At 60.4% G+C, this 113,258-nt stretch carries 105 protein-coding genes and 6 pseudogenes (1 of these 111 running past the window's edge); 49 read left to right on the top strand and 62 right to left on the bottom strand.

Annotated features, from left to right (window positions below):
- The 4 genes in view from yidC to rpmH are tightly spaced (at most 16 nt apart) and all read right to left on the bottom strand, a layout consistent with a single transcriptional unit that may run on beyond the window.
- Positions 1-1,470: the 5' portion of a membrane protein insertase YidC gene (yidC, locus tag M0746_RS25585; protein WP_258451071.1), read on the bottom strand. 213 nt of this gene lie to the left of the window's left edge; 1,470 of the gene's 1,683 nt are visible here — the first part of the coding sequence; it begins with the start codon at positions 1,468-1,470; the stop codon falls past the left edge of the window.
- 2 nt (positions 1,471-1,472) lie between these two features.
- On the bottom strand, positions 1,473-1,718 hold the full coding sequence (gene yidD / locus M0746_RS25580) for a membrane protein insertion efficiency factor YidD (protein WP_010465488.1): 246 nt from the start codon (positions 1,716-1,718) through the stop codon (positions 1,473-1,475).
- Positions 1,711-2,112 carry a ribonuclease P protein component gene (rnpA, locus tag M0746_RS25575; protein ID WP_197677837.1) on the bottom strand — a complete coding sequence of 134 codons (402 nt, stop codon included), beginning with the start codon at positions 2,110-2,112 and terminating at the stop codon, positions 1,711-1,713. The genes yidD and rnpA overlap by 8 nt, the downstream gene beginning before the upstream one ends.
- A gap of 16 nt (positions 2,113-2,128) precedes the next feature.
- On the bottom strand, positions 2,129-2,263 hold the full coding sequence (gene rpmH / locus M0746_RS25570) for a 50S ribosomal protein L34 (RefSeq protein WP_003213577.1): 135 nt from the start codon (positions 2,261-2,263) through the stop codon (positions 2,129-2,131).
- 566 nt (positions 2,264-2,829) lie between these two features.
- Between rpmH and dnaA the strand changes: the two genes are divergently transcribed.
- Genes dnaA through gyrB form a run of 4 tightly spaced genes read left to right on the top strand, consistent with a single transcriptional unit; the run spans position 2,830 to position 9,040 of the window.
- Positions 2,830-4,356, top strand: a complete 1,527-nt coding sequence (gene dnaA / locus M0746_RS25565) for a chromosomal replication initiator protein DnaA (RefSeq protein ID WP_258451070.1) — start codon at positions 2,830-2,832, stop codon at positions 4,354-4,356.
- Positions 4,357-4,395: 39 nt separating this feature from the next.
- Positions 4,396-5,499 (top strand): DNA polymerase III subunit beta, encoded by a 1,104-nt coding sequence (gene dnaN / locus M0746_RS25560; RefSeq protein ID WP_186546224.1) that lies wholly within the window; start codon positions 4,396-4,398, stop codon positions 5,497-5,499.
- A gap of 14 nt (positions 5,500-5,513) precedes the next feature.
- Positions 5,514-6,617: a DNA replication/repair protein RecF gene (recF, locus tag M0746_RS25555; protein WP_258451069.1), complete on the top strand. Its 1,104-nt coding sequence runs from the start codon at positions 5,514-5,516 to the stop codon at positions 6,615-6,617.
- A gap of 5 nt (positions 6,618-6,622) precedes the next feature.
- The gene (gene gyrB, locus M0746_RS25550; protein ID WP_208939133.1) at positions 6,623-9,040 is read left to right on the top strand and encodes a DNA topoisomerase (ATP-hydrolyzing) subunit B; all 2,418 of its coding nucleotides are present in this window, start codon (positions 6,623-6,625) and stop codon (positions 9,038-9,040) included.
- A gap of 76 nt (positions 9,041-9,116) precedes the next feature.
- Here gyrB and M0746_RS25545 read toward each other — a convergent pair whose 3' ends face one another.
- Positions 9,117-9,836, bottom strand: coding sequence for a response regulator transcription factor (locus M0746_RS25545; protein WP_258451068.1), 720 nt, complete (start codon positions 9,834-9,836; stop codon positions 9,117-9,119).
- Between the two features lie 135 nt (positions 9,837-9,971).
- Here M0746_RS25545 and M0746_RS25540 point away from each other — a divergent pair, with 135 nt between their 5' ends.
- The gene (locus tag M0746_RS25540) at positions 9,972-11,531 is read left to right on the top strand and encodes a sensor histidine kinase (RefSeq protein ID WP_258451067.1); all 1,560 of its coding nucleotides are present in this window, start codon (positions 9,972-9,974) and stop codon (positions 11,529-11,531) included.
- 168 nt (positions 11,532-11,699) lie between these two features.
- Here the strand turns inward: M0746_RS25540 and M0746_RS25535 are convergent, their stop codons facing one another.
- From M0746_RS25535 to glyQ, 4 genes are all read right to left on the bottom strand, one after another.
- A complete protein-coding gene (locus M0746_RS25535; protein ID WP_258451066.1) occupies positions 11,700-12,479 on the bottom strand; it encodes a lysophospholipid acyltransferase family protein in 780 nt (259 codons plus the stop codon).
- Positions 12,480-12,561: 82 nt separating this feature from the next.
- Entirely contained in the window at positions 12,562-13,101 is a 540-nt protein-coding gene (gmhB, locus tag M0746_RS25530; protein ID WP_258451065.1) for a D-glycero-beta-D-manno-heptose 1,7-bisphosphate 7-phosphatase, read from the bottom strand.
- 4 nt (positions 13,102-13,105) lie between these two features.
- Positions 13,106-15,160 carry a glycine--tRNA ligase subunit beta gene (gene glyS / locus M0746_RS25525; protein WP_258451064.1) on the bottom strand — a complete coding sequence of 685 codons (2,055 nt, stop codon included), beginning with the start codon at positions 15,158-15,160 and terminating at the stop codon, positions 13,106-13,108.
- Entirely contained in the window at positions 15,157-16,110 is a 954-nt protein-coding gene (glyQ, locus tag M0746_RS25520) for a glycine--tRNA ligase subunit alpha (protein ID WP_003187265.1), read from the bottom strand. The genes glyS and glyQ overlap by 4 nt, the downstream gene beginning before the upstream one ends.
- 81 nt (positions 16,111-16,191) lie before the next feature.
- On the opposite strand from glyQ, the gene tag reads away from it, so the two are divergent.
- From tag to M0746_RS25505, 3 genes are all read left to right on the top strand, one after another.
- Positions 16,192-16,749: a DNA-3-methyladenine glycosylase I gene (gene tag / locus M0746_RS25515; RefSeq protein WP_258451063.1), complete on the top strand. Its 558-nt coding sequence runs from the start codon at positions 16,192-16,194 to the stop codon at positions 16,747-16,749.
- Between the two features lie 41 nt (positions 16,750-16,790).
- The gene (locus M0746_RS25510) at positions 16,791-17,678 is read left to right on the top strand and encodes a lysophospholipid acyltransferase (RefSeq protein WP_016772383.1); all 888 of its coding nucleotides are present in this window, start codon (positions 16,791-16,793) and stop codon (positions 17,676-17,678) included.
- An 82-nt stretch (positions 17,679-17,760) separates the two neighbouring features.
- Entirely contained in the window at positions 17,761-18,000 is a 240-nt protein-coding gene (locus M0746_RS25505; RefSeq protein WP_258451062.1) for a PilZ domain-containing protein, read from the top strand.
- A 3-nt stretch (positions 18,001-18,003) separates the two neighbouring features.
- Here M0746_RS25505 and M0746_RS25500 read toward each other — a convergent pair whose 3' ends face one another.
- From M0746_RS25500 to def, 5 genes are all read right to left on the bottom strand, one after another.
- The gene (locus tag M0746_RS25500; RefSeq protein ID WP_208939125.1) at positions 18,004-18,318 is read right to left on the bottom strand and encodes a tetratricopeptide repeat protein; all 315 of its coding nucleotides are present in this window, start codon (positions 18,316-18,318) and stop codon (positions 18,004-18,006) included.
- A gap of 62 nt (positions 18,319-18,380) precedes the next feature.
- The gene (trkA, locus tag M0746_RS25495; RefSeq protein ID WP_090287869.1) at positions 18,381-19,757 is read right to left on the bottom strand and encodes a Trk system potassium transporter TrkA; all 1,377 of its coding nucleotides are present in this window, start codon (positions 19,755-19,757) and stop codon (positions 18,381-18,383) included.
- Positions 19,758-19,779: 22 nt separating this feature from the next.
- On the bottom strand, positions 19,780-21,090 hold the full coding sequence (rsmB, locus tag M0746_RS25490; protein WP_258451061.1) for a 16S rRNA (cytosine(967)-C(5))-methyltransferase RsmB: 1,311 nt from the start codon (positions 21,088-21,090) through the stop codon (positions 19,780-19,782).
- Complete coding sequence (gene fmt / locus M0746_RS25485) at positions 21,087-22,046, bottom strand: methionyl-tRNA formyltransferase (RefSeq protein ID WP_258451060.1); 960 nt, start codon at positions 22,044-22,046, stop codon at positions 21,087-21,089. Before fmt ends, rsmB begins: the two co-directional genes overlap by 4 nt.
- A 58-nt stretch (positions 22,047-22,104) precedes the next feature.
- On the bottom strand, positions 22,105-22,611 hold the full coding sequence (def, locus tag M0746_RS25480) for a peptide deformylase (RefSeq protein ID WP_090287876.1): 507 nt from the start codon (positions 22,609-22,611) through the stop codon (positions 22,105-22,107).
- A 161-nt stretch (positions 22,612-22,772) separates the two neighbouring features.
- On the opposite strand from def, the gene M0746_RS25475 reads away from it, so the two are divergent.
- The 4 genes from M0746_RS25475 (at position 22,773) to M0746_RS25460 (ending at position 26,507) form a co-directional block, all read left to right on the top strand.
- Positions 22,773-23,798, top strand: a complete 1,026-nt coding sequence (locus M0746_RS25475; protein WP_258451059.1) for a LysM peptidoglycan-binding domain-containing protein — start codon at positions 22,773-22,775, stop codon at positions 23,796-23,798.
- Positions 23,799-23,877: 79 nt separating this feature from the next.
- Positions 23,878-24,978 carry a DNA-processing protein DprA gene (gene dprA / locus M0746_RS25470; RefSeq protein WP_446731336.1) on the top strand — a complete coding sequence of 367 codons (1,101 nt, stop codon included), beginning with the start codon at positions 23,878-23,880 and terminating at the stop codon, positions 24,976-24,978.
- A gap of 55 nt (positions 24,979-25,033) precedes the next feature.
- Positions 25,034-25,591: an L-threonylcarbamoyladenylate synthase gene (locus M0746_RS25465; protein WP_258451058.1), complete on the top strand. Its 558-nt coding sequence runs from the start codon at positions 25,034-25,036 to the stop codon at positions 25,589-25,591.
- 241 nt (positions 25,592-25,832) lie between these two features.
- Positions 25,833-26,507 (top strand): hypothetical protein, encoded by a 675-nt coding sequence (locus M0746_RS25460; RefSeq protein WP_258451057.1) that lies wholly within the window; start codon positions 25,833-25,835, stop codon positions 26,505-26,507.
- Between the two features lie 64 nt (positions 26,508-26,571).
- On the opposite strand, the gene M0746_RS25455 is transcribed toward M0746_RS25460, so the two are convergent.
- Entirely contained in the window at positions 26,572-27,549 is a 978-nt protein-coding gene (locus M0746_RS25455) for an NADPH:quinone reductase (RefSeq protein ID WP_258451056.1), read from the bottom strand.
- Positions 27,550-27,702: 153 nt separating this feature from the next.
- Here M0746_RS25455 and hemF point away from each other — a divergent pair, with 153 nt between their 5' ends.
- Positions 27,703-28,617, top strand: a complete 915-nt coding sequence (gene hemF, locus M0746_RS25450; RefSeq protein ID WP_258451055.1) for an oxygen-dependent coproporphyrinogen oxidase — start codon at positions 27,703-27,705, stop codon at positions 28,615-28,617.
- 9 nt (positions 28,618-28,626) lie between these two features.
- Complete coding sequence (gene aroE / locus M0746_RS25445; protein ID WP_258451054.1) at positions 28,627-29,448, top strand: shikimate dehydrogenase; 822 nt, start codon at positions 28,627-28,629, stop codon at positions 29,446-29,448.
- 116 nt (positions 29,449-29,564) lie between these two features.
- Here aroE and M0746_RS25440 read toward each other — a convergent pair whose 3' ends face one another.
- The 3 genes from M0746_RS25440 to betC all read right to left on the bottom strand — a co-directional run bounded on the left by M0746_RS25440 (position 29,565) and on the right by betC (position 33,839).
- Positions 29,565-31,133, bottom strand: a complete 1,569-nt coding sequence (locus M0746_RS25440; RefSeq protein ID WP_258451053.1) for a SulP family inorganic anion transporter — start codon at positions 31,131-31,133, stop codon at positions 29,565-29,567.
- A 255-nt stretch (positions 31,134-31,388) separates the two neighbouring features.
- Positions 31,389-32,309 carry a choline ABC transporter substrate-binding protein gene (gene choX, locus M0746_RS25435; RefSeq protein WP_258451052.1) on the bottom strand — a complete coding sequence of 307 codons (921 nt, stop codon included), beginning with the start codon at positions 32,307-32,309 and terminating at the stop codon, positions 31,389-31,391.
- 15 nt (positions 32,310-32,324) lie between these two features.
- Complete coding sequence (betC, locus tag M0746_RS25430) at positions 32,325-33,839, bottom strand: choline-sulfatase (protein WP_258451051.1); 1,515 nt, start codon at positions 33,837-33,839, stop codon at positions 32,325-32,327.
- 114 nt (positions 33,840-33,953) lie between these two features.
- Between betC and M0746_RS25425 the strand changes: the two genes are divergently transcribed.
- A complete protein-coding gene (locus M0746_RS25425; protein ID WP_258451050.1) occupies positions 33,954-34,904 on the top strand; it encodes a choline sulfate utilization transcriptional regulator in 951 nt (316 codons plus the stop codon).
- Between the two features lie 4 nt (positions 34,905-34,908).
- On the opposite strand, the gene M0746_RS25420 is transcribed toward M0746_RS25425, so the two are convergent.
- Positions 34,909-35,571 (bottom strand): NAD(P)-dependent oxidoreductase, encoded by a 663-nt coding sequence (locus M0746_RS25420; RefSeq protein ID WP_258451049.1) that lies wholly within the window; start codon positions 35,569-35,571, stop codon positions 34,909-34,911.
- 80 nt (positions 35,572-35,651) lie between these two features.
- Here M0746_RS25420 and M0746_RS25415 point away from each other — a divergent pair, with 80 nt between their 5' ends.
- The 10 genes and pseudogenes from M0746_RS25415 to M0746_RS25370 all read left to right on the top strand — a co-directional run bounded on the left by M0746_RS25415 (position 35,652) and on the right by M0746_RS25370 (position 46,849).
- The gene (locus M0746_RS25415) at positions 35,652-35,978 is read left to right on the top strand and encodes a DOPA 4,5-dioxygenase family protein (RefSeq protein WP_258451048.1); all 327 of its coding nucleotides are present in this window, start codon (positions 35,652-35,654) and stop codon (positions 35,976-35,978) included.
- A gap of 396 nt (positions 35,979-36,374) precedes the next feature.
- Complete coding sequence (locus M0746_RS25410) at positions 36,375-37,682, top strand: CitMHS family transporter (RefSeq protein WP_039757164.1); 1,308 nt, start codon at positions 36,375-36,377, stop codon at positions 37,680-37,682.
- Between the two features lie 85 nt (positions 37,683-37,767).
- Positions 37,768-38,517, top strand: coding sequence for a TerC family protein (locus M0746_RS25405; protein ID WP_258451047.1), 750 nt, complete (start codon positions 37,768-37,770; stop codon positions 38,515-38,517).
- Positions 38,518-38,840: 323 nt separating this feature from the next.
- Entirely contained in the window at positions 38,841-40,499 is a 1,659-nt protein-coding gene (locus M0746_RS25400) for a Na/Pi cotransporter family protein (RefSeq protein ID WP_258451046.1), read from the top strand.
- Between the two features lie 177 nt (positions 40,500-40,676).
- Positions 40,677-42,068 (top strand): M16 family metallopeptidase, encoded by a 1,392-nt coding sequence (locus M0746_RS25395; protein ID WP_258451045.1) that lies wholly within the window; start codon positions 40,677-40,679, stop codon positions 42,066-42,068.
- A 185-nt stretch (positions 42,069-42,253) separates the two neighbouring features.
- Positions 42,254-43,282, top strand: a complete 1,029-nt coding sequence (locus tag M0746_RS25390; protein WP_258451044.1) for a DUF2914 domain-containing protein — start codon at positions 42,254-42,256, stop codon at positions 43,280-43,282.
- A gap of 54 nt (positions 43,283-43,336) precedes the next feature.
- Positions 43,337-44,485, top strand: a complete 1,149-nt coding sequence (locus tag M0746_RS25385) for an ABC transporter permease (protein WP_203420162.1) — start codon at positions 43,337-43,339, stop codon at positions 44,483-44,485.
- A complete protein-coding gene (locus M0746_RS25380) occupies positions 44,482-45,285 on the top strand; it encodes an ABC transporter ATP-binding protein (RefSeq protein WP_258451043.1) in 804 nt (267 codons plus the stop codon). Before M0746_RS25385 ends, M0746_RS25380 begins: the two co-directional genes overlap by 4 nt.
- A 1-nt stretch (position 45,286) precedes the next feature.
- Positions 45,287-46,225 carry an MlaD family protein gene (locus M0746_RS25375; protein ID WP_258451042.1) on the top strand — a complete coding sequence of 313 codons (939 nt, stop codon included), beginning with the start codon at positions 45,287-45,289 and terminating at the stop codon, positions 46,223-46,225.
- Positions 46,222-46,849, top strand: a pseudogene (locus tag M0746_RS25370) (ABC-type transport auxiliary lipoprotein family protein). Before M0746_RS25375 ends, M0746_RS25370 begins: the two are co-directional and overlap by 4 nt.
- A gap of 115 nt (positions 46,850-46,964) precedes the next feature.
- Here M0746_RS25370 and M0746_RS25365 read toward each other — a convergent pair.
- From M0746_RS25365 to M0746_RS25345, 5 genes are all read right to left on the bottom strand, one after another.
- Positions 46,965-48,194, bottom strand: a complete 1,230-nt coding sequence (locus M0746_RS25365; RefSeq protein ID WP_258451041.1) for a nucleoside recognition domain-containing protein — start codon at positions 48,192-48,194, stop codon at positions 46,965-46,967.
- 202 nt (positions 48,195-48,396) lie between these two features.
- Positions 48,397-49,728 (bottom strand): glutamate/aspartate:proton symporter GltP, encoded by a 1,332-nt coding sequence (gene gltP / locus M0746_RS25360; protein ID WP_203420167.1) that lies wholly within the window; start codon positions 49,726-49,728, stop codon positions 48,397-48,399.
- A gap of 707 nt (positions 49,729-50,435) precedes the next feature.
- On the bottom strand, positions 50,436-50,900 hold the full coding sequence (locus M0746_RS25355) for an inhibitor of vertebrate lysozyme family protein (RefSeq protein ID WP_258451040.1): 465 nt from the start codon (positions 50,898-50,900) through the stop codon (positions 50,436-50,438).
- A gap of 2 nt (positions 50,901-50,902) precedes the next feature.
- Positions 50,903-51,067: a DUF1328 domain-containing protein gene (locus M0746_RS25350; protein ID WP_003177151.1), complete on the bottom strand. Its 165-nt coding sequence runs from the start codon at positions 51,065-51,067 to the stop codon at positions 50,903-50,905.
- Between the two features lie 74 nt (positions 51,068-51,141).
- Positions 51,142-51,429, bottom strand: a complete 288-nt coding sequence (locus tag M0746_RS25345) for a hypothetical protein (protein WP_258451039.1) — start codon at positions 51,427-51,429, stop codon at positions 51,142-51,144.
- Positions 51,430-51,858: 429 nt separating this feature from the next.
- On the opposite strand from M0746_RS25345, the gene algB reads away from it, so the two are divergent.
- Positions 51,859-53,205 (top strand): sigma-54-dependent response regulator transcription factor AlgB, encoded by a 1,347-nt coding sequence (algB, locus tag M0746_RS25340; RefSeq protein ID WP_093096334.1) that lies wholly within the window; start codon positions 51,859-51,861, stop codon positions 53,203-53,205.
- Positions 53,206-53,215: 10 nt separating this feature from the next.
- Positions 53,216-55,007: pseudogene (locus tag M0746_RS25335) on the top strand (ATP-binding protein).
- Between the two features lie 27 nt (positions 55,008-55,034).
- Here the strand turns inward: M0746_RS25335 and M0746_RS25330 are convergent.
- From M0746_RS25330 to M0746_RS25295, 8 genes and pseudogenes are all read right to left on the bottom strand, one after another.
- On the bottom strand, positions 55,035-56,648 hold the full coding sequence (locus M0746_RS25330; protein ID WP_258451038.1) for an EAL domain-containing protein: 1,614 nt from the start codon (positions 56,646-56,648) through the stop codon (positions 55,035-55,037).
- A gap of 76 nt (positions 56,649-56,724) precedes the next feature.
- Positions 56,725-57,506, bottom strand: a pseudogene (locus M0746_RS25325) (N-acetylmuramoyl-L-alanine amidase).
- Between the two features lie 106 nt (positions 57,507-57,612).
- On the bottom strand, positions 57,613-58,005 hold the full coding sequence (locus M0746_RS25320) for a hypothetical protein (RefSeq protein WP_258451037.1): 393 nt from the start codon (positions 58,003-58,005) through the stop codon (positions 57,613-57,615).
- A 177-nt stretch (positions 58,006-58,182) separates the two neighbouring features.
- Positions 58,183-60,240: a diguanylate cyclase gene (locus M0746_RS25315; RefSeq protein WP_258451036.1), complete on the bottom strand. Its 2,058-nt coding sequence runs from the start codon at positions 60,238-60,240 to the stop codon at positions 58,183-58,185.
- Positions 60,237-61,115, bottom strand: coding sequence for an endonuclease/exonuclease/phosphatase family protein (locus tag M0746_RS25310; protein ID WP_258451035.1), 879 nt, complete (start codon positions 61,113-61,115; stop codon positions 60,237-60,239). Before M0746_RS25310 ends, M0746_RS25315 begins: the two co-directional genes overlap by 4 nt.
- A 14-nt stretch (positions 61,116-61,129) precedes the next feature.
- The gene (locus M0746_RS25305; protein WP_258451034.1) at positions 61,130-61,771 is read right to left on the bottom strand and encodes a thiol:disulfide interchange protein DsbA/DsbL; all 642 of its coding nucleotides are present in this window, start codon (positions 61,769-61,771) and stop codon (positions 61,130-61,132) included.
- 199 nt (positions 61,772-61,970) lie between these two features.
- Positions 61,971-62,582: a c-type cytochrome gene (locus tag M0746_RS25300; protein ID WP_090287941.1), complete on the bottom strand. Its 612-nt coding sequence runs from the start codon at positions 62,580-62,582 to the stop codon at positions 61,971-61,973.
- A gap of 30 nt (positions 62,583-62,612) precedes the next feature.
- Positions 62,613-62,918, bottom strand: a complete 306-nt coding sequence (locus M0746_RS25295; protein ID WP_016772347.1) for a c-type cytochrome — start codon at positions 62,916-62,918, stop codon at positions 62,613-62,615.
- Between the two features lie 191 nt (positions 62,919-63,109).
- Between M0746_RS25295 and yihA the strand changes: the two genes are divergently transcribed.
- Entirely contained in the window at positions 63,110-63,751 is a 642-nt protein-coding gene (yihA, locus tag M0746_RS25290; RefSeq protein WP_258451033.1) for a ribosome biogenesis GTP-binding protein YihA/YsxC, read from the top strand.
- A gap of 402 nt (positions 63,752-64,153) precedes the next feature.
- Here the strand turns inward: yihA and polA are convergent, their stop codons facing one another.
- Positions 64,154-66,958: a DNA polymerase I gene (gene polA, locus M0746_RS25285; RefSeq protein ID WP_258451032.1), complete on the bottom strand. Its 2,805-nt coding sequence runs from the start codon at positions 66,956-66,958 to the stop codon at positions 64,154-64,156.
- 74 nt (positions 66,959-67,032) lie between these two features.
- Here polA and M0746_RS25280 point away from each other — a divergent pair, with 74 nt between their 5' ends.
- Complete coding sequence (locus tag M0746_RS25280) at positions 67,033-67,323, top strand: DUF2782 domain-containing protein (protein ID WP_024014988.1); 291 nt, start codon at positions 67,033-67,035, stop codon at positions 67,321-67,323.
- Between the two features lie 58 nt (positions 67,324-67,381).
- The gene (locus tag M0746_RS25275; protein ID WP_258451031.1) at positions 67,382-68,335 is read left to right on the top strand and encodes a homoserine kinase; all 954 of its coding nucleotides are present in this window, start codon (positions 67,382-67,384) and stop codon (positions 68,333-68,335) included.
- A 125-nt stretch (positions 68,336-68,460) separates the two neighbouring features.
- Here the strand turns inward: M0746_RS25275 and M0746_RS25270 are convergent, their stop codons facing one another.
- Complete coding sequence (locus M0746_RS25270) at positions 68,461-69,381, bottom strand: zinc ABC transporter substrate-binding protein (protein WP_258451030.1); 921 nt, start codon at positions 69,379-69,381, stop codon at positions 68,461-68,463.
- Positions 69,382-69,447: 66 nt separating this feature from the next.
- Here M0746_RS25270 and M0746_RS25265 point away from each other — a divergent pair, with 66 nt between their 5' ends.
- The 4 genes from M0746_RS25265 to M0746_RS25250 are packed head-to-tail and all read left to right on the top strand — an operon-like array spanning position 69,448 to position 72,247.
- Positions 69,448-69,930 carry a Fur family transcriptional regulator gene (locus tag M0746_RS25265; protein ID WP_090287953.1) on the top strand — a complete coding sequence of 161 codons (483 nt, stop codon included), beginning with the start codon at positions 69,448-69,450 and terminating at the stop codon, positions 69,928-69,930.
- Complete coding sequence (gene znuC / locus M0746_RS25260) at positions 69,930-70,715, top strand: zinc ABC transporter ATP-binding protein ZnuC (RefSeq protein WP_258451029.1); 786 nt, start codon at positions 69,930-69,932, stop codon at positions 70,713-70,715. Before M0746_RS25265 ends, znuC begins: the two co-directional genes overlap by 1 nt.
- Positions 70,708-71,496, top strand: a complete 789-nt coding sequence (znuB, locus tag M0746_RS25255; protein WP_090287957.1) for a zinc ABC transporter permease subunit ZnuB — start codon at positions 70,708-70,710, stop codon at positions 71,494-71,496. Before znuC ends, znuB begins: the two co-directional genes overlap by 8 nt.
- Before the next feature lie 37 nt (positions 71,497-71,533).
- Entirely contained in the window at positions 71,534-72,247 is a 714-nt protein-coding gene (locus tag M0746_RS25250; protein WP_258451028.1) for a PA5502 family lipoprotein, read from the top strand.
- Between the two features lie 93 nt (positions 72,248-72,340).
- Here the strand turns inward: M0746_RS25250 and katE are convergent, their stop codons facing one another.
- Complete coding sequence (gene katE, locus M0746_RS25245) at positions 72,341-74,482, bottom strand: catalase HPII (protein ID WP_258451027.1); 2,142 nt, start codon at positions 74,480-74,482, stop codon at positions 72,341-72,343.
- A gap of 262 nt (positions 74,483-74,744) precedes the next feature.
- Between katE and M0746_RS25240 the strand changes: the two genes are divergently transcribed.
- The 3 genes from M0746_RS25240 to M0746_RS25230 all read left to right on the top strand — a co-directional run bounded on the left by M0746_RS25240 (position 74,745) and on the right by M0746_RS25230 (position 77,305).
- Positions 74,745-75,752, top strand: coding sequence for a methionine ABC transporter ATP-binding protein (locus M0746_RS25240; RefSeq protein WP_090287964.1), 1,008 nt, complete (start codon positions 74,745-74,747; stop codon positions 75,750-75,752).
- Between the two features lie 5 nt (positions 75,753-75,757).
- A complete protein-coding gene (locus M0746_RS25235) occupies positions 75,758-76,468 on the top strand; it encodes a methionine ABC transporter permease (protein ID WP_197677996.1) in 711 nt (236 codons plus the stop codon).
- A 66-nt stretch (positions 76,469-76,534) separates the two neighbouring features.
- The gene (locus tag M0746_RS25230) at positions 76,535-77,305 is read left to right on the top strand and encodes a MetQ/NlpA family ABC transporter substrate-binding protein (RefSeq protein WP_258451026.1); all 771 of its coding nucleotides are present in this window, start codon (positions 76,535-76,537) and stop codon (positions 77,303-77,305) included.
- Positions 77,306-77,479: 174 nt separating this feature from the next.
- Here M0746_RS25230 and M0746_RS25225 read toward each other — a convergent pair whose 3' ends face one another.
- From M0746_RS25225 to M0746_RS25205, 5 genes are read right to left on the bottom strand one after another with little or no spacing between them, the layout of a single operon-like run.
- Positions 77,480-78,115, bottom strand: coding sequence for an SCO family protein (locus tag M0746_RS25225; protein ID WP_258451025.1), 636 nt, complete (start codon positions 78,113-78,115; stop codon positions 77,480-77,482).
- A complete protein-coding gene (gene cyoE, locus M0746_RS25220; protein ID WP_258451024.1) occupies positions 78,112-79,011 on the bottom strand; it encodes a heme o synthase in 900 nt (299 codons plus the stop codon). The genes M0746_RS25225 and cyoE overlap by 4 nt, the downstream gene beginning before the upstream one ends.
- Complete coding sequence (locus M0746_RS25215; RefSeq protein WP_258451023.1) at positions 78,999-80,078, bottom strand: COX15/CtaA family protein; 1,080 nt, start codon at positions 80,076-80,078, stop codon at positions 78,999-79,001. Before M0746_RS25215 ends, cyoE begins: the two co-directional genes overlap by 13 nt.
- A gap of 10 nt (positions 80,079-80,088) precedes the next feature.
- Complete coding sequence (locus M0746_RS25210) at positions 80,089-80,682, bottom strand: hypothetical protein (protein ID WP_258451022.1); 594 nt, start codon at positions 80,680-80,682, stop codon at positions 80,089-80,091.
- Positions 80,648-81,388, bottom strand: a complete 741-nt coding sequence (locus M0746_RS25205; RefSeq protein WP_258451021.1) for an SURF1 family protein — start codon at positions 81,386-81,388, stop codon at positions 80,648-80,650. Before M0746_RS25205 ends, M0746_RS25210 begins: the two co-directional genes overlap by 35 nt.
- 70 nt (positions 81,389-81,458) lie before the next feature.
- Between M0746_RS25205 and M0746_RS25200 the strand changes: the two genes are divergently transcribed.
- The gene (locus tag M0746_RS25200; protein WP_258451020.1) at positions 81,459-81,662 is read left to right on the top strand and encodes a twin transmembrane helix small protein; all 204 of its coding nucleotides are present in this window, start codon (positions 81,459-81,461) and stop codon (positions 81,660-81,662) included.
- 3 nt (positions 81,663-81,665) lie between these two features.
- Here the strand turns inward: M0746_RS25200 and M0746_RS25195 are convergent, their stop codons facing one another.
- The 4 genes from M0746_RS25195 to coxB form a co-directional block, all read right to left on the bottom strand.
- Positions 81,666-82,553 carry a cytochrome c oxidase subunit 3 gene (locus M0746_RS25195; RefSeq protein WP_258451019.1) on the bottom strand — a complete coding sequence of 296 codons (888 nt, stop codon included), beginning with the start codon at positions 82,551-82,553 and terminating at the stop codon, positions 81,666-81,668.
- 25 nt (positions 82,554-82,578) lie between these two features.
- A complete protein-coding gene (locus tag M0746_RS25190) occupies positions 82,579-83,130 on the bottom strand; it encodes a cytochrome c oxidase assembly protein (protein WP_039757111.1) in 552 nt (183 codons plus the stop codon).
- 129 nt (positions 83,131-83,259) lie between these two features.
- The gene (ctaD, locus tag M0746_RS25185) at positions 83,260-84,846 is read right to left on the bottom strand and encodes a cytochrome c oxidase subunit I (RefSeq protein ID WP_258451018.1); all 1,587 of its coding nucleotides are present in this window, start codon (positions 84,844-84,846) and stop codon (positions 83,260-83,262) included.
- An 82-nt stretch (positions 84,847-84,928) separates the two neighbouring features.
- The gene (gene coxB, locus M0746_RS25180) at positions 84,929-86,056 is read right to left on the bottom strand and encodes a cytochrome c oxidase subunit II (RefSeq protein WP_258451017.1); all 1,128 of its coding nucleotides are present in this window, start codon (positions 86,054-86,056) and stop codon (positions 84,929-84,931) included.
- Positions 86,057-86,425: 369 nt separating this feature from the next.
- Between coxB and M0746_RS25175 the strand changes: the two genes are divergently transcribed.
- Complete coding sequence (locus M0746_RS25175) at positions 86,426-87,076, top strand: hypothetical protein (RefSeq protein ID WP_258451016.1); 651 nt, start codon at positions 86,426-86,428, stop codon at positions 87,074-87,076.
- 135 nt (positions 87,077-87,211) lie between these two features.
- Here the strand turns inward: M0746_RS25175 and M0746_RS25170 are convergent, their stop codons facing one another.
- The 3 genes from M0746_RS25170 to M0746_RS25160 all read right to left on the bottom strand — a co-directional run bounded on the left by M0746_RS25170 (position 87,212) and on the right by M0746_RS25160 (position 90,850).
- On the bottom strand, positions 87,212-88,738 hold the full coding sequence (locus tag M0746_RS25170; RefSeq protein ID WP_258451015.1) for a SulP family inorganic anion transporter: 1,527 nt from the start codon (positions 88,736-88,738) through the stop codon (positions 87,212-87,214).
- 90 nt (positions 88,739-88,828) lie between these two features.
- Positions 88,829-89,557 carry a carbonic anhydrase gene (locus M0746_RS25165; RefSeq protein ID WP_258451014.1) on the bottom strand — a complete coding sequence of 243 codons (729 nt, stop codon included), beginning with the start codon at positions 89,555-89,557 and terminating at the stop codon, positions 88,829-88,831.
- A 237-nt stretch (positions 89,558-89,794) separates the two neighbouring features.
- Positions 89,795-90,850 (bottom strand): PA0069 family radical SAM protein, encoded by a 1,056-nt coding sequence (locus M0746_RS25160; RefSeq protein WP_258451013.1) that lies wholly within the window; start codon positions 90,848-90,850, stop codon positions 89,795-89,797.
- 214 nt (positions 90,851-91,064) lie between these two features.
- Here M0746_RS25160 and M0746_RS25155 point away from each other — a divergent pair, with 214 nt between their 5' ends.
- The gene (locus M0746_RS25155; protein WP_258451012.1) at positions 91,065-91,367 is read left to right on the top strand and encodes a hypothetical protein; all 303 of its coding nucleotides are present in this window, start codon (positions 91,065-91,067) and stop codon (positions 91,365-91,367) included.
- Positions 91,368-91,431: 64 nt separating this feature from the next.
- On the opposite strand, the gene M0746_RS25150 is transcribed toward M0746_RS25155, so the two are convergent.
- From M0746_RS25150 to M0746_RS25140, 3 genes are read right to left on the bottom strand one after another with little or no spacing between them, the layout of a single operon-like run.
- Positions 91,432-92,733, bottom strand: a complete 1,302-nt coding sequence (locus tag M0746_RS25150) for a c-type cytochrome (RefSeq protein ID WP_258451011.1) — start codon at positions 92,731-92,733, stop codon at positions 91,432-91,434.
- A 12-nt stretch (positions 92,734-92,745) separates the two neighbouring features.
- Entirely contained in the window at positions 92,746-94,530 is a 1,785-nt protein-coding gene (locus tag M0746_RS25145) for a GMC family oxidoreductase (protein ID WP_258451010.1), read from the bottom strand.
- A 2-nt stretch (positions 94,531-94,532) separates the two neighbouring features.
- Entirely contained in the window at positions 94,533-95,279 is a 747-nt protein-coding gene (locus M0746_RS25140) for a gluconate 2-dehydrogenase subunit 3 family protein (protein ID WP_258451009.1), read from the bottom strand.
- A gap of 300 nt (positions 95,280-95,579) precedes the next feature.
- Here M0746_RS25140 and M0746_RS25135 point away from each other — a divergent pair.
- A pseudogene (locus M0746_RS25135) lies at positions 95,580-96,219 on the top strand (phosphatase domain-containing protein).
- A gap of 8 nt (positions 96,220-96,227) precedes the next feature.
- Here M0746_RS25135 and M0746_RS25130 read toward each other — a convergent pair.
- From M0746_RS25130 to prlC, 3 genes are all read right to left on the bottom strand, one after another.
- Positions 96,228-98,255 (bottom strand): M3 family metallopeptidase, encoded by a 2,028-nt coding sequence (locus tag M0746_RS25130; protein ID WP_258451008.1) that lies wholly within the window; start codon positions 98,253-98,255, stop codon positions 96,228-96,230.
- Between the two features lie 92 nt (positions 98,256-98,347).
- Positions 98,348-98,632, bottom strand: a complete 285-nt coding sequence (locus M0746_RS25125) for a YheV family putative zinc ribbon protein (RefSeq protein WP_258451007.1) — start codon at positions 98,630-98,632, stop codon at positions 98,348-98,350.
- Positions 98,629-100,707, bottom strand: a complete 2,079-nt coding sequence (prlC, locus tag M0746_RS25120; RefSeq protein WP_258451006.1) for an oligopeptidase A — start codon at positions 100,705-100,707, stop codon at positions 98,629-98,631. The genes M0746_RS25125 and prlC overlap by 4 nt, the downstream gene beginning before the upstream one ends.
- Before the next feature lie 62 nt (positions 100,708-100,769).
- On the opposite strand from prlC, the gene M0746_RS25115 reads away from it, so the two are divergent.
- Positions 100,770-101,315, top strand: a complete 546-nt coding sequence (locus tag M0746_RS25115) for a gamma carbonic anhydrase family protein (protein ID WP_258451005.1) — start codon at positions 100,770-100,772, stop codon at positions 101,313-101,315.
- Positions 101,316-101,344: 29 nt separating this feature from the next.
- Complete coding sequence (locus M0746_RS25110; RefSeq protein ID WP_258451004.1) at positions 101,345-101,995, top strand: HAD family hydrolase; 651 nt, start codon at positions 101,345-101,347, stop codon at positions 101,993-101,995.
- Between the two features lie 100 nt (positions 101,996-102,095).
- Here the strand turns inward: M0746_RS25110 and M0746_RS25105 are convergent, their stop codons facing one another.
- Entirely contained in the window at positions 102,096-103,187 is a 1,092-nt protein-coding gene (locus tag M0746_RS25105; RefSeq protein WP_258451003.1) for an aminopeptidase, read from the bottom strand.
- Between the two features lie 59 nt (positions 103,188-103,246).
- Between M0746_RS25105 and M0746_RS25100 the strand changes: the two are divergent.
- Positions 103,247-103,668, top strand: a pseudogene (locus tag M0746_RS25100) (PA0061/PA0062 family lipoprotein).
- Between the two features lie 40 nt (positions 103,669-103,708).
- Positions 103,709-104,127 (top strand): annotated as a pseudogene (locus M0746_RS25095) (PA0061/PA0062 family lipoprotein).
- Between the two features lie 6 nt (positions 104,128-104,133).
- Here M0746_RS25095 and M0746_RS25090 read toward each other — a convergent pair.
- Both M0746_RS25090 and M0746_RS25085 read right to left on the bottom strand, forming a co-directional pair.
- Entirely contained in the window at positions 104,134-104,373 is a 240-nt protein-coding gene (locus tag M0746_RS25090; RefSeq protein WP_258451002.1) for a DUF1161 domain-containing protein, read from the bottom strand.
- 248 nt (positions 104,374-104,621) lie between these two features.
- Positions 104,622-105,053 carry an OsmC family protein gene (locus M0746_RS25085; protein WP_258451001.1) on the bottom strand — a complete coding sequence of 144 codons (432 nt, stop codon included), beginning with the start codon at positions 105,051-105,053 and terminating at the stop codon, positions 104,622-104,624.
- A gap of 239 nt (positions 105,054-105,292) precedes the next feature.
- Between M0746_RS25085 and M0746_RS25080 the strand changes: the two genes are divergently transcribed.
- Positions 105,293-106,294, top strand: coding sequence for an LLM class flavin-dependent oxidoreductase (locus M0746_RS25080; RefSeq protein ID WP_090288020.1), 1,002 nt, complete (start codon positions 105,293-105,295; stop codon positions 106,292-106,294).
- 158 nt (positions 106,295-106,452) lie between these two features.
- On the opposite strand, the gene M0746_RS25075 is transcribed toward M0746_RS25080, so the two are convergent.
- Both M0746_RS25075 and M0746_RS25070 read right to left on the bottom strand, forming a co-directional pair.
- Positions 106,453-106,677 (bottom strand): DUF1161 domain-containing protein, encoded by a 225-nt coding sequence (locus M0746_RS25075; RefSeq protein ID WP_090288022.1) that lies wholly within the window; start codon positions 106,675-106,677, stop codon positions 106,453-106,455.
- 128 nt (positions 106,678-106,805) lie between these two features.
- Positions 106,806-107,021: a dodecin gene (locus M0746_RS25070; RefSeq protein ID WP_090288024.1), complete on the bottom strand. Its 216-nt coding sequence runs from the start codon at positions 107,019-107,021 to the stop codon at positions 106,806-106,808.
- Between the two features lie 165 nt (positions 107,022-107,186).
- Here M0746_RS25070 and M0746_RS25065 point away from each other — a divergent pair, with 165 nt between their 5' ends.
- A complete protein-coding gene (locus M0746_RS25065; RefSeq protein ID WP_039757078.1) occupies positions 107,187-107,513 on the top strand; it encodes a DUF883 family protein in 327 nt (108 codons plus the stop codon).
- On the opposite strand, the gene M0746_RS25060 is transcribed toward M0746_RS25065, so the two are convergent.
- Entirely contained in the window at positions 107,486-108,403 is a 918-nt protein-coding gene (locus M0746_RS25060; protein WP_258451000.1) for a LysR family transcriptional regulator, read from the bottom strand. The two genes, M0746_RS25065 and M0746_RS25060, sit on opposite strands and share 28 nt — an antisense overlap.
- A 114-nt stretch (positions 108,404-108,517) precedes the next feature.
- On the opposite strand from M0746_RS25060, the gene trpB reads away from it, so the two are divergent.
- Positions 108,518-109,750, top strand: a complete 1,233-nt coding sequence (gene trpB / locus M0746_RS25055) for a tryptophan synthase subunit beta (protein ID WP_258450999.1) — start codon at positions 108,518-108,520, stop codon at positions 109,748-109,750.
- Entirely contained in the window at positions 109,750-110,559 is an 810-nt protein-coding gene (gene trpA / locus M0746_RS25050; RefSeq protein WP_093096132.1) for a tryptophan synthase subunit alpha, read from the top strand. The genes trpB and trpA overlap by 1 nt, the downstream gene beginning before the upstream one ends.
- A gap of 68 nt (positions 110,560-110,627) precedes the next feature.
- On the opposite strand, the gene M0746_RS25045 is transcribed toward trpA, so the two are convergent.
- The 3 genes from M0746_RS25045 to M0746_RS25035 are packed head-to-tail and all read right to left on the bottom strand — an operon-like array spanning position 110,628 to position 113,251.
- A complete protein-coding gene (locus M0746_RS25045; RefSeq protein WP_258450998.1) occupies positions 110,628-112,589 on the bottom strand; it encodes a DUF4105 domain-containing protein in 1,962 nt (653 codons plus the stop codon).
- Positions 112,586-112,906, bottom strand: a complete 321-nt coding sequence (locus M0746_RS25040) for a DUF2388 domain-containing protein (RefSeq protein ID WP_122604763.1) — start codon at positions 112,904-112,906, stop codon at positions 112,586-112,588. Before M0746_RS25040 ends, M0746_RS25045 begins: the two co-directional genes overlap by 4 nt.
- A 27-nt stretch (positions 112,907-112,933) precedes the next feature.
- Positions 112,934-113,251 (bottom strand): DUF2388 domain-containing protein, encoded by a 318-nt coding sequence (locus M0746_RS25035; protein WP_258450997.1) that lies wholly within the window; start codon positions 113,249-113,251, stop codon positions 112,934-112,936.
- Positions 113,252-113,258 lie beyond the last annotated feature (7 nt).

Below are 113,258 nucleotides of genomic sequence, written 5' to 3'. Positions count from 1 at the left end.
CGCGCCCATGATGATCGGCAGAATGAAGAACGGATCCTTGATCGACAGGTCAGTGATCCACAGCATGAACGGCGCCTGACGCATCTCCACGCTTTCCAGCAGAACCCAGTACAGCGAAAGGAAAACCGGCATCTGCACGAGGATCGGCAAGCAGCCGCCCAGCGGATTGATCTTCTCTTTCTTGTACAGCTCCATCATGGCTTGCGACATTTTCTGCCGGTCGTCGCCATGTTGCTCTTTCAGTGCAGCCAGTTTCGGCGCAACGGCACGCATACGCGCCATCGATTTGTAGCTGGCAGCCGACAACGGGAAGAAGATCCCTTTGATCAGCATGGTCAGGAAGATGATCGACCAGCCCCAGTTACCAACAATCGCGTGGATGTGTTGCAGCAGCCAGAAGATTGGTTGGGCAATGAACCACAGGATGCCGTAGTCGACGGTCAGTTCCAGACCTGGGGACAACTCTTTCAGCACAGCCTGACTTTTCGGACCAGCGTACAGCACAGCGCTGGTTTCAACCTTGGCACCCGGAGCAGCGGTCAAGGTAGGACCGGTGTAACCGATGATGTAGTTGCCCTTGCTGTCTTTACGGGTCTGGACGATGTTGTTTTCGCCCTTGGCCGGAATCCACGCAGTCACGAAGTAGTGTTGCAGCCAGGCAACCCAGCCACCGGTGACGGTTTCTTTGAGCTGCGCCTTGTCCATGTCCTTCATGGACACTTTCTTGTACGGCTCCGAACTTGTCCACAGGGCAGCGCCCAGGTAAGTCGCGGTGCCAGTCGCTGTTGTGGACGAAGGGTCCGCGCTCGCGTCGCGTTTGAGCTGCGCGAACATCGCGCCGTTCCAGGGCTGAGCGCTCTGGTTATCCACAATGTAGGAAACGGCTACGTCATACAGGCCGCGTTTCAGAGTGAAACGCTTGATGTAGTTGACGCCATCCTTGCTGAATTTCAGGTCAACGACGAGTTGATCCTGACCATCAGCCAGTTGATAGGTCTTCTTCTCCGAGGAGTAAACCGGACGACCGGCCGGATTTGCGTCCGGGCCATTGGTGCCGATCAGACCGCTTTGTGCCAGATAAACACGTTCGCCGCCGTTATCGAACAGCTGGAACGGCACATCAGGACGATCCTGACGACGTGGATACAGAGGCAAGGTCAGTTGAGCGACGTCGCCACCTTGTGGATCGATCGCGAGATCGAGCACGTCGGTTTTGATCTGGATCAGATCCTTGCTGGCGGCTACCGGTGTTTCGGCAGGGGCGCTGGTATCGCTGGCGGCACGCGGAATATCGTCACTGGCGGCAGCATTGGTGCCAGTGGCGGTGTCCGGCAAACCGGATGTAGTCGTACTGGAAGCAACATTCTGAGTCGGCAGGGCAGCCTGGCCATAGTCCTGGTTCCATTTAAGAACCATAACGTAGGCCACGATTGCCAGGGCGACGATCAGGATCGTGCGTTTGATATCCATGATTACTCGGCCATCGAAGAAGAACGGGAGGTAGGGATAGGCGGAACCGGGTCATAACCACCGGGATTCCACGGATGACAGCGACCTAAACGACGAAAGGTCAGCCAGCCACCGCGCAGAAGGCCATGATTTTCAATGGCTTCATACGCGTAGCAGGAACAACTGGGGTAGAAGCGACAGTGGCTGGCCATCAAAGGACTAATGGCATAGCGATAAAACTGGATCGGAACGAGGGCCAGTTTACGCATCTGGACTGTCTACCCCTACAGTTTCGGTTTTGACTGCCGGAACCGGCTTGTTACGAGCCAGACGCTTCCAGAGTTTGCCGAAATGCTGAATCAATTCGGGGTTTTCTACATCGCCCAGACCTTTGCGCGCGACGATAACGATGTCCCAGCCGACCAGTGAATCCTGGTGCAGACGGAACGATTCGCGCATCAAACGTTTGAGGCGATTGCGCTCAACGGAGAGCTTGACGCTCTTTTTCCCGATAACCAGCCCGAGACGGGGGTGATCAAGATCGTTGTCGCGTGCAAGGAGCAGGAGATTTTTCCCCGGAACCTTGCCGGTAGGGGAGTCAAAGACTGCCTTGAAATGCCGGGGGGTAAGCAGACGCTTTTCCCGACTGAAGTCCTGACTCACCTCCAGTACCGGATTATCAAACTGCCAGACGCGCACGACCTTTGGCGCGACGACGCGACAGGACTGCGCGACCGTTCTTGGTAGCCATGCGAGCACGGAAACCGTGGGTACGAGCGCGTTTGATAGTGCTTGGTTGGAAAGTACGTTTCATGTCGTGTTACCTGGTTCGTCCACAACGGGCCGGAATGGCCCCCGTTTTAAGAGACCGGGGATTCTAGAGAAAGCAAGCCTTCAGGTCAATTTCCAACCAGCGTTTCCTTATAAATAGATCTCGCCGGCATTTCTGCATGAATGCTTGTTCACCAGACATAAAAATAAAGAAGGGAATTATTTAAAGCTTTTTTGTAAAGCTTGTTAAAGCTAGGCAATGCCTCATCTGTGGATAAGTCCCATGGTGCCTTTATTTCTCTGATGTACAGAGAATGACAACTACAGTGGAAAACCGTGTTCAGCCTGTGCTGCACTATCGGATAACCTGTGTGTGAAACAGGAGGTTATCCACAGGCGGATTATCCACCGAGTTCAGCCCCCAGTTGTCCAGTGCCCTCAAGGGCGGTTATCCACAGAGCTTATTCACACACCGTTGGTCGCCTTTCATCGGCCCAGGCTGCTGATAATTGATGGATGACGGGCAACCTGCGTGTGGATAAGTGGACGGCTCGCCGCTACAATGGCCGCTTGTTTTTGCCTCACCGGCTTTCAACTTAGGGGATATCCGTGTCAGTGGAACTTTGGCAGCAGTGCGTGGAGCTTTTGCGCGAGGAGCTGCCTGCCCAACAATTCAACACCTGGATCCGTCCACTACAGGTCGAAGCCGAAGGCGACGAGTTGCGCGTCTACGCACCGAACCGTTTCGTGCTGGACTGGGTTAATGAAAAGTACCTGGGCCGAGTCATGGAACTGCTCGATGAGCACGGCAATGGCATGGCGCCGGCGCTGTCCTTGTTAATAGGCAGCAAACGCAGCTCGGCTCCGCGGGCCGCCCCCAACGCACCGCTCGCTGCGGCGCAGGTTTCTCAGGCCCAGGCCAATACCGCGCCGCCTGCCAGTGCTCCGGCTCCTGCTCCGGCGCGCGCGTCGAACAAGCGTTCAACGCAGAAAACCGAGGACATCAGTGAAGAGCCATCTCGCGACAGCTTTGATCCGATGGCCGGTGCCGCGTCGCAACAAGCCCCAGTTCGCGCCGAACAGCGCACCGTGCAGGTTGAAGGGGCGCTCAAGCACACCAGCTACCTGAACCGCACCTTCACCTTTGAAAACTTCGTCGAAGGTAAATCCAACCAGCTCGCCCGTGCGGCGGCGTGGCAGGTCGCGGACAACCCCAAGCATGGCTACAACCCGCTCTTCCTTTATGGCGGTGTCGGTCTGGGTAAAACCCACTTGATGCACGCGGTGGGTAACCATCTATTAAAGAAGAACCCGAATGCCAAGGTCGTGTACCTGCATTCCGAGCGTTTCGTGGCCGATATGGTCAAGGCGCTGCAGCTGAACGCCATCAACGAGTTCAAGCGTTTCTACCGATCGGTGGACGCATTGCTGATCGATGACATTCAATTCTTTGCCCGCAAAGAGCGCTCGCAGGAGGAGTTCTTCCACACCTTCAACGCCCTGCTTGAAGGTGGCCAGCAGGTCATTCTCACCAGTGACCGCTACCCGAAAGAAATCGAAGGTCTCGAAGAACGCCTCAAGTCACGTTTCGGCTGGGGTCTGACGGTAGCCGTCGAGCCGCCGGAGCTGGAAACCCGCGTGGCCATCTTGATGAAGAAGGCCGACCAGGCCAAAGTCGAGTTGCCGCATGACGCCGCGTTCTTCATCGCCCAGCGTATTCGCTCCAACGTCCGTGAACTGGAAGGCGCGCTGAAACGCGTGATCGCTCACTCGCACTTCATGGGCCGCGACATCACCATCGAGTTGATTCGCGAATCGCTGAAAGACCTGTTGGCGTTGCAGGACAAACTTGTCTCTGTGGATAACATTCAGCGCACCGTCGCCGAGTACTACAAGATCAAGATTTCCGATCTGCTGTCCAAGCGCCGTTCGCGCTCGGTAGCGCGCCCGCGCCAGGTGGCCATGGCGTTGTCCAAGGAACTGACCAACCACAGCCTGCCGGAAATCGGCGATGTGTTTGGCGGCCGCGATCATACGACCGTGTTGCACGCCTGCCGCAAGATCAACGAACTTAAGGAATCCGACGCGGACATCCGCGAGGACTACAAGAACCTGCTGCGTACACTGACCACTTGATGAACACCAGCGCAGCTTATTAAGGCAAGGGACTAGACCATGCATTTCACCATTCAACGCGAAGCCCTGTTGAAACCCCTGCAACTGGTCGCAGGCGTCGTCGAGCGCCGACAGACCTTGCCGGTACTCTCCAACGTGCTGTTGGTTGTCGAAGGCCAGCAACTGTCGCTGACCGGTACCGACCTTGAGGTCGAGCTGGTTGGTCGCGTACAACTCGAAGAGCCAGCCGAAACAGGTTCCATCACCGTGCCTGCGCGCAAGCTGATGGACATCTGCAAAAGCCTGCCCAACGATGCGCTGATCGACATCAAGGTCGACGAGCAGAAGCTGGTGGTGAAGGCCGGCCGTAGCCGTTTCACCCTGTCGACCCTGCCAGCCAACGATTTCCCGACCGTTGAAGAAGGCCCGGGCTCGCTGACCTGCAGCCTTGAACAAAGCAAACTGCGTCGTCTGATCGAACGTACGAGCTTCGCCATGGCCCAGCAGGATGTGCGTTACTACCTCAACGGCATGCTGCTGGAAGTTTCTGCTGGCATCATCCGCGCGGTGGCAACCGACGGTCACCGTCTGGCCATGTGCTCGATGCAGGCCGACATTGGTCAGCCGGATCGCCACCAGGTGATCGTGCCGCGCAAAGGTATCCTTGAACTGGCACGTCTGCTCACAGAGCCGGACGGCAATGTCAGCATCGTTCTCGGTCAGCACCACATTCGTGCGACTACCGGCGAATTCACCTTCACCTCGAAACTGGTCGACGGCAAATTCCCGGATTACGAGCGTGTGCTGCCAAAGGGTGGCGACAAGCTGGTTCTGGGCGATCGCCAGGCCCTGCGGGAAGCGTTCAGCCGTACCGCGATTCTGTCCAACGAGAAGTACCGCGGCATCCGTCTGCAACTGGCCAGCGGTCAATTGAAGATCCAGGCCAACAACCCGGAGCAGGAAGAGGCGGAAGAAGAAGTGGGCGTTGAATACAACGGCGGCTCGCTGGAAATCGGCTTCAACGTCAGCTACCTGCTCGACGTGTTGGGCGTGATGACCACCGAGCAGGTTCGCCTGATCCTGTCCGACTCCAACAGCAGTGCGCTGGTGCAAGAGTCCGACAATGACGACTCGGCTTACGTTGTCATGCCGATGCGTCTGTAATCAGCTGATTCTGAATGTCGTTAAGTCGTGTTTCGGTCACCGCGGTGCGCAATCTGCACCCGGTGACCTTCTCCCCTTCCCCCCGCATCAACATTCTTTACGGCGCCAACGGCAGCGGCAAAACCAGTGTTCTGGAAGCCATTCATCTGCTGGGGCTTGCCCGTTCGTTTCGTAGCACGCGCTTGTTGCCGGTCATCCAGTACGAGCAACTTGCCTGTACAGTATTCGGTCAGGTTGAATTGGCCCAGGGCGGGAACAGTGCGCTGGGGATTTCTCGTGATCGCCAAGGCGAGTTCCAGATTCGCATCGATGGGCAGAACGCCCGTAGCGCTGCGCAACTGGCGGAAATCCTGCCGCTGCAGTTGATCAACCCCGACAGCTTCCGCCTGCTCGAAGGTGCGCCGAAGATTCGCCGGCAGTTTCTCGATTGGGGCGTGTTCCACGTCGAGCCGCGGTTCATGGCGACCTGGCAGCGTTTGCAGAAGGCCTTGCGCCAGAGAAACTCCTGGCTGCGGCATGGTACACTTGACGCCGTTTCGCAAGCGGTTTGGGACAGGGAACTGTGCCAGGCCAGCGCTGAAATCGATGAATACCGCCGCGCTTACATCACAGCCTTGAAACCGGTCTTCGAACAGACCTTGAGCGAACTGGTTGAGCTCGAGGGTTTGACGCTCAGCTATTACCGAGGCTGGGACAAAGACCGCGAGTTGAGCGCCGTACTTGCCGGTTCCGTGCAACGGGACCAGCAGATGGGCCATACCCAGGCCGGACCGCAACGGGCTGATTTGCGTCTTAGATTGAGCGCACACAATGCCGCGGACATATTGTCTCGGGGTCAGCAGAAATTGGTGGTCTGCGCACTGCGGATTGCCCAAGGTCACCTGGTCAGCCAGGTCCGACGCGGTCAGTGTATTTATCTGGTGGATGACTTGCCGTCCGAGCTGGACGAGAGCCATCGCCGCGCGCTGTGCCGTTTGCTGGAAGACTTACGCTGCCAGGTGTTCATTACCTGTGTAGATCACGAATTATTGAGGGAAGGCTGGCAGACGGAAACGCCAGTCGCTTTGTTCCACGTGGAACAGGGCCGTATCACCCAGACCCACGACCATCGGGAGTGAAGGCATTGAGCGAAGAAAATACGTACGACTCATCGAGCATTAAAGTGCTGAAAGGCCTGGATGCCGTGCGCAAACGTCCCGGTATGTACATTGGTGACACCGACGATGGCAGCGGTCTGCACCACATGGTGTTCGAGGTGGTCGACAACTCGATCGACGAAGCCCTCGCCGGCCATTGCGACGACATCAGCATCATCATCCATCCGGATGAATCCATCACCGTTAAAGACAACGGTCGTGGCATCCCGGTAGACGTGCATAAAGAGGAAGGCGTTTCCGCCGCCGAGGTCATCATGACCGTCCTCCACGCCGGTGGTAAGTTCGACGACAACTCCTACAAAGTATCCGGCGGTCTGCACGGTGTGGGTGTGTCGGTAGTGAACGCACTGTCGGAAGAACTGGTCCTGACCGTTCGCCGCAGCGGCAAGATCTGGGAACAGACCTACGTCCACGGCGTACCTCAGGCACCGATGGCCATCGTTGGCGACAGCGAAACCACCGGCACCCAGATTCACTTCAAGGCTTCCAGCGAAACCTTCAAGAACATTCACTTCAGCTGGGACATCCTCGCCAAGCGCATTCGTGAACTGTCTTTCCTCAACTCCGGTGTCGGTATCGTCCTCAAGGATGAGCGCAGCGGCAAGGAAGAACTGTTCAAGTACGAAGGCGGCCTGCGTGCGTTCGTTGAATACCTGAACACCAACAAGACTGCAGTCAACCAGGTGTTCCACTTCAACATCCAGCGCGAAGACGGCATCGGCGTAGAAGTTGCCCTACAGTGGAACGACAGCTTCAACGAGAATCTGTTGTGCTTCACCAACAACATTCCGCAACGCGATGGCGGTACTCACCTGGTGGGCTTCCGCTCGGCGCTGACGCGTAACCTGAACAACTACATCGAACAGGAAGGCCTGGCGAAGAAACACAAAGTCGCCACCACCGGCGACGACGCCCGTGAAGGCCTGACCGCGATCATCTCGGTGAAAGTACCGGATCCGAAGTTCAGCTCGCAGACCAAAGACAAGCTGGTGTCTTCCGAAGTGAAGACCGCGGTCGAGCAGGAGATGGGCAAATACTTCTCCGACTTCCTCCTGGAAAACCCGAACGAAGCCAAACTGGTGGTCGGCAAGATGATCGATGCCGCCCGTGCCCGTGAAGCGGCGCGCAAGGCCCGTGAGATGACCCGCCGCAAAGGCGCGCTGGACATCGCCGGCCTGCCAGGCAAACTCGCTGACTGCCAGGAGAAAGACCCGGCGCTGTCCGAACTGTACCTGGTGGAAGGTGACTCCGCGGGCGGCTCTGCCAAGCAGGGACGTAACCGCAAGACCCAGGCGATCCTGCCGTTGAAGGGCAAGATCCTCAACGTCGAGAAAGCTCGCTTCGACAAAATGATCTCGTCCCAGGAAGTGGGCACACTGATCACCGCGCTGGGCTGCGGCATCGGCCGCGAAGAGTACAACATCGACAAGTTGCGCTATCACAACATCATCATCATGACCGATGCTGACGTCGACGGTTCGCACATCCGTACCCTGCTGCTGACCTTCTTCTTCCGTCAGTTGCCGGAGCTGATCGAGCGCGGCTACATCTACATCGCCCAGCCGCCGCTGTACAAGGTCAAGAAAGGCAAGCAAGAGCAATACATCAAAGACGACGACGCCATGGAAGAGTACATGACGCAGTCGGCCCTGGAAGATGCGAGCCTGCACCTGAACGAAGACGCACCGGGTATTTCCGGCGAAGCGCTTGAGCGTCTGGTGAATGACTTCCGCATGGTGATGAAGACTCTCAAGCGTCTGTCGCGCCTGTACCCACAGGAGCTGACCGAGCACTTCATCTACCTGCCAGCGGTCAGCCTGGAGACCTTGGGTGACCATGCAGCGATGCAAGACTGGCTGGCCCAGTACGAAGTTCGTCTGCGCACCAATGAGAAGTCCGGCCTGGTCTACAAGGCCAGCCTGCGTGAAGACCGTGAACGCGGTGTCTGGCTGCCAGAGGTCGAACTGATCTCCCACGGCCTGTCCAACTACGTTACGTTCAACCGCGACTTCTTCGGCAGCAACGACTACAAGACCGTCGTCACCCTCGGCGCGCAACTGAGCACCCTGCTCGACGAAGGCGCGTACATCCAGCGTGGCGAACGCAAGAAAGCCGTCACCGAGTTCAAGGAAGCCCTCGACTGGCTGATGGCCGAAAGCACCAAGCGCCACACCATTCAGCGATACAAAGGTCTGGGTGAAATGAACCCGGATCAGCTGTGGGAAACCACCATGGACCCAAGCGTGCGCCGCATGCTGAAAGTCACCATCGAAGACGCCATCGGCGCAGACCAGATCTTCAATACCCTGATGGGTGATGCGGTCGAACCTCGCCGAGACTTCATCGAGAGCAATGCGCTGGCGGTTTCGAACCTGGATTTCTGATCCGCGGTTGCTGGCAATAAAAAGGCCAACGCATTGCGTTGGCCTTTTTATTACCGGTGCTGTTGTACGCGATGGCTCACTCTACGGCAGTTGCCACACTCTCTAACCGATACCCATATCCATAAATCGTCAACAACTGCCAACCCCGATCCGCGGTCAGCCCAAGCTTGTTCCGCAACCGATAAATATGCGTATCCAGCGGTCGGGACGAGGCCATCTCCTCATGTGGCCAAAACCGTTCATACAGATAATCCCGTGACAACGGTCTGCCTAGATTGCTGAACAGACACCGGGCGAGCCGATACTCGCGCTCAGTCATGACGATAGGCTGGCCCTCGCGGGTGACGGTCAATTCGGCATCGTCGAACGTCAGATCGTTGAAACTCAGCACTTCGTTGGCAGCCGCACGTTGCTGGTTATGCCGGCGCAGTACCGCTGCGACGCGCGCTTTCAGTTCATTGGGCCGAAATGGCTTGCTCACATAATCATCGGCTCCCGCGTTCAGCGCCTGGACGATATCGCTCTCGCCGTCGCGACTGGTCAGCATGATCGCCGCCGGTGGCGCGTCCATGTGTTCGCGGGTCCAGCGCAGCAGTGCCAGGCCGGTGAGGTCGGGCAGTTGCCAGTCAAGGATCAGCAGGTCGAAGGTTTCCCGGCGCAGTTGCCGCAGCAGATCTTCGCCGCGCTCGAAGCTGTGCAGCGACCACGGTTGTTCGCCATCTTCAGCCATCTGTTGCAGGGTTTGCTCGACCCGGCGCAATTCGGCGGGTTCGTCGTCCAGTATTGCAACACGCATACGCGGTGGTTCCTTGTTGCTTGGGCAGTTGGCGTCAACTGTAGTCGCTTGGCCATTACGGCGAAAGTAAAGCAGCGCCTCGTTGGCCGACGTTCCGCTATGATTCTTCGGATCAACGTCTCAGACCCGTGGCCCATGAAACCATTCCCCCTGCCCTCTCCCCATGAAAATAATCGCCGTCGCGAAAGCCGGGTGCCAAGCCAGGTGCAGCGGCTGTTTCGGCGGTTGGTGCGTGAGTGGTTGTGGATAAGTCTGGTCCTGTTACCGCTGACTGCGTTGTTGTCGTATCGGGCGCAGACCAGTCTGAAGGGTGTCTCTGCGACGATAGGTCCGTCCCTATCGGTCGGGTTAGTGGCTGTGGTCTTGAGTCTGTTGTTATGGCGTCCACGCTGGGCGCTGTGGATTACCCTGACGGGCATGGCCTGCGCACTGTTGATCAGTGCCGGCTTGGCGCAGGCGCAACATTGGTGGTCGCCGACCCCAGCGGTTCTCGGCATGTTGTTCGGTTATCTGATCTGGAACTGGCGGCGCCTGAGTGTCGTGCTCACCTACTTTGGCTGGGAACTGGCGCGCCTGGACAGCGAACCAAAGGTGTTTCCGGAGCGGCGCCGTTCGCAGTTCACCGGTACCGATCGCTTGCAAGGCCAGATCATGGCGCTGGAACAAGCCATGAGCCGCACCCGCGATACCCGCAGATTCATTGCCGATGGCCTCGAATACCTGCCCGTCGCCACGCTGATCAGCGACCCCAAGGGGCAGATTCTGTTGGGTAACCGCAAAGCACGCGAGCTCTTCGAAAACGATCTGGTGGGCAACGATGTGCTTGATCAACTGGGCAGCCTGGGCTACCCGGAATTATCCACAATGCCGCGACCGCCGCTGTCAGCGATGTCGTTGCTGGAGTTCCGTGATCACAAGGAGCGCAGCCTGCGCCTGGAACGTGCAGCATTGCTGACGGCCGACGGCGATACGCCCATTGGTTGGCTGTTCAGCCTCACCGACCTCAGCGCCGAACGCGCTGCTGAAGAACAACGCGGTGTGTTGCTGCGCTTCCTGTCCCATGACTTGCGCGCGCCCCATTCAGCCATCCTGGCGCTGCTCGACGTGCATCGCCATCAGGCTGGCGCCGATTCACCGTTGTTCGAGCAGATCGAACGCCAGGTCCGCCGAGCCCTGGACCTGACGGATGGCTTCGTCCTGTTGGCCCGCGCCGAATCCGAAGCCTATCAGTTTCAGCCAAGCCTGTTTGCGATGCTGGTGCTCGACGTGCTCGATCAAGCGCTGCCCATCGCTCAGCAAAACCGTATCGAACTGCGGCATGACATGGACGAGCAGTCTCAGGAACGCCTGGTCATGGCCGACCAGGGCTTGCTGACTCGTGCGTTGTTCAACCTGTTGGAAAACGCGATCAAATACAGCCCGGCTGGCTCTACGGTGCAATTGTGTGTGAGCTGCCATGAGCAGTGGCTGCGTTGCGAGCTGATTGATCAGGGCAAGGGTATCGCCGAGCACGAATTGCCGGAGCTGTTCAGTCAATACCGGCGTTTCTCCTCCGCGCAGGGCATTGATGGCATAGGGCTGGGCCTGTCGATGGTCAAAGCGGTGATCGATCACCACGGAGGCAGCATTGAATGCCGCAGCGTGATCGACCGAGGCACCACGTTCCTGTTGCATTTACCGTTGATTGCCGAATAAAACAGGCACAAAAAACCGGCTATATCAGCCGGTTTTTTTACATCGAAAATAAACTTATGCACGGTTTTCGGTGTTAGGCGAGACTCAAAAAAACTATTTTAAATCAACATCTTACGTCGAACTTGATGGCGTTTTAAAGCAAACCGTACACAGGTTATCCACAAAATGTCAGGCAGGTACTTGCTCATTGGTCACCGGCGCTTGCGGCGTCGGCGGCAGCGAGCCCATTTCCTGCTGGGTCTTTTCATTCCAGGCCTGGACGCGGTCGTTCAGCTCGGCAATGGCGCGTGGGCCAGTGCCCTCGGCGTACATCGGCTCACCGATCACCACGGTGATCACTCCGGACCTCTTGCCCCAGCCGACTTTCGGCCAGAATTTGCCGGCATTGTGCGCAATCGGCAGTACCGGAAGCGCCGCATTCACCGCCAGCGCACTGCCGCTGCGGGAGAATTTGCCGATGGTGCCGTAAGGTACGCGCGTCCCTTCCGGGAAGATCAGCACCCAAACGTTGTCCTTGAGCAACTCATCGCCCTTGGCCGCCACTTGTTTGAGTGCGGCTTTGGGATTGTCGCGATCGATCGCGATCGGCCGCAGCATGGCCATGGCCCAGCCGAAGAACGGCACGTAAAGCAATTCGCGCTTGAGCACCTGGCTCAATGGCGAGAAATAGGCGGAGAGAAAGAAGGTCTCCCAGGTGCTCTGGTGGTTCGATTGAATCACGCAGCGCCGGTCAGGCACGTTTTGCGCGCCTTTGATTTCGTAACGTATACCGAGGAAGACCTTGGTCAACCACAAGGCGCATCGGCACCAGTACACGTTGATGAAGCGATAGCGCGCCTTGAAAGAAAGAAACGGCGCGATAAAAAAACTCAAGCTGCACCACAGCAGGGAGGTGGTGCCCAGCAGCAGGTAAAAGAGAAAAATCCTGATGGCCCGCAGTATCGACATAATGACGTTTACCGTTACGGGGCAATGCCCGTCTGTTCAAGCGCACCCCCGAGCAATCCCTGGTCAGGAATTCAGAAGTACTCTAGTTGTGGATAAGTTCTGCGGCAATCGCCGCCAGATCGTCGAAAATCAGAGTGCCCACCGGCAGGGTTTTGCCCTGAGTCTTTGCGCCTTTCCCGGTCTTTACCAAAACTGGCTGTGAATCGACGGCTTTGGCAGCCTCCAGGTCACCAAGGCTGTCGCCGACGAACCAGACGTTGGTCAGCGGCACCTGGTAATGCGCGGCGATGGTCTTGAGCATGCCCGGTTTCGGTTTGCGGCAATCGCACCCTTCGTCCGGCCCATGCGGGCAATACACGATAAGCCCGACTTCGCCGCCCTGCTCCGCCACCAGATCGCGCAAGCGCGCGTGCATGGCGTCGAGGGTGGCGAGGTCGTAATAGCCGCGAGCGATGCCTGACTGGTTGGTGGCCACCGCCACCGTCCAGCCGGCCTTGCTCAACTGCGCGATCGCTTCGATCGAGCCGGGGATCGGAATCCACTCTTGCACCGATTTGATGTAAGCGTCGGAGTCGTAATTGATCACCCCGTCCCGATCGAGAATCAGCAGTTTCAACAGCAATTCCTCAACCCAGCAGCGAAATGTCGGCAACGCCAAGGAACAGACCACGCAAACGCGCCAGCAGCGCGTAACGGTTGGCCCGCACATTGGCGTCGTCGGCATTGACCATTACGGCGTCGAAGAACGCATCCACTGGCTCACGCAATGCTGCAAGGCGTGCCAGTGTTTCGTTGTACTGACGCGCCGCGGCCATTGGCTGCACCGCCTGATCCGCTTGCTGGATCGCCGAGTACAGCGAGAACTCGTTGGCGTTGTCAAAGTACTTGGCTTGCACCTCGGTCGGCACCGAGCCTTCGACCTTGCTCAACAGGTTCGACACACGCTTGTTGACGGCCGCCAGCGCTGCCGCTTCCGGCAGTTTGCGGAAGGCCTGCACCGCTTGCACACGCTGGTCGAAATCCAGCGCCGAACCCGGCTTCAGGGCACGAACCGACAGATAGGTGGCCACATCGACGCCTTCGTCTTCGTAACGCGCACGCAGACGGTCGAAGATGAATTCCAGCACGGACTCGTTGAGGCCGGCCGCCTTGACCTTGGCGCCGAACGCGTTCACCGCGAAAGCCACGGCGTCGTTCAGGTCCAGGTCCAGTTGTTTCTCGATCAGGATACGCAGCACGCCGAGTGCCGCACGGCGCAGGGCATACGGGTCTTTGCTGCCGGTTGGCAGCATGCCGATACCGAAGATGCCGACCAGGGTGTCGAGCTTGTCGGCGATCGCCACCGCTGCACCGGTCAATGTTGCCGGCAGTTCCGCACCGGCACCGCGTGGCATGTACTGCTCGTTCAGCGCCAGCGCGACGTCCTGCGGCTCGCCGTCATTGAGGGCGTAGTAGTAACCGGCGACGCCTTGCATCTCCGGGAACTCGCCGACCATTTCGGTGGCCAGGTCGCACTTCGACAGCAGGCCGGCACGGGCCGCCCACGAAGCGTTGCCGCCGATGCGCGCAGCGATGTACGCCGCCAGTTTCGAGACGCGCTCGGCCTTGTCGTAGACGCTGCCGAGTTTTTCCTGGAACACCACGTTCTGCAGGCGCAGGTTGAAGTCTTCGAGCTTCTGCTTCTTGTCCTGCTTGAAGAAGAACTCGGCGTCGGTCAGACGTGGGCGAACCACTTTCTCGTTACCGGCGATGATCTGCTGCGGATCTTTGCTTTCGATGTTGGCCACAGTGATGAAACGTGGCAGCAACTTGCCGTCGGCGTCCAGCAGGCAGAAATATTTCTGGTTGTCCTGCATGGTGGTGATCAGCGCTTCTTGCGGCACGTCGAGGAAACGCTCCTCGAACGAGCACACCAGCGGCACTGGCCACTCGACCAGCGCCGTCACTTCGTCGAGCAGCGCCGGCGGCACGATCGCGGTGCCTTCCTGACGGGTCGCCAGTTCTTCGGTGCGCTTGCTGATGATCTCGCGGCGCTCGTTGGCATCAGCCAGCACGTAAGCGGCACGCAGGTCGGCGAGGTAGCTCGATGGCGAACCGATGCGCACGGCTTCCGGATGGTGGAAACGGTGCCCACGGGAATCACGACCTGCCTTCTGCGCAAGGATCGTGCAATCGATGACCTGGTCACCGAGCAGCATCACCAGCCATTGGGTCGGACGTACGAACTCTTCCTTGCGTGCACCCCAACGCATGCGTTTCGGGATCGGCAGGTCGTTCAGCGAATCTTCGACGATGGTCGGCAGCAGGCTCGCGGTCGGCTTGCCGGCGATGTTCTGGCTGTAGCGCAGTTTCGGTCCGCTCTGGTCGATCTCGCTCAGCTCGACGCCACACTTCTTGGCGAAGCCCAGCGCGGCCTGAGTCGGGTTGCCGTCAGCGTCGAATGCGGCCTGACGTGGCGGGCCGTCGAGGTTGATGCTGCGGTCCGGCTGCTGAGTGGCCAGCGCGGTGATCAGCACAGCCAGACGCCGTGGTGCGGCGTAGACAGTTTTCGTCTCGTAGTTCAGGCCAGCGGCTTGCAGGCCCTTGTCGATACCGGCGAGGAACGCCTCAGCCAGGGTGTTCAGGGCTTTGGGTGGCAGTTCTTCGGTGCCCAGTTCAACCAGAAAATCTTGCGCACTCATTGTGCAGCCTCCAGCTTGGCCAGTACTTCGTCACGCAGGTCCGGGGTCGCCATCGGGAAGCCCAGCTTGGCGCGGGCCAGCAGGTAGGCTTGCGCAACGGAACGCGCCAGGGTGCGTACGCGCAGAATGTATTGCTGACGCGCGGTCACCGAGATCGCCCGGCGTGCATCCAGCAGGTTGAAGGTATGCGAAGCCTTCAGGACCATTTCATAGCTCGGCAACGGCAGCGGCTGGTCGAGCTCGATCAGGCGCTTGGCTTCGCTTTCATAGAAGTCGAACAGTTCGAACAGCTTGTCGACGTTGGCGTGTTCGAAGTTGTAGGTGGACTGTTCCACCTCGTTCTGATGGAACACGTCGCCGTAGGTGACTTTGCCGAACGGACCGTCAGCCCAGACCAGGTCGTAGACCGAATCCACGCCTTGCAGGTACATCGCCAGGCGCTCGAGACCGTAGGTGATCTCGCCGGTTACCGGGTAGCACTCGATGCCGCCTGCTTGCTGGAAGTAGGTAAACTGAGTGACTTCCATGCCGTTGAGCCAGACTTCCCAGCCCAGACCCCAGGCGCCGAGAGTCGGCGATTCCCAGTTGTCTTCGACGAAGCGGATGTCGTGGACCAGCGGGTCGAGGCCGACATGCTTGAGCGAGCCCAGGTACAGTTCCTGGAAGTTGTCCGGGTTCGGCTTCAGGACGACCTGGAACTGGTAGTAATGCTGCAGACGGTTCGGGTTTTCGCCGTAGCGGCCGTCAGTCGGACGGCGGCTTGGCTGCACGTACGCGGCGTTCCAGGTTTCCGGGCCGATGGCGCGCAGGAAGGTCGCGGTGTGGAAAGTGCCGGCGCCTACTTCCATATCGTAGGGCTGAAGTACCACACAACCTTGCTCGGCCCAGTATTGCTGGAGCGCGAGGATCAAGTCTTGGAAGGTACGCACGGCTGGCGTAGGCTGGCTCACGAAATTCACCTGTTTCTTGGGCTGCGATTTAAAGAGCGGGAGTATACCCGATTCGTTGCTGCGCACGCCCCCTGGAGCCTTATGCCACGCTGCTTTTGGTGTACCGAAGATCCGCTGTACATGGCTTATCACGATCAGGAGTGGGGCACGCCGCTACGCGATGCGCAGGGTTTGTTCGAGTTGCTTTTGCTCGAAGGGTTCCAGGCCGGGCTGTCGTGGATCACCGTGCTGCGCAAGCGCGAGCGTTATCGCCAGGTGCTGTTCGGCTTTGACGTGCAGCGTGTGGCGCAGATGAGCGACGCCGAAATCGACGAATTGATGCTCGATCCAGGGATCATCCGCAACCGCCTCAAACTCAACGCCGCCCGCCGTAATGCCCAGGCCTGGCTGGCGCTGGAAGACCCGGTGGCGTTCCTCTGGTCGTTTGTTAACGACCAATCGATCATCAATCATTTCAAGGATCGCAGCGAAGTCCCGGCGATCACCCCCGAAGCGCTGGCGATGAGCAAAGCCTTGAAAAAGGCCGGCTTCACCTTCGTCGGCCCGACCATTTGCTACGCGTTGATGCAGGCCTCGGGAATGGTCATGGACCATACGCAGGATTGCGACCGCTACGCGCAGTTGGTCAACGCCGGTTAGAATGCCGGCCTCGCGCACAGCACAAAGATCAGGAGTGACCTGTGGAAAAGTTTAAAGGCGCCTTGCTGGTAGGCGCGCTGCGGCTGTTTGCCCTGCTGCCATGGCGGGCCGTGCAGGCCGTGGGTTCGGCGATCGGCTGGATCATGTGGAAAACCCCCAACCGTTCCCGCGACGTGGTGCGGATCAACCTCGCCAAATGTTTTCCACAGATGGATGCGGCCGAACGCGAGCGTCTGGTCGGCCAGAGTTTGAAGGACATCGGCAAGTCGCTGACCGAAAGTGCCTGCGCGTGGATCTGGCCGGCTCAGCGCTCGATCGATCTGGTTCGTGAAGTCGAAGGCCTCGACGTATTGAAAGAAGCGCTGGCCTCTGGCAAAGGCGTGGTCGGCATCACCAGCCACCTGGGCAACTGGGAAGTGCTCAACCACTTCTATTGCAGCCAGTGCAAACCGATCATCTTCTACCGCCCACCCAAGCTTAAGGCTGTCGATGAATTGCTGCGCAAACAGCGCGTGCAACTGGGCAACAAAGTGGCTGCATCGACCAAGGAAGGCATCCTCAGCGTTATCAAGGAAGTGCGCAAAGGTGGTGCAGTGGGCATTCCGGCCGACCCGGAACCGGCCGAATCCGCCGGGATCTTTGTGCCGTTCTTTGCCACCCAAGCGCTGACCAGCAAGTTCGTACCGAACATGCTCGCTGGCGGCAAAGCAGTCGGCGTGTTCCTGCATGCGCTGCGACTGCCCGACGGCTCTGGCTACAAAGTGATCCTCGAAGCCGCGCCCGAAGCCATGTACAGCACCGATACCGCCGAATCCTGCGCGGCCATGAGCAAAGTGGTCGAGCGCTACGTTGCGGCATATCCGAGCCAGTACATGTGGAGCATGAAACGCTTCAAAAAACGTCCACCGGGCGAAGCGCGCTGGTACTGAGCACGATCGACGAGATTGGCATGATCTGTGGATAACCTCATCCTTGAAGTTATCCACAAATGTTCATTCAAGGGCGCAGCAGATGTCCGAACACCGCAAGTCGTTTCGTATCAAGATCACTCACGACAGCTTGGGCGAATGCCTCGGGCAGACGCGCAACCTGTCGCCCACCGGCGTTTACGTGCAGCATCCGCGTCTGGCGTCGTTGCCCAAGGGGGCAGTGGTGTATGGTCAGGTGCAAGACTTACCCACAGGTGCGCCGCGAGTGCGTATGGAAGTGGTCACGGTGGATGCTGAAGGCATCGGCTTGCGCTATTTGTAAGATTTACCGGGCCTGACGCTCGAGCTTCTTCAGGAACACCGACATTTCCTTTTCGGCCTGCTTGTCGCCATGGGCGCGGGCCGCTTCCAGCCCCTGTTCCCAGGCTTGCCGCGCGGCAGCAGAATCACCCAGCGCCAATCGGGCCTTGCCCAATAATTTCCACGCCGCCGAGTATTTCGGATCGAACGCCACGCAGCGCTGAAAATGCTCGGCAGCCTTGGCATTTTCGCCCAGATCCAGATAACCCTTGCCCAGGCCGAATCGCAGCAGAGCGTTATCCACACCTTTGGCGAGCATTTTTTCCAGCGACTCAAGCATCTCTTGCACCCTCGTTTCAGTGATCGTTCCCATGCTCTGCGGGGGAACGATCGATATCCGGATCAGAAGAAGCTCAGTCCCACATGAAACAGCTTCTCCACATCGCGAATATGCTTTTTATCCACAAGGAACAGAATGACATGGTCGCCCGCTTCGATCACCGTGTCGTCGTGGGCAATGATCACCTGTTCGTTGCGGATCACCGCGCCGATGGTGGTGCCCGGTGGCAGGCCGATTTTCTCGATCGGCTTGCCGATGACCTTGCTCGACTTGGCATCGCCGTGGGCGATCGCCTCGATGGCTTCCGCTGCCCCGCGGCGCAATGAGTGCACGCTGACGATATCGCCACGGCGCACGTGGGCCAGCAAAGTGCCGATGGTCGCCAGTTGGGGGCTGATCGCGATGTCGATATCGCCGCCCTGGATCAGGTCGACATAGGCCGGGTTGTTGATGATCGTCATGACCTTCTTCGCCCCGAGCCGTTTGGCCAGTAGCGAAGACATGATGTTGGCTTCGTCATCGTTGGTCAGGGCGAGGAAGATATCGGCGTCGGCGATGTTCTCCTCCAGCAGCAGATCGCGGTCCGAAGCGCTGCCCTGCAGCACCACGGTGCTGTCGAGCGTGTCCGAGAGATAACGGCAACGCGCCGGGCTCATCTCGATGATCTTCACCTGATAACGGCTTTCGATGGCTTCGGCCAGGCGCTCGCCGATCTGCCCGCCACCGGCGATGACGATGCGTTTGTAAGTCTCGTCGAGGCGGCGCATTTCGCTCATCACCGCACGAATATCCTCACGAGCGGCGATGAAGAACACTTCGTCGTCGGCCTCGATCACCGTGTCGCCCTGCGGCAGGATTGGCCGGTCACGGCGGAAAATTGCAGCGACGCGGGTTTCGACGTTCGGCATGTGCTCGCGTAGCTGGCGCAGTTGCTGGCCGACCAGCGGCCCGCCGTAATAGGCGCGCACCGCCACCAGTTGCGCCGCGCCTTCGGCGAAATCGATCACCTGCAAGGCGCCGGGATGCTGGATCAGGCGTTTGATGTAGTTGGTCACCACCTGCTCGGGGCTGATCAACACGTCGACCGGAATCGCCTCGTTCTGGAACAGCTGCTCTTCGCGATTGAGATACGACGCTTCGCGCACCCGGGCAATCTTTGTCGGGGTGTGGAACAGCGTGTGCGCGACCTGGCAGGCGACCATGTTGGTCTCGTCACTGTTGGTCACCGCGACCAGCATGTCGGCGTCGTCGGCGCCGGCCTGACGCAGTACCGAAGGCAGCGAGCCACGGCCCTGCACGGTGCGGATGTCGAGACGATCGCCGAGGTCGCGCAGGCGCTCGCCGTCGGTGTCCACCACGGTGATGTCGTTGGCCTCGCTGGCCAGATGTTCTGCCAGCGAACCGCCGACCTGTCCTGCACCGAGGATGATGATTTTCATCCAGTCACTCCGTTGAATCCGTTTAGCTGCGCGCGGCAGCGATCTTGATCAGCTTGGCGTAGTAGAACCCGTCATGCCCGCCTTGCTGGGCCAGCAGTTGGCGACCATGGGGCTGTTTGATTCCAGCCGCAGTAGCCAGGTCCAGCTCCCGTGCTCCCGGCGTACGCTCGAGAAACGCAGCAATCACTTCCGTATTTTCGGTCGGCAGCGTCGAGCAGGTGGCGTACAGCAGGATGCCGCCGACTTCGAGGGTTTGCCACATCGCGTCCAGCAGCTCGCCTTGCAGTTGCGCGAGAGCGGCGATGTCCTCGGGTTGCCGCGTCAGCTTGATGTCCGGGTGCCGGCGGATCACCCCGGTGGCCGAGCACGGCGCGTCGAGCAGGATGCGCTGGAACGGTTTGCCGTCCCACCACTTCGCCGTATCACGGCCGTCGGCAGCGATCAGCTCAGCGTTGAGGCCGAGGCGTTCAAGGTTCTCCTTCACTCGCACCAGACGCTTGGCCTCTAGGTCCACCGCCACCACGCCGGCCAGCGCCGGTTCGGCTTCGAGGATGTGGCAAGTCTTGCCGCCGGGGGCGCAGCAGGCGTCTAGCACGCGTTGCCTCGGCGCGAGGTCAAGCAGGTCGGCGGCCAGTTGCGCGGCTTCGTCCTGGACGCTGATCCAGCCCTCGGCGAAACCCGGCAGGCTGCGTACATCGGCGGCGGCTTCGAGGATGATGCCGTCGCGGCTGTACACGCAGGGCATTGCGGCAATCCCGGCCTCAGTCAGCAGGCCGAGGTAGGCGTCGCGGCTGTGATGACGACGATTGACCCGCAGGATCATTGGCGGATGCGCGTTGTTCGCTGCGCAGATCGCTTCCCACTGTTCCGGCCAGAAGGCTTTCAGGGATTTCTGCAGCCAGCGCGGGTGAGCGGTGCGCACCACTGGATCGCGTTCCAGCTCGGCGAAAATCGTTTCGCTATCGCGCTGGGCATTGCGCAGCACGGCGTTGAGCAGGCCTTTGGCCCATGGCTTTTTCAGCTTGTCGGCGCAACCGACGGTCTCGCCGATGGCTGCGTGGGCCGGCACGCGGGTGTAGAGCAATTGGTAGAGACCGACCAGCAGCAACGCCTCGACATCGGCGTCGGCGGCCTTGAACGGTTTCTGCAAAAGCTTCTCGGCCAATGCCGACAGGCGTGGCTGCCAGCGCGCGGTGCCGAAGGCCAGATCCTGAGTGAAACCGCGATCGCGATCCTCGACCTTGTCCAGTTGCGTGGGCAGCGAACTGTTCAGCGAAGCCTTGCCACTGAGCACGGCGGCAAGTGCCTTGGCGGCGGCCAGACGCGGGTTCATTGCGGATCCACCGCGGCACCGAGCACGGTGCCGACGGCGAATTTCTCGCGACGGCTGTTGAACAGGTCACTGAAATTCAGCGCTTTGCCGCCGGGCAGTTGCAGGCGGGTCAGGCGCAGGGCTTGTTCGCCGCAGGCAACGACCAGACCGTCCTTGCTGGCGCTGATGATTTCACCCGGCGCGCCTTTGCCTTCGGCGAGATTCGCCGCCAGCACTTTCAGCGCTTCACCGTTGAGGGTGCTGTGGGTGATCGGCCATGGATTGAAGGCACGCACCAGGCGTTCCAGCTCAACGGCCGGACGGCTCCAGTCGAGGCGCGCTTCGTCCTTGTTCAATTTGTGCGCGTAGGTGGCAAGTTCGTCGTTCTGCACTTCGCCTTCCAGGGTGCCGGCGGCGAGACCGGCAATGGCCTGGATCACAGCGGGCGGGCCCATCTTCGCGAGACGATCATGCAAGGTGCCGCCGGTATCTTCGGCGCTGATCGGCGTGACGACCTTGAGCAGCATCGGCCCGGTGTCGAGGCCGGCTTCCATGCGCATCACGGTCACACCGCTTTCGGCATCGCCGTGTTCGACCGCGCGCTGGATCGGCGCCGCACCACGCCAGCGTGGCAGCAACGATGCATGACTGTTGATGCAACCGAGACGCGGAATATCCAGCACCACTTGCGGCAGAATCAGACCGTAGGCGACCACCACCATCAAATCCGGCTTCAGCGCAGCCAGTTCAGCCTGGGCATCGGCATTGCGCAAGGTCGGCGGCTGCAACACCTGGATATGGTTTTCCAGGGCGAGCTGTTTGACCGGGCTCGGCATCAGTTTCTGCCCGCGCCCGGCCGGCCGATCTGGCTGGGTGTACACCGCGACGATCTCGTACGGGCTGTTCAGCAGGGCCTTGAGGTGTTCGGCGGCGAATTCCGGGGTGCCGGCAAAAACGATGCGCAATGGCTCAGTCATGAAAGGCGTCTCACAAAAATGAAAAAGGCTTGCCGCAGCAAGCCTTTGAAGAGGGGCATCAAGCGTTCTGGCGGTGCAGCTTTTCCAGCTTCTTCTTGATCCGGTCGCGTTTGAGCGTGGACAGGTAGTCGACGAACAATTTGCCGTTGAGGTGGTCGCATTCGTGCTGGATGCACACCGCAAGCAGGCCTTCGGCGATCAGCTCATAGGGCTTGCCGTCGCGGTCCAGCGCCTTGATCCTGACCTTTTGCGGGCGATCGACGTTTTCGTAGAAACCGGGTACCGAGAGGCAGCCTTCCTGGTACTGGTCCATGTCCTCGGTCAACGGTTCGAACTCGGGGTTGATGAACACCCGCGGCTCGGTCCGGTCTTCGGAAAGGTCCATGACCACGATGCGTTTATGTACGTTGACCTGGGTCGCGGCAAGGCCGATGCCCGGCGCTTCATACATTGTTTCAAACATGTCATCGACCAACTGACGCACTTCGTCGTCCACTACAGCCACAGGCTTGGCGATAGTGCGCAGACGCGGGTCCGGGAATTCGAGGATGTTTAAAATGGCCATAGGCTTTGATTGCTGCACACGTTGAGTAAAGTCGGGTCGATGGCCTGGCAGGTCCGAAGATGCAGGCTACCGTTGTGAAGCGTAGCTTGTGCAGTTTGCCCAAGCGAGCCACGGGGGCTCTGACGGTTCACGCGAACGCATATGATAAAGGGATTCACGGCATGAGGAAAACACTACTCGCCCTGCTGCTCCTGGCTTCGGCCGGCGCGGCGCAAGGGCAAGTGCAACTCAGGGAAGGTTTTCCACAGCAATACACGGTGGTTTCAGGGGACACGCTCTGGGACATTTCCGGCAAATACCTGCGCGAGCCCTGGCAATGGCCGCAACTGTGGCGGGCCAATCCGCAGATCGATAACCCCAACCTGATCTATCCCGGCGACACGCTGACGCTCAGCTACGTCAACGGCCAGCCGCAACTGACCGTCAACCGTGGCGAGTCGCGCGGCACCATCAAACTCTCGCCCCGCATCCGCACCAGCCCGGTGGCCGAGGCGATTCCAAGCATTCCGCTGAAGTCCATCAACAGTTTCCTGCTGAGCAACCGCATCGTCGACAAGGCTGAAGATTTCGACAAGGCGCCGTACATCGTCGCTGGCGATGCCGAGCGCGTGCTCAGCGGCACCGGTGACCGCATCTTCGCCCGTGGCCATTTCGACCCGGAACAACCGGTGTACGGCATCTTTCGCCAGGGCAAGGTCTACACCGATCCGCAGACCCAGGAATTTCTCGGGATCAACGCCGATGACATTGGTGGCGGTGAAATCGTCGCCACCGAGGGCGATGTCGCCACCCTCGCGCTGCAACGCACTACCCAGGAAGTGCGCCTCGGTGATCGTTTGTTCAGCGGCGAAGAACGTTCGATCAATTCGACCTTCATGCCCAGCGCCCCTGCCCGCGATATCAACGGGGTGATCATCGACGTACCGCGCGGCGTCACGCAGATCGGCGCGATGGACGTGGTCACGTTGAACAAGGGCAAACGCGATGGCCTTGCCGAGGGCAACGTGCTGGTGGTGATGAAAACCGGCGAAACCGTGCGTGACCGGATCACCGGCCAACCGCTGAAGATTCCCGATGAACGCGCCGGGTTGCTGATGGTGTTCCGTACCTACGACAAACTCAGCTATGGCCTGATTCTCAACGCATCGCGCTCGCTGGCGGTGCTCGACAAGGTGCGTAATCCGTAGCTTGCTCAACAAGTTACCAACAGAGTTATCCACAGCTTGTTCCGAAAGGTACGGGCCTTATATCGATCAAGGATGATCCATGATGTCTCCTGTCTGTACACCGGTTTCCCCGGCGGAACTGGAAGCGCGCCTGCGCCTGCACCGCTTGCCGGATATCGGCCCCAAGCGCTTTGCCAAATTGCTCGAAGCCTTTGGCTCGGCCTCCAAAGCCATCAGTGCGCCGGCCAGCGCCTGGCGTTCGCTGGGTTTGCCGGCGGCGTGCGCCGAGGCGCGGCGTTGCCCTACGGTTCGCGACGGTGCCAGCCACGCAATGCGCTGGCTAGAGCGGCCGGGCCAGCATTTGCTGATGTGGGACCAGGCCGATTATCCGGCGCTGCTGGCGCAGATTCCGGATCCGCCGCCGTTGTTGTTCGTTGCCGGCGATGCGCGGATTCTGGAGAAACCGCAACTGGCGATGGTCGGAAGCCGCCGCGCTTCGCGTCCTGGCATGGACACCGCCGCAGCGTTTTCGCGCAGCCTTGCCGGGGCCGGTTTTGTCATCACCAGCGGCCTGGCGCTGGGCATCGACGCGGCAGCCCACCAAGCCGCGCTGGATGTTGGCGGGCTGACCGTCGGGGTACTCGGCACCGGCCTGGAAAATTTTTATCCACAGCGCAACCGACGGCTGGCCGAGGCGATGATGGCGTCCGGCAGCGCCGTGCTTTCGGAGTTTCCGCTGGATGCCGGGCCGGCCCCCAGCAACTTCCCGCGGCGTAACCGGATCATCAGCGGTTTGTCGCTGGGCGTGCTGGTGGTCGAGGCCAGCGTCGCCAGCGGTTCACTGATCACCGCGCGGCTGGCGGCGGAACAGGGGCGTGAGGTGTATGCGATTCCCGGGTCGATTCATCATCCGGGCGCACGTGGCTGTCATCAGTTGATTCGTGATGGCGCGGTGCTGGTGGAAACCATCGAACACATCCTCGAAGCCCTGCGCGGCTGGCAGCATGTGTCTCCGTCCACGGATTGCGCGAAGGCCGACCATCCGTTGCTCGCTCTGCTCCACGCCGCCCCGCATACCAGCGAAGCGCTGGCCGATAGCTGTGGCTGGGCCTTGCCCAAAGTGTTGGCAGCACTGACCGAGCTGGAAATGGACGGCCGGGCGGTCTGCGAAAACGGTCGTTGGTTGGCCAGGACACGCTAGGTTTTACATGCAGGATAGGTAAACTGCGCGAAACCTGATTGCGGAGAGTTTTTTCATGGTCAACAGTTGGCGTGTGCAACAAGCCGCGCGAGAGATTCGTGCCGGGGCGGTGATTGCCTATCCAACCGAAGCCGTCTGGGGGCTGGGTTGCGACCCGTGGAATGAAGAGGCCGTGGACCGGCTGCTGGCAATCAAGAACCGCTCGGTGATCAAGGGGCTGATTCTGGTCGCCGACAACATTCGCCAGTTCGACTTCCTGTTCGAAGATTTCCCGCAGGAATGGATCGACCGCATGGCCAGTACCTGGCCGGGGCCGAACACCTGGCTGGTGCCGCATCAGGGCTTGTTGCCCGAATGGGTGACCGGTATCCACGACACCGTGGCGCTGCGGGTCAGTGATCACCCGCAAGTGCGCGACCTGTGTTCAATGGTCGGGCCGCTGATTTCCACGTCTGCCAACCCTCAGGGGCGCCCGGCTGCGCGTACGCGCCTGCGGGTCGAGCAGTATTTCCGTGGGCAGCTCGATCTGGTACTCGGCGGGCAACTGGGTGGCCGCAAGAACCCCAGCGTGATCCGCGACCTGGCGAGCGGCAAGGTCATTCGTCCCGACTGACCCGGCTTCAAACGATATGAATGTGCGTACTCCTCGGCGTGATGGCGAGGAGTACTACGCATGCCTGCGATTTTTCCTACAACAGGGGCTTTCTCTCCTGTCAGAAAAGTCGTCAACCGCCCGGATTCATTGACTTTTCCCACCTGATTATCAGACCTCCCGGCGTGGCGGAATCGCCAAAAGCAACCATCCTTTCCTCAGCACTCGAAACACTTCGATAAGTAAGGACTGCGGAGAAAGAATGGACACTACGGATTTGCAACTCACGGATTACCTGCAAACGCTTCAGACAACGTTAAAGAGTCATCACGAGGGTTGCCGTATCGTGACGCTTGAAGCGGGATCGGATACCCAGGACTTTGATCGGTTCATCGATCGGCAATTTCGGCTGCGGCTGCAGCATTACATGCTGTCCTCACGTGCGCGGCTGCTCGAAACGCAACTGGCGATCAAGTCGCGCAGTACGCACTTTCTGCTGTACCGCCACGACCAGTTGCTGGCGGTACTGCGGGCCACTCCGGCACCGTTCGAATGGGCGTTGCTGGCGCAACAACATGTGTCGCCCACGGTGGCGCTGTCACGGCATGTCGAATTCAGCCGCTTGATCTCGTACTCGACCCATCAGCTGCCCATCGCGGTCAACGGCCTGTTGGCCGCCGCTGCCGAGTGGGCGATCAGGAATGGCTACCAGGGCGTCACCGCACTGTGCCGGTCGCAACAGCTGCGTTTTTACCAACGCTTCGGCCTGATGCCGATTGCTTCAAATGCCCTGCACATCGACCATCGCGCACGCGGCGATTACTGGGTGTTGTCCGCCGAGTGGCGGCAGATCCTCGCGGCGGTGCAACCGCCGGATCAGGCGGCGGTTGGTCATCTGATACAGAAGCCGTTGGCGTGTCATCCACCAGGCTTCTGAAGAGGCTCGCACATCTCGCCAGCCGTGGCGCCAAGCCCTGGCTGGCGAGACGTCGACGGGTTTGTCAGGGCAGCAGGACGGTAGAACCGGTGGTGCGCCGCGCCGACAGTTCGGTTTGCGCTTTCGCCGCCTCGGCCAGTGGATAACGCTGGCTGATGTCCACCTTCAGTTTGCCGCTGCTGATCATCTCGAACAGCTCGTCGGCCATGCGCTGCAGGTTTTCGGCGTTGTTGGCGTACGTCGCCAGGGTCGGCCGGGTGACATACAGCGAGCCTTTGGCAGAAAGAATGCCCAGGTTCACCCCATCCACCGCGCCGGAGGCATTACCGAAACTGACGACCAGGCCCCGTGGCGCAGCGCTGTCGAGGGAGGTCAGCCATGTGTCCTTGCCGACGCCGTCATACACCACCGGGACTTTCTTGCCGTCGGTCAACTCCAGCACGCGCTGGGCAACGTTCTCGTGGCTGTAATCGATCGTCGCCCAGGCGCCATTGGTTTTGGCCAGTTCAGCTTTTTCTTTGGAACTGACCGTACCGATCAGCTTCACCCCGAGCGCCTTGGCCCACTGACAGGCGAGCGAGCCGACGCCACCGGCCGCAGCGTGAAACAGAATGGTCTCGCCACCCTTGAGTTCATAGGTCTGGCGCAGCAGATACTGCACGGTCAGGCCCTTGAGCATGACGCCGGCGGCCGTCTCGAAACTGATGTCGTCGGGCAGGTGCACCAGATTGTCCTGCGGCAGCACGTGCAATTCGCTGTAAGCACCCAGCGGGCCGGTGCCGTAGGCCACTCGATCGCCAACCTTGAACCGGGTGACTTCGCTGCCGACTGCATCGACGATGCCTGCCCCTTCAGCGCCCAGCCCGGACGGCAAGGCAGGCGGCGGATACAGGCCGCTGCGGAAATAGGTGTCGATGAAGTTCAGGCCGATCGCCTTGTTCGCCACCCGCACCTGATTCGGGCCGGGTGCGGCGGGTTCGTAATCTACATATTCGAGCACTTCGGGACCGCCGTGGGCGCGGAACTGGATACGCTTTGCCATCTGCCTGCTCTCCTTGGGGCTTTTTGTAAGCCCCCTATCCAACTCCCATGCTTGATCTTCGTCAACTGCGGCGGGCCATTGTGCGATGGTATGCTACGCGCCCATTTGCGCCGCCCCGCCTGCCGGGGGCGGCGCCCGATTCAAGGTGAAGCCATGACGACCCGCACCGACGCCGTAAAGGCCTATCTGCTCGACCTGCAAGACCGCATCTGCGCCGCTCTGGAAGCCGAAGACGGCGGCACGCGCTTCGTCGAAGACGCCTGGACCCGGCCCGCCGGCGGTGGCGGTCGTACCCGGGTGCTGGAGAACGGCACGCTGATCGAAAAGGGCGGGGTCAATTTTTCCCATGTGTTTGGCAGCGGCCTGCCGCCCTCGGCCAGCGCTCACCGGCCCGAACTTGCCGGCCGCGGTTTTGAAGCCCTCGGCGTATCGCTGGTGATCCACCCGCATAACCCGCATGTACCGACCTCCCACGCCAACGTGCGGTTTTTCATCGCCGAGAAAGAAGGCGAAGAACCGGTCTGGTGGTTCGGCGGCGGTTTTGACCTGACCCCGTATTACGGCAATGAACAAGACTGCATTCATTGGCATCGCGTCGCCGAACAGGCGTGTGCGCCGTTCGGTGCCGACGTGTATCCACGTTACAAAGCCTGGTGCGACACCTACTTCCATATCAAGCATCGTCATGAGCCGCGCGGTATTGGCGGGCTGTTTTTCGATGACCTGAACGAATGGGACTTCGACACCAGCTTCGCCTTCATGCGTGCCATCGGCGATGCCTACATCGAGGCGTACCTGCCGATCGTGCAGCGCCGCAAAAATGATCCATTCACCGCCCAACAGCGTGAATTTCAGGAATTTCGTCGTGGCCGTTACGTCGAGTTCAACCTGGTTTACGACCGCGGTACATTGTTCGGGCTGCAATCGGGCGGGCGTACCGAGTCGATCCTGATGTCCCTGCCGCCGCAAGTGCGCTGGGCTTACGACTGGAAAGCCGAGCCCGGCAGCGAAGAAGCGCGCCTGACCGAGTACTTCCTGCAAGACCGCGACTGGCTCGCCGAAGCCTGAGGAGCCCTGATGGATCGCTACGTTGTTTTCGGCAACCCGATCGGCCACAGCAAGTCGCCGATGATTCACCAGCTGTTCGCGCAGCAGACCGGCCAGCAACTTGAATACAGCACGTTGCTGGCCCCGCTTGATGACTTTTCCGGCTGCGCCATGGCGTTTTTCCAAGAAGGCCGCGGCGCCAACGTCACTGTCCCGTTCAAGGAAGACGCCTATCGCCTGGCCGATAGCCTGACCGCCCGAGCGCAACGCGCCGGCGCGGTGAATACCTTGAGCAAACTGACTGATGGCACGCTGCTCGGTGACAACACCGATGGTGCCGGGCTGGTGCGCGATCTGACGGTGAATGCCGGCTTCAGCCTGACGGGCAAACGCATCTTGCTGCTGGGTGCCGGTGGCGCAGTGCGCGGTGCGCTGGAGCCGCTGCTGGCGGAGAAACCGGCATCGCTGATCATTGCCAATCGCAGCGTGGACAAGGCCGAGCTGCTGGCCGAATCGTTTGGCGATCTGGGCCCGGTGTCGGCCAGCGGTTTCGACTGGTTGCGCGAGTCGGTTGACGTGATCATCAATGCCACCTCGGCCAGCCTCACTGGCGACGTGCCGCCGATTGCCGCGAGCCTGATCGAAGCGGGCAAGACCCTGTGCTACGACATGATGTACGGCAAGGAGCCGACCGCTTTCTGCCGTTGGGCCAGTGAGCATGGCGCGGCGCTGTCGATGGATGGTTTGGGGATGCTGGCAGAGCAGGCGGCCGAGGCGTTTTACCTGTGGCGCGGCGTGCGCCCAGACACGGCGCCGGTGCTGGCCGAACTGCGCCGCCAGCTCGCGCAATGATCTCCCTGTGGGAGCGAGCCTGCTCGCGAAAGCGGTCTATCTGACACATCGATTGCGGATGTGCCACCGTCTTCGCGAGCAGGCTCGCTCCCACAGGTTATTCGGTGTTCTCGAAGTCAGTCTTCAAACCTGATCGGGCATTTCTCCGGCCCTTCGAGCTTGCGCAACTCCTCCACCACCTGCGGCCGCGCCCCACGCAAGGTCAGGCTGCGGTTCTGGCGCAGCAGGCGTCGCGCCTCCTGGTGCAGCATTTCCACCCCCGAATAGTCGATGAAATTGATCTGCTGCGCTTCGATCACCACCCGTTCGCCGTGCATGCGTTGCAGGCGCACTTGCAGGTAATGGCTGGCGCCGAAAAAGATCGACCCGCCGACCCGCAGCACATCGTCTTCGCCGTCGCGCCAATGTTGCACTCGCGGTTGCGACGTGCGCTTGAGGTAGAAAAACAGCGAGGCCAGCACACCGGCATAAATGGCGGTCTGCAATTCCAGCAGCAACGTGGCGAGGCAGGTCAGGGCCATCACCACGAACTCGGCGCGGCTGACCCGCAGCAAGGCCCGAATGGCGCGATGGTCAATCAGGCCCCAGGCAATCAGCAGAATGCTCCCGGCCATCGCCGGGATCGGAATGTGCGCAATCAGTCCGGCGCCAAAGATCGCGAATAATGCCACCCACAGCGCCGAAAACACTCCCGCCAGCGGCGAGCAGGCGCCCGCTTCATAACTCAGGCCTGAGCGGGTAAACGAGCCGGCGGACAGCGAGCCGGAGAAAAACGCACCGACGATATTCGACAAGCCCTGCGCGCGGACTTCCTGGTTGGCATCGAGCAACTGTTGCGATCGCGCGGAAATCGAGCGCGCGATCGACAGGCTGGTGACCAGGCCCAGCATGCCGACTGCCACCGCGCTCGGCAGCAGGCGCAAGACCAGGTCGAGGTCCAGTGGCAAGGCACTGAACGGCGGCAAGCGCCCTACGAAGGCGCTGACCCGATGTACATGGCCGAACATCGCCGGCCACAGCCAGACCAGCACACTGGCCAGGACGAGGGTGATCAACAACGTCGGCCAGCGCGGTAGCCAGCGTTTGAGCACGATGCCGACCAGCACCGTGGCCACGCCGAGTACCAGCGAAGGTTTATCCACAGCTCGCAGGTGCTCAAGCAGATCCATCAGGCTTGCCAACGCCGTGCTATTGGCCGGCAATTCCAGCCCCAGCAGGTTCGGCAACTGGCCAATGGCAATAACCACTGCCGCGCCGAGGGTGAAACCCAGCACGACTGAATGCGAAACAAAATTCACCAGCGCGCCGAAGCGCAACAAGCCGAGCAACCACTGGAAGATTCCGGCGAGCAAGGTCAGCAGCAGAATCAGCGTGATGTAGTCCTGCGAGGCGGGCACGGCCAAGGGGCTGACGCTGGCAAACAGCACGATCGAAATCGCCGCCGTCGGGCCGCAAATCAAATGCCAGGACGAACCCCACAGACAGGCAATCAGCACCGGCACAATTGCCGCATACAGACCGTACTCGGGCGGCAGGCCGGCGATCAGCGCGTAGGCAATCGACTGCGGTAACGCCAGAATCGCCCCGCTGAGCCCGACGATCAGATCCCGTCCAACGCTGGCGCGGGTTTGCCGTGGCAGCCAGGTGAGGAAAGGGAAGAGAGAGTGGCGGCTGGGGAAGGCCATGGGTCCTCGCAGTTGGGGGTTTGTTCAAGGGTATCAGTGTGTCAGGTAGAAGACCCTCACCCTAACCCTCTCCCAAAGGGAGAGGGGACTGACCGAGGTGTTTGGACTGGCTAAATCGACCTGCGGAATCAGCGTCGAACTCATGTCTCGAATCAAACAACGATAGGCTCCCTTTCCCCCTCGCCCCCTTGGGGGAGAGGGCTGGGGTGAGGGGGCAAAGATCTCAAGCTGATCACTGATCCAGCAACCCCTCGATCAAAGCTTCGCCTTGACCGCCGCCAACGCATCCTTGCCATCCGCCGTCTTCACCCCATCCAGCCATTTATCCAGCACGGCGGGGTTGGCCTTGATCCATGCCTTCGCCGCCTCGGCATTGCTGATCTTCTTGTTCACCACCTCGGCCATGATGCTGTTTTCCATGTCCTGAGTGAACGCCAGGTTGGTCAGCAATTTGCCCACGTTCGGGCAGGCCTCGGCGTAACCCTTGCGCGTCAGCGTATAAACGCTGCCGGTGCTGCCGAAGTACTTCTCGCCGCCCTTCAGGTAATGCATTTTCAATTGCACGTTCATCGGGTGTGGGGTCCAGCCGAGGAAGGTGACGAACTTCTGCTTCTTCACCGCACGCGAGACTTCCGCCAGCATCGCCTGTTCGCTGGACTCGATCAGCTTCCACTGGCCCATGTCGAAGTCATTCTTCTTGATGATTTCCTGCAACGAGATGTTCGCTGGCGCACCGGAGCCAATGCCGTAGATCTTGCGGTCGAACTTGTCGGCGTATTTGTTCAGGTCGGCAAAATCATGCACACCCGCGTCCCACACGTAATCCGGCACGGCGAGGGTGAACTCCGTGCCTTCGAGGTTCTTCGCCAGCTGCGTGACGTCACCGGTGGCGACGAACTTGTCGTAGAAGCCTTGCTGTGCCGGCATCCAGTTGCCCATGAACACATCCACCTGGCCGTCCTTCAGACCGCCGAAGGTGATCGGCACGGCGAGGGTGTCGATCTTGGCCTTGTAGCCCATGCCGTCGAGCAGAAACCCGGTGATGGCGTTGGTCGCCGCGATGTCGCTCCAGCCCGGATCGGCCATTTTCACCGTGCCGCAGTTCTGTTCGGCAAAAGCCGAAGCGCTGCTCAATGCGATCAGACCAACCGTTACGACTGTGGATAACTTGCCCATGGACTTCCCCTTACATTATTGGTTTTGGCAGGGTTGTGGATAACGTGCTTTGCGTTCCAGATCATCGAGGTCGATGTGGTTGCGCATGTACTGCTGACTGGCGTCCACCAGCGGCTGGTGATCCCAGCTCTTCAGCTTGCCGAGGGTCAGGGCTTGTGCGACGAAACGGCGGCGGCGCTGACTGGCGAGCACCTGGCCGTGAATCGTCGGAATGTCCCATTTGGCCCGCGCTTCGGCGAGAAAGTCTTCGAACAGTTGGCGATGTGCCGGCGACTGGCTGAGCTCTTCCAGTTCACGCGGATCGTTGTCTACGTCGAAGAGTAGGCAAGGGTCGCTTTCGCTGTAGATGAATTTGTAGGCGCCGCGACGGATCATCATCAACGGGCTGACGGTGCCTTCGGCCATGTATTCGCCGAACACTTCGTCGTGACCGCCCTGCCCTTGCAGGTGTGAAACCAGCGAGCGGCCATCCAACGGCAAGCCCGGTTCGAGGGTGCCTCCGGCCAGTTCGACAAAGGTAGGCAGCAGGTCGGCGGTCGAGACTGCGGCGCTGACACGGCCGGCGTTGAATTGCCCCGGCGCACTGATCAGCAACGGCACTCGGGCAGCCATTTCGTACCAGTGCATTTTGTACCAGAGGCCCTTCTCGCCGAGCATGTCGCCATGGTCGCCGGAGAACACCACGATAGTGTCATCCAGTAAACCGGTATCTTCGAGGGTTTGCAGCAGTTTGCCGACGTTGGCGTCGATATAGCTGCAGGCACCGAAGTAGGCCCGGCGCGCATCACGAATCTTGTCCACAGGCAAGGGTTTGTCCCACAGGTCGTAAACCTTGAGCAGGCGTTGCGAATGTGGATCGAGTTCGTGCTGATCCGGCGTCGCCGGCAGCGGGATATCGGCATCGTCGTACAAATCCCAGAAGGCCTTGGGAATGGTGTACGGGTCGTGGGGGTGAGTCATCGAAACGGTCAGGCAGAACGGCTGGTCGCCGTCCTCGCGAATGTGATCGAACAGATATTGCTGGGCCTTGAACACCACTTCTTCATCGAAATCGAGCTGGTTGGTACGCACGCAGGGCCCGGCCTGCAGGACTGACGACATGTTGTGATACCAGGTCGGCCGCACATCCGGTTCATCCCAGTTCACGGCCCAACCGTAATCGGCCGGGTAGATGTCGCTGGTCAGGCGCTCTTCATAGCCGTGCAATTGATCCGGTCCGCAGAAATGCATCTTGCCCGACAGCGCAGTGCGGTAGCCAAGGCGGCGCAGGTAGTGGGCGTAGGTCGGGATATCGGCGGGAAAATCGGCAGCGTTGTCGTAAGCGCCGATCTTGCTCGGCAACTGACCGCTGACCAGGGTGAAACGCGACGGCGCGCACAGCGGACTATTGCAATAAGCGGCATCGAACACCACGCCTTGTTCGGCGAGGCGCGACAGATTCGGCAGTTTGATCGGCGACGGGCCGTAGAACGGCAACATTGGCGCGGCCATTTGATCGGCCATGATGAAAAGAATGTTCTTGCGCTTCATGTGATCGCGGCATTCCATAGTGAATATTTATGCGACATTGCTGCAATCGAGCATGGAGCCCCTGCTCTGTTCGGTAAAGCCTGCGCCAGACAATGACTAGGATAAGCACAGCTTATGTATGAAGCCCTCGGTGACCTGTCGCTCGACCTGCTGCGCGCCTTCGAGGCGGCCGCTCGACATCGCAGTTTCACCGCCGCGGCGGTCGAACTCGGCACCACGCAACCGGCGATCAGCCAGCAGATCAAACGGCTGGAGGAACAACTCGGCACGCGCTTGTTCGATCGCATCTATCGCGGCATCGAGCTGACGGAAGTCGGCGCCATTCTGTTCGAGCAGGTCAGCCTCGGTCTGCAAAACATTGATGCGGGCTTGAGCGCGATCAGCACGCAGCAGCAACACGAAGTGCTGCAAGTCGCCACGGATTTTGCCTTCGCCGCGTACTGGCTGATGCCACGCCTGCACCGTTTTCACGAGGCCAACCCGCATATTGACGTCAGCCTGGTGACCAGCGAGCGCAACCACAACATGCTGCGCACCGATATCGATGTGGCGGTGCTGTTTGGTGACGGGCGTTTCAAACAGGGCGAAAGCCATTGGCTGTTCAGCGAAGAAGTGTTTCCAGTGTGCAGCCCGCTGTTGCTCAAGGGGCGCTCGCTACCGCTGCCGGCGCAGGCGTTACTGGAGTTTCCGCTGCTGCACTTGCGCGGTGAGAACAGCAGCAACTGGTTCGACTGGAGTGGCCTGTTTCGCGAACTTCGCATCGCCACCGCACCGGCACCGGGGCAATTGCGTTTCGATAATTACACGCTGTTGATCCAGGCGGCGATTGGTGGCCAGGGTGTGGCGATCGGTTGGCGGCACCTTGTGGATAACTTGCTGACGCAAGGGTTGTTGTGTCGCCCGCTCGCCGAAACCACCCTGTCACGCCTTGGTTATTACGTCGTACTGCCGCCACGCAAACGTCGCGGCGCGCTGATTCAATTGTTCGTCGACTGGTTGATGGCCGAGCAGGCCAGCAGTGCCGCCTCGTTCAACGGACTGGCATTGCCTTCGATTGCCATCTGAGGCGCTAGTCCGACGCCGCGACAAAATTCACATGCTCGCCGATATGCAGATTCAGCCGTAATTCATCGGCAATCCCCACCGCCGCGCGATTCAAGCGCTCTAGCGGCTCGGCGAGGCCCGGCTCGAGATTGCCGCTGACCTGACTGAAATGTTCGATGGTCAGGCCCGCCACTCCATGGGGCGCGTTGACCAGCGTCCATTGCAACGAACTGCTTTGCAGCGCCTCGCGAATTTCTTCCGCGGCATGGCGTTGCAGGCGATCATCGACGTCGGCCTCGTCGAGCACGGCAAAATCACCCACCAGAAACAGCCGTGCAACACTGGCCAGTTGCAGCCCATCGACCAGCGCGTCCACCGCCAGCACTTGTTCGACCGGGCCGAGTACCACCGAGCGCTCGACGTGATCGCTGCTGAACGGCAACCCCGGCGCATCCAGTAAACAGATGACCGCTGTGCTGCCGGCCACGCTCTGATTGACCCGCTCCGGATCGAACAGGTCACCGGTTTTGGTACGCAAACCCGGGCGTGGCGCCAGTGCGGTGAGATCGTCAAGAATGGCAATGACTTCGTGCTGGCGCCGCAGCAGCTCAGCCATCAACGCGCTGCCCAGGCTACTCATGGCACCATAGAGCACCACTTTTACCGCCGGGGTTTCGGCATTCTTCATGGCTGTTTTCCTTGTTCTGGGCCCATATGGCCTGTGACGATGGAAAACGCCGAGGGTTCGAACCGATCAGAGGATTTGCGATGCACGCGATCAAGGGTTACCACGCCCACGTCTATTTCGACGCCGATACCATCGACCAGGCGCGCGCATTGTGCGAAGAAGCCGCGCAGACGTTTGCCTTGAAAATGGGCCGCGTCCACGAACGGCCCGTCGGGCCACACCCGGACTGGAGCTGCCAGTTGGCCTTCGGCCCGCAATTGCTCGGTGAGGTCCTGCCGTGGCTGGCGCTCAACCGCCACGGCCTGGTGGTGTTTCTGCACCCGGACACCGGCAATGATTTGCTCGACCACAGCGACCATGCGATCTGGATGGGCGCGATGCGGCCGTTGAACTTGTCGGTTTTTTAAACAGCGCTGGTCGCAACTCAAACATCAGCGGATGTGTCGGCAATGGCAGCCGCTGTTGTGCCAGGAGTGGCGCTTGATAGGCCCCTCCCCGTGTTTATTGGTTCACAGTCCGCTTCAGCGAGCGCATGACCGTTCACTCAAAGCTTTGCCCCGCGAAAGGTAGCTGAAAGCTTCCCCGATTAGGATCGCCCCACTCCCGGCAACAGACCGGTTGGCCAACGCCTGCGATGACTCGCTCGCCCCGGCCCTTTTAACAACAACAATTGGTGATTCTGATGTCCTCTGCAACCCGCCTCTTCGCTGTCACTCCGCCCGTACGTTTCGTGTTTGCCGTTCTGCGCTGATCGCGCCTGATCCGCTCACCCAACTCGCCGCGCTGCGCCTGGAGTATTTCCCATGCTGACTTTCCTTGGCTTCGCCATGGTCATCACGTTCATGTTCCTGATCATGACCAAGCGCCTGTCCGCGCTGATCGCGCTGATCATCATCCCGATCCTGTTTGCCCTGTTCGGCGGTTTTGCGCCGAAGATCGGGCCGATGATGCTCGAAGGCATCACCAAGCTGGCGCCGACCGGCGTGATGCTGATGTTTGCCATTCTGTATTTCGCCCTGATGATCGACTCCGGTCTGTTCGACCCGGCCGTGCGCAAGATCCTCAAACTGGTCAAGGGCGACCCGCTGAAAGTTTCGGTCGGTACCGCCGTACTGGCGCTCGTCGTTTCCCTCGATGGTGACGGCGCGACCACTTACATGATCTGTGTGGCCGCCATGCTGCCGCTGTACAGCCGCATCGGCATGAGCCCGCGGATCATGGCCGGTCTGATCATTCTCGCCGGTGGCGTGATGAACATGACCCCATGGGGCGGCCCGACCGCCCGTGCGGCAAGTGCGCTGCATGTCGACCCGTCGGACATTTTCGTGCCGATGATCCCGGCGATGGCTGCCGGTGTAGTGGCGATCCTGCTGATTGCCTACTTCTACGGTAAACGTGAGCGTGCGCGCCTCGGTGAGCTGCATCTGGTTGGCGACGAAATCGATCACAGCGAAATCAGCGTCTCGCAATTCCCGGATGCCCGCCGTCCGAAGCTGATCTGGTTCAACGCCGCGTTGACCTTCGGCCTGATGTGCACGCTGATCGGCGGCCTGCTGCCGCTGCCGGTGCTGTTCATGGTGGCGTTCAGTATTGCGATGATCGTCAACTACCCGTGCCTCCAGATGCAGAAGGATCGCGTCGCGGCGCATTCCGGCAGTGTGCTGGCAGTGGTCGGGCTGATCTTTGCGGCCGGTATCTTCACCGGTATCCTGTCCGGCACCGGCATGGTCGATGCGATGTCCAAGAGCCTGTTGGCGGTGATTCCGGATTTCCTCGGCCCGTACCTGGCGGTCATCACGGCGCTGGTGAGCATGCCGTTCACCTTCTTCATGTCCAACGACGCGTTCTACTATGGCGTGTTGCCGGTGCTGGCCGAAGCGGCCAGTCACTATGGGATCACTGCAGTGGAAATGGCCCGTGCCTCGATCGTCGGCCAGCCGGTCCACTTGCTGAGCCCGCTGGTGCCGTCGACCTATCTGTTGGTGGCGCTGGCCGGCATCGATTTCGGTGATCACCAGCGTTTCACCTTGAAATGGGCGATCCTGGTGTGTATCTGCATTCTGATTGCTGCGCTGCTGTTGGGGACTTTCCCGGTGTTCAGCACTCTATAAGCCCAAGACTCACCGATTCGGGTCCTGGCTTCGCGGTTTGAAGCCCGGACCTTTTTCGGTTTAACAATTGCTCAAAGGAATACACATGGAATGGCTGACCAACCCCGAAATCTGGGTTGCCTTCTTCACCCTGACCGCCCCGGAAATCGTCCTCGGCATCGATAACATCATCATGATCTCGATCCTGGTCAGCCGCATGCCCAAGCACATGCAGCAGCGCACCCGGATTTTCGGTCTGGCCCTGGCGATGATCACGCGGATCCTGTTGCTGCTGTCGATCACCTGGGTCATGCGCCTCACCGCCGACCTGTTCGAAGTGTTCGGCCAAGGCATTTCCGGCCGCGACCTGATCCTGTTCTTTGGTGGCCTGTTCCTGCTGTGGAAAAGCTCGCAGGAGATGTACCACGCGCTGGAAGGCGAAGAAGACAGCGACGACGCGCCTTCGGGCAAGGGCGGCAATTTCCTCTATACCATCATCCAGATCGCGATCATCGACATCGTCTTCTCGCTGGACTCGGTGATCACCGCCGTCGGCATGGTTTCCCACGTTCCGGTCATGGTCGCGGCGATTATCGTGGCGGTACTGGTGATGATGCTGGCCTCGGGCAAGATCAGCGAGTTCATCGACAAGCACCCGTCGCTGAAAATGCTCGCGCTGTCGTTCCTGCTGGTGGTCGGTACCGTGCTGATCGCTGAATCGTTCGACGTGCATGTACCGAAAGGCTACGTCTACTTCGCCATGGCGTTCTCGCTGGCAGTCGAAGCGATCAACATCAAGATGCGCGGCGCGATCGCCCGCAAGAAAAAGCAGCAGGATCCGGTGAAACTGCGCTAGGACCTGACGCGCATAAACCGGTAATGCCCCTGTGGGAGCAAGCCTGCTCGCGAATGCGGTAGATCAGTCAAGGTTGTTGCCGACTGACACACCGCTTTCGCGAGCAGGCTCGCTCCCACAGTTGTTTTTGAATTCGGTTGACGGCAATGAAGCTGGCGAAAGCTGACTGGCTTTTCATGACAGTTTTGTTTCAAAGAGACCTTTAGCTGTGCAATGCTGGCGCCGAGACCGTTCGCCAACTACAGCTTAAGTATCAAGAACGTAGAAACCGCGCGGTGCCGTCCACTTGCCCCTCTGGGGCGCTGCTATCAGAGGGGGTCTGCATGCTCACCCTGCTCAATCTTCTTTCTGCCGTGGCCCTGCTGATCTGGGGCACGCATATCGTCCGAACCGGCATTCTGCGGGTGTATGGGACCAACCTGCGGCATGTGATCGGCCAGAACATGTCGAAGAAATGGCTGGCGTTCGTCGCCGGTATTCTGGTTACGGCGATGGTGCAGAGCAGCAACGCCACGGCAATGCTGGTGACTTCGTTCGTCGGTCAGGGCCTGATGGCGTTGACGCCGGCGCTGGCAACCATGCTGGGGGCCGATGTCGGTACGGCGTTGATGGCGCGGGTGCTGACGTTTGACCTGTCGTGGCTGTCGCCGCTGCTGATCTTTCTCGGGGTGATTTTCTTCCTGTCGCGCAAACAGACGCGGCTCGGGCAAATGGGCCGGGTGTCGATCGGTCTGGGACTGATCATTCTCGCGCTGCAACTGATTGTCGAAGCGGCGGCGCCGATCACTCAAGCCCAAGGGGTGAAGGTTATTTTCGCCTCGCTGACCGGCGATATTCTCCTCGACGCCCTGGTCGGCGCGTTGTTCGCGATGATTTCCTATTCCAGCCTCGCCGCCGTGCTGCTCACCGCTACCCTCGCCGGGGCGAGTGTGATCAGCCTGCCAGTGGCGATCGGTCTGGTGATCGGTGCCAACATCGGCAGCGGCATTCTTGCGTTCATGAGCACCAGCATGCAGAACGCTGCCGGCCGGCAGGTAGCGCTGGGCAGTCTGCTATACAAACTGATCGGCCTGCTGTTGATCATTCCGGTACTCGATCCGCTGGTGCACTGGATCGACAGCCTTGATTTCAGCCCGCAGGAAATGGTCATTGGCTTCCACCTGCTGTACAACACCGCGCGCTGCCTGATTCTGTTGCCGAGTGTCGGGCCGATGGCACGGCTGTGTGCCTGGTTGCTGCCGGAGCGGCCGGAGGTCAACGGCACGGCCAAACCACGGCATCTCGACCCGACGGCACTGGTCACGCCAAGTCTGGCCTTGGCCAACGCCGCTCGCGAAACCCTGCGCATCGGCGACCTGCTCGACAACATGCTCGACGCCACCCTCGATGTGCTGCGCGGCAAGCAGACCGCCGTCACTCAGGAGATACGCCGGCTCACCGATGACATCGAATCGCTGTACAGCGCCATCAAGCTGTACCTGGCGCAAATGCCCCGCGAGGATCTTGGCGAGCGCGACAGTCGGCGCTGGGCCGAAATCATCGAACTGGCGATCAACCTGAAACTCGCTGCCGACCTGATCGAGCGCATGCTGCGCAAGATCCAGCAGCAGAAAACCTCACAGCGCCGCTCGTTCTCCGAAGAAGGCCTGGAGGATCTGGCCGGACTGCACCAGCAATTGATCGCCAATCTGCGCCTGGGGCTGTCGGTGTTTCTCAGCGGCGATCGCGAAAGCGCCCGCCAGTTGTTGCGCGAGAAACGCCGCTTTCGCGCACAGGAGCGGCGCTTGGCGCACGCACATGTCAGCCGTCTGCAACGCAAGATCGTGCAGAGTATCGAAACCAGTTCGCTGCACCTTGAGTTGATCGCCGACATGAAGCGCTTGAATTCGCTGTTTTGCGGCAGCGCCTATGTGGTGCTGGAAACGGCCGACACCGGCGCCTTGGCGGTGGATGATATGACTGACATTACGCATTCACCTTGAACGACTGGGGCTGGGGTCAGTCAGTTACAGTGGTTCAGCCTTGAGACCGCTATCGCTGGCAAGCCAGCTCCCACAGGGTTTTGTGAACCCCGCAGGTCCTTGTGGGAGCTGGCTTGCCAGCGATGGGGGTCGCCACTGACGACACGGATCTCCAAATCAGCCGTATGGAAGCCTGTTATGCGTTGCCTGTTGTTCGCCTGTGTGCTGCTCGGTTCCCTGCCCGCCCTTGCTCTGGATCGTTTTCAGGTCGAAGGCTATGCGCTGCCTAACGGTTTGCAGCTGTTGCTCAAACCTGGCACTGAGCGTGGCCATGTGGCGATCCGGCTGGTGGTTGGCGTCGGTCTCGACGATTTCGATTGTGACGAAAAAGAGCTGCCGCACTTGCTCGAGCATCTGCTGTTCAGCGGCATCGACGCGACCGGCGAAGGCGGACTCGAAGAACGCATGCAGGCACTGGGCGGTGACTGGAATGCGTTCACCAGCAATGCCGACACCACTTTCGTCATCGAGGCGCCGGCGAAAAACCAGCGCAAGGTGCTCGACCTGTTGCTTGATCTGCTGACCCAGACGCGCATCGACGACAACGCGATCAACGCCGCCAAACGCGTGGTCGAGCGTGAAGACGGCGGCCATTACACCAAACTGCGACGGTTCCTCGATCGCCAGGATCTGGGGCATTCCGCGAGCAATCAACTGGCCGTCGAGCTCGGTCTGAAGTGCCCGCAACGCGCCGAAGTCGAGCACCTGACCCAGGCGCAACTGGAGCAGGTCCGCAAGGCCTGGTATGCACCGAACAACATGACGTTGATCGTGGTCGGTGAGCTCGACAAGCTGCTGCCGGCCTATCTCGAACGCACTTGGGGCGCGCTCGAGGCGGTTGACCCGAGCGAGCATCGGCCACTGCCGGACATTCGCGCCAGCGCCGCCCATGAGCGTACCCTCACCCGCGGCTTTATCGGCGACAACGCCAAGCTGCACTGGCTGGTGCCGGAGCCGGTGCTGGACGATCAGTACGACCAGACTTTCGACATTCTCAAGGATTACCTCGACTGGGCGCTGTACCGGCAGATCCGCCTCAATCACGGTTTGTCCTACGGGCCGTGGGCCGAGCGCGAAGTGTTCGGCGGTGTCGGTTTCATGAGTCTCAACGCTGATCTGGACCGCGACGACGTCGACGAAGCGATTCAGGTGCTCGAAGACCTCAAGACCGATCTGCTGAAAAACGGCCTCGATCCGACGACCTTCGCCCGCATCAAACAGGCGTCAATCGCCCATCAGGCGTGGGCCGTGCAAGGCAACAGCGCGATGGCCGATTATTACTGGAGCGCCTTGGCCGATTACCAGGACGGGCGCTTCGCCAATCCCGCGCGTGAGCTGCAAGGTGTGACGCTGGACGCGGCGAACAAGGCCATGCGCGAATTGCTGTTGCAGCCAGGCTATTTACGCATCGAGAAACCGTTGATCGGTGATGACCAGGTGCTGTGGATAACTGCCGGTGGGCTGGGTGTGTTGCTGCTGATCGTGATTGGCTGGCGTGTGAGTAACCGCCGAAAAACCGCCGAACACTAACCCTGTGGGAGCGAGCCTGCTCGCGAAGGCGCCGGGTCATTCAACAGTGATGGCGCCTGACACGCCGCCTTCGCGAGCAGGCTCGCTCCCACAAAGGAAAATCGGTGTGAGCCCAAACTCGCCACATCGCCCGGCGGACGCTACTCTGTCGAAGTATTTCCCCACTCTGTCGTGAACCGCCCCCCATGCCGAAATTACAGCTCCTGATCCAGCGCCTCCTCGAACTGATGAAGCGCTATCCCGGGGTGATTGCGCTGGGTGGTTTCATCTCCGGGGTCGGCAGTTTCATGCTGGTCGATCGCCAGCAAGGGCTGGCGAGCTGGATCACGGTGATCATGCTGCTGAGCTGGATCTGGCTGATGCTGGAAAACACCCTGACCGGGCTGTTCACGCGGATCTTCAAACGCGAGATTCCCCAGCCGTTGCTGCGTTATGCGACGCAGATGATCCATCAGGAAAGCCTGTTTTTCGTCCTGCCGTTCTTCTTCATCACCACCACCTGGAACAGCGGCCAGTTGTTTTTCACTGGCCTGCTCAGCGTCGCCGCCCTGATCTCCATCGTCGACCCGCTGTATTACAAATGGCTGGCGCCACGGCGCTGGGCGTTTCTGGCGTTGCACACCCTGACCCTGTTCGCCGCCCTGCTCACCGCGTTACCGGTGATCATGCACCTGACCACCGCGCAGAGTTTCAAATGGGCGCTGGGCATCTCCGTGTTGTTGTCGTTTCCGAGCCTGGCGTCGATCTTCCCGATCCGCACGCTGCGCAACGCCCTGGCCATTCTGTGTATTACTGTCGGGATTGGCGGCGTTGGCTGGGTGCTGCGTTCGTGGGTGCCGCCAGCGACGCTGTGGATGACCGATGTGGCGATCAGCACCACATTGCAGGATCGCACCCCCGGCGCCAGCCTCGACACGGTCAGTGCCGAGCAGATCCGCAACGACGGACTCTACGCCTACACCGCGATCAACGCGCCGCGTGGCCTCGATGAGCGGATTTATCACGTCTGGCAGTTCAACGGCAAAGAGGTCGACCGCATCGCCCTCGACATTCACGGCGGGCGCAAGGAAGGTTACCGGGCGTGGACACACAAGCAGAACTTCCCCGGCAACCCGGCGGGCAAGTGGCAGGTGCGGGTGCTGACCGAGGATGGCCAACTGATCGGTGTGCTGCGCTTCGCCATCACTGACAGCACACCGGCCAAAGAAAAGTAATCCGGTTCGTGCTATTACGTAGGCTCTCGTAACAGCCGTACAAGCACGGAGCTTATGACCAGCAGCCCGACGCCCGGCAGTGCCCGCCTGGACACCTCGCTCAGCCCTGCCCGCCTGCGGGTCAGCGGCGACTGGACGCTCGCCCATTACACGGCGCTCAAGCACCTGAGCGAAAAGCTTCACGGCCAATACGACGCCAATACCCCGATCGACCTCAACGACCTCGGCGCGCTCGACACCGCCGGCGCCTCGCTGCTGGTGGAGTTGCTCGGCGCCGAACGCCTTGGCAAATCTGCAGAACACCCGGATTGCACACTGTCCGCAGCCGATCGTGCCTTGCTGCAGACCGTGTATTGCTCGCTGAGCGATTTCTGTGTGCCGCTCAAGGAACCGGAAGTCAGCGTCAGCGTGCAATTGCTCACGCGCATTGGCCGTGCCGTCGACACCGTGTGGCAAGACACCCTGCAACTGCTCGGCTTTGTCGGCCTGATCCTCGAAACCCTGGCGCGCGGGCTGCTGCGCCCCAAGCGCTGGCGCATCACGCCGATGATCGCCCACATCGAACAGACCGGCCTCGACGCCGCGCCGATTGTGGCGTTGCTGACGTTCCTGGTCGGTGCCGTGGTGGCGTTTCTCGGCGCGACGGTGCTGGCTGGTTTTGGCGCGACGATTTTTACTGTCGATCTGGTCGGCTTCTCGTTCCTGCGTGAGTTCGCGGTGCTGCTGACGGCGATCCTCATGGCCGGGCGCACCGCCAGTGCATTCACCGCGCAGATCGGCTCGATGAAGGCCAACGAAGAGATCGACGCGATCCGCACCCTCGGCCTCGACCCGATGGAGTTGCTGGTGGTGCCGCGGGTCCTGGCGATGCTCGTGGCGCTGCCGATGCTGACCTTTCTGGCGATGCTTTCGGGGATCATTGGTGGCGGTGTGGTCTGCGCGGTGTCGCTGGATATCTCGCCGGCGATGTTCCTCTCGCTGTTGCAATCGGACATTGGCGTGCAGCACTTTCTGGTCGGCATGGTGAAAGCGCCGATCTTCGCGTTCCTGATCGCCGCGATCGGTTGTCTGGAAGGCTTCAAGGTCAGCGGCAGCGCCGAATCGGTCGGTGCGCACACCACTTCCAGTGTGGTCCAGTCGATTTTCGTGGTGATCGTGCTCGACGCGGTGGCTGCGCTGTTTTTCATGGAGATGGGCTGGTGAGTCGTCTACCCCGCGCGCCCTCCGAGGCGGTGATTGAAGTGCGTGGCCTGTGCAATCGCTTTGGCAGCCAGAGCGTGCACGAGAACCTCGATCTGGATGTGTACAAAGGCGAAATCCTCGCCGTGGTCGGCGGTTCCGGCACCGGCAAATCGGTGCTGCTGCGCAGCATTGTCGGGCTCAACCGGCCCAGCGAAGGCGTGGTCAAAGTGTTCGGGCAGAACCTGCCGAATCTGGCCGAACATGAGCGCTCCTTGATCGAACGACGTTTCGGCGTGCTGTTTCAGAAAGGCGCGCTGTTTTCCTCGCTGACCGTCACCGAAAACGTCGCCCTGCCCCTCATCGAACACGCCGGCCTCAGCCGCCACGACGCCGAGCATCTGGCGGCAGTGAAACTGGCGCTGGCCGGGCTGCCGCTGTCGGCGGCGGACAAATACCCGGCGTCGCTGTCCGGCGGCATGATCAAACGCGCGGCACTGGCGCGCGCCCTGGCACTGGATCCGGACATTCTGTTTCTCGACGAACCCACCGCCGGCCTCGACCCGATTGGCGCGGCGGCCTTCGATCAGTTGATCCTGACCCTGCGCGATGCGCTCGGCCTCAGCGTGTTTCTGGTGACCCACGACCTCGACACGCTCTACACCATCACCGACCGCGTGGCGGTGCTGGCGCAGAAGAAAGTGCTGGTCGCCGGACCGATCGACGAGGTCTCGGAAACCGACGACGCGTGGATTCACGAATATTTCCACGGCCCGCGTGGCCGCTCGGCGCTGGACGCCGCCAAACTGCTCAACGAGGTCTGACATGGAAACCCGAGCCCATCATGTGTTGATCGGCCTGTTCACGGTGATCGTGGTGGCAGGCGCCCTGCTCTTCGGTCTGTTCCTGGCCAAGTCCAGCGTCGACACCGAGTTCAAGGATTACGAAGTGGTGTTCAACGAGGCGGTCAGCGGCCTGTCCAAGGGCAGTTCGGTGCAGTACAGCGGGATCAAGGTCGGCGACGTGGTCAGCCTGCGCCTCGACCCGCAAGACCCGCGCCGGGTGCTGGCGCGGATTCGTCTGGCGGGCGACACGCCGGTGAAGGAAGACACCCAGGCCAAACTGGCGCTGACCGGGATCACTGGCACCTCGATCATCCAGCTCAGCGGCGGCACGCCCGAGAGTCCGAAATTGCGTGGGCATGACGGTCAGTTGCCGACCCTCGTCGCCTCGCCCTCGCCTATTTCACGCCTGCTCAACGACAGCAGCGATTTGATGACCGGCATCAGCGCGCTGCTGCAAAACGCCAATCACATGTTCTCCGCCGAGAACGTCGAGCGTGTGAGCAAGACCCTCGCCCATCTTGAACAGACCACCGGCACCATCAATGACCAGCGTGGCGACATCAAGCAAGCCATGCAGCAACTGGCGAGCGTCGGCAAGCAGGCTGGCAGCATGCTCGAACAGACCTCGCTGCTGATGCGCAACGCCAACGGCCTGCTCAACGATCAGGGCAAGCAGGCCTTGGGCAGCGCCGAGCAGGCGATGAAGTCGCTGGAGCAAAGCAGCGTGACCATCAATGGCCTGCTCAGCAAAAACCAGAATTCGCTGGATAACGGCATGCAGGGCCTTAATGGCCTGGCGCCGGCGATCCGCGAACTGCGCGAGACGCTGACCTCGCTGCGCGCCATCTCCCAACGCCTCGAGGCCAACCCCAGCGGCTACCTGCTGGGCAGCGACAAGAACAAGGAATTCACCCCATGAAACTGACCCGAACCGCCCTCCTTGGCGCAGGCCTGGCCTTGCTCGGCGCGTGCTCGATCCTGCCGCAGTCGGAACCCTCGGACGTCTATCGCCTGCCGGCTGCGCCAGCGCCGGCCTCGGCCGGCCAATGTGCCGACGCAGTCGTGGTCGTTGCGGCTGAACAAATGGCAGGCCAGCGAAGCGCTGAATCGACCGAGCATCGCGGTGATTCCACAGGGTGACGTCATCAGCAGCTACAAGGGCTCGCGCTGGAGCGATCCGGCGCCGGTGTTGCTGCGCAACCGTCTGCTCGACGGTTTTCAGCGTGACGGCCGGGTGACGTTGCTCAGCACCGATGACAGCAACTTCCAGGCGGATCTGGAGCTGGGCGGCAGTTTGCAGGCATTTCAGACCGAGTATCAGGGCACCCAGGCCAGCGTCGTGGTGCGTGTCGATGCATTGCTGGTGCGCGGCTATGACCAGCGGATTCTTGCCAGTCGGCGCTTTGAAGAGCGCCAGCCGTTGAGCGCTGTGCAGGTGCCGGCGGTGGTGGCCGGGTTTGGTCAGGCCAGTGATCGGCTTACCGCCAAAGTCGTGGCTTGGGCGGTCGAACAAGGTCAGAAACTCGCCCACCAAAGACCTTAAGCCCAACACAATCCCTGTGGGAGCGGGCTTGCCCGCGATGGCGGTGTGTCAGTCACCAGAGATTCTGAATGTGCTGCCCTCATCGCTGGCAAGCCAGCTCCCACAGGGTTCTCTATCAGCCGAAGAACCAGTAGCAGACAGCGATAGCGCCCACCACCCCGGCAAACTCAGCCAGCAACGCACATCCCACCGCATGTCGCGCGCGCTGAATCCCCACCGCGCCGAAATACACCGCCAGCACATAAAACGTCGTTTCGGTACTGCCCTGCACTGTCGCCGCCACCAGCGCCGGGAAGCTGTCAACGCCTGACGTCTGCATGGTTTCAATGAGCATCGCCCGTGCGGCACTGCCGGAAAACGGTTTGACCATCGCTGTCGGCAGCGCATCGACGAAGCGCGTGTCCCAACCGGCCCACTCGACCAGATGACGGATGCCGTCAAGGCCGAAATCCAGCGCGCCCGATGCCCGCAACACGCCCACCGCGCAAAGCATCGCCACCAGATACGGCAGCAGATTTTTCGCCACGTCGAAGCCTTCCTTCGCGCCTTCGACGAACGCTTCGTAGACCTTGACCTTGCGCAGTGCGCCGATCACCAAAAACAGCATGATCAAGCCAAACAGCGTGAGATTGCCGAGGATCGACGACAATCCCGCCAGCGCCGTGGCGGAAAGGGTGCCGAGCAAGGCCATGAAACCGCCAAGGGCGAGCGCGCCGGGGATCAGGTAGGCCAGCACCACCGGGTCCCAGATGCGCAGACGCTGCATGAACGCCACCGAGAGGAAACCGACAATAGTCGAGCAACTGGTCGCCAGCAGGATCGGCAGGAACACCAGCGTCGGGTCGGGCGCGCCTTGCTGGGCGCGGTACATGAAGATCGTCACCGGCAACAGGGTCAGGGAGGAGGCGTTGAGCACCAGAAACAGGATCTGCGCGTTGCTGGCGACGGTGGCGCTGGGATTGAGTTCCTGCAGCGCTTTCATGGCTTTCAGGCCGATCGGCGTCGCGGCGTTATCGAGGCCCAGACCGTTGGCGGCGAAGTTCAGGGTGATCAGGCCGAGGGCAGGGTGACCGCGCGGAACTTCCGGCATCAGCCGCAGAAACAGCGGCCCGAGCACTTTGGCCAGCCATTCGACGATCCCGGCCTTCTCGGCAATGCGCAGAAAACCCAGCCAGAGGGTGAGGGTGCCGAACAGCAGCACCATGACTTCGACCGAAAGCTTGGCCATGGCAAAGATGCTTTCCACCATCGCCGCGAAAATCCCGGCATTGCCGCCGATCAGCCACTGCGCCAGCGCCGACACGGCTGCCACGATGAAGAAGCCAAGCCACAAGCCATTAAGCATCAGTCAAATCCCCCGAAGAATGCCGCGAATGATAGCGGGGTGGCCAGAAACGACAAACCCCGGATTGCTCCGGGGTTTATTGGTATGGCTTACATCGATCATTGTGGGAGCGGGCTTGCCCGCGATGGCGGTGTGTCATTCAGCGAATAGGTTGAATGTCCCGCCCTCATCGCTGGCAAGCCAGCTCCCACAGGGTCTGGCATTAATTTTTCGAGATTTCGCCAGCCGGCAGCTTTTCCTTGCTGCGCCAGTGCGGCAGGGAGTTCCAGTAGCGCTCGCCCTTGGCATCGTCGTACATGCCTTCCCAGCGCGAAATCACCAGTACCGCCAGGGCGTTACCGATCACGTTCAGCGCAGTACGGGCCATGTCCATGACGCGGTCTACACCGGCGATGAACGCCAGACCTTCCAGCGGAATACCGACGCTGCCCAGGGTCGCCAACAGCACCACGAAGGACACGCCCGGTACGCCGGCGATGCCTTTGGAGGTCACCATCAGGGTCAGCACCAGCAGCAGTTGCTGGCTGATCGACAGGTCGATGCCGTACAGCTGGGCGATGAAGATTGCCGCGATCGACTGATACAGGGTCGAGCCGTCGAGGTTGAACGAATAACCGGTCGGCACCACGAAGCTGCAGATGGCTTTCGGTGCACCGTAGGCTTCCATCTTCTCGATCACCCGTGGCAGCACGGTTTCCGAGGAGGCGGTGGAGTAGGCCAGCACCAGCTCATCCTTGAAGATGCGCATCAGCTTGAGCACCGAGAAGCCAAACAGTTTGGCGATCAGGCCCAGCACCACGAAGGCGAAGAAGGCGATGGCCACGTAAACCAGGATCACCAGTTTGGCCAGCGGCACCAGGGACGCGAAGCCGAAGTTGGCGACGGTCACCGCGATCAGTGCGAACACGCCAATCGGCGCATAGTTCATGATCATGTGGGTGACCTTGAACATGCTTTCCGACACGCCCTGGAACATCTTCACCAGTGGCTCGCGCAGGTCCGACTGCAGGCTCGACAGGCCGAGACCGAACAGCACCGAGAAGAAGATGATCGGCAGCATTTCGCCACGGGCCATGGCCGCGAAGATGTTCGACGGGATCAGGTTGAGGATGGTCTCGATGAACGCATGTTCATGCTGCACTTCGGCGGCGGTCGCCTGGTACTTGGAGATGTCCACCGTGCCCAGGGTGCTCATGTCGATGCCGGCACCCGGATGGAACAGGTTGGCCAGCAGCAGGCCGACGACGATGGCAATGGTGGTGACGATTTCGAAATAGATGATGGTCTTCAGGCCGATGCGCCCGAGCTTCTTGGCGTCGCCGACCCCGGCGATGCCGACGATCAGGGAAGAAATGACGATCGGGATCACGATCATCTTGATCAGACGGATAAAGATATCGCCTGCCGGTTGCAGGACGTTGCTGATCCACCACGCCTTTTCGGCACTGAAGTGGTTGAGCAACGCACCGATTGCAATCCCCAATACCAGACCGATGAGGATCTGCCAGGCGAGGCTAAGCTTTGCCTTCTTCATTATCTTTACCCTTACTTGCGTTTGACTCAGGCACATGCAGGAACTGGAACGCTCATCAGCGGAAAAGTCTGTGCATCTGCCTCCGTATAAGGTGCCCCGAAGCGCGTGTTTACGGCTCTTCGGCAGGCGAAAAAAGGCGCAACTATTCCGATGCAAGGTTGCGCCGTCTAATGCCGTAAACGCCTACCCTATGCCGAATCGGCATGAGCTTTTTTAATTGAAACTGGCGTCCCAACCGGTTCGATTGTGACATTTCAGCCGCCATAAGTGCCGTGAACCGGCCATTCCAGCGTAGATGCCGTTAATCAGCAGCGAAAAAAATCGACGAAAAACTTGCGAAAAAACCTACGCAGAGAGACTAGAAGTCCCACTCTTTAAACGGTTTCTTTATCGATATACGGTCGTCAGGAAACACCGCGTAATATTTGCAGGCGCAGTGTTGACGATAAAAAGGCTGTGAGGGACGCGCTGGATCAAGCTTTTTACAGGGGGCGAAGCTCAGCGCAAGTCCGTCGAGCCATGATCGGTCGACGAACCTGCGACGCAGCTTTTACCTGCCCTGACCCGGCCCTTGCGCAGGCACTCCCTGTACCCGTAGGTCACTCCGACCCTGTAGCAGTCAGAACGTCCCGGCCCCCTGGTCATGCACCGACCCTCCTCGGGTGGGTGCAATGGAAAGCAGCAGGGCTGCTGCCTTCATGTTCGAATCAGTACCACTTCGGATCTTTCTTCAGGGTTTCCATCAGCAGATCCTGCATACCCTGGTCTGGCTTGCCGAAGAAGCGGTAGGTGGCGTGTCGCGTCGGCGACTTGTCCTGCGGCAGACCTTCCGGCACATCAACCAGCATCGCGTAAGCGTCGTCCTTGTCGAAGCTGAAGGCGACGATCAAGCGATGGTTCAGGCATTTGTCCTGACTTTCGCAGAGCGGGCCCACCAGATATTTATCGCCGTCTTCAGTGACCGCGTTCATCTGTTGTTCCGATGTGCCGGTCAGGTTGATCACCCATTCCGGTACGCGCTCTTCCTTTTTGATCACGCCTTCCCAGGTTTCCCGGTATTGCGCATCGGACGCGAGCAACTCGTTGACCCGCGTCTGGCCGTCATTGGCCGCCATCGCCATGGCACTGCCGCCCAGAAGCAGGGCGGCGGCCAGCGTCTTCAAGACTGTCATCGTTAACCTCGGCCGCGACGGCCAAAGAAGAAGGAAGCGATGAACATCACCAGGAACACGACAAAGAGAATCTTGGCGATACCCGTGGCGGTGCCCGCGATACCACCGAAGCCCAGTACGGCGGCGATGATGGCAATGATCAAGAATGTAATTGCCCAGCTCAACATGGTGATTCTCCTTACTTCTCTATTTAGGGGTGTTACGTGTTCCGGCGCGGCGCGCCTGAATCGGTTTTAGCGAGTCAGAAAACCCAACGTTCTTCGCGCGGCAGTTGATCCAGCGGTTGTGCCTGATCGACTTCCATCATGCGCATCGTGGCGCGCTCGTCCTGCGTGCTGCTGACGGCGCTGAAATGGCTCTGCGTCGCATGCTGCATCGACACCAGTGGCGCTTCCGGCTGCTGGCTGTTTTCCCAGCGCAGGTATTGCTGGCAGGCGATCAGGGTGATCAGCAGCGCCAGCGCTGCGAACAGACCTTGCTGGATATGCAGTGGCGAGAGACGCATGTGGGCGGCACGTTGGCGAGTCATCCTGGGTTCCTCACTCTTGTTCGGTTGGGGCAGTGCTGATATGCCCGGGCTGAAACAGGTATTGCAGCCTGCATGCCAGTTTTTGAGTGTTTAAAAACGTCTTTAAAATCAATAAGTTATAGATATATAGAAAAGCCCCGGCGACGCATCCTGCACGATGGGGTTATCCGGTGTCGTGCGGATTGCACGATTATTTCGTAGGAGATTTCGGTCTTACGGAATGAAGAGCTCGCTGCAGATGTCAGAGATGTACGCAGGACAAGCCCTGCAAAACCGTGGCGGATTAAAAAATCAACAAAATCAACGTATTGGCCGTATCGGCTGGAGAGGGCTACCCTCCTATGGCTGGCATCGTTCAGAATAAACCATGCAACTTGCCCGATTTTTCCGGGACTAACCCAAGACCAATCACTATGGAGCGTAGGAAAAATGGAATCTGCCACTGAGCATCAAGGCCGCATTCTGCTGGTGGACGACGAATCCGCCATCCTGCGTACCTTCCGTTATTGCCTCGAAGACGAAGGTTATACGGTGGCCACCGCCAACAGCGCGGCCCAGGCCGAGGCATTGCTGCAACGCCAGGTGTTCGATCTGTGCTTCCTTGATTTACGTCTGGGTGAAGACAACGGTCTGGATGTACTGGCGCAAATGCGTATCCAGGCGCCTTGGATGCGCGTGGTCATCGTCACCGCGCACTCGGCTGTCGATACCGCGGTGGATGCCATTCAGGCGGGCGCGGCCGATTACCTGGTGAAACCTTGCAGCCCTGACCAATTGCGTCTGGCCACCGCCAAGCAACTGGAGGTACGCCGACTGTCGGCGCGCCTGGAAGCACTCGAAGGCGAAATCCGCAAACCCAAGGACGGTCTCGACTCCCACAGTCCGGCCATGAAAGTTGTGCTCGAAACCGCTCGCCAGGTTGCCAGCACCGACGCCAACATTCTGATTCTCGGCGAGTCCGGCACGGGTAAGGGCGAATTGGCTCGAGCCATTCACGGCTGGAGCAAGCGCGAGAAGAAATCCTGCGTGACCATCAACTGCCCGTCATTGACCGCCGAGTTGATGGAAAGCGAACTGTTCGGCCACAGCCGCGGCGCCTTTACCGGCGCCAGCGAAAGCACCTTGGGCCGGGTCAATCAGGCGGATGGCGGTACGCTGTTTCTCGACGAGATCGGCGACTTTCCCCTGACTTTGCAGCCGAAATTGCTGCGTTTCATTCAGGACAAGGAATACGAACGCGTCGGCGACCCGGTCACCCGCCGCGCCGATGTGCGGATTCTGGCGGCGACCAACCTGAACCTTGAAGACATGGTTCGCGACGGACGCTTCCGCGAAGACCTGCTCTATCGCCTCAACGTCATCACGCTGCATCTGCCGCCGTTGCGTGAGCGCGCCGAGGACATCCTGACCCTGGCTGACCGCTTCCTGGCGCGTTTCGTCAAAGAGTATGCGCGCCCTGCGCGTGGTTTCAGTGACGAGGCCCGCGAGGCGCTGCTCGGCTACCGTTGGCCCGGCAACATTCGCGAGCTGCGCAACGTGGTCGAGCGGGCCAGCATCATTTGCCCGCAGGAACGTGTGGAAATCAGCCATCTCGGCATGGCCGAGCAACCGGCCAATAACGCGCCACGGGTCGGCGCAGCACTGAGCCTCGACGAACTGGAAAAAGCCCATATCGGCGCCGTCCTGGCGACGGCCGGCACCCTCGACCAGGCCGCCAAGACCCTGGGTATCGACGCTTCGACCCTGTATCGCAAGCGCAAGCAGTACAACCTGTGAGCGCCCGGCGATGAAACTGGCGATGAAGTTGCGGACCCGTTTGTTCCTGAGCATTTCCGCACTGATCACCGTAGCCTTGCTCGGGCTGTTGCTCGGGCTGGTCAGCGTGATGCAGATGGCCGGAACGCAAGAAGCGTTGGTGCGCAGCAACTTCGTCACCCTTGAGCTGGGGCTCAAGTTGCGGCAGACCTTGGGCGATCAACTGATCATCATGCTCGCGGAAAAGCCTGATCCTGTCGCGTTCGAGGCCTCCAAACAGCATTACTTCCAGTTGCTCGACGAGGGTATCGCGCAAGAGCAGCACGATGGCGAGCGTCAATATGGCTTCAGCCAGGCCAAGGCCGACTACCTGAATTTCCTGCAAGCCTTCGATCTGTCTCGCGACCCCTCCAACGCCGCAAGCTCCAGCGCCGATTTCAGAGAGCGCTTCAATATTCTGCGCAACGGGCTGATCACCGAACACAAACACGCGCTGGATAAGATCAACGGCGTACAGAACGACGCGCGCGACCGCGCCCTGTTGATCGCCGGCCTGCTCGGGCTGGTGGGGCTCGCCGTGCTGATCATCGGATTTGTCACCGCCCACGGCGTCGCCCGGCGCTTTGGGGCGCCGATCGAAGCGCTGGCGCAAGCGGCGGATGAAATCGGCAAAGGCAAATACGACGTGACCCTGCCGGTGTCCTCGTCGCTGGAACTGAACCAGTTGACCAAACGTTTCGGCCAGATGGCCGAGGCCTTGCGCGAGCACCAGGCGACCAACGTCGATGAGCTACTGGCCGGGCAGCAACGGCTGCAGGCGGTCCTCGACAGCATCGATGACGGCTTGTTGATGATTGATCGCCAAGGGCAACTGGAGCACCTCAATCCGGTCGCCCAGCGGCAACTCGGCTGGGAAGACGACCGTCTCGGTCAGGGCCTGGGCACCGCCCTCGGCAGGCCCGGAATTGGATGCACAGCTGCAACTGGTGCTGCGCGGTGGCACGCTGGAGCGCGCGCCAGACGATCTGAGCATCGAAGTCGACGGCGAATCGCGTTTGCTGACCTACAGCCTGACGCCGGTCAGCCATACCCAAGGGCATATTCTCGGCGCTGTGATGGTGCTGCACGATGTCACCGAGCAACGTGCATTCGAGCGGGTGCGCAGCGAGTTTGTCCTGCGCGCCTCCCATGAATTGCGCACGCCGGTCACCGGCATGCACATGGCGTTCGGCCTGTTCCGTGAGCGAGCGAAATTCCCCGAAGAGTCGCGCGAAGCGGACTTGCTCGATACGGTCAACGAAGAGATGCAGCGCTTGATGCAGTTGATCAACGACCTGCTCAACTTCTCGCGCTACCAGAACGGTTTGCAGAAACTCACACTCGCACCGTGCTCCATTGAAGACCTGCTGGAACAGGCGCAACTGCGTTTCGCGGAGGCGGCAGAGGCCAAGGGCATTGCCTTGAAGGTCGAAGTGCAGGGACCGTTACCGCGCCTGCAGGCCGATCAGGCACAACTGGATCGGGTCCTCGATAATCTCATCGACAATGCCTTGCGCCATACCGCCCGCGACGGGCAGATCCGCTTGCAGGCGCGTCGGCACGGCGAGCGGGTGATCATCAGCGTCGAAGACAATGGCGAAGGCATTGCCTACGGCCAGCAAGGGCGAATCTTCGAGCCGTTCGTGCAGGTCGGTCGCAAGAAGGGCGGCGCCGGGCTCGGGCTGGCGCTGTGCAAGGAGATTGTCCAACTGCACGGCGGGCGCATGGGCGTGTATTCGCGGCCGGGGCAGGGCACGCAGTTTTATATGGCCCTGGCCGTTTAGGCACTGATCGAAACTGCCTTGACCTTGCTAGGCTTCATCATCGATGCGCCGCCCGGCGAGGCGGCGGCCACGGGTAATCAGTTCGATGAACTGCACTGCGCTCAGCGCATGAGCGAACAGCCAGCCCTGGCCGAACTTGACCCCTTCACTGCTGAGCAATTGCGCTTGCGATTCCAGCTCGATGCCTTCGGCAATCACCTTCAGATCCAGCGCCTGGGCCATATGAATGATATGCGGGGCGACGCCGCTGCTCGCCGCGTCATGGCCGAGTGCGTCGATGAACGCCTTGTCGATTTTCAGACAATCCACAGGCAATGTTTGCAGGTAGGCGAGGCTGCAATAGCCGGTGCCGAAATCGTCGATCAGCACCTGATGACCGACGTCACGCAAGGCTTGCAGATTTTCCCGCGCTACCACCACATCGATCAGCCCGCGCTCGGTGACTTCGAAAGCAATCTGCCGCGCCGCGACCCGGTGCAAGGCCAGCAGGCGCGCCATGACCTGGCCTACCCGGGGCACCATCACGTCGCACGCAGCGAGGTTAACGGAAATATAAAGCTGTGGATTGGCCCGCAATAACTGCCCCAGTTGCTCCAGCAAGCGCTGCAGGACGAAGTCGGTCATCTGCCGAATCTGCCCGGTGTTTTCTGCCATCGGGATAAACAGGTCAGGGCTGGTCAGCGTGCCGTCCGGTCGCCGCCAGCGCAGCAGGGCTTCGGCGCCCACACAATTTCGGCTGTCGAGGTCGAAAATCGGTTGGTAGAGCACCTGCAACTCCCCGCGCCGAATCGCCCCGTGCAATTCGGCGTCGAGCGACTGGCGCTGGCGCACCAGCAAAAACACGCAGAACCCGACAAAGCCGCCGAGCACCAGGCACAGCGGGACCACCCACCACCATACGACGGGAATGTGCATGCCGGTACGTGGCGCGATCAACACCAACTGATATTCCGGGTTGTCGGTGGGCATGCGGTAGATCAGGCGTGTTTGCGTGACCTGCAAGGCCGCGCTGGCTTTCGGCGGCCACGGTTCGGTAGGCGGCCATATCTGCGCCTGGCCCAGCACCGGAATGGCCCGCGTGCCGTGATCGAGTACCACCAGCAAACTGCTGCCCGGCGACAGGTCGACCATGTCGGTGAGGTGCCCGCGCGAGGTGGCCACGCGGAAGTTGCCGCGCCCGAGCATCAGCGCCGCGCGGTTTTCGTCGGGTTCAGTGGTGGTGTTCAGCCAATAGCTGTAGGTCGGGCCGGTGATGTCCGGCGCCCGAGCGCTCGAGAGGATTTCCTGACGCGGACGGTTCGAGCAGGTCTGCGAGGCATCCGTATAGGCCGCTTCGTAAACGAACCGATAGTTGAACGTGACCTGTTGCAGGGTGGCAATCATTTCATCGTCGCAACTGCGCAATGGCTGGGCTTCGAGATCATCGAGGCTTTCGCGCAGCTGGCCGAACAATTGTTCAAGACGGGCAAGAAATCGCTCGCCCTGAGCATTCATTTCCTGGCTTTCATTCTGCTCGACTTGACGCATCGCGACGAACATTGCGCCGGCGATCAGCAGGCTGGTACTGAGGACAGCCGCGATCATCGCCAAAAACACCGGGCGATAAAACCAGCTACGCAGTGTCTCTCGGGTAGCAGCCATCAGGGGATATCCGAAGAATTACCAATGAGTTATAGCTGCTGATTGCGAATTTGCGCTGACCGTCGGGCGGGCGTCATTATTTTGTCTGATTGAGGACCAGTAGCAGCGCCGCCGTTTGTGCGTCTGGCGTGCCGTCGAAGCGTGCAGGGCGATAGTGCATTTGAAACGCCGCGAGGACATGGCGGGTAGCGATATCCAGTTCGCCGGTCTGCGGCGTGTCGTAGCCCACGCGCGCCAGTTGCGCCTGGAACCAGCTGATGCTCGGCAGTTCAGCGCTATTGAGCAGCGCTTGCTGCCGCGCTACCGCCTGTTCGTTCGGCCATCGTCCAGGCCTTCGGCGGCGAGACGCTTCCAGGGGAACAAGGGGCCCGGGTCGAGTTTGCGCAGCGGCGCGATGTCGCTGTGACCGATGATGTGCTGCGGGCTGATACCGTTGCGCTTGCTGATGTCCTTGAGCAGGGCGATCAGCGCTTGAATCTGCGCTTCGCTGTACGGGTACCAGAGGCGCCCGGTCGGGGTGTCCTTGAAACCGGGATTGACGATTTCGATGCCGATCGAGCTGGAGTTGAGCCAGGTACGGCCCTGCCACTGGCTTTCACCGGCGTGCCAGGCGCGCTGGTTTTCATCCACCAGCTTGTAAACGGTGCCGCCCTTGTCGTCGCCGATCAGGTAATGGCTGCTGACTTCGCCGTGAGTCAGCAGCTGCAGGAAACGCTCCAGCGAGGCCGAGGTGTAATGAACGACCACGAACTGGATGCGGCTGTCGTAATTGGCCGAAGGATGGCTGGTGTCATAACGCGGGCCGCTGGCGCAACCGGCAAGGACGAGCAGCGATGTGAGCAGAGCGATTGTTTTCATGGCAGGAAGCAACACAGTGGAGAGCGATAATGCAACAGTGTAACGTAAGACGGCTCGCCTGAAGCTACCGGTAGTATTTTGTATCGATCCCAAGCGAGCCGACCTTTTAACCTTTGCAGATCAGGTAATAACTCATGGCGTACACTCCAGGAGCCTGATCTGTCCCGGCCAGCCTGCTCATCACTGTTACTTGGTTTTTATTCGGCTTGCCGCCCAGTGTTGCAACTCCAAATATTTCCGCGTCAAAGCTGCTCTGATCATTGATGGAAACGAGACAAAACTTCGGTTGTTTTTTGAAAATATCCTGAAAGAAGTTGATGTTGTAAATGGCAGCATGGTTTTCATCAACACTATGCGAAATTGAATCGATCCACTTTGGAGATTGAGCCTCTATTGTTCCATTGCTCGAAATAGAGGCTGAGTAGAGCCGTTCGCCGGCTTGGCTGCTCAGGCTGGCTGCGAGCAGGCAAAGGCTTAAGATAAACCTGTTTTTATTCACTGAAACATCCTTGTCAGTTACTGTGCAGTGATTGATTTCATGCACAGTCATTAGAACAATGGATATAACTGATCCAAGCTACGCCAGGCAAGACGGAAAATGTTCATTAGCCAAGAGGAGAAGTTATTCAGAGAATGGCTACGCTGCGGTTCGGGCAAGACTACAGCGATATGGCATTTATCCTACTTGTACATTATTTCGATCATTACTTTTGGCGCGATAAAGTGCATCGTCGGCTCGCTTGATAACCTGACTGACAGTTTCCCCCACCCGGAATGAGGTGATGCCAATCGATACGGTGATCGTGACCCGCTCACCCTTGAAGTGGAAAGGGCAGGATTCGATAGCCATTCGCAAAAGATTGGCCAGTTTTTCACCGTTGCCAACAGGGGTGTCAGGCATCAACAAGACGAATTCTTCACCGCCGAAGCGCGCGATGAAGTCGCTCGTACGAAGGCGCTTACGCAAGACGGTGGCGATGATCTTCAACACTTTGTCACCGGCCAGATGGCCGTAGCTGTCATTGATCCGTTTGAAGTGATCAAGATCGAGCATCGCCAGGCTCAGGGTGTTGCCGTGCTGCTGCCACTGCTTGATTTCATATTCGAGGCGTTCGCTCCAGGCCGCGCGATTGGGCAGGCCGGTGAGCGGGTCGATCAAGGCTTTCTGCCGTTGTTCTTCAAGGTGCTCGCGAAAGCCCAGGGCCTCCTGTTCCATGTGTGCCACGCGTTCTGACAGCCCTTTGAGGCGCGCGGCCACTTCCTGTTCGCGGGCGTCGCGCTGCTGGCGGTGCTGGTCCATGGTGCCGAGCAGGCCTTCTAGATGGTTCTCCAGCACTTGCTTGAGGTCGTCCAGGTCTGCCGCTTCCTGCACGCTGGTCTGCAAACCGTCGACCTGCTCGCGGATCTGCGTGTCCATCGCCCGCGCCGCCGAGCTGTTGTCGGCGTGGCCATCGCTGGCGGCTTGCAGGTTGCTCTGAAACGCTTCGAGGCGCTCGTTGAGTTGCTGCAGATACGCTTCGAACTCGTGCTGGCCGCTGTCGGTGATCGCCAGCATCAGTGTCGCGAGATCGTCGAGGATCGGGATCAGCTCATACCAGTTCAAACCATGTTTGAGCCGATCGCGCATGGCTTCGGCTTGCGGGCGGTGCCGCTCTGGCAGGGTCAGGTCGTCGAGCAGGCCGATCAGGGTGTCTTCGATGTGCCGGGCGACAGAACTGTAGGACGGCTCCGGGGAGTCCGGAAGGGCGAACAGGATGTCCTCTTCGGACTGCTCCGGGTCGATCGCGGCCAATGCCTGGGCGATCGGCTCGGGCAGGGGCAGGCTGTCGAGGATCAGGGGTGCAGGATCGCCGGGATGGATCAGTTCGTCAGGGTTGAACCCGGCGGGCGCCTGATCCGCAGCCGTGGCGAACACGGGCACGGGTTCGAAGGGCTTTGCTGGCGGCTCGCTCGGGTGAGCGGCGACATCGCTGGAAACGGTTGGCGGCACGAAAGCCACCACTTCCTTCGGTTCAATCAGGGGCTGCGCGGCCGGCGGGGGTGTTTCGTCAACCGGGTCAATGATCGGGGCAGCAGGCGCCACGGTCAGCGGCGCAACCGGTACTGGTCGCGCCAGTTCTGGTTCGGGCTGTGCTGTTGCGTGTGCCTCGATGGGCGCGGCAGCTTCCGCCGTCGATGCGGCTGCTTCTGGCGCAGGCGCCTCAGGATTTTCCCGATTGCCGAACAAGCGTTGCAGCAGGCCCGGACGACCGGGTTCCGTCGGCGTTTCCAACTGACTCAGCGCCTTGCCCTGCAGACCACTGAGTTCGCTGAGCAACAACGGCATTTCCCGCGCCGAGCTGACGCGGCTGTCCAGTTGCTTGGCGAATTTCTTCAAAGGCTGCGCGACTTCACGCGGCAGGGGCAATGCCTGTAACTGCGTGACCAGCGACGTCAGTGCGGTGCTGACCTGTTCGATACGGGTTTCTCGCCGCTGCTCGGAGTCGAGCACGGCTTTTTCCAGGCGTGGCAGGAGGGCGGCGAGGCCGGCGTCCATGTCATCGGTGCGCACCACGTCGCGCATCTCTTTCATGCATTGATCGACCGCCTTGTCGGTGCCTTCCGCGGCCAGGGTACTGCGGACCAGACCCCGACGCAGCAAATCGAGGCGGGCGGCCCAGCGCCGTTCGAGCTTGTCCTGTTGTTCGATGCTTTTGAGGTATTTCTCTTTCCAGCGCTGGGCGTCGTCGCTCATTCAGGGTTTCCGCGAAGGTCAGGACTCAACGCGGGCAATGCATCGGCCGTGAGCGAACCCGGCAGACGAATCTCTACCGCGACCGGCAGGTGATCGGAAATCGGTTGTGCCAGCACTTCGACCTTTTCCAGGGTCAGGGTCGGGCTGAGCAGAATATGATCAAGGCAGCGCTGAGGACGCCAACTGGGGAAGGTCGCTTCCACCTGCGGGGCCAGCAGGCCAAGATCGCGTAGCGGGGAGTGTTGCAGCAGATCGCTGGCGTGGGTGTTCATGTCACCCATCAGCACTTGATGTTTGTAGCCACCGATCAGTTCACGAATATAGGCCAGTTGCAGGCTGCGCGTACGCGCGCCAAGAGCCAGGTGCATCATCACCACCACCAGCGCTTCCGGGCCTTCGCCGAAGCGCAGCAGAATCGCGCCGCGACCTTTCGGGCCGGGCAGCGGGTGATCCTCGATCGCCCACGGCTTCAGGCGACTGAGCACACCATTGCTGTGCTGGGCCAGTCGACCGAGGTTGCGATTGAGTTGTTGATACCAATAGGGGAAGGCGCCGAGCTGGGCCAGATGTTCAACCTGATTGACGTAGCCCGAACGCAGGCTGCCGCCGTCGGCTTCCTGCAGGGCGACCAGATCGAAGTCGCCGAGCAGGTCACCGATCTTTTGCAGATTGCCCGAGCGCCCGGTGTGCGGCAGCAGATGCTGCCAGCTGCGGGTCAGGTAATGCCGATAGCGCTCGGTGCTGATGCCAACCTGGATGTTGAAACTGAGCAAGCGCAGACGCTGGTCCGCGGGCAAGCCCGTGGACGCCAAATGATGCTCGTTGACCTGCGGATCGTGCAGGCCAACGCTGCGTTCAGACTTCCAGCGGCGCATGGCGAGGGCCGCGCTTAGTTGGCAGCCGCCTTGGTCGCCGCTCGCTCTTTGGCGACCAGTTGGTCAGCCAGCTTCAGCGCTTGTTCGGCACCCCCGGCCGAGCCGATGTCGAAACGGTATTTGCCGTTGACGATCATGGTTGGCACGCCAGTGATTTCGTACTTCTTGGCCAATTCACGGGCCTTGACGATCTGACCTTTGATGGCGAACGAGTCGAAGGTGGCGAGGAACTTGTCCTTGTCCACGCCTTGAGTGGCGAGGAAGTCAGCCATGTCGTTCTTGTCGGTCAGCTTCTTGTGTTCTTTCTGGATCGCGTTGAATACCGCGGCGTGAACCTTGTGCTCGACACCCATGGCCTCGAGGGTCAGGAACATCTGACCGTGAGCGTCCCACGGGCCGCCGAACATCGCCGGGATACGCACGAAGTTGACATCGGAAGGCAGTTTTTCAACCCATGGATTGATCACCGGCTCGAACGCGTAGCAGTGTGGGCAGCCATACCAGAACAGCTCGACCACTTCGATCTTGCCAGGCACTGCAACCGGAACCGGGTTGGCCAGTTCCGCGTAAGGGGCGGCAGGGGCTTCAGCGGCCTGGGCGGTGACGCCGAACAGGCTGGCAGCGACGAGGGCGGCGCTGATGATCAGATTACGCATGCTTTACTCCTGAACAATTTGGGTCGCCTCGCTCGACCTGTTTTCAGACAGGTCCTGGCGGGCATGAGTGCTGTAGTGTAACGGCAGCGGCCACAAAAAAGGGCGGCCAAAGCCACCCTTTTTATACTTGCTGCGACGGATTAATCGAGCGTTAACGTTGCTGGAGATGTCCGCCTCGCGCAACGCCCGAAAAACGGCCTCAGTGCAGGCCCTGGATGTAGCTGGAAACGGCCGCGATGTCTTCGTCGCTCAGCTTGCGCGCGATGGTGCGCATGGTCATCGCGTCACCGTCATTGGCGCGCCCACCTTCTTCCTTGCGGAAGTCGGTCAGCTGCTTGGCGATGTATTGCGCGTGCTGGCCGCCCAGATGCGGAAAGCCGGCGGCGGCGTTGCCGGAACCGTTCGGCGAGTGGCAGCCGGTGCAGGCGGGCAGGCCCTTGTCCAGATTGCCGCCGCGGAACAGCGCTTCACCGCGTGCGACGAGTTTCGGATCGGCAGCGCCGACGCTGCCTTTCTGGCTGGCGAAGTAGGCGGCGAGGTCAGCCAGGTCCTGATCGTTGAGATTGGTCAGCAGACCGGTCATTTCCAGCACGACCCGCTTGCCATCCTTGATTTCTTTCAGTTGCTTGGTCAGGTAGCGTTCGCCTTGCCCGGCCAGTTTCGGAAAGTTTGGCGCCATGCTGTTGCCGTCCGGGCCATGGCAGGCTCCGCATACGGCGGCTTTTGCCTGGCCTGCTGCGGCATCACCGGCAGCATGGGCGAAGCCTGAAATTCCCACGGTCAACAGCAGACTCACGATCAGTTTGTTCATCAGCTAATCCAACTACGGCTAAGGGTTAAGTTATGGACCGGGTTTACTCTCGCTCATCCACAGGATGATGGCCTGGTAATCCTCGGCACTGCAGTCCATGCACAAACCACGCGGCGGCATCGCCTTGAAACCCTGGGTCACGTGTTGCACCAGCGTCCCCATACCTTTCGCCAACCTCGGCGTCCAAGCTTCCTGATCGCCTCTTGCGGGCGCCATGGGTAGTTGGCCGGAATGACAGGCACCACAAACACGGTTGTACACTGCTTCCGGATCCTGTGTAGCCTGTGCGCTGTAAAGCGGCATCAAGACTCCGGCAGCCAGCAGCCATTTCGTCATAAAACGACCTTTTCAGGGTTGAGAGCGATCTGCGTTCTAGTGCGCAATCAAGGTCCGTCGCTCTCGTGAACTTCATCCTTCGCTGGGACAAAGCACACACAAAATCTGCGGCATTATATACTGGCGTCACTGAAACGGAAGCGACACCGCGTTCCGCGCCCAATCCCGGCGCCGCCCACATCGGAAATCCCATGCAACTCAAGAATCCCATCCTCGGCCTGTGCCAACAGTCCACGTTCATGCTCAGTGCCGCCAAAGTCGATCAATGCCCTGACGACGAAGGCTTCGAAGTGGCGTTTGCCGGTCGTTCCAATGCCGGTAAATCCAGCGCATTGAACACTTTGACACACGCCAGCCTGGCGCGGACCTCGAAAACCCCGGGTCGCACACAGCTATTGAATTTCTTCAAGCTAGACGATGATCGGCGTCTGGTCGACCTGCCGGGCTACGGTTACGCAAAAGTACCGATCCCGCTCAAGCAACACTGGCAGCGCCACCTCGAGGCTTACCTTGGTGGTCGGGAGAGTTTGAAAGGTCTGATTCTGATGATGGACATCCGCCATCCAATGACCGACTTCGACCTGCTGATGCTCGACTGGGCCGTCGCCGCTGGCATGCCGATGCACATTCTGCTGACCAAGGCCGACAAGCTTACCTACGGCGCGGCAAAAAACACGCTGCTGAAAGTACAGTCGGAAATCCGCAAAGGCTGGGGCGACTCAATCACCATCCAGCTCTTCTCCGCACCAAAACGCATGGGCCTGGAAGAGGCCTACGCCGTCCTGGCCGACTGGATGGAACTGGCAAACAAAAACACCGAGGCCGTCGAGTAGATTCAGAATGGGGGAAAATTGGTTGTAGTGTGTTCAGGCAAGGCGAAAGCGCAGCGAAAAGCGGAGTTTAGGGGACCTAAATGAGCAATTGAGCTGTGCTTTCAACGCAGCATGAACGCGCTACAGCCAATTTTGGGGCAAAAAAGCCCCGGGATTCAGTGGGGAGGTAGAATTCCGGGGTTCAAGTTCCGAACCGCTAGGGCGGGGTTCAGATATCTGCCAACACTTAACACAACATAGGAGCATCGAAGGGCTTCACCAGCCATTCAGTACCTCTGAGTGTTCGGCCGCCAGATTAGTTCAGATTTTTTTCTAAAAGTTTGGAATAAGTCCCAGCGCGTTCAGGTCTAAGCCCGTTTTCACGGGGTTTGCCGCGACCTCGGTCGCGGCAAGACACGCGTCTTAGTGCGCCTCATCCCAGTTGTTGCCCACACCCACTTCCACCAGCAACGGCACATCCAGTGTCGCCGCTTCGCTCATGTGCTGACGAATCTCGGCGCTGACCTGCTCGACCAGATCCTCGCGCACTTCCAGTACCAGTTCGTCGTGCACCTGCAGGATGACCCGGGCATCGAGCCCGGACGTCGTCAGCCAGTTGTCCACCGCGACCATGGCTTTTTTGATGATGTCGGCGGCCGTGCCCTGCATCGGCGCGTTGATCGCCGTGCGCTCGGCGGCGGCGCGTTCCTGCGGCTTGTTCGAGTTGATCTCCGGCAAGTACAGGCGACGGCCGAAGAAGGTTTCGACGTAACCCTGATCCGCAGCCTGCGCGCGGGTGCGCTCCATGTACTCGCGAACCCCCGGATAGCGGGCGAAGTAGGTGTCGATGTAGGCCTTGGCGGTCTTGGTGTCGACACCAATGTCCTTGCCCAGTTTCTGCGCGCCCATGCCATAGATCAGGCCGAAGTTGATCGCCTTGGCGCTGCGACGCTGGTCGGAACTCACTTCATGCAGCTCGACCTTGAACACTTCGGCAGCCGTGGCGGTGTGTACGTCCAGGTTGTTGCGGAAGGCGTTCATCAGACCTTCGTCGCGGGACAGGTGCGCCATGATCCGCAGTTCGATCTGCGAATAGTCCGCCGCCAGCAGTTTGTAGCCTTTCGGCGCCACAAAAGCCTGGCGGATGCGCCGGCCTTCAGCGGTGCGCACCGGAATGTTCTGCAGGTTCGGATCGCTGGAAGACAGGCGACCGGTCGACGCCACGGCCTGATGGTACGAAGTGTGGATACGTCCGGTGCGCGGGTTGATCTGCTCCGGCAGGCGATCGGTGTAGGTGCTTTTCAGCTTGCTCATCGAACGGTGCTCCATCAGCACCTTCGGCAAGCGGTGATCGTCTTCGGCGAGTTTGGCCAGCACTTCTTCAGCGGTGGACGGCTGGCCCTTGGCAGTCTTCTTCAAGACCGGCAGGCCAAGCTTTTCGTACAGGATTACGCCCAGTTGCTTCGGTGAGCCCAAGTTGAATTCTTCGCCAGCAATCTCGAACGCTTCGCGCTCCAGCGCGACCATCTTGTTGCCCAGCTCGATGCTCTGGATACCCAGCAGTTCGGCGTCGACAAAGGCGCCTTGACGCTCGATGCGCGCCAGTACCGGCACCAGCGGCATCTCGATATCGGTCAGTACGCTGGCGAGGCTCGGGATCGCATTGAGTTTTTCCACCAGCGCCTGATGCAGGCGCAGGGTGATGTCGGCGTCTTCAGCGGCGTACGGCCCGGCCTGTTCCAGCGCGATCTGGTCGAACGTCAGCTGCTTGGCGCCTTTGCCGGCAATGTCCTGGAAGCTCACGGTGGTGTGGTCCAGGTATTTCAGCGCGAGGCTGTCCATGTCGTGGCGGGTCGCGGTGGAGTTGAGCACGTAGGACTCAAGCATGGTGTCGTAGGCAATCCCGCGCACGTTGATGCCTGCACTCTGATCGCCCCCGATGGCGCAATTGGCGAGGATGTTCATGTCGAACTTGGCGTGCTGGCCGACTTTCAGCTTGTCCGGATCTTCGAGAATCGGTTTCAGTGCGCGCAACACGCTGTCGCGGTCCAGTTGCTCCGGCACGCCGATGTACGAGTGGGTCAGCGGGATATAGGCGGCTTCGTTGGCCTGTACGGCGAACGAAAGACCGACCAGTTGCGCCTGTTGCGCGTCGATGCCGGTGGTTTCCGTGTCGAAGGCGAACAGCCTGGCGTTGCGCAGTTTTTCCAGCCAGACGTCAAAGCGCGCCTGATCGAGGATGGTTTCGTACGCGGCTTCAGCAGGCGCAGCGAGGGTCTCGGCGGCGGCCGCGCTGAACAGATCATGCGCGGGCGCCGGTTCGGCCGCCGCGCTCAGTTCCAGGCGCTTGGCGTCGCGATCAAGGTCGTTCAGCCAGCTCTTGAATTCCAGCAGGGTGTACAGCTCGTACAGCTTGGCTGGGTCTTCCGGGCCCATCTGCAGGTCGTCAAGGCCGATATCCAGCGGCACGTCGATCTTGATGGTCGCCAATTGGTAGGAGAGGAACGCCATCTCCTTGTGCTCTTCGAGCTTGGCCGGCAGGGTCTTGGCGCCGCGAATCGGCAGGCTCGGGACGATGTCGAGGTTGGCGTACAGCTCGGTGAGACCGCCATTGACCCCGACCAACAGGCCGGACGCGGTTTTCGGGCCGATGCCGGGAACGCCCGGAATGTTGTCGGACGAATCGCCCATCAGTGCCAGATAATCGATGATCTGCTCCGGAGCGACGCCGAATTTCTCCTTCACGCCCTCCACATCCATCGAGCTACCGGACATGGTGTTGACCAAGGTAATGTGCCCGTCGACCAGTTGCGCCATGTCTTTGTCGCCGGTCGAGATGATCACCGGGAGATCCGCCGCCGCGCTGCTGCGGGCGAGGGTGCCGATGACGTCGTCGGCTTCGACGCCGTCCACGCACAGCAGCGGAAAACCGAGGGCGATCACGCTCTGGTGCAGCGGCTCGATCTGCACGCGCATGTCGTCGGGCATGCTTGGGCGGTTGGCTTTGTATTCGGCGTACATCTCATCGCGAAATGTCCCGCCCTTGGCGTCGAACACCACGGCGAACGGGCTGTCCGGGTACTGCTTGCGCAGACTCTTGAGCATGTTCAGCACGCCCTTGACCGCACCGGTCGGCAGGCCTTTGGAGGTGGTCAGCGGTGGCAGCGCGTGGAAGGCGCGGTACAGGTAAGAAGAACCGTCCACCAGGACGAGGGGGGCTTGGCTCATGAGCAGGATCAACCTTTTCGGCGGGTCCGGGGCTAGAATAGCGGGACCGTTGACGACAAAGGGACAAGGTTATCATGCGTACGTTAAATCGCTTGCTGCTGGTCGGTCTGATTGCTGTCTCACCGTTGGCCGCGATGGCGGCGGATGATGCGCCGGGGGGAGACCCCGAGGTCACCATCCGCACGGAGGGCGACAAGACCATTCAGGAATACAGCCGAAATGGCTTCGTCTATGCGATCAAGGTCACACCCAAGAAAGGCAAACCGTATTTCCTGGTGCGCGCCGATGGTTCGGACGCCAACTACATCCGGTCTGACCAGCCGGATATGCTGATTCCGTCGTGGGAAATCTTTACCTGGAAGTAAGATTCCCGACTTTTAATCGGCGTCGCCTCGCGACGCCTGAACTGAGCAGTTTTTAACCATGTCTGTGTTCACGCCCCTGGCTCGGCCCGAGCTGGAAACCTTTCTCGCCCCTTACGGGCTCGGCCGTCTGCTCGATTTCAAGGGGATCGCCGCCGGCAGCGAAAACACCAACTTCTTCGTCAGCCTGGAGCAGGGCGAGTTTGTCCTGACCCTGGTCGAGCGCGGGCCGGTGCAGGAAATGCCGTTTTTCATTGATCTGCTCGATGTGCTGCACGAAGCCGATCTGCCGGTGCCTTACGCGCTGCGCACCACGGACGGGGTGGCGTTGCGCGAACTGAAAGGCAAACCTGCGCTGCTGCAACCGCGTCTGGCCGGCAAGCACATCAAGGACGCCAATGCCCAGCATTGCGCGCAAGTCGGCGAATTGCAGGCGCATCTGCACCTGGCCACTCAGGGCGAGCGCATGATCAAGCGCAAGACTGATCGCGGCCTGGACTGGATGCTGGAGGAGGGTGGAGAATTCTTGTCGCACCTGAGCGGTGAACCGCAGGCCCTGCTGCAAAAAGCTCTGGATGAAATCACCGCGCAGAAGGAGCGGATCCTCGCGCTGCCTCGGGCGAATATTCACGCCGATCTGTTTCGCGATAACGCCATGTTCGAAGGCACGCACCTGACCGGGCTGATCGACTTTTACAACGCCTGTTCCGGGCCAATGCTCTATGACGTGGCGATCGCCCTGAACGACTGGTGTTCGGATGAGGCTGGCGTAATCGATGGTCCGCGTGCCCGAGCGTTTCTCGGTGCTTACGCGGCGCTGCGCCCGTTCACTGCAGCGGAGGCTGAGTTGTGGCCAACGATGCTGCGCGTCGCCTGTGTACGGTTCTGGCTGTCACGCTTGATCGCCGCCGAGCAGTTTGCCGGGCAGGATGTGTTGATTCATGACCCGCAGGAATTCGAACAGCGGTTGGCGCAGCGGCAGCAGGTCAATACACCGTTGCCCTTCGCCCTTTAAAAGCTTCGCGAGCAGGGTTTCGTTGATTCCTGTGGGACGAGCCTGCTCGCGAATGCGGCGGCACATTCAACCTCCCGGTTGACTGACCCAGCGCTTTCGCGAGCAGGCTCGCAAGGTTTTCGGCGTCAGAGCGATTCCAGGCACCCAGTCAGATCATTGCCGAGCTTTTCCAGCACCTGCTCATAACCCTGAGCGGTCGCCGGCGTGTACCCACCCAGCGCATCCAGCTCGGCCAGTTTAACCGGCAGGCCGGCGACCAATGTCTCCGCCAGACGCGGCCGCAACGGCGGTTCACTGAACACGCAGGTCTTGCCGACTTCCTGCAAGCGCGTGCGCATCGCCGCGACATGCTGGGCGCCCGGCTGCACTTCAGCCGCTACCGCGAACACCCCGGCGTGCTTCAGGCCATAGGCGTCTTCGAAGTAATCAAAGGCCTCGTGAAAGACGAAGTAAGGCTTGCCCTCGACACCGGCCAGGCGCTTCTTCAAGCGTTGATCCAAGGCATCCAGACGCTCATCGAACGCCTTGGCATTGTGCTGATAACGCTGCGCATTGGCCGGGTCGGCAGCGCTCAGGTCAGCGGCCATTTTGTCGGCGATCACCCGGGCATTCACCGGCGACAGCCACAAGTGCGCATCCAGGGATCCTGGGCGATGGTCGTGATCATGGTCGTCGGTTTCTTCGGCATGGGAATGATTGTCTTCGGCGAAATGCCGCAATTTCAGCCCGGGCAGATCCTGCACCGCGACGCTTGGCAGCTTGCGGCCATTGAGTACGCGCGGCAGGAAACCTTCCATGTCCGGACCGATCCAGTACAGCAGATCGACCGACTGCACCTTCCGTACGTCGGATGGGCGCAGCGCATAGTTATGTGGCGAGGCGCCTGGTGGTAGCAGCACTTCAGGGACCGCCACACCGTCCTGCACGGCTGCGGCGATCAGCTGCAGCGGCTTGATGCTGGTGAGCACTTTGACCTCGGCCTGAGCCGAACCGATCAGCAGAAAACTGGCAATAAAAGCCACAAAAACAGAAAAAAGTCGGGACACGATGACCACTCAAGGAGGCGAGAACGGGTAACATAATAACGTCTCTATCAAAACTCGTCGCCGCCCATGCCTATTACACCGATCGCCAGCCGTCCCCACGACCACTCACATTGCGTGCACAGCGCTCTGTCCGAGGCAGATACCTTGTGCGCCCAGAAAGGCCTGCGCCTGACTGCCTTGCGCCGGCGGGTGCTGGAACTGGTCTGGCAGAGCCACAAGCCGCTGGGCGCCTACGACATTCTTGCCGTGCTCAGCGAGCAGGACGGCCGCCGCGCCGCGCCACCGACCGTTTATCGGGCGCTGGATTTCCTTCTGGAAAACGGTCTGGTGCACCGCATCTCTTCGCTCAACGCCTTCGTCGGCTGCGTCCACCCGGAACACGCGCATCAGGGCCAGTTCCTGATCTGCCGGGTTTGCCATGCCGCCATCGAGCTTGAACAAAAAGTGATCAGCGACGCGATCATCAACAGCGCCAGGGATGTTGGTTTCATCGTTGAAGCGCAGACCGTCGAAGTCGTCGGCCTGTGCTCCGGTTGCCAGGGGGCTTGATGAGCAACGCGCTGATCCGTCTGGAACAGGTCGCCGTCACATTTGCCGGGCAGACCGTGCTGGACAACATCGAACTGAGCGTCGAGCCAGGGCAGATCGTCACCCTGATCGGCCCCAACGGCGCCGGCAAGACCACGCTGGTGCGCGCCGTGCTCGGCTTGCTCAAGCCGGACAGCGGCAGCGTCTGGCGCAAGCCGAAACTGCGCGTTGGCTACATGCCGCAGAAACTTCACGTCGATCCGACCCTGCCGCTCTCGGTATTGCGCTTTCTGCGTCTGGTGCCCGGTGTTGATCGTCCGCGTGCATTGGCCGCGTTGAAGGAGGTCGGCGCCGAACATGTGATCGACAGCCCGGTGCAAAGTGTTTCCGGCGGGGAAATGCAGCGCGTATTGCTCGCTCGGGCATTGCTGCGCGAGCCAGAGCTGCTGGTACTCGACGAGCCGGTACAAGGCGTCGACGTTGCCGGGCAGGCCGAGCTGTACAGCCTGATCACCCGCCTGCGCGACCGCCATGGCTGCGGTGTGTTGATGGTCTCGCATGATTTGCATCTGGTCATGAGCACCACCGATCAGGTGGTCTGCCTCAATCGTCACGTCTGCTGCTCCGGGCATCCCGAGCAGGTCAGCGGCGATCCGGCGTTCGTCGAACTGTTCGGCAAGAACGCGCAGAGCCTGGCGATCTATCACCACCATCACGACCACGCCCACGACCTGCACGGTTCGGTGGTTAAAGGCCCGGTTGCCGGGCAACCCCATGTTCACGGAGACCACTGCAAGCATGGCTGATTTTCTGTTGTATGCCCTGCTTGCAGGTCTGGCATTGGCGCTGGTGGCAGGGCCGTTGGGGTCGTTCGTGGTGTGGCGGCGCATGGCCTATTTCGGCGACACCCTGTCCCACGCCGCGTTGCTCGGCGTGGCGCTGGGCTTTTTGCTGGATGTCAGCCCGACGGTGGCAGTGACGGTCGGTTGCCTGCTGCTGGCGGTGCTGCTGGTGACCTTGCAGCAGCGCCAGCCGCTGGCCTCCGACACGCTGTTGGGAATTCTTGCGCCGAGCACCCTCTCGCTCGGTCTGGTGGTACTAAGCTTCATGCATGAAGTGCGGATCGACCTGATGGCCTATCTGTTCGGCGACCTGCTGGCGATCAGCCCGACCGATCTGGCGTGGATTCTCGGCGGCACGGCGGCGGTGCTGGTGTTGCTGGTCACGCTGTGGCGGCCGTTGCTGGCGGTCACCGTGCACGAAGAGCTGGCGCGAGTCGAAGGCCTGCCGGTAGCCGGCCTGCGCATGGCGCTGATGCTGTTGATCGCGGTGGTGATTGCGGTGGCGATGAAAATCGTCGGAGTGTTGCTGATTACTTCGCTGCTGATCATCCCGGCGGCTGCGGCACAGCGTCACGCCCGTTCGCCGGAGCAAATGGCGCTGGGCGCGAGCCTGCTGGGCATGCTCGCGGTGTGCGGCGGGCTGGCGCTGTCGTGGTTCAAGGACACCCCGGCGGGGCCGTCGATCGTTGTGACGGCCGCCGCACTGTTTCTGCTGAGTTTTGTTCTGCCCCGTCGAGGGGTGTAGACTTGCTCGCTTTTTGCGCAATTAGAGAGTCGCAGGAATGAAGCCGTTCGCCTCCCGTTATCTGCTCCTTGTCGCATTTTCCGTGCTGCTGGGCGCCTGCCAAAGCACGCCGCCGGTGGCTGAAGTCCCCGACGCGCGGGCTACGGCCATCGCACAGCTGGAGCAAAGCCTGGCCAGCAGCGAACTGGCCACCGCCGAAGACCAGTTGGCCGCTTTGCAGGCTGAAACCCCGAATGATCAATCCCTTGAGCAATACCAGCGGCAACTGGCCGAGGCGTACCTGCGCCGCAGTCAGATCGTGCTGCAGAAGGGCGATGTCAACGCCGCCGCCACCGCGTTAAGCCGCGCCCGTGTGCTGATGCCCAAGGCGCCAGCGCTGACAGGTGGCGTCAATGGCGCCATCACCGAAGCGCGCAAGGCCGAGCTGGAAAAGGCTGAAGCGGCGCTGCTGGCTGCCGAAGCCCGGCCGAAAGCCCGGGTGATCGACCCGGCCGCTGAAAGCACCACGGTTGCGTTGAACATTCATGATATTCACAAACTGCAGCGGCAACTCGATGCGATCGCCGCCGATGTGGTGAATTACGAATGTGCCGTAAGCATCCAGGCACCGCGCACGGCGGATTATCCGTGGCTGGCGACGCTGCTGAGCAAACGGGTTAAAAAGTTGAATCCGGATTTTGATTTGCAGATCGAGAAGCAGATTTTGCGCACCGTGCCTGCGCAGATGGTTTTAAGCCCGCGCAAGCCATAAAAAGCATCGCGGGCAAGCCCGCTCCCACAAGGACAATATGACCCTGTGGGAGCGGGCTTGCCCGCGATGGCGTTGTTACTGTCAGCGAAGATTTTAGGCTGGAACCGCCTTGGCCTTAGGCTCGCGCGCCCAAACCCGATGCTCGCCAATCGCCGCAAAGAACGGCTTGGTCAGCGCGCCCACATCCGCGCCCTGCAACAACCCGGCATCCGCCTCCAGTTTGAGCAAGTCCTGCAACTGCTTGGCGTCGCCATGCAGCGCAATCGCTTTCAGATGCTTGTAGGCCTCCAGCAGGTAATGCAACGCCACGCCATCAGCGCTGAGGGCCTTGATCGACGCCGCACCACCCGGCACGAACACCGCGTCGAAGGCGATCGACGGCATGCCTTCCATCGACGCATCCACTGGCAGTGCCTTGCCATCCGCAGTTTTCACCGGTGCCGAAGTCGGGCCGAGCACTTTGGCGTGGGCACCTTCGGCTTTCAGCGCTTTCTTCATCGCATCGATGGCGGCGCTGTCTACGCCATTGGCAGCCAGGATCGCCACTTTGCGCGTCTTGATATCGCCCGGCAGCAGGTTGGCCTGACTCAGCGCAGGCGAGCGCTCCAGTGAGGTTTTACGAACCTCGACGGTGCCCTTGGTCGGCGCTGGCAAACCGAGGTTTTCCGCGACGCGCTTGGCCAGGGTCAGGTCGATATTGGCGAGAATCTCGTTCACTTCCCGTGCGCGGATGAACTCACGCTCGACCTTGCCCAACTCGAAGCTGTAGGCGGCGATGATGTGCTCCTTCTCGTGGTCGCTCATGCTGTTGAAAAACAGCCGCGCCTGAGAAAAGTGGTCGCTGAACGATTCGCTGCGCTGGCGGATCTTGGCGGCGTCGATGCGCTCCGGATAGCTCTCGAAACCACCGTCCTGCGCGGCCGGCGGGGTTTCTTTCGGCCAGCCGCCATCGATCGAGTTGGGCTCGTAGGAGGCGCGGCCCTTGTCGATGGTGGTGCGATGCTGCGCGTCACGCTGGCCGTTGTGGAACGGCGCGACCGGGCGGTTGATCGGCAACTCATGAAAATTCGGCCCGCCGAGTCGGCTGATTTGCGTGTCGGTGTAGGAAAACAGCCGGCCTTGCAGCAGCGGGTCGTTGGAGAAATCGATGCCGGGCACGATATGCCCCGGACAGAACGCAATCTGTTCGACTTCGGCAAAGAAGTTGTCCGGGTTGCGGTTGAGGGTCATTTTGCCCAGCGGCGTGATCGGTACGATCTCTTCGGGGATGATCTTGGTCGGGTCGAGAATGTCGAAATCGAAGGCGTGTTCGTTTTCCTCTTCGACGATCTGCACGCCGAGTTCCCACTCCGGGTAGTCGCCCATTTCGATCGACTCCCACAGGTCCCGACGGTGGTAGTCGGTGTCTTTACCAGCAAGCTTCTGCGCCTCGTCCCAGACCAGCGAGCAGGTGCCGGCAGTCGGGCGCCAGTGGAATTTCACGAAGCGCGATTTGCCCTCGGCGTTGATCAGACGGAAGGTGTGCACGCCGAAGCCCTGCATGCTGCGCAGGCTTTTCGGGATCGCCCGGTCGGACATTGCCCAGATCACCATGTGCGCCGATTCCGGCACCAGCGAGACGAAGTCCCAGAAGGTGTCGTGAGCCGAGCCGCCGGTAGGAATTTCGTTGTGCGGTTCAGGTTTTACCGCGTGAACGAAGTCGGGAAACTTGATCGCGTCCTGAATGAAGAACACCGGCATGTTGTTGCCGACCAGATCGAAGTTGCCTTCGTCGGTAAAGAATTTCACCGCAAAACCACGTACGTCACGCACGGTATCGCCGGAACCGCGCGGGCCCTGCACCGTGGAAAAACGCACGAACACCGGGGTTTTCTTGCCCGGGTCCTGCAGGAAACCGGCCTTGGTCAGCGCCGCGTGGTTCTCGTAGCTCTGAAAGAAACCATGGGCACCGGTGCCGCGGGCATGGACGATGCGCTCGGGAATGCGCTCATGGTCAAAGTGCGTGATTTTCTCACGCATGATGAAGTCTTCCAGCAGCGATGGCCCGCGTGGCCCGGCTTTTAGAGTGTTCTGGTTATCGGCGATCTTCACGCCCTGATTGGTGCGCAGGGCCTGACCGGTGGCGTCGGAACGGAATTCTTCCAGGCTGTCGAGCTTGGCGTTGGTGTTGGCGCGATCCGGGGTATCGGTCCCGGCCAATTCGCTTTTAGCGGGTGCAGGCTTTTTGATGCTCATCAGACGTAAACTCCTCGTTTGGCCCCGGATGCCTTCCGCAGACCCTTGAGTGATTCCCGGGCACGGCACCCAGGGTTTCAAGTCGCTTACTTAGTGACTGGCGAGCGTTTCAGCCGTTCCGTTTATCTGACCTTTGATCGTGTTATTGCCAAATCGAAGGTTAATTGCGAAATAAATGCTAAGAACCTCTATACGGACAGGCTAAAATGCGCGCCCGGCTAACCGCTGATCCTTTTCCAACGCGCCCCACAAGGTTCGCTACGTGATCGAGTTTCAAAACGTGCACAAGACTTACCGCGTCGCCGGTAAGGACATCCCCGCGCTGCACCCGACCAGTCTCACCATCGAGAACGGTCAGGTGTTTGGCCTGATTGGCCATTCCGGTGCGGGAAAAAGTACCCTGCTGCGTCTGATCAATCGCCTGGAAGATTCCAGCGGCGGCAAGATCATTGTCGACGGCGAAGAAGTCACCGCGCTGGACGCCAACGGCTTGCGCCGTTTCCGCCAGCAAGTCGGGATGATCTTCCAGCACTTCAACCTGCTGGCGTCGAAGACCGTCGCCGACAACGTCGCGTTGCCGCTGACCCTGGCCGGCGAACTGTCGGGCAGCGACATCGACAAACGCGTCGCCGAATTGCTCGCGCGGGTCGGTCTGTCCGATCACGCGAAGAAGTACCCGGCGCAGCTGTCCGGTGGCCAGAAGCAGCGCGTCGGCATCGCCCGCGCCCTGGCAACCAAACCGAAGATTCTGCTGTGCGACGAGGCCACCAGTGCCCTCGACCCGCAGACCACCGCCTCGGTGCTGCAACTGCTGGCCGAAATCAACCGCGAACTGAAACTGACCATCGTCCTGATCACCCATGAGATGGACGTGATTCGTCGTGTCTGCGATCAGGTGGCTGTAATGGACGCCGGGGTCATTGTCGAGCAGGGTTCGGTGGCCGATGTGTTCCTGCATCCGCAACACCCGACCACCAAGCGTTTCGTTCAGGAGAGCGAGCAGATTGACGAAAGCGAGCAGCGCGACGATTTCGCTCATGTGCCGGGCCGCATCGTGCGTCTGACCTTTCAGGGCGAAGCGACCTACGCGCCGTTGCTCGGTACCGTCGCCCGGGAAACCGGCGTCGACTACAGCATCCTTGCCGGTCGCATCGACCGCATCAAAGACATTCCGTACGGGCAATTGACCCTCGCCGTCACCGGTGGCGACATGGAAGCGGCCTTCGCCCGCTTCACCGCCGCTGACGTTCACATGGAGGTATTGCGCTAATGGAAATGTTTGACGCTGCAATCAAGCAATACGACGCCGCGATAGAAGCCATCAAGCTGTTCTTTCAGAACATCGACTGGCTCGAAATCGGCCTCGCCACCAACGACACCCTGCTGATGCTCGGTGGCTCGCTGTTGTTTACGGTTCTGCTCGGTCTGCCACTGGGCGTGCTGCTGTTTCTCTGCAGCCCACGTCAGTTGCTGGAGAACCGAGTCCTCTACGCGATCCTGTCGGTTATGGTGAACATCCTGCGTTCGCTGCCATTCATCATCCTGCTGATCGTGATGATCCCGTTCACCGTGCTGATCACCGGCACCTCGCTGGGCGTGGCCGGTGCGATCCCGCCGCTGGTGGTCGGCGCCACGCCGTTCTTCGCGCGACTGGTGGAAACCGCTTTGCGTGAAGTCGACCGCGGCATCATCGAAGCGACCCAGTCGATGGGCGCGACCACGCGGCAGATCATCATCAACGCCCTGCTGCCAGAAGCCCGCCCGGGGATCTTCGCGGCGATTACGGTGACAGCGATTACACTGGTGTCCTACACGGCGATGGCCGGTGTGGTCGGTGCCGGTGGTCTGGGTGACCTGGCGATCCGTTTCGGTTACCAGCGTTTCCAGACCGACGTGATGATCGTCACCGTGGTGCTGCTGCTGATTCTGGTGCAGGTGTTGCAGATGGTCGGCGACCGACTGGTCGTGCATTTCTCGCGTAAATAAGCGGTTTTTTAATCAAGAGAGGCGCGGGCCATTCGCTGGCGGGCGCCCTCACAAGGAGTTCGCTGAATGAAAAAACTGATCGCTGCTTTCGCTGCCGTTGCAGCATTCTCGGCCCACGCCGAAACCCTGACCGTCGCCGCCACCCCAGTGCCGCACGCGGAAATCCTCGAGTTCGTCAAACCGGCTCTGGCCAAAGAAGGCGTGGATCTGAAGGTCAAGGTCTTCACCGACTACATTCAGCCAAACGTGCAGGTGGCGGAAAAGCGCCTTGACGCGAACTTCTTCCAGCACCAGCCGTACCTCGATGAGTTCAACAAGGCCAAGGGCACCAGCCTGGTTGCCGTCACCGGCGTACACCTGGAGCCGCTGGGCGCCTATTCGAGCAAGTACAAGAAAATCGTAGAGTTGCCAGGCGGCGCCAACGTGGTCATCCCGAACGACGCCACCAACGGCGGCCGTGCCCTGTTGCTGCTGGCCAAGGCCGGCGTGATCACTTTGAAGGATTCGACCAACATCCTGTCGACCATCAAAGACATCGCGGAAAACCCGAAAGACCTGAAATTCCGTGAACTGGAAGCCGCAACCATCCCGCGTGTGCTGACCCAGGTCGATCTGGCGCTGATCAACACCAACTACGCGCTGGAAGCCAAGCTTGATCCGTCCAAGGATGCGCTGGTGATCGAAGGTAACGACTCGCCCTACGTGAACATCCTCGTGTCCCGCGCGGACAACAAGGACAGCGACGCGATGAAGAAACTGGCGGCTGCGTTGCACAGCCCGGAGGTGAAGCAGTTCATCACCGAGAAGTACAAGGGGGCGGTGTTGCCGGCGTTTTGATTTCGGTAGTTGCAAATGAAAAAGGGGCGCATTTGATGCGCCCCTTTTTTTGCCTGGAATATGGCCTCTGTAGGAGTGAGCCTGCTCGCGATCGCGGTGTGCCTGTCACATCAATATTGGATATGCCGACGCTATCGCGAGCAGGCTCACTCCTAAAATGAATCTGCGGTGCTCTTACTTGTGATTCAGCATTTGCGGAAGTTGCGCAACCAGCTTGGCATTATTCAACGGCGCCCGGATAAACCCGCGCTGCTTGCCGTCCGGGCCGATCACCGCAAGGTTGCCGCTGTGATCCACCGTGTAATTGGGTTTGCTGGTGTCGGCCGGAATAAACGGAATGCTCACCGCATTGGCAACCTTCTGCAGCTCCTCGATCGACGACGGTGTCAGGCCAATGAACTGCGGATCGAAATAACCCAGGTACTGCTTCAACTGCTTCGGCGTATCGCGGTTCGGGTCAACGCTGACCAAGACGATCTGCAGTTTATCCACCGCATCCTTAGGCAATTCGCTCTTGATCTGGCGCAGTTGCGCGAGCGTGGTCGGGCAGATGTCCGGGCAGAAGGTATAGCCGAAAAACAACAGGCTCCATCTGCCCCGCAACTCATCAATGGCCACAGGTTTGCCGTCCTGATCGGTCATCGTCACGTCCGGCAGGGTGCGGCTTTGCGGCAGCAGAATGATTCCGGCGTCGATCAGCGCGGTGGGGTCGCCCTGGCCCTTGCCACTCAGCACTTTGTTGACGGTCAGGCCCAGGATCAGCGCGATCACGGCGACGAGGATGAAAACGGTTTTCTGGGTTCGGGTCATAGGTTCAACAGTAAGTAGTGGTCTACGAGCAGGGCGATGAACAACAGGAACAAGTAATAAATAGAGTACTTGAAGGTGTTGATCGCCGCGTGCGGCCGAGTGCCACGGTACAGCACCACGGCCCATTGCAGAAACCTCGCGCCGAGTGCGAGGGCGCAGATCAAGTAAAGCAGGCCGCTCATGTGAATCACGTACGGCAACAGACTCACCGCCAGCAGCGCGAAGGTGTACAGCAGAATATGCACCTTGGTGTAGTGCTCGCCGTGGGTCACCGGCAACATCGGAATATCGGCTTTGGCGTATTCCTCTTTGCGATGAATCGCCAGCGCCCAGAAGTGCGGCGGCGTCCAGGCGAAGATGATCAGCACCAGCAGCAGCGGTTCGGCGCTGACATGACCGGTGGCGGCGGTCCAGCCGAGCAAGGGCGGTGCTGCGCCGGCGAGGCCGCCGATGACGATGTTCTGCGGCGTCGCACGTTTGAGGAAACCGGTGTAGATCACCGCGTAACCAAGCAACGAGGCGAGGGTCAGCCACGCCGTCAGCGGGTTGGTGAACGTCAGCAGCAAGGCCTGACCGAGCAGCGCCAGTACCAGCGCAAAGGTCAGCGCTGCCGCCGGTGAAACCCGGCCCTCGGCCAAGGGTCGCTTGTGGGTTCGCGCCATCACCGCATCGATGCGCCGATCGACCACATGATTGACCGCCGCCGCGCCGCCCGCGCACAGCGCAATGCCGAGATTGCCAAACACCAGCACCGTCCACGGCACGCCGGCGCGGGTGGCGAGGAACATGCCGACCAGTGAAGTGATCAGCATCAGCACCACGACTTTCGGTTTGGTCAGCTCCAGATAATCGCGCCACAGCGCTTGCGCCGTGCGCGCGCCGGTCAGACTCGCCATGGTGTTTCTCCTTTCAAGGCAATGGGCGCGACGGTGTGTTTACGCGGGCTGAGGTGCCAGCGTGCAAGCACCGGTTGCGTGACCCGGACCAGACTGGTGCGCGCGTGATAATTGACCAGCACCATGGTCAGCAACAGCGCCGCGCCACCGATGTTGTGCGCGACCGCGACCGCCAGCGGTAGATGGAACAGCACGTTGCTGATACCGAGGGTGATCTGTGCGGTAAGGGCCACCAGCACCAGCCCGGCCAGGCGCGTCATGCCCACTACTTTCAACTGCCAGGCCAGACCGAGCAGCACAGCGGTCACGAGCAGCGCGCCGATGCGATGGGTCAGGTGAATCGCGGTGCGTGCATCACTGTCGAGTTGCCCACCGAGGTAGTTCGGCCCGATGTGCTGGGTCAGGTGAAAGCCATTGGCGAAATCCGCCGGCGGCAGCCATTGCCCGTGGCAGGTCGGGAAGTCGATGCACGCCACCGCGGCGTAGTTGGAACTGACCCAGCCGCCCAAGGCGATCTGGCCGATGACCAGCAACAGTCCAGCCGTCGCCCAATACTGCAAGCGTCGGGGCACGGTCAGCGCCGGCAGTACGCCGGACAAACGCAGCGTCAGCAGAAACAGCAGACTCAAGGTCGCAAAACCGCCGAGCAAATGCCCGGTAACCACTTGCGGCCAGAGCTTGAGCGTCACCGTCCACATGCCGAACGCCGCTTGCGCAAGCACCACCGCCAGCAGAAACAGCGGCAGCTTCAACGGCAGCCCCGGATGACGGCGATTGACCCAGGCGCGTCCGGCCAATACGCCAATCAGCAAACCGAGGGTGCCGGCGAAGTAGCGGTGGATCATCTCGTTCCAGCCCTTGTGCGCTTCCACCGGCGAGTCCGGGTAATGCAGTTCGGCATGGGCCAGTTGCGCCTCGCTTTTCGGCACGCTGATGAACCCGTAACAACCCGGCCAATCGGGGCAGCCGAGGCCGGCGTGGGTCAGGCGCGTGTAGGCGCCAAGCAGCACGACAATCAGCGCCAGCAGAGTGGCAAACAGCGCGAGGCGAAATCCAGGTTTGGCCATGACGATGCCCTTATCCGATGTTGGACAGTTTCAGCAGATGCCGCAGGTCGTTGAGCAGATCCTTGCCTTTCACGTTCGGCTCGTAGCGCAGCACCAGGTTGCCGTGCGGGTCGATGATCCACAGTTGCGGCGTGGCTTTGTCGCCGGTGGCCTTGCTGAAGGCGGCAGCGTCCAGTGGATAGCGCTGCAGTTGCGGATATTCGCGTGTGAGCTTGGCCTCGTAGTCCGCGCTCAGCGGTTGCGTCGCGGCGAGGGCGTGGCTGGCGCGCCCGGCGTCGCGACCAAGGCCGATCTGGATCTGCCGCGCCAGATACACCAATTGCTGGCAATCCACCGCACATTGCTTTGGCGCAGTGACCAGCATCTGCCAGCGCTCTTCCTCGGCCTGCACGCCGAGGTCGGCGCGGGTCTGGCCGTTGCCGATCAGCTCACCGTGATAGCTGCGCCCCTCGGGCACCCAGAACTGCAATTTGTACATGCCGGTGGCGAGGATCATCGGCCCGACTACACCGAGCACGATCAACAGCAACTGAATGCGTCCGCGGCGGCGGCTGACGGCAGGTTTGGCCTCAGACATGCTGGGTGGATTCATGGCCGTTCGCATGGTGCTTCTCCTTTGCGTTGTGCAAGCCCAAATAGACGTAGAGACCGAGCAGGGCGGTCGCCATGGCGAACCACTGCACGGCGTAGCCGAGGTGTTTTTCCGGGCCCATGGCGACCACCGGCCAGTCGGTCTGGTAGCTGGCAGGGCCGGGTTCGGCGCGCAGTTCATAGGCGAAGCCGTCGCGCTCAAGGGTTTGCCAGAGCTTGCCCGGCTCGACGGCGGTGACGGTTTGCGGCCAGGTGCGGCTGACCGGATCGGCATGCAGCTGGAACGTCGCGCCGGGGGCCACATAGACCCAGGCGTCGAGCATCAGGGCATCAGTGGGCGTGGAGAACTGCGGCGCAACACGGCGATCCGGCCACGGCAGCCAGCCGCGATTGACCAGCAGCCACAGCCCGCTGCGCTGATCCTGAAACGGTTGCAGCAACTCGACGCCCACCTTGCCGCCACGCTGGCGGTTGTCGAGCAACAGGCTGTGGGCGGCATCGAACTGACCGTGCAGGCGCACGCGGCGATAAGCCGGATCGGCGCTGGTTGCCAGTTCGCTGCTGGCCATCGGCTCGGCCGCACGGCGCTCGGCATAACTGGCCAGCAGCGCGGTTTTCTCCGCGCCCCGGCCCAATTGCCAAAAGCCCAAGGCGATCATCAGCGGCAGCAGCAACGCGACCACTACGGTCGGTATCACCCCCGGACGGAAACGCTTCATGGCCGCGCCACAAAGTCAGTCGTCGCGCTCGCTATACTCAACTGCATCGCCTGTCCCCGGAGTTCTTCCCATGCTCAAAGCAGCGATCGTCCTGCTGCTGATTGCCACGGTGATCAGCCTGTTCAGCGGCCTGTTTTTCCTGGTCAAGGACGACAGCAGCTCCAATCGCCTGGTCATCGCCTTGAGTGTTCGGGTGGCCTTGGCCGCCGTCACTGTCGGCCTGATGGCCTGGGGTTTCTACAGCGGCCAACTGGTATCGCACGCGCCTTGGTAGCGCTCAAAGCACGTAAACGAAAAAGAACAAGCCGATCCACACCACGTCGACGAAGTGCCAGTACCAGCTCGCCGCTTCAAAGCCGAACTGATGCTCGTTGTCGAAGTGGCCCTTCATGATCCGCATCAGCATCACGAACAGAATGATCGTGCCGATGGTTACGTGGGCGCCGTGGAACCCGGTGAGCATGAAGAACGTTGCGCCGTAGATCCCCGAGCCGAGGGTCAGCCCCAGCTCTTTATAGGCGTGGATGTACTCCTCGGCCTGGAAACCCAGGAACGCGACGCCCAATAGCACGGTGATCGCCAGCCACAGTTTCAGCGCGCCGCGATGGCCCTTCTTCAAGGCGTGGTGGGCGATGGTGATGGTCACGCTGGAGCTGACCAGCAGAATGGTGTTGATCAGCGGCAGGCCCCACGGGCTGATCACCTCTTTGGGCGGCGGGAACAGTTTCGGGTCCGGGGTGTGCAGCAGCGGCCAGGTGAACTGGAAGTTCGGCCAGAGCATGTGAGCGATGCCTTTCGGGCCCTCGCCGCCCAGGGCCGGGCCGGAAATGTGCCGTACGTAGAACAGCGCGCCGAAGAAAGCGACAAAGAACATCACCTCGGAAAAGATGAACCAGCTCATGCCCCAGCGAAACGAGCGGTCCAGCTGCGGGCTGTAAAGGCCCGCGCGGCTTTCCTTGATCACTGCACCGAACCAGCCGAACAGCATGTATGCCAGCAGCAGACCACCCACGAAAAAGATCAGCGGGCCGTGGGATTCCGGGCGCGCTGCCTTCAGATCGTTGAACCAGGTGGCCAGGCCATACACGGTGACGAACATCCCGACCGTGGCGACGATCGGCCATTTGCTCTGGGCCGGAACGTAATAGTGCTCATGAGTTGCCATTTATTGTTCTCCTTATCGGGCACGCTCAACCGCCGGTATTAACAGCCACCGGTGGATGTCGGGCGGTGATATCGAACAGCGTGTAGGACAGCGTCAGGTGCTTCACTTCCTTGGGCATGTCGCGGTCAACGATGAAACGCACCGGCATTTCGATCTGTTCACCGGGTTGCAGTACCTGCTGGGTAAAACAAAAGCATTCGGTCTTGTGGAAAAACGCCGCCGCGTTGCTCGGCGCAATGCTGGGCACCGCTTGCGCACTCATCGGCTTGTCGGTGGGGTTGCGGGCGATGAACACCATCTCGTTGACCGCGCCGGGGTTGGCAGTCAGTTCGTCATGCTTGGGATAGAAATCCCATGGCATGTCGGCGGTGTTGGTCGAGAGAAACTGCACGCGCACCTGGCGCGAGGTGTCGACCACTTGCTCACCTTCGTACTGGCCGCCGGTCTTGCCGTTGATGCCAAAGGCCTTGCACATCACGTCGTAGATCGGCACCAGGGCAAAACCGAAGACGAACATGGCTACCACCACCAGCAGTAAGCGAGTGACGAGTTTCTTCAGCGAGATCGAGTCAGCCATGGTGTTTGACCTCTGCCGAGAACCCTGTGGGAGCTGGCTTGCCAGCGATGGCGCCCCCGCGGTGTGTCAGGCAGGCAGCCATCGCTGGCAAGCCAGCTCCCACAGAGATTTTCACAAGGCTGAAGGTGTTCATTTCAGTTCCGGCGGCGTGGTAAAGGTGTGATACGGCGCGGGCGACGGCACGCTCCACTCCAGCCCTTCGGCACCATCCCACGGTTTGGCCGGTGCCGGTGGGCCGCCCCGGATGGTCTTGATCACGATGAACAGGAAGAAGATCTGCGTGGCGCCGAACATGAACGCGCCGATCGACGAGACCATGTTGAAGTCGGCGAACTGCAGGTTGTAGTCCGGGATCCGTCGCGGCATGCCTGCCAGCCCGACGAAGTGCATCGGGAAGAAAGTCAGGTTCATGCCGACGAACGACAGCCAGAAATGCAGCTTGCCGAGGGTTTCGTCGTACATGTGTCCGGTCCATTTCGGCAGCCAGTAATAGGCCGAGGCGAAGATGCCGAAGATCGCCCCGGGCACCAGTACGTAGTGGAAGTGCGCGACCACGAAGTAGGTGTCCTGGTACTGGAAGTCCGCCGGGGCAATCGCCAGCATCAGCCCGGAGAAGCCACCGATCGAGAACAGGATCACGAACGCCACCGCGAACAGCATCGGCGTCTCGAAGGTCATCGAGCCCTGCCACATGGTGCTGGCCCAGTTGAAGACTTTCACCCCGGTCGGTACGGCGATCAGCATGGTCGCGTACATGAAGAACAATTCGCCCACCAGCGGAATGCCGACCACAAACATGTGGTGCGCCCAGACGATGAACGACAGGAAGGCGATGCTCGCCGTGGCGTAAACCATCGAGGTGTAGCCGAACAGCGGCTTGCGCGCGAACGTCGGGATGATCTGGCTGACCGCGCCGAACGCCGGCAGGATCATGATGTACACCTCGGGGTGGCCGAAGAACCAGAACACATGCTGGAACAGCACCGGGTCACCGCCGCCGGCGGCACTGAAGAAACTGGTGCCGAAGTGAATGTCCATGAGCATCATCGTCACGCACCCGGCCAGCACCGGCATCACCGCGATCAGCAGAAACGCGGTGATCAGCCAGGTCCAGACGAACAGCGGCATTTTCATCAGGGTCATGCCTGGAGCGCGCAGGTTGAGGATGGTCGCGACCACGTTGATCGCGCCCATGATCGAGCTGATGCCCATCAGGTGAATGGCGAAGATGAAGAACGTCACACTTTCCGGTGCGTAGGTCGTCGACAGCGGCGCATAGAAGGTCCAGCCGAAATTCGGCCCGCCGCCCGGTGTGAACAATGTCGAGACCAGCAGCAGAAACGCCGCCGGCAGCAACCAGAAGCTGAAATTGTTCATCCGTGGCAGGGCCATGTCCGGCGCGCCGATCATCAGCGGGATCATCCAGTTGGCGAGGCCGACGAACGCCGGCATTACCGCGCCGAAGACCATCACCAGACCGTGCATGGTGGTCATCTGGTTGAAGAACGCCGGTTCGACGATCTGCAGGCCGGGCTGGAACAGCTCGGCGCGAATCACCATGGCGAACGAGCCGCCGAGCAGGAACATGCAGAACGCGAACCACAGGTACAGCGTGCCGATGTCCTTGTGATTGGTGGTCAGCACCCAGCGCATCAGGCCTTTGGCGGGGCCGTGGGCGTGGTCGGCGTGACCGTGGTCATCGATGACAGCGCTCATGGCCGGTCTCCTTCAAGCAAGTGGACTGGATTTGCCGGGGTACGCGGCCCCGAGCGGTTCATGAAGTACGCAATAGACCGGCTCATTGGCTTTCCGCCTGTTTCAGCTCCAGCACTTCTTTGGGCGTGACCATGTCGCCCTTGTTGTTGCCCCAGGCGTTACGTTCATAGGTCACGACCGCAGCGATATCGACTTCCGACAGTTGCTTGCCGAACGCCGCCATGGCGGTGCCGGGTTTGCCGTGGAAAACAATGCTCAGGTGATCCTTGATCGGCCCGGTGGCGATTTTCGAGCCCTTGAGCGCCGGGAACATCGGCGGCAGACCCTGACCTTCGGCCTGGTGACAGGCGACGCAAGTGGTGTGATAGATCTTGTCACCGCGCTCCTTGAGCTCGTCGAGGGTCCATTCCTTGCTGGTCAGCTCCTTGAGCTGCGCCGCTTCTCCCTTGCGCTCGGCGAGCCATTTTTCGTAATCGGCTTTTTCCTTGACCTCGACCACGATCGGCATGAAACCGTGATCCTTGCCGCACAGTTCGGCGCATTGACCGCGATAAAGACCGGGCTTGTCGATGCGGGTCCAGGCTTCGTTGACGAAACCGGGGATCGCATCGCGCTTGACCGCAAACGCCGGCACCCACCATGAGTGAATAACGTCGGCGGAGGTGACGAGGAAGCGCACCTTGGCGCCGACCGGCAGCACCAGCGGTTTGTCGACTTCGAGCAAATAGTGCTCGCCCTTGGCTTCCTTGTTGTGAATCTGCTCGGCGGGGGTGGCCAGGTTGCTGAAAAACTCGACGTCCTGGCCCAGATATTTGTAGTGCCACTTCCACTGATAACCGGTGACCTGGATATCGATATCCGGCTCACTGGTGTCGTACATCTTGATCAGCGTGGCGGTGGCGGGGACAGCCATGGCCACCAGAATCAGCAGCGGCACGACGGTCCACATGATTTCGACGCCGGTGCTTTCGTGGAATTTTGCCGCGACCTGGCCGGTGGAGCGGCGGTGCACCATCATCGACCAGAACATGGCGCCGAAGACGATGATCCCGATCACCACACAGATCCAGAAAATGGTCATGTGCAGGTCGAATACTGCGTGACTGATTTCAGTCGCTCCAGGCGCCATATTCACCGTCCAGGCCGCGTTGGCCTGGCTGAATATCGACCACAACAGGAGGCCCATCCAGACATGTGGATGTCGCATCATTGCGGGTTCCCCTTATCGTTCTTGTTATCCCGCCGGCTTACGCCTGCGGCAAGGGAGCGGCTGCATCAGACTACGAACTTGAATCGCCGGGCCTTGCTGCGGGTGCAGTCGGGCGTCATCAGCTAACTCCATTCATTGGCGAGTATAGACAGCGTCGGGAAATTGCAACCCGAGCACGTAAATGATCTGAAACAGCCCGGACTTGCGTTCGAGGGCACGAATGGAGAAGGATGCAGACGAGTGGTGGCGAATGGATATAACGCAGCTGCATCAAGGATGAAATAATTATGACAAATGCGTCTTAGCGTTTTTCGTAAGCCAGCTAAGTTATGTCTTCCCTATTTCATTGCCTTGTTTCCTGGAGTTTTCATGAACACCGCCGCATTGCGCGAGCAGATCCAAAAAGCCCAACAACACGAAAAAGACACCGGCCTGCTGACCCGTCAGCTGGAAAGCAAGCTGCCTCACCTGCATCCGGCGATCCAGTTGCCGGAAGCCGACGCCAACGGCGTGCTGACGCGTTTTGTCGCCGCCTACATCGATGAAGTACCAGACCTGCTGGATGCAGCCAATGAAGTCGCCAGGGAAGCGGGAATCGAATCGCAGATCAAACCGGTGCTGAAAATCGCCGAGCAGTATTTTCTCCAGCCGCCGGCCATCATGGCCGGGCATGTCGGCCTGGACAGCCTGCTCGACGAAGCCTATCTGGCGCACCGTTTTGTCGAAGAGGTCAACGACCTGTACATCAAGCATTTCGGCCAGCCACTGATCCCCCTGGACATGACGGTCGCCAATCTGATTGCTCACCAATTGATCGGTGAGGAATTTGCCAACCAACTGGACGAAGCGGTACACCACGCGATTGATGAAATGCTCAACGACGAGAGTTTTGCGCTGGAGTCGGTAGAAGCCTACCGCGACAAACTCAGCAGCCCGGACACCGGCGCTGCGTGGAAACGCTGGCCGTGCATGAGCCGCCGGTTGGGTGTGGGGCTGGAGCTGGATCAGCCGGCTGCGTAATACAGAGCTAGACCAAATACCTGTGGGAGCTGGCTTGCCAGCGATAGCGGTGGATCAGTCGACATTGTCGGTGATTGATAGACCGCCATCGCTGGCAAGCCAGCTCCCACAGGGTTTGTTTCTGGACCGGGAGATTTAACCGGCTGCACCAATCCCGGTATTGGTCCGAACTCTGCCCTCAAGCCTGCGCTTCAACCCACGCGACTCGATCAACAGCTTCGATCCCTTCGCCGCATTCGCCCGGCCCCATTCCTCAAGCAGTTCCAGACACGAGTGGTCGATGTAACTCAGGTTGTTCAGCGGCACATGCACGGTCGTGCCGTTGGGAATGGTGTTCAGCACCTGGGTCAGCGCCGGCACCTTGAGGAAGGTCGCCGCACCGATCAGGCGCAACTCCATTTCGCCGTCCTGCGGCAGATCGATCAGGCTGATTTTCAGGCGCGAGGCCTTGAACGCCAGTTTCAGCAAGGTCAGACCGAAGCCGATCAGCACGCCAGTCAACAAGTCGGTGAAGATGATCGCCAGCGCCGTCGCGGCGTAGGTGAACATCGGCATCCGCCCGTAGCGACCCAAGCGGCGAAACGCCTTGAGGTCGACCAGTTTGAACCCGGTATACACCAGCACGCCGGCCAGACTCGCCACCGGAATGCTCTGCAGCACACTCGACAGCAACAGCACGAACGCCAGCAGCCACAGGCCATGGAAGATCGTCGAATAGCGCGTGGTCGCACCGGCCTGAACGTTGGCCGAACTGCGCACGATCACACCGGTCATCGGCAACGCACCCACCAACCCGCAGAGCATGTTGCCGACACCTTGCGCCGACAATTCGCGGTCGAAGTCCGAACGCACGCCGCTGTGCATGCGATCCACCGCAGCGGCGGACAACAGGGTTTCGGCACTGGCGATAAACGCCACGGCGAATGCGGCGATCAGCAACGTCGGGTCGGCGAGACTCATGAGGTCGGCAGGTTTGAGCCAGTCGATGGCTTCGGCCAGATTCGCCGGCACTTCCACACGCTTGACCTGCAAGGCCAGCAGCAGACTGGCGGCGGTCGCCAGACCAACACCCAGCAGCGCGCCAGGAACAAAACGTAGCGAATGCGGGCGGAATTTTTCCCACAGCCACATCACCGCGATCGTCGACAGCCCGAGCAAACCGGCCTGCCAGCCAAACGATGGCAAGGCTTGCGCCACGGCGGCCGGGAATGCCGTGAGGTTGTCCAGCCCTGACGGTTGCGGCTTGGCGTCGAGCATCACATGCACCTGCGACAGCACAATCAGTACGCCGATCCCCGCCAGCATGCCGTAGACCACCGCTGGCGCCGTGACCCGAAACCAGCAACCGAGCTTCAGGCGCCCGGCGACCAGTTGCAGAAAACCGGCCAGCAACAGAATCGGTCCGAGCATCTCGATGCCGTGCTGGCGCACCAGTTCGAACACCAACACCGCCAGCCCCGCCGCCGGCCCGCTGACCTGCAGAGGCGAACCCGCCAGCCAACCGACCACCAGGCCACCGATGATCCCGGTGATCAGACCTTTGGCCGGCGGCAACCCTGAGGCGATCGCAATGCCCATGCACAGCGGCAGGGCGACCAGAAACACAACCACGGAAGCGAGCAGCTCCCGGGGCAACACCGCTTTCAATTGAGCCGCACGCATGGCGATTCTCCCGAAGTTTTCTTCAGGCGTGGCGAGGCCGGGCCGCTGAATCAGCGGCCGGCGTCAAACCACACAGATGTTTAGGAAGAGTTAGAAGCGCGCTTTGGGCGTCGCGACCGGTATCGGATGGCTGCCATCAAGCGGCAGGAATCGACCCTGATCTGCGTCGTAAGCTTTGATTTCGCTGGTTTCGATGTTGTAGACCCAGCCATGGATGAACAGATGACCGTTCGCCATGCGTGAGGCTACCGAAGGATGGGTACGCAAGTGCTGCAGCTGGGCGATGACGTTTTCCTCGGTGAGGATCGGCATGCTTTCTTTTTCGTCGGTGCAGTTGCAGTTGTCATGCACCATGGTTTTCGCCACTTCAGCGTGGCGCAGCCAGGCTTTGACCGTGGGCATCTTTTCCAGGCTGTCCGGGTTGAGTACCGCACGCATGGCGCCGCAATCGGAGTGACCGCAAATGATGATGTGCTGCACGCCAAGCGCCAGCACCGCATATTCGATCGCAGTGGAAACGCCGCCGTTCATCTGCCCATAAGGCGGCACGACGTTGCCGACGTTACGGGTCACGAACAGATCGCCGGGCGAACTCTGGGTGATCAGCTCGGGAACGATGCGCGAGTCAGCGCAGGTGATGAACATCGCCTTGGGCGCCTGGGCCGTCGCGAGTTTCTTGAACAGTTCTTCCTGCTGGGGAAAAACCTCATGATGAAAGCGTAAAAAGCCATCAACGATCTGTCGCAGTGCTGCATCGGCGGATTCCGCTTCAGGGCTTTGCGCCGAGGCAGCCAACGACTGTTTATCCTTGTCACTCATGATTCATCCTCTTTGGCGGATTCAGGGAGTCTTCCCCGGTATTCCGGTATGAAGCCAGTGGCTGTTTAAACCATCCGGGTCATCCCGACCCGTCAGTCACTCGATGAACAAGGTAGCTGCCGAAACTTAACTCAAACTGAATCAAACGCTCTAGAACGTGTGTTCCAGGTCACAAAAAACGTGACTGGCGTGTTTCGGCGGAAGGATTCCAACCCGTCAACCCAAAGCCAATTGTCGCTAAATCAACGACATCTGGCGACCCGGCGGACAGAAGGCTGTGCAGTCGAGGTTATAGCCCTCGCGTTTGTTCAGACCAAGCTTTTTGATGGCCTTGGCAAATCTTTGTGCGAGCAGGTCGGCAAACGGCCCTTCACCACGCATCCGCGCGCCGAATCGGCTGTCGTAGAGTTCGCCGCCGCGACTCTGGCGGACCAGGCTCAGCACATGGGCGGCACGCTGAGGATAGTGCGCCTGCAACCACTCCTCGAACAGCGGCGCGACTTCCAGCGGCAGGCGCAGCATCATGTAGGCAGCGCTTTGCGCACCGGCGGCGTGGGCCTCGGTGAGCAGGCTTTCGATTTCGCTGTCATTGATCATCGGAATCATCGGCGAACACAGCACCCCGACGGGAATCCCGGCTTCGCGCATCACCCGGATCGCGCGCAGGCGTGCCTTGGGCGCAGCGGCGCGCGGTTCGAGAATGCGTTTGAGTTCGTCGTCCAGGGTGGTCAGGCTGATCATCACCGACACCAGCCGTTGCTGCGCCAGTTCGGTGAGCAAATCGAGATCGCGCAGAATCAGCGAGCCTTTGGTGACGATGGTCACCGGGTGGCGATAGCGCAGCAGCACTTCCAGCGTCTGTCGGGTGATTGTGTATTCGCGCTCGATCGGCTGATACGGGTCGGTGTTGGAGCCCAGATTGATCGGCGCGCATTGATAGCCGGGTTTGCTCAGCTGTTCTTCCAAGACCTGGGCGGCATTGGTCTTGGCGATAAGCCGGGTTTCGAAGTCAAGACCCGGCGACATGTCCCAGTAGGCGTGGCTGGGCCGAGCATAGCAATAGATGCAGCCGTGTTCGCAGCCGCGATAGGGATTGAGCGAACGATCGAAGGGCAGATCCGGCGAGGTGTTGCGGCTGATGATCGATTTGGCCTTCTCGATGATCACTTCGGTGTTTTGCGTCGGCGGTACTTCCTGATACCAGCCATCGTCCTCGGCCACCGAACGGCTCGGCGCGAAGCGGTTGTGCGGGTTGGTGGCGGTGCCGCGACCGCGAGGCGGTGGAGTGATCATCGGTGCCTGCTCAGGGTCTGTATGAACATACAGTATCCGAGTGAGGCGTGTCTGATCCAGTACCGTTCAGCGATGAGGCCATTGCCCTGTATTAATCCGCAAACAAGAGACAACTGGCGATACATATACCGGGTTGTTGTGCAAAGTTGCCGCAGATAATCTTCAGCACTCAGGTGGACCCAGGATGGGTTACAAAAACAAAAGGATTTAGTTCATGTCGTTTCTTAATCAACGTGGCGTCTTCATGCAAATGATGTTGCCCAATGCCTCCGAGCCCAACACCATTGTCTCGCTGCAACTGGCACGCAAGGAACTGGGCTGGAACGCCGAACAGGAACAGCCCACCGAGGCCCTGGTCGACTCAAGTTACGTGGTAGCAGTGTCCGCTGATCGTGGCAAGACCTTCACGATTCGCAGCAACAAGAATGATGTAGATGGCGACGGTGATATCGATAGCGATGACAAGGAAAAACTGATCGCGCTGGCCAAGGCGTATGTGAGTATCGTCAATCCGTAAGTTGGATTACTGGCACGCTTTAAATAAAAAACCCTGCATGAACGGCTCATGCAGGGTTTTGTTTTTATTGATGCTCGGTCACTTGACCAAGGTCATTCGGCGACATGGTTTCCATGTCATTGCTGCGCAGGTCGGCGACGTCTTTGGCGCTCACCGGCGCACCCTTGTTGCCCCAGCTGCCACGTATGAAGCTCACTACATCCGCGACTTCCTGATCCGACAGGCGCCAGGCGAAACCGGGCATGGTGAAGGTCGATGGCGCGGTGTGCGTCGCCGGCAAGGTTCCGCCCTTTAGCACGATATGAATCAGCGAGGTCGGATCGTCGGTTTGCAACACCGGATTACCCGCCAGCGCCGGGAACACGCGGGTGTAGCCGTGCCCGTCGGTGCGGTGGCATGCCGCGCAGTTGTCGATGTACACCGAAGCGCCACGCTGACTGTCGTCACCGTTCCACAGCGCTTTGGCGGCTTTCTCATCGTACTGATGCGGCTGATCCGCAGGATCGCTGGCCGGCAGCGACTTCAGATAGCGGGCGATGGCCGTCAGGTCGGTATCAGTCATGTATTGCATGCTGTGCGTGACCACATCACTCATGCCGCCGAACACCGCGCTGCGATCACTGCGCCCGGTTTTGAGGAATTGCACCAGTTGTTCCTCGCTCCAGCTGCCGAGGCCGTCCTTGTGGTCGCCGCGCAGGCTCTTGGCGATCCAGCCTTCCAGCGGCGCACTGCCGGCGAGGAAGGTTTTGCCATCCGATGCGCTGAGGGATTTTTCCTGCATGGTCAGGGCGCGCGGCGTGTGGCAGGCGCCGCAATGCCCGAGGCCTTCGACCAGATACGCACCGCGATCAATCACCGGATCGTCCGACGTGGCCTTGTAATCCTCGACCTTCGGCGCAAACAGCCAGCGCCAGCCCATCAACGGCCAGCGCATGCTCAGCGGCCACGGGATGTCGCTGGCCTGGTTGTCCTGCGCGACCGGTGCCACGCCGTGCATGAAATACGCGTACAGCGCTTGCATGTCGGCCTGGTTGACCCGGGCGTAGGAGGGATACGGCATTGCCGGGTACAACGTGCTGCCGTTTTTGGCCACGCCGTGACGCACGGCCTGGTCAAAGTCCTCGAAACTGTAATTACCGATACCGGATTTGTCCGGAGTGATGTTGGTCGAGTAGATCGTGCCGATCGGGGTTTCCATCGGCAGGCCGCCGGCGAACGGCTTGCCGTTTTTCGCGGTGTGGCAAGCCACACAGTCACCGGCGCGGGCAAGGTATTCGCCTTGTTTGATCAGATTCTGATCAACTTCCGCTGCCTGCAGGGAGGCACTGCCGAGCAGCGCCAGGGTGGCGATAACGAGATTTTTCATGGTCATCGCTCCTTATGCCTGAACCAGCGGGCCGGGGTTTTTCAGGTACTGCTCGCGGATCGCTTTTGCCGACCAGTAGGTCAGTGCTGCGACCAGCCCGGTCGGGTTGTAGCCCAGGCCTTGCGGGAACGCCGAGGCGCCGGGGACGAAGACGTTGTGCACGTCCCAGCTCTGCAGGTAGCGATTCAACGCACTGGTCTTCGGATCGGTGCCCATGATCGCGCCACCGTTGAGGTGGGTGGTCTGATAGGACGCCGTGTTGAAGTGGTCGCCGACCTGTTTGCCGATCACTGCAATCGCCTTGGGCCCCATGGCTTGCGCGACCTTGCCCATTTTTTCGACCATGAAGCGGTTCATCTTGATGTCGTTTTCCTGCCAGTCGAAGGTCATCCGCAGCAGCGGCAGGCCGTAGGCATCGCGATACACCGGGTCGAGATCAAGGTAGTTGCCGCGGTAGGACTGATGCGCACCGTGGGCGTCCATCGACACCTGATGGGTGTAGTAATCGGCGGTCGCGCGTTTCCACGCGCTGCCCCACGCCGGTGTGCCGGGCGGGTTCGAGGTGCCGGCAATCGGGCGGCTGCCGGCCTGGTTGACCCACATTGGCGAGCCGCCGACGAAGCCGTGCGGGCCGTGGTCGAAGTTGTCGGCGTTGAAGTCATCCAGCGCCACGCCGTTGCCGCCGGCGCCGATGAAGTTGTTGGTGTGGGTGTCCTTGTCGAAGAACGCTTTGATGGTGGCCATGTTCTGGTAGGCGAAGTTACGCCCGACCACGCCTTCACCACTGATTGGATCGTACGGTTTGCCAATGCCTGAGAGCAGCATCAGACGCACGTTATGTAACTGGAACGCGCCGAGAATCACCAGATCAGCCGGCTGTTCGATCTCGCGGCCCTGGCCATCGATATAAGTCACGCCGGTGGCTTTGCTCTTGCTGCTGTCGAGGTTGACCCGCAGCACATGCGAGTTCGGCCGCAGTTCGAAATTCGCCAGCGGCTTGAGCGCCGGCAGAATGTTCACGTTCGGCGATGCCTTGGAATACATGTAGCAGACATAACCGCTGCAGAAACCGCAGAAGTTGCACGGGCCCATCTGTGCGCCGTAGGGATTGGTGTACGGCCCCGAGGTATTGGCCGACGGCAGGTTGTAGGGTTTATAACCGACCTCTGTAGCCGCTTTGCCAAACAACTGCGCAGACACGGTGTTCTTTTGCGCTTCGAGCGGGAACGGGTTTGAGCGGTCCGGTGCGTAGGGGTTGCCGCCCTTGCCTTGACCGACCAGTTGGCCCTTCACGGTCCAGGCTTGCCCGGAAGTGCCGAAGACTTTTTCGGCGAAGTCGAAGAACGGCTCCAGCTCTTCATAGCTGACGCCAAAGTCCTGGATGGTCATGTCCTTGGGAATGAAGCTTTTGCCGTAGCGCTCTTCGTAGTGGCTGCGCATGCGCAGCTCGATCGGGTCGACGCGAAAGTGCACGCCCGACCAGTGCAGGCCGGCGCCGCCGACGCCGTTGCCCGGCAGGAACGCGCCCAACTGGCGGTTCGGCAGGGCGATGTCGTTGACGCTATGCCGAATGGTCACGGTCTCTTTGGAGATGTCCTGAAAGAGTTTTTTGCGCACGCTGTAGGTGAGTTCGTCGATCACCTGTGGATAGCTGCCGTCGGGGTAAGTGTCCTGCATCGGCCCGCGCTCCAGCGCCAGCACGTTGAGACCCGCTTCGGTCAGTTCCTTGGCCATGATCGCGCCGGTCCAGCCGAAACCGACGATCACGGCGTCGACCTTTTTCATTACCGTTGCCATGCTTATGCCCTCTCGCCGCGGATCGACACTGCCGGGAAGGGGTACTGCTCGTTGCGCTCCACCCAATCCATGAAATCGGCGCGGGCGCCGGGGAAACCGATCATAGTCCAGCCGACCATGCCTTTATTGCCGCCGTGGATCGGGTCGCAGAAGAAGCCTTCCTTGGTGTTTTGCAGCAGCAGATTGAAGAAAATCTTCGCCGGCACCGCGTCGAATTGCGGTTTGCCGGCTTCAAGTTGCTTGAGCAAATCGTCTCGGGTAGCGCTGTCTTGCTCGGCAAATGTTTTGCCGTTGAGCGATTTTGCCCACTGATCCGTGGCGGCGATGCCCAGACGATAGATGTCCTTGGGCACCAGTTTGCTCTGCCAGCCCATCTCCGGCGCGGCGTCGGCATTGAACGGGCCTTGCATGTACCACAGGGCACCGGCGGCGTACGGCGTGTTCATCTGACGGTCGATGTATTCCGGCACGCCGGCTTCGAGCGCACCCGGACCTTGGGCATCGTTGGGGATCAATTGCGCGACGGCGGCATTGATGAACGCCCATTCCTCAGCGGTGAAATAGCTGGGCTGGTATTCGCCAGCCTCGGCACGAACTGGCTGGGGGGCAGGTTTGGCGGGGGCGGTTTCAGGCGCGGCGTGCAGCACGCTGCTGCCCAGACCAGTGCCGGCCAGGGTGACCACTGGAATCAGGGTCAGGGATTTGCGCAAAAACTCACGCCGCGGGTTGTCTCGATCTTCATCAGACATGGGGTGCACCTCATCAGGCATTAGCATTGAGCCGATTCTGCGAAAGGCTTGGGATTATGCGTCGCAACGACAGCGCTCTGGCCTGAAAAAGGCAGGGGTGCCTGCAACATCGTGTGACAAATGGTAGCAGGCTAAGCATCAGCATGAACTGGCTCGATGGAAAAAAGCCGCGCCTTCGGTGAATTTTTTGTCATCAAGCGCTGTTCACAATTCTTTAACAAGCGACTCACAGGGCTTTGACCGGTCAACCGCGAAGCTGCGCCGTCTCTCTCTGAAACCTCCGAAACGGTCAAGTCCAGCATGTCTCGAGTACGTGTTTTTCCTGTTCTTTGCTCGGTGCTTGTCGCCCTGTTGCATCTGACGTTCGCGCAGGCGGAGTCGATGCCTCGCCCCGCTGAGTGGGCGCAGCCGGTGGAGGTGCAGTACAACTTGTTCCAGATGTCGCCGACCTTGTATCGCAGCGCCTTGCCCGACGGTGGTGCGCTGCCGCTTCTGAAAAATCTCAAGATCGTCACGGTGATCAATTTTCTCCCCGACGATGACCGCAGCTGGCTAGCGGATCCAGGCATCGCGCAGGTGCAACTGCCTTATCGCACCAATCACGTCGACGACAGCGACGTACTCAAGTCTTTGCGTGCGATCGAGGCAGCTGAAGCCAATGGCCCGGTGCTGATGCATTGCAAACACGGTTCCGACCGCACCGGCCTGATGGCGGCGATGTATCGGGTGGTCGTGCAGGGCTGGAGCAAAGAGGACGCCCTGAGCGAAATGACCCAGGGCGGTTTCGGCGACAGCACCCACTTCAAGGGACGGCATTCGCTACATGATGCAGGCAGATGTCGACAAGTTGCGCACGGCTCTGGCCAACGGCGATTGCAGCACCAGTGCCTTTGCCACCTGTTCGATGAAGAGCTGGTTCAAGTCTGCCCACGTCGAGTAGCCCGCGGTTTAATCCCGCGGTGCTGGAAAAAGTTCGGCAGGTATTGGATGGCCGAGGAACTTCTCCATTGCGTTCGGCAGCGAAACCGAATCACCAGAGAAGAATGCCTCGCGCAGAGCCCGACCGGTCTGTGTGTTGAACACGCCTTCGCGTTCGACGCGCTTGAACGCTTCGGAGGCCAGCACACCTGACCATTTGTAGGCGTACACCGAGGCTTCGTAACCGGTCACCACGTAATCGAAACTGTTGGCAAACCGGCAATAGGCCGGCAGGTTCAGTTGCGGTATCTGCTGCTGTACCGCGTCGAAGCACTGTTGCACGTTGCGGCCATTGGCCTCGCTGCGGTGCAATTCGAGATCGAGCAATGACTCAAGCAACAGCGTCGCGGTGTCACGGCTGGTGTGCGCAGCGATGGCGGTCAACGCCGAAGTGACCCGCGCACTGCTCAACGGTACACGGTTGCGGTAATGCGCGGACAGCCACTGAAGCAGTTCCTCCGACAGGCTCAACTGCTCGAACAGCTGCCCGGCGAATTCACCCGAGTCACGGCTCATTTGCGAGATTCCCGAAAGGTTATGGTGAGGCGAGCGGGTCAGCACTTGCTGCAGACAATGCCCGAACTCGTGAAACAGCACGCGCAAATCCTTGTGCGACAGCAAGCCGGGATGGTCGCCGCCGATCGGCGGGAAGTTGCAGTGAAGGATCGTAATCGGCAGGGCCGGCCGACCTTCGGCATTGATACGGTGGTCGCGCACGGTGTGGGTCAAGGCATAGTCGGGTGCGTCCGGGCGATGAAATGGATCGAAGTAGATAAAGCCGATGACTTGATCGTATTCGCTGACCTCCAACAGCCGCACCGCCTCGTGCCAATGGCTGAGGTCCTTGCGCTCGGTCAGTTTGACGCCGAACTGATGTTCGATGAACTGGCAGAAACGGCGCAGCGTTTCGTCCAGCTCAAAGTACTGGCGAAGGCCTTTGAGTGCGCTGGCTGAATGTTGCTGGCGCCACTGTTCAGCGAAGTAGTCGAAATCCCAGGCCTGGAGTTCTTCGATTCCCTGGGTTGCGGCAAACACCTGCAAGTCCTGCGTGTCCCGTTCCAGCGCCGCGCGATTGTGCGCGATCTGCTGCTTTAGAAACGCTTCGACCTGGGCCGGCGAGGTCGCCATCTGCTGCGAGAGGCGCAGATGGGCGAAGCTTTCAAAGCCGAGCAATCGAGCTTCTTCATGGCGCAACGCGAGCAATTTCTGCAAGACCGGGCCGTTGTCGAACCGCTCGGAATGCGGCCCCTGATCCGAAGCCCGGGTGTTGAACGCGACAAAGTACGCTTCACGCAAACGGCGGTCGCTGGCGTTTTTCATCAGGTATTCGTAGGTGTTGCGATCGAGCGTCAGCAACCAGCCGGTTTTCCCCGCCTGACGCGCGTTGAGCGCCAAGCGATCCTTGAAGTCGGCAGACAAGCCATCCAGCGTAGCAATGTCGTCGATCTGTCGGGTCCAGGCCGCGTTGCTGCGCTGCAGATTGATCAGGAATATCTGCTGCTGAAGGTCGATGTCGCCGCTTAGTGCAGCCAGTCGCTGTCGTTGTTCGGCGGGCAATTCGATGCCTGTCAGGCGGAAGCCGAGCAGGGTCTTGGCCAACGATGCCTTGCGGAACGCATCGAAGCTGGCGGCAATCGGGCTCCGCTCCAGACCTTGATAGGTGCGGTAAAGCGCCAGGTTGGCAAATTTCTGCGAGCGATAGCGCTTCGCGGTCAGACTGCATTGCGCGCTTGGCGCCAGCCAGTCGGCATCATTGCCTTTGACTGTGTCGAGCACTTCGACGATGGCGATGGCTTCGGCGATCCGTGCGTCGGCTTCGTCGACGGCGATCACCAGATCATCCCAGTTCGGGTGAACGGTCTGCGTAGCAATCACTTCGGCGATGATCCGCTGGTTATCAGCGACGATGGCATCGAAGGCGGGCGCCAGGTGCTCGGCTTGTATTTCGGACCAGGCCGGCAATTGCCAGCGTCGCAGCAGGGGGTTGGCAGGGGGCATCGCGTCTTCCTTGACCGTAGGCTGAAAAACTCAGCCTACGGTCAAGGCGCGAAGATCAGGTGGTAACGGGATACCACCTCGTACCCGCGATTTTACTCGTCGGTTTTTTTCTTCAGTTTCGGATTGGGGAAGAACTGCACCGCCTGGACCTTCTTGTCCGCCGGTGGCTTGAGCGCGCTGGTGTTGACCCGCGTGCCCAATTCCTTGGGCACCGACAGGCCTTGTTCATTGAGCGTATCCGAGTAGCCGCAGGCCACACACTCGCGATGTGGCACGCCGTCCTCGTTCCACATCATCAGTTTGTCCGGCTCGCTGCACGCCGGGCAGACCGCCCCGGCGATAAAGCGTTTTTTGGTGATCACGGGCCCGTCACTCATGCTGCCGCGTCCTCACTCAGGCCGCTGTGGCGCAACAGTGCGTCAATCGACGGCTCACGGCCACGGAAGTCGACGAACAGCACCATCGGTGCCTGCGAACCGCCACGGGCCAGAATCGCCTCGCGGAACGCACGACCGGTGTCAGCATTGAGCACGCCGTCTTCTTCGAATTTGGAGAACGCATCCGCCGAAAGCACTTCAGCCCACTTGTAGCTGTAGTAACCCGCCGCGTAGCCGCCGGCGAAGATGTGCGCGAAGCTGTTGGGGAAGCGGTTGTACGCCGGTGGGCGCATCACCGACACCTCGTCGCGTACGCCTTCGAGTACTTGCGCTACGCTGCGGCCGTCACCGTGGGTGGCGTGCAGTTCGAAGTCGAACAGCGAGAACTCCAGCTGACGGACCATCATCAGGCCGGACTGGAAGTTTTTCGCCGCGAGCATTTTTTCCAGCAGATCCTGCGGCAGCGGCTCGCCGGTTTCGTAGTGACCGGAAATCAGCGCGAGGCCTTCCGGCTCCCAGCACCAGTTTTCCATGAACTGACTCGGCAGCTCGACCGCATCCCACGCCACGCCGTTGATGCCCGACACACCAGCGTGATCGATGCGGGTCAGCAGGTGGTGCAGACCATGGCCGAACTCGTGGAACAGCGTGGTCACTTCATCGTGGGTCAGCAGCGCCGGCTTGCCGCTGTCGGCCGGGGTGAAGTTGCACACCAGGTTGGCCACCGGGCTTTGCAGTACGCCGTCAACAGTGCGGCGGCGGTCGCGGGCACCGTCCATCCAAGCACCGCCACGCTTGTTGGCGCGGGCATAGAGATCGAAGAAGAAGCGCCCGACGTGCTCGCCGTTTTCCTTGATTTCGAACAGGCGCACGTCCGGGTGCCAGGTGTCGAAGCCTTTCAGCTCGGCGATTTCGATGCCGTACAGACGCTGAACAATGGTGAACAGGCCGCTCAGCACTTTGTCGATCGGGAAGTACGCCCGCAGGGTTTCCTGGGCGACGCTGTAACGCTGCTCGCGTAGCTTTTCGCCGTAGAAACCGCTGTCCCAGCTTTGCAGATCGGCACAGCCCTGCTCGGCCGCGTAGGCGCGCAACTGTTGCAGATCCTGCTCGGCGAACGGTTTGCTGCGCTTGGCCAGATCACGCAGGAAGCTCAGCACTTGATCGCTGGACTCGGCCATTTTGGTGGCCAGGCTCAGCTCGGAGAAGCTGGCGAAGCCCAACAGTTTTGCCAGTTCCTGACGCAGGTCGAGGATCTGTTCCATTACCGGGCCGTTGTCGTTCTGGCCGGCGTTCGGGCCTTGATCCGAGGCGCGGGTGCAGTAGGCCGCGTAAACTTCTTCACGCAACGCACGATCCTGCGCGTAGGTCATCACCGCGTAATAGCTCGGGAATTCGAGGGTGATCAGCCAGCCGTCGAGACCTTTGGCTTGCGCGGCGGCGGCCATTTGCGCCTTGGCCGAATCGGTCAGGCCGGCGAGGGCGGCTTCGTCGGTGACGTGCTTGGTCCAGGCCTGAGTGGCGTCGAGCAGTTGATTGGAGAAACGGCTGCCCAGCTCGGACAGCTTGCTCTGCACTTCGGCGTAACGCTTCTGCTCGGCTTCCGGCAGGTCGATACCCGACAGACGGAAGTCACGCAACGCCTGTTCGAGAATAGTCTTTTGCGCAACGTCGAAACCGGCGGCTTCCGGGCTGTTGGCCAGTGCTTCATAGGCCTGGAACAGTTCGCGGTTCTGGCCCATTTCGGTCGAGTAGGCGCTCAAGGCTGGCAGGCACGACTCGTAGGCTTCGCGCAGTTCGGCGCTGTTGCACACGGCGTTGAGGTGGCTGACCGGGCTCCAGGCAGCGCCGAGACGGTCATTGAGTTCGTCCATCGCCAACACCAGGCCGGCCCAGGTCGGGTTCTGGACTTGGGTCTTGAGGATTTCGGCGATGGCCGCGCGGTTATCGGCCAGAATGCTTTCGATGGCCGGCAGGACGTGTTCGGCACGGATCGTGGAGAACGGTGGCAGGTCGTAGGACTGCAGCAGAGGGTTGTTCACGCTCACGGTTGGCACCTTGGCTGGAAGAAACATGCGCCCATCTTAATTACAATCGACACTCACCGCAGCTATCGGCGACAGAGAGAGAACTAATCGTGGCCCTTCGCAAGTACCAGCAACACACCCCGCAGTTGAGCAAAGGCGCGTTTGTCGACGGCTCGGCGGTGGTGATTGGCGACGTCGAAATCGGCGAAGACAGCTCTGTCTGGCCATTGACCGTGATCCGCGGCGACATGCACCGCATCCGCATCGGCGCGCGCACCAGCGTGCAGGACGGCTGTGTGCTGCACATCACCCACGCCGGCCCGTTCAACCCGGATGGCTTTCCGTTGCTGATCGGCGACGACGTGACCATCGCCCACAAAGTCATGCTGCACGGCTGCACCGTCGGCAGTCGCGTGTTGATCGGCATGGGCAGCATTGTCATGGACGGCGCTGTGGTCGAGGACGACGTGATCATTGGCGCCGGCAGCCTGGTGCCGCCGGGCAAGCGTCTGCACAGCGGCTTTCTGTACGTAGGCAGCCCGGTGAAACAGGTGCGCCCGCTCACTGAGAAGGAAAACGCCTTCTTCACCTACAGCGCTGCCAATTATGTGAAGCTCAAGGATCTGCATCTGGCCGAAGGCTACGACACACTCTGAAGCGAAATCGCGACTGCCCAGGATTATTCATGCATTACCAGACCGTACTGTTCGACCTCGACGGCACCCTGACCGACCCGCGTGAGGGCATCACCCGTTCCATCCAGTTCGCCCTCGGCAAACTCGGCATCGACGAGCCGGATCTGAGCAAACTGGAGCACTTCATCGGCCCGCCGCTGTTGCAGGCGTTCATGCAGTTCTATGCGTTCGACGAGGCCAAGGCCTGGGAGGCGGTGAATTTCTACCGTGAGCGTTTCAAGGTCACCGGTCTGTATGAGAACCGGGTGTTTGACGGCGTGACGCCGTTGCTGGAGACCCTGAGCGCGCAGGGGCGGCAGTTGTATATCGCGACGTCAAAGCCGTGGGTATTTGCCCGCGAAATCGCCCGGCATTTTGATTTTGCCCGGCACTTCAAAGTGATTTACGGCAGCGAACTGGACGGTACGCGGACCAACAAGATTGAGTTGATCGCGCATCTACTGCAGGAGGAAGGGCTGGATCCGGCGCAGACATTGATGATTGGTGACCGCAAGCACGACCTGATCGGCGCGCGCAGCAATGGTCTGGATGCGGCGGCGGTGGGCTATGGGTTTGGCAGTTTCGAGGAGTTGAATGCCGAGGCACCGGCTTATCACTTTGCAACGCTGGATGAACTGCATCAGGCATTTCTGCTGCGCTGATCAGATTGCTATCGCTGGCAAGCCAGCTCCCACAGGCTAGCGATATCTTCAGGCTCACCGCTGTCCCTGTGGGAGCTGGCTTGCCAGCGATGAGGCCCGTTCAGGCGCTGGAGCACTCAGGAACTGCCAAGGCCCTCAAAGCCGCCTTGCGCTCATCAACCGGCAATCGTCCCAACCGCTCAACCTCGGCATAAAACCTCGGCCAATCTCCACCCACCTGCCTGAACACCGCCGCGAACGCCGGCACCCACTGGTCATACAGCCCGAACGGCAACAGTCGCGCGTTGTTCAGCGGCGCATTGACCCAAGCGTCATAGCGCTTGTCCCCGGCCCACTGACCGTCGCGCATAACCCGATATTCCCGGCGCAAGCGCTCGAATTCTGCCGCTTTGCGCTCTCGCATCTGCTCCGCGGACAGCGGCTGCGCATAGAGCTTTTCCAGTCGTGAACGCGTGTCGAGTATCAGTTCGATGAACTGGTCGCGCTGTTTGAGCCGCGAAGCGTCATCCGCCGGTAGCCCGCGAAACGCGCGCCACTGCCGGGTGCCTTCCTGCTCGACGAAGGTGGCGAAGGACTCGTTGAACTCGGTGTCGTCTTTTACATAAAAGCGCTGATGCGCCAGCTCATGGAAGATCAGCGTTGCCAGACGCTCGTCGCCCCAGCCCATCATCGTGTTGATAATCGGATCGTTGAACCAGCCGAGTGTCGAATAGGCCTCGACGCCGCCAATCGAAACGTCCATACCGTTCAAACGCTGAATCGCCGCCTCGCCTCGCGCTGCGCTCTGGCTGTAATAGCCGCGGTAAGCCACGCACCCGGCAATCGGGAAGCAATGATTTTGCGGCTTGAGGGAAAACTCTTCGGTGGCGAAGACGTTCCACACGACGAACGGCCGGCCAATGTCGGCGTATAGCCGGTAGCTCTGGTTGTCAGGCAGGTGCAGATACTCGCTGGCAAAAGCGCGAGCCTTTTGCGATTGCGCCAAGTGCGCGCGCAAGGTCGCGTCGCGGCTTGGATCGTTGATTACTTTTTGTATCGGTTCGCGCGCGTGCAGCAGTTGCAACTGCCCACTGGCCAACTGGCCGTAATAACTGACGCTGGCACAACCGTTGAGCAACAAAAGCAACACACCCGGAAACAAAATCGGAAAAACGCGATCAAGTAACCCAAGGCTTGGAAACGGCCTGATCAAAATAAGAAATCCCTCGGAGAGTCTGCCCGCAAGACTATCCCGCCTTCAGGAGCACCGCTATGCGCAAGTTGATGCTGACAGGGGCCTGCTGACGCTGGCCGGTTGTGCCGGATTCGGAATGCCCGATCCTGACCCCTCGCAAGCCTGGATCGATCTGGACGCCCGCCAACAGGATACGGCCCTGCAAGCGCTGCAAGTCGATACCCAAGCGGCCGTCGACAAGCGCTACTTCGAAGTGCAGCCCGGCAGCCATGAACTCAAGGTGCGTTATCAATTTCCGGTCGAAGCGACCAATATCGGCCCGGGCGCTGAACCGCTCTGGCGTGATTGCCGGTTGAACGTCAAATTCAAGGACTTCAATGCCGGCCAGCGCTATCAACTGCAGGCCGGCAGTATTGGCTTCCGGCCGTGGGCCAAACTCTATGACGAACAGCGCAAGGTCGTGGGGCAGGGGACTCCGGCGGGCTGCCAGAGCAGCTGATCGGCGCTATGCTGGAGACCTCTTTCATAGGACTTCGACAATGCGCACGTTGACCACATTGCTGGCCGCCAGTGTCCTTGCCGGCTGCCAAAGCCCATTACCGGCAGCCGACCCACAAAAAGCCTGGGTCGACTTTGCCATGCCGACCCCGGGCGGCAAGGTGCTGATGGCCGAGCGCCTGGATCATCAGCGGCTGCGGGACGGGCGCTTTTTCCAGGTCGCACCGGGTAGCCATGAACTGACCGTTCGCTTCGATTTCGAGATTTTCGGCGGGGGCAGGGCATGGATACCGACCCGCAGGAGCGCCTGTGTTACCTGACGGTGCCCTACGAGCACTTTGAAGCCGGGCAACGCTACCGCCTCGAAGCGCGGTCGCTGGCTTTCACGCCGAGCGCACGCTTGATCAATCAGCAAGGGCAGATTGTCGCCAACGAACGGCAGGTCAACTGCGTGCCTTGAGAGCGTTCAGTTAGCGTTTTTCTGGTAGAGGATTCTCTTCTTACCGTTGTCGCATTTGCCGACGATCATGGCCGAGTCGTGTTCCTTGGCCTCTTTCCTGGTGATGATTTCCAGGGTGTACGATGGAATGGCCTTCGCCTGAATCTTGATTTCGATTTCTTTTTTAAGCTCTTCGCAGTCTTTTGGCGCTGCCAGAGCTGATGTGGCCAGTGCACTGCAAAGGATCGCCAAGCCAATACGTTTCATCGATGAAGCTCCTTGAGGCAGCGCGCACGGGCGTGCGCTGAAGCTGCTGTCAGTTATTCGACCACATTTCTACAGAGCGGGTTCTGACTTTGCTCACACCTTGTGCCTTGAGCCTAACGTCCCGGTGAGGCTGAGATTGCTATCGCGAGCAGGCTCACTCCTACAAGGGATCACATTTATTCAGCTGCAATGCGATCAACTGTAGGAGTGAGCCTGCTCGCGATGGCGTCAGACCAGCAAATGCTGAGTTAGCTGACCAGCGAAGCCTCCAGGGTAATCTGCGCGTTCAGCACCTTGGACACCGGGCATCCTTCCTTCGCCTTATTGCTCAGCTCTTCAAACTGCTGCTGAGTCGCGCCCGGAATTTTCGCTTTGAGAATCAGCTTCACCGCAGTGATCGCAAACCCGCCGTCTACCTGATCCAGCGTAACTTCAGCGTTGGTATCAATGCTGTCGGCCTTCAGCCCCGCATCGCCGAGAATCATCGAAAACGCCATGGAGAAGCAGCCGGCATGCGCGGCGCCGATCAGCTCTTCCGGGTTGGTGCCCTTGCCGCCTTCGAAGCGCGCCTTGAAGCCGTAAGGCGCTTCTCTGAGCACGCCAGTCTCGGTGGAAATCGAACCCAGACCGGTTTTCAGATCACCTTCCCAATGCGCCGATGCCTTTTTCACGATAGCCATGTCTGCCTCCTCATATAGGGCGCGGAACGCCGCGCCGTCGTGGTTTTCACTAGCAAGGCTTCTGAGGATAGACCGCGCCACAAAGTTCAGCTCGGCCGAATCGTTGACTTTTTTAGTAGGAAATTTCTGCGCCTCTATTGAAACTCGGGTATATGCCCTCATTGCATACAACACGCTTATGGATCTGGCAGGTTTTCGTTCGCAAGAAAAACCTGCCTCCCCACCGGAGATGCAGGTTTATGAAACAACTGTCCGACGTAAAATTTTCCACCCTCGACCTGGTGCCAGTGCGCGAAAACGGCAGCCCGGCGCAGTCGCTGCGCAATTCGCTGGACCTGGCGCAGCACGTCGAGAAACTCGGCTACACGCGCTTCTGGGTGGCTGAACACCACAACATGGATGGCATTGCCAGTTCGGCGACGTCGGTGCTGCTCGGTTATCTGGCCGGCGGTACGTCGAGCATTCGTGTCGGTTCCGGCGGTGTGATGCTGCCCAACCATGCGCCGCTGGTGATTGCCGAGCAGTTCGGCACGCTGGAAAGTCTCTATCCGGGGCGTATCGATCTCGGCTTGGGTCGCGCGCCCGGCTCCGATCAAATGACCGCGCGTGCGCTGCGCCGTGAACGTTCCGGCAGTGCCGACGACTTCCCCGAAGACGTCGCCGAACTGGTGCGCTACCTCGGCCCGCGTACCCCGGAACAACGGGTGATCGCGATGCCGGGCACCGGTACCAACGTGCCGATCTGGCTGCTCGGTTCCAGCCTGTTCAGTGCGCAACTGGCCGGTGAGCGCGGTTTGCCTTATGCCTTCGCCTCGCATTTCGCACCGCGTTTCATGCATGAGGCAATCCGCGTTTATCGCAACCACTTCAAGCCGTCGGCGGTGCTCGACAAGCCGTACGTGATGCTCGGCGTGCCGCTGGTTGCGGCGGACACGGACGAGCAGGCGGATTATCTGGCGACGTCGGTGTACCAGCGCATTCTCGCGCTGATGCGTGGGCAAAGCCTGGTGCAGCGTCCGCCGGTGAAAAGCATGGATGGCCTGTGGCTGCCACACGAGCGCGAAGCGGTGGGTGATTTCCTTGGCCTGGCGATGGTCGGCGGCCCGGAGAAAATCCGCGCGAAGTTGCAGGTGCTGGTTGAACAGACCCAGGCGGATGAGCTGATCTTCACCTGCGACTTGTATGAGCATGCCGATCGCCTGCATTCCTACGAATTGCTGGCGCAGGTCATGAAAGGATAACGCCGCCCCCTGTAGGAGTGAGCCTGCTCGCGATAGCGTTTGCATGGTCAATGGATTGCTGATGGTTACACCGCCATCGCGAGCAGGCTCACTCCTACCGAAAAACAGGACACAAAAAAGCCGACGCATCCACGTCGGCTTTTGCATTTCAGGCGCGATCAACCGCGCTTGTAGACGATTTCCTTGCTGCCACCTTCGCAGGTGCCAACAACTTTGGCATCAGCCGCAGCGCCCTTATCGACAACTTCCAGCGAATACCCGGAAACGCCCTTGGCGTCGAGCTTCGCCGCGATTTCGCTTTTCAGCTCTTCACATGGCTTGCCGGCTGCGAACGCACCACCCGCAAGGCTCAACAAACCTACTGCCAACATGAACTTCTTCATCGGTCGCACTCCCTGGTCGGATTTAAAGAGGCGGGCACCGAGCCGTACGCTCGATGCGACCACCCTGTAGCGCATTGCCATTCCTATGGCACTCGGCCAGCGCGCAAGTTCAGAAGACTAGACCAAACTCAGCTACTGGCAATCTTGAAGCCGACTTTTAGCGTTACCTGAAAATGCGCGACCTGGCCGTTTTCGATGTGACCGCGGGTTTCGGTAACTTCGAACCACTCCAGATTACGCAGGGTTTTGTTGGCTTCGGCCAGCGCGTTGTTGATGGCGTCTTCGATGCTGGTGGTGGACGAGCCGACCAGCTCGACTTTCTTGTAAGTGTGGTGGTCACTCATAACGAACTCCTTGGGATGGAAGGCGTGTGGAATTGAGACTAGCAGCGATTCGCTCTGTTGATTTCGGCGGCGCTGCGCTGCCGAAGTTCAGAAATTCTGCACTTTCTCGATGCGCTGAAGTCCCAACCAACACACGCCACTCATCACCAATGCAGGAGAGCCACCATGGCCAACACCTCGTTACGCAAAGCCTCGTTGCAAAGCATGGAAGCGGAGATCGAGAGTCTGCTCAAATCGTTGGAAAGCCTCAAAGACGACGCTTCGGACGAGTCGCGCAAGACCCTCAAGGCGTTGAAAAGCAATGCTGAAAGTGCGCTGAAACATTCGCGTCATCTGCTCAGCGATGCTTACGAAGAAGTCAAAGTGAAAACCCGCGAAACCGGCATTGCCACTCGTGACTACGCCCAAGAGCATCCATGGACCACGGCCGGTGTCGCGGTCGGTGCAATCGGCCTGCTCGCCGCTTATTTCCTGTTCAAGCGCGGCGAGTGATCGGTCTGGCGCAGTTCGTTTTTCAGCCACTGCGCCAGTTGCCGGGCGCGCCCGTCAGCGGCGCGCTTGGGTAGCCACAACGCCAGTTGCGCCGGGGTTTGGCAAAAGCCCCAAGGCGCAACCAGGCGACCGGCTTTCAAGTCTTCTGTGACCAGCGGCTCCGGTGCGATCGCCACGCCCAGACCCGCCACCGCAGCCTCCAGCAGATAATACAAATGCTCAAAACCTTGCCCGAGCTTCAGCGCTCTGGCGTCGAGGTCGTTCTGCTGCGCCCAGCTTGGCCACGCTTGCGGGCGCGAAGTGGTATGCAGCAAGGGCTCATCGAGCAACGCTTGGGCGGGCGCGGCTTGCAAGGCTTGATAGCCGGCAAACAACGGGCTCATCACCGGCCCGATGCGCTCTGCGGCCAGTTCATAGACCTGCATGTCCGCCGGCCAAGGTGGCTCGGCGAACAGTAGTAACGCGTCCAGCCCCGGACGGCGCGGATCGAGATCGCCCTCACCGGCCGACAGATGCAGACGCAGATCCGGCAAGTCGGCGTTCAATCGTCCCAGACGTGGAATGAACCAGCGCGCCAGCAAGCTCCCCGAGCAACCCAACACAAACGGTGCATCGGCGCTGTCCTGACTCAGCTCCGCACACACACTGCGCAAGCGATCGAACGCCTCGCCACTGGCATCACGCAGACGCAGGCCGGCATCTGTGAGTTTCAAGCCGCGTCCATCCTTGACGAAAAGACTCACGCCGAGGTGCTCTTCCAGCACTTTCAACTGCCGACTGACTGCACCGTGCGTCACGTGCAGCTGTTCAGCAGCTTGGCTGACGCTGTTCAAGCGGGCAGTTGCTTCGAATGCGCGCAAGGCATTCAGGGGAGGAAGATCCTGGCTCATGGTATATGTGAGTTTTCCTGACAGGTTGCGGCGATCTTATCGGTTTTCAGCTTAGAAGGTCAGGGGTAGAGTGGTGGTCATTGTCTTTTGACCCGAATTCTCCTGGAGCACACCATGACCCAGACTTCGCACACTTCCAACCTGCGCAACGGCCCGGACGATAACGGCCTGTTCGGTGCGTTCGGTGGCCGCTATGTCGCCGAAACCCTGATGCCGCTGATCCTCGACCTGGCTCGTGAATACGAAGCGGCCAAGGAAGATCCTGCGTTCAAAGAGGAATTGGCCTACTTCCAGCGTGACTACGTCGGACGTCCGAGCCCGTTGTATTTCGCCGAACGCCTGACCGAGTTCTGCGGCGGCGCGAAGATCTACCTCAAGCGCGAAGAGCTGAACCACACTGGCGCGCACAAGATCAACAACTGCATCGGCCAGATCCTGCTGGCGCGGCGCATGGGCAAGAAGCGCATCATCGCCGAGACCGGCGCCGGCATGCACGGTGTGGCGACGGCCACCGTTGCGGCGCGTTTCGGTCTGGATTGCGTGATCTACATGGGCACCACTGACATCGAACGTCAGCAGGCCAACGTATTTCGCATGAAGTTGCTCGGCGCTGAAGTGATTCCTGTCGTTGCCGGCACCGGCACCCTGAAAGATGCAATGAACGAGGCGCTGCGTGACTGGGTGACCAACGTCGACAGCACCTTCTACCTGATCGGCACCGTGGCCGGTCCGCACCCGTACCCGGCGATGGTCCGTGATTTCCAGGCGGTGATCGGCAAGGAAACCCGCGATCAGTTGCAGGCCCAGGAAGGCCGTCTGCCGGACAGCCTGGTGGCATGCATCGGCGGTGGCTCCAACGCCATGGGCCTGTTCCACCCGTTCCTCGACGACAAGAGCGTCGACATCATCGGCGTCGAAGCCGCAGGTTACGGCATCGAAACCGGCAAGCACGCGGCGAGCCTCAATGGCGGCGTTCCGGGTGTATTGCACGGCAACCGGACCTTCCTGCTGCAGGATGACGATGGTCAGATCATCGACGCGCACTCGATTTCCGCCGGCCTCGACTACCCGGGCATCGGCCCGGAACACGCCTGGTTGCATGACATCGGCCGCGTCCAGTACACCTCGGTCACCGACGACGAAGCCCTCGAGGCGTTCCACAAATGCTGCCGTCTGGAAGGGATCATTCCTGCCCTGGAAAGCGCCCACGCTCTGGCTGAAGTATTCAAACGCGCGCCGAAACTGCCAAAGGATCACCTGATGGTGGTCAACCTGTCAGGTCGCGGCGACAAAGACATGCAGACCGTCATGCACCACATGGAAACTTCCCAGCAGGAGAAACACTGATGAGCCGCCTGCAAACCCGTTTTGCCGCCCTCAAGGAACAGAATCGCGCCGCGCTGGTGACCTTCGTCACGGCCGGTGACCCTGACTACGACACTTCGCTGGCGATCCTCAAAGGCTTGCCCGGCGCCGGTGCCGATGTGATCGAGCTGGGCATGCCGTTCACCGACCCGATGGCCGATGGCCCGGCGATTCAGCTGGCCAACATCCGTGCCTTGGGTGCTCAGCAGAATCTGGCGAAAACCCTGCAGATGGTTCGTGAATTTCGCGAAGGCAACAGCGACACGCCGCTGGTGTTGATGGGCTATTTCAACCCGATCCACAAGTTTGGCGTCGAGCGCTTCATTGCCGAAGCCAAAGACGCCGGCGTCGACGGCCTGATCGTGGTCGACATGCCGCCTGAGCACAACGCCGAACTGTGCGACCCGGCCCAGGCGGCCGGTCTGGACTTCATCCGCCTGACCACGCCGACCACCGACGACGCGCGTCTGCCGAAGGTCCTCAATGGCAGCTCCGGTTTCGTCTACTACGTGTCGGTGGCCGGTGTGACCGGTGCCGGCGCGGCGACGCTGGAGCACGTCGAAGAGGCGGTGGTCCGTTTGCGTCGGCACACCGATCTGCCGATCAGCATCGGTTTCGGCATCCGCACGCCGGAGCAGGCAGCGGCGATCGCGCGGTTGGCGGACGGTGTGGTGGTGGGGTCGGCGTTGATTGATCACATTGCCAGTGCCGATACGCCTGCGCAGGCTGTCGACGGTGTCTTGAGCCTGTGCGCGGCGCTGTCGGAGGGTGTGCGCAAGGCTCGCGTTTGACCCAGATCAGCGCAGGCTGATGACTCAATAAAAAGGGCTTCAGAATTGTGTTCTGAAGCCTTTTTGTTTTAGGGCAATTCAAGTCCGCCCGAAGCCTTGTGCAGTTTGCGCAGATGCTCGCCGATCTGCTTCACGTTGGCTTCGCTGGCGGCGATCTCCGCGGCGCGTTTGGGCTCCAGCAGCTTGCGCACTTCGGTATCCAGATCGCCAGAGAGGGCCAGCAGCTTTTTCTGCCGCTGACTGCTTTCCGCTTCCAGCCGGCCGAACTCGTTCGGCTGCGGCAAGCCGTAACCCTTGGCATCAAGCAATTCCGCCGGCCGACTGAGGAAGCCGCTGTTGGCAAGAATTTCCTGCAAGGTCGCGTTGGCCTTGTCCATGCCGCCGTTTTCCAGTTCGCGGGCACCGAGGTAACGCTGCTTGACCTCGTCCTGAGCCAGTAACAACTGTCGACGGAAACTCGCCTGCTCAAGCAACAGCAACGCCGCACTGGTGCGCAAGTCGGCACGCTCGAACCACGCACGACGCTCTTCGGCGGACAGCGATAGCCATTCCTCAACGGTGTTCTGTTTGATCGGCAACTGCTTCTTCAACACGTCGAACATCGCCTGATAACGATCGCGGAACGAGTCGAAGCGATAACCGAGGCGCAAGGCTTCTTTCGGATCGTCCAGCACACTGGTGTCCGCCAGACCTCGGCCTTTAAGCACCTCCAGCAAGCCGTTGGGCATGATGCTGTCGAGGCCGACCAGTTGCGTGTTGTTGCTGCCGCTGCGCAATAACTTCAGGCCTTCGACCGCGCAGTTGTTTGAGAGGAAGAAGTAGTTGCCGTCGTAGCTCCAGTGCATTTCGGCGGCGTGTTCGACCACGCCTTCGATTTCCTCGCGGGACAGGTTCAGCGGCACCGAAGCAAGGCTGCGTAGTTCGGTCTTGGTGTATTCGTCGATCACTTGCGCCAGCGGCAATACGAACAGCCGCGACGGGTATTTGCCGACCAGTCCGTCCCAGCTCGACAGCTGCACGTCGCCGACGAAGGCGCGGTACGACAGCACCAGGTGCTGGTCCAGATCGAGGCGGCAATCCGGTCCGCGCGGGCGGCCCGGTGCGCAGATCACCAGGCGCAACATGCTGTGGCCCCAGCGGCTGACCCAGTTCTGATTGGCCTCGGCCAGCAGGTAATCGACGGCGTAAACCCGTTCCGGATCGACCTGCCCCAAGGGCTGCTTGGCAAAGTCGTTACCGGCATTGAGGAAGGCGAAGGTTTTGCTGCAAGTGTCCTTGGCCTCCGGCGCCCAGCCGAAGTGATCACGGTAATAGCGATACAACGCCGGCCGGCGGCAGGCGTAGCTCGGGTCGAGGAGAAAATACTCCATGTTGACCGCGACAAACTCCTTGGGGCTCGACACTTCGTAAAGGTCGGGGCTGCGTGCGATCTGCCGGTTGTGCTGTTCACGTTCACCCCGCCGGCCGACGTATTGCTGCCAGCCGGCCAGATCGAGCAGCCGCGGATCATCGCTGAGGGTGAAGCGCCGGCCATTCTGCCCGCGACATTCATCCGGCATACCGATCAGTCCGGCACTGTCGAAGCGCCGGTTGCAACGCTGGATCAGCGTGCGCTCGGCATCCGGCCAGAGGCGGGCGCGGTCGTAGATGTGGGTGATTTCATGCAGCACCGTGGCGAGCAGTTCCTGACGCACGGTGCCGTGGGGGCGATTGGTTTTTTCTTTGGCGGCGCTGCCGTCCGTCAGTCCGGCGAGCAGTTTTCGATTCAGGTCGAGCTCAGCCACCAGCGTCGCCTGGCCGTAGGCGTTGGCGGGCATGTCGTCGGTCCAGCCGACGTCGATCCGCCGATCCAGCCGTTCGATGAAGCTCGGCGGCAACCTGTGCATGGCTTCATCGATCAGCGCCTGACTGGCCTGTTGTTCGGCGGGGCTCAAGCCATCGGTCTTGAGCCGCAATTGCAGGCTGGCGTGAGCGCTGTTGCCGAGCAGCAACAGCGCCCCGGCCAGCAGCCAGGCGCCAATGGACCTCACAGTGCGAGGATGGCTTCGGCGAGCACCTGATCGCTGGCGTCGCGCGCTTCCGGAACGCGCGTGCGCAAGGTGTTGATGGCAGCTTCCAGGTGCGCGCCACGAATATCACCGTTGGTGGCAACGAAACTGGCGGCGTCGTCATGGGCTTCGCGGATGATTTTCGAATCGCGAATCGAGGTGGTCGTATCGGAGGTGAAATCGATGGTGCGCTGGGAGGCACGGACGATGATGTTACTGGTGGCTACCAGGGTGTGCGCCTGGGCCACATCGGCCAACAAAAACAGGCCAAGGGCGGCAGCAATCAGCGGGCTACGCATGGAACGACTCCGAAAGGGACAAGATAACTATTGGACGAGAATTGCTTCTGCCAGTTCAAGGTCGCTGGCATGAAGTTTTGGCCGGTTTTTGCGCAGGTAATGCAGCGCGGATTCCAGCCGGGCACCTCGCCATTCACCATCACTGGCAACGAAGGCTGCCGCGTCATCGTGAGCGGCGAGCAGCAGTTTACGGTCGAACGGCGCGGAAGACACCATGCTGGTCGCGTAAGCGCTGACAACGGTGCCTTGGGTTGAGGCATTGAACGCATCGAAGGCGCCGGCCGATGTTGCCCAGCAGGCGGTTAGAAAAGCAGAGTAGATGAGCGGATTGGAAAGAAAGCGCATGGGACTC

Source organism: Pseudomonas sp. S11P7, assembly GCF_023195435.1.
Lineage (GTDB): Bacteria > Pseudomonadota > Gammaproteobacteria > Pseudomonadales > Pseudomonadaceae > Aquipseudomonas > Aquipseudomonas fluorescens_G.
Note: the sequence above shows the minus strand (reverse complement) of the source record. Positions and strands in the feature narration are given on the sequence as shown.

Bases quoted from the DNA above. Each gene is read 5' to 3' on its own strand.
- yidD (WP_010465488.1), bottom strand. From the start codon at position 1,718: ATGCGTAAACTGGCCCTCGTTCCGATCCAGTTTTATCGCTATGCCATT.
- rpmH (WP_003213577.1), bottom strand. From the start codon at position 2,263: ATGAAACGTACTTTCCAACCAAGCACTATCAAACGCGCTCGTACCCAC.
- dnaN (WP_186546224.1), top strand. From the start codon at position 4,396: ATGCATTTCACCATTCAACGCGAAGCCCTGTTGAAACCCCTGCAACTG.
- recF (WP_258451069.1), top strand. From the start codon at position 5,514: ATGTCGTTAAGTCGTGTTTCGGTCACCGCGGTGCGCAATCTGCACCCG.
- M0746_RS25545 (WP_258451068.1), bottom strand. From the start codon at position 9,836: ATGCGTGTTGCAATACTGGACGACGAACCCGCCGAATTGCGCCGGGTC.
- M0746_RS25540 (WP_258451067.1), top strand. From the start codon at position 9,972: ATGAAACCATTCCCCCTGCCCTCTCCCCATGAAAATAATCGCCGTCGC.
- M0746_RS25535 (WP_258451066.1), bottom strand. From the start codon at position 12,479: ATGTCGATACTGCGGGCCATCAGGATTTTTCTCTTTTACCTGCTGCTG.
- glyS (WP_258451064.1), bottom strand. From the start codon at position 15,160: ATGAGTGCGCAAGATTTTCTGGTTGAACTGGGCACCGAAGAACTGCCA.
- tag (WP_258451063.1), top strand. From the start codon at position 16,192: ATGCCACGCTGCTTTTGGTGTACCGAAGATCCGCTGTACATGGCTTAT.
- M0746_RS25505 (WP_258451062.1), top strand. From the start codon at position 17,761: ATGTCCGAACACCGCAAGTCGTTTCGTATCAAGATCACTCACGACAGC.
- M0746_RS25500 (WP_208939125.1), bottom strand. From the start codon at position 18,318: ATGCTTGAGTCGCTGGAAAAAATGCTCGCCAAAGGTGTGGATAACGCT.
- trkA (WP_090287869.1), bottom strand. From the start codon at position 19,757: ATGAAAATCATCATCCTCGGTGCAGGACAGGTCGGCGGTTCGCTGGCA.
- rsmB (WP_258451061.1), bottom strand. From the start codon at position 21,090: ATGAACCCGCGTCTGGCCGCCGCCAAGGCACTTGCCGCCGTGCTCAGT.
- fmt (WP_258451060.1), bottom strand. From the start codon at position 22,046: ATGACTGAGCCATTGCGCATCGTTTTTGCCGGCACCCCGGAATTCGCC.
- def (WP_090287876.1), bottom strand. From the start codon at position 22,611: ATGGCCATTTTAAACATCCTCGAATTCCCGGACCCGCGTCTGCGCACT.
- M0746_RS25475 (WP_258451059.1), top strand. From the start codon at position 22,773: ATGAGGAAAACACTACTCGCCCTGCTGCTCCTGGCTTCGGCCGGCGCG.
- dprA (WP_446731336.1), top strand. From the start codon at position 23,878: ATGATGTCTCCTGTCTGTACACCGGTTTCCCCGGCGGAACTGGAAGCG.
- M0746_RS25465 (WP_258451058.1), top strand. From the start codon at position 25,034: ATGGTCAACAGTTGGCGTGTGCAACAAGCCGCGCGAGAGATTCGTGCC.
- M0746_RS25460 (WP_258451057.1), top strand. From the start codon at position 25,833: ATGGACACTACGGATTTGCAACTCACGGATTACCTGCAAACGCTTCAG.
- M0746_RS25455 (WP_258451056.1), bottom strand. From the start codon at position 27,549: ATGGCAAAGCGTATCCAGTTCCGCGCCCACGGCGGTCCCGAAGTGCTC.
- hemF (WP_258451055.1), top strand. From the start codon at position 27,703: ATGACGACCCGCACCGACGCCGTAAAGGCCTATCTGCTCGACCTGCAA.
- aroE (WP_258451054.1), top strand. From the start codon at position 28,627: ATGGATCGCTACGTTGTTTTCGGCAACCCGATCGGCCACAGCAAGTCG.
- M0746_RS25440 (WP_258451053.1), bottom strand. From the start codon at position 31,133: ATGGCCTTCCCCAGCCGCCACTCTCTCTTCCCTTTCCTCACCTGGCTG.
- choX (WP_258451052.1), bottom strand. From the start codon at position 32,309: ATGGGCAAGTTATCCACAGTCGTAACGGTTGGTCTGATCGCATTGAGC.
- betC (WP_258451051.1), bottom strand. From the start codon at position 33,839: ATGAAGCGCAAGAACATTCTTTTCATCATGGCCGATCAAATGGCCGCG.
- M0746_RS25425 (WP_258451050.1), top strand. From the start codon at position 33,954: ATGTATGAAGCCCTCGGTGACCTGTCGCTCGACCTGCTGCGCGCCTTC.
- M0746_RS25420 (WP_258451049.1), bottom strand. From the start codon at position 35,571: ATGAAGAATGCCGAAACCCCGGCGGTAAAAGTGGTGCTCTATGGTGCC.
- M0746_RS25415 (WP_258451048.1), top strand. From the start codon at position 35,652: ATGCACGCGATCAAGGGTTACCACGCCCACGTCTATTTCGACGCCGAT.
- M0746_RS25410 (WP_039757164.1), top strand. From the start codon at position 36,375: ATGCTGACTTTCCTTGGCTTCGCCATGGTCATCACGTTCATGTTCCTG.
- M0746_RS25405 (WP_258451047.1), top strand. From the start codon at position 37,768: ATGGAATGGCTGACCAACCCCGAAATCTGGGTTGCCTTCTTCACCCTG.
- M0746_RS25400 (WP_258451046.1), top strand. From the start codon at position 38,841: ATGCTCACCCTGCTCAATCTTCTTTCTGCCGTGGCCCTGCTGATCTGG.
- M0746_RS25395 (WP_258451045.1), top strand. From the start codon at position 40,677: ATGCGTTGCCTGTTGTTCGCCTGTGTGCTGCTCGGTTCCCTGCCCGCC.
- M0746_RS25390 (WP_258451044.1), top strand. From the start codon at position 42,254: ATGCCGAAATTACAGCTCCTGATCCAGCGCCTCCTCGAACTGATGAAG.
- M0746_RS25385 (WP_203420162.1), top strand. From the start codon at position 43,337: ATGACCAGCAGCCCGACGCCCGGCAGTGCCCGCCTGGACACCTCGCTC.
- M0746_RS25375 (WP_258451042.1), top strand. From the start codon at position 45,287: ATGGAAACCCGAGCCCATCATGTGTTGATCGGCCTGTTCACGGTGATC.
- M0746_RS25365 (WP_258451041.1), bottom strand. From the start codon at position 48,194: ATGCTTAATGGCTTGTGGCTTGGCTTCTTCATCGTGGCAGCCGTGTCG.
- gltP (WP_203420167.1), bottom strand. From the start codon at position 49,728: ATGAAGAAGGCAAAGCTTAGCCTCGCCTGGCAGATCCTCATCGGTCTG.
- M0746_RS25355 (WP_258451040.1), bottom strand. From the start codon at position 50,900: ATGACAGTCTTGAAGACGCTGGCCGCCGCCCTGCTTCTGGGCGGCAGT.
- M0746_RS25350 (WP_003177151.1), bottom strand. From the start codon at position 51,067: ATGTTGAGCTGGGCAATTACATTCTTGATCATTGCCATCATCGCCGCC.
- M0746_RS25345 (WP_258451039.1), bottom strand. From the start codon at position 51,429: ATGACTCGCCAACGTGCCGCCCACATGCGTCTCTCGCCACTGCATATC.
- algB (WP_093096334.1), top strand. From the start codon at position 51,859: ATGGAATCTGCCACTGAGCATCAAGGCCGCATTCTGCTGGTGGACGAC.
- M0746_RS25330 (WP_258451038.1), bottom strand. From the start codon at position 56,648: ATGGCTGCTACCCGAGAGACACTGCGTAGCTGGTTTTATCGCCCGGTG.
- M0746_RS25315 (WP_258451036.1), bottom strand. From the start codon at position 60,240: ATGAGCGACGACGCCCAGCGCTGGAAAGAGAAATACCTCAAAAGCATC.
- M0746_RS25310 (WP_258451035.1), bottom strand. From the start codon at position 61,115: ATGCGCCGCTGGAAGTCTGAACGCAGCGTTGGCCTGCACGATCCGCAG.
- M0746_RS25305 (WP_258451034.1), bottom strand. From the start codon at position 61,771: ATGCGTAATCTGATCATCAGCGCCGCCCTCGTCGCTGCCAGCCTGTTC.
- M0746_RS25300 (WP_090287941.1), bottom strand. From the start codon at position 62,582: ATGAACAAACTGATCGTGAGTCTGCTGTTGACCGTGGGAATTTCAGGC.
- M0746_RS25295 (WP_016772347.1), bottom strand. From the start codon at position 62,918: ATGACGAAATGGCTGCTGGCTGCCGGAGTCTTGATGCCGCTTTACAGC.
- yihA (WP_258451033.1), top strand. From the start codon at position 63,110: ATGCAACTCAAGAATCCCATCCTCGGCCTGTGCCAACAGTCCACGTTC.
- polA (WP_258451032.1), bottom strand. From the start codon at position 66,958: ATGAGCCAAGCCCCCCTCGTCCTGGTGGACGGTTCTTCTTACCTGTAC.
- M0746_RS25280 (WP_024014988.1), top strand. From the start codon at position 67,033: ATGCGTACGTTAAATCGCTTGCTGCTGGTCGGTCTGATTGCTGTCTCA.
- M0746_RS25275 (WP_258451031.1), top strand. From the start codon at position 67,382: ATGTCTGTGTTCACGCCCCTGGCTCGGCCCGAGCTGGAAACCTTTCTC.
- M0746_RS25265 (WP_090287953.1), top strand. From the start codon at position 69,448: ATGCCTATTACACCGATCGCCAGCCGTCCCCACGACCACTCACATTGC.
- znuC (WP_258451029.1), top strand. From the start codon at position 69,930: ATGAGCAACGCGCTGATCCGTCTGGAACAGGTCGCCGTCACATTTGCC.
- znuB (WP_090287957.1), top strand. From the start codon at position 70,708: ATGGCTGATTTTCTGTTGTATGCCCTGCTTGCAGGTCTGGCATTGGCG.
- M0746_RS25250 (WP_258451028.1), top strand. From the start codon at position 71,534: ATGAAGCCGTTCGCCTCCCGTTATCTGCTCCTTGTCGCATTTTCCGTG.
- katE (WP_258451027.1), bottom strand. From the start codon at position 74,482: ATGAGCATCAAAAAGCCTGCACCCGCTAAAAGCGAATTGGCCGGGACC.
- M0746_RS25235 (WP_197677996.1), top strand. From the start codon at position 75,758: ATGTTTGACGCTGCAATCAAGCAATACGACGCCGCGATAGAAGCCATC.
- M0746_RS25230 (WP_258451026.1), top strand. From the start codon at position 76,535: ATGAAAAAACTGATCGCTGCTTTCGCTGCCGTTGCAGCATTCTCGGCC.
- M0746_RS25225 (WP_258451025.1), bottom strand. From the start codon at position 78,115: ATGACCCGAACCCAGAAAACCGTTTTCATCCTCGTCGCCGTGATCGCG.
- cyoE (WP_258451024.1), bottom strand. From the start codon at position 79,011: ATGGCGAGTCTGACCGGCGCGCGCACGGCGCAAGCGCTGTGGCGCGAT.
- M0746_RS25215 (WP_258451023.1), bottom strand. From the start codon at position 80,078: ATGGCCAAACCTGGATTTCGCCTCGCGCTGTTTGCCACTCTGCTGGCG.
- M0746_RS25210 (WP_258451022.1), bottom strand. From the start codon at position 80,682: ATGCGAACGGCCATGAATCCACCCAGCATGTCTGAGGCCAAACCTGCC.
- M0746_RS25205 (WP_258451021.1), bottom strand. From the start codon at position 81,388: ATGAAGCGTTTCCGTCCGGGGGTGATACCGACCGTAGTGGTCGCGTTG.
- M0746_RS25200 (WP_258451020.1), top strand. From the start codon at position 81,459: ATGCTCAAAGCAGCGATCGTCCTGCTGCTGATTGCCACGGTGATCAGC.
- M0746_RS25195 (WP_258451019.1), bottom strand. From the start codon at position 82,553: ATGGCAACTCATGAGCACTATTACGTTCCGGCCCAGAGCAAATGGCCG.
- M0746_RS25190 (WP_039757111.1), bottom strand. From the start codon at position 83,130: ATGGCTGACTCGATCTCGCTGAAGAAACTCGTCACTCGCTTACTGCTG.
- ctaD (WP_258451018.1), bottom strand. From the start codon at position 84,846: ATGAGCGCTGTCATCGATGACCACGGTCACGCCGACCACGCCCACGGC.
- coxB (WP_258451017.1), bottom strand. From the start codon at position 86,056: ATGATGCGACATCCACATGTCTGGATGGGCCTCCTGTTGTGGTCGATA.
- M0746_RS25175 (WP_258451016.1), top strand. From the start codon at position 86,426: ATGAACACCGCCGCATTGCGCGAGCAGATCCAAAAAGCCCAACAACAC.
- M0746_RS25170 (WP_258451015.1), bottom strand. From the start codon at position 88,738: ATGCGTGCGGCTCAATTGAAAGCGGTGTTGCCCCGGGAGCTGCTCGCT.
- M0746_RS25165 (WP_258451014.1), bottom strand. From the start codon at position 89,557: ATGAGTGACAAGGATAAACAGTCGTTGGCTGCCTCGGCGCAAAGCCCT.
- M0746_RS25160 (WP_258451013.1), bottom strand. From the start codon at position 90,850: ATGATCACTCCACCGCCTCGCGGTCGCGGCACCGCCACCAACCCGCAC.
- M0746_RS25155 (WP_258451012.1), top strand. From the start codon at position 91,065: ATGTCGTTTCTTAATCAACGTGGCGTCTTCATGCAAATGATGTTGCCC.
- M0746_RS25150 (WP_258451011.1), bottom strand. From the start codon at position 92,733: ATGAAAAATCTCGTTATCGCCACCCTGGCGCTGCTCGGCAGTGCCTCC.
- M0746_RS25145 (WP_258451010.1), bottom strand. From the start codon at position 94,530: ATGGCAACGGTAATGAAAAAGGTCGACGCCGTGATCGTCGGTTTCGGC.
- M0746_RS25140 (WP_258451009.1), bottom strand. From the start codon at position 95,279: ATGTCTGATGAAGATCGAGACAACCCGCGGCGTGAGTTTTTGCGCAAA.
- M0746_RS25130 (WP_258451008.1), bottom strand. From the start codon at position 98,255: ATGCCCCCTGCCAACCCCCTGCTGCGACGCTGGCAATTGCCGGCCTGG.
- M0746_RS25125 (WP_258451007.1), bottom strand. From the start codon at position 98,632: ATGAGTGACGGGCCCGTGATCACCAAAAAACGCTTTATCGCCGGGGCG.
- prlC (WP_258451006.1), bottom strand. From the start codon at position 100,707: ATGTTTCTTCCAGCCAAGGTGCCAACCGTGAGCGTGAACAACCCTCTG.
- M0746_RS25110 (WP_258451004.1), top strand. From the start codon at position 101,345: ATGCATTACCAGACCGTACTGTTCGACCTCGACGGCACCCTGACCGAC.
- M0746_RS25090 (WP_258451002.1), bottom strand. From the start codon at position 104,373: ATGAAACGTATTGGCTTGGCGATCCTTTGCAGTGCACTGGCCACATCA.
- M0746_RS25085 (WP_258451001.1), bottom strand. From the start codon at position 105,053: ATGGCTATCGTGAAAAAGGCATCGGCGCATTGGGAAGGTGATCTGAAA.
- M0746_RS25080 (WP_090288020.1), top strand. From the start codon at position 105,293: ATGAAACAACTGTCCGACGTAAAATTTTCCACCCTCGACCTGGTGCCA.
- M0746_RS25075 (WP_090288022.1), bottom strand. From the start codon at position 106,677: ATGAAGAAGTTCATGTTGGCAGTAGGTTTGTTGAGCCTTGCGGGTGGT.
- M0746_RS25070 (WP_090288024.1), bottom strand. From the start codon at position 107,021: ATGAGTGACCACCACACTTACAAGAAAGTCGAGCTGGTCGGCTCGTCC.
- M0746_RS25065 (WP_039757078.1), top strand. From the start codon at position 107,187: ATGGCCAACACCTCGTTACGCAAAGCCTCGTTGCAAAGCATGGAAGCG.
- M0746_RS25060 (WP_258451000.1), bottom strand. From the start codon at position 108,403: ATGAGCCAGGATCTTCCTCCCCTGAATGCCTTGCGCGCATTCGAAGCA.
- trpB (WP_258450999.1), top strand. From the start codon at position 108,518: ATGACCCAGACTTCGCACACTTCCAACCTGCGCAACGGCCCGGACGAT.
- trpA (WP_093096132.1), top strand. From the start codon at position 109,750: ATGAGCCGCCTGCAAACCCGTTTTGCCGCCCTCAAGGAACAGAATCGC.
- M0746_RS25040 (WP_122604763.1), bottom strand. From the start codon at position 112,906: ATGCGTAGCCCGCTGATTGCTGCCGCCCTTGGCCTGTTTTTGTTGGCC.
- M0746_RS25035 (WP_258450997.1), bottom strand. From the start codon at position 113,251: ATGCGCTTTCTTTCCAATCCGCTCATCTACTCTGCTTTTCTAACCGCC.